Source organism: Amycolatopsis sp. (assembly GCF_035546795.1).
Lineage (GTDB): Bacteria > Actinomycetota > Actinomycetes > Mycobacteriales > Pseudonocardiaceae > Amycolatopsis_E.
In genome coordinates this window covers 1-113,772 of sequence record NZ_DASZWC010000039.1, presented here as the reverse complement: position 1 = coordinate 113,772, position 113,772 = coordinate 1, and the positions used below count along the sequence as shown (strand labels likewise).

At 69.8% G+C, this 113,772-nt stretch carries 111 protein-coding genes and 1 pseudogene (1 of these 112 only partly in view); 52 read left to right on the top strand and 60 right to left on the bottom strand.

Features of this window, described 5'->3' with window-relative positions; translation table 11 throughout:
• Positions 1-284 carry the 3' portion of a nitroreductase family deazaflavin-dependent oxidoreductase gene (locus tag VHD82_RS22380; protein WP_325707141.1) on the top strand. It extends 181 nt beyond the left edge of the window, so only the last 284 of its 465 coding nucleotides appear in the window; the start codon falls outside the window, past its left edge; its stop codon occupies positions 282-284.
• A gap of 37 nt (positions 285-321) precedes the next feature.
• Here VHD82_RS22380 and VHD82_RS22375 read toward each other — a convergent pair whose 3' ends face one another.
• From VHD82_RS22375 to VHD82_RS22345, 7 genes are all read right to left on the bottom strand, one after another.
• Complete coding sequence (locus VHD82_RS22375) at positions 322-2,181, bottom strand: cytochrome c oxidase assembly protein (RefSeq protein ID WP_325707138.1); 1,860 nt, start codon at positions 2,179-2,181, stop codon at positions 322-324.
• Positions 2,182-2,191: 10 nt separating this feature from the next.
• Positions 2,192-2,785, bottom strand: coding sequence for a DUF5134 domain-containing protein (locus tag VHD82_RS22370; RefSeq protein WP_325707135.1), 594 nt, complete (start codon positions 2,783-2,785; stop codon positions 2,192-2,194).
• Entirely contained in the window at positions 2,782-4,608 is a 1,827-nt protein-coding gene (locus tag VHD82_RS22365) for a chloride channel protein (RefSeq protein ID WP_414637567.1), read from the bottom strand. Before VHD82_RS22365 ends, VHD82_RS22370 begins: the two co-directional genes overlap by 4 nt.
• 68 nt (positions 4,609-4,676) lie before the next feature.
• Complete coding sequence (locus VHD82_RS22360) at positions 4,677-5,123, bottom strand: MarR family transcriptional regulator (RefSeq protein WP_325707129.1); 447 nt, start codon at positions 5,121-5,123, stop codon at positions 4,677-4,679.
• A 241-nt stretch (positions 5,124-5,364) separates the two neighbouring features.
• A complete protein-coding gene (locus tag VHD82_RS22355; RefSeq protein WP_325707126.1) occupies positions 5,365-5,589 on the bottom strand; it encodes a hypothetical protein in 225 nt (74 codons plus the stop codon).
• 72 nt (positions 5,590-5,661) lie between these two features.
• Positions 5,662-5,865, bottom strand: a complete 204-nt coding sequence (locus VHD82_RS22350) for a hypothetical protein (protein WP_325707123.1) — start codon at positions 5,863-5,865, stop codon at positions 5,662-5,664.
• 595 nt (positions 5,866-6,460) lie between these two features.
• On the bottom strand, positions 6,461-7,174 hold the full coding sequence (locus VHD82_RS22345) for a hypothetical protein (RefSeq protein ID WP_325707120.1): 714 nt from the start codon (positions 7,172-7,174) through the stop codon (positions 6,461-6,463).
• A gap of 613 nt (positions 7,175-7,787) precedes the next feature.
• Here VHD82_RS22345 and VHD82_RS22340 point away from each other — a divergent pair.
• The 3 genes from VHD82_RS22340 to VHD82_RS22330 all read left to right on the top strand — a co-directional run bounded on the left by VHD82_RS22340 (position 7,788) and on the right by VHD82_RS22330 (position 9,920).
• Complete coding sequence (locus tag VHD82_RS22340; protein WP_325707117.1) at positions 7,788-8,054, top strand: winged helix-turn-helix domain-containing protein; 267 nt, start codon at positions 7,788-7,790, stop codon at positions 8,052-8,054.
• Positions 8,055-8,623: 569 nt separating this feature from the next.
• Positions 8,624-9,139, top strand: coding sequence for a MauE/DoxX family redox-associated membrane protein (locus VHD82_RS22335; protein ID WP_325707114.1), 516 nt, complete (start codon positions 8,624-8,626; stop codon positions 9,137-9,139).
• Positions 9,126-9,920 (top strand): DsbA family protein, encoded by a 795-nt coding sequence (locus VHD82_RS22330; protein ID WP_325707111.1) that lies wholly within the window; start codon positions 9,126-9,128, stop codon positions 9,918-9,920. Before VHD82_RS22335 ends, VHD82_RS22330 begins: the two co-directional genes overlap by 14 nt.
• Here the strand turns inward: VHD82_RS22330 and VHD82_RS22325 are convergent.
• The 3 genes from VHD82_RS22325 to VHD82_RS22315 all read right to left on the bottom strand — a co-directional run bounded on the left by VHD82_RS22325 (position 9,917) and on the right by VHD82_RS22315 (position 13,824).
• Positions 9,917-12,337, bottom strand: a complete 2,421-nt coding sequence (locus tag VHD82_RS22325) for a plasma-membrane proton-efflux P-type ATPase (protein ID WP_325707108.1) — start codon at positions 12,335-12,337, stop codon at positions 9,917-9,919. The genes VHD82_RS22330 and VHD82_RS22325 overlap by 4 nt on opposite strands.
• 12 nt (positions 12,338-12,349) lie before the next feature.
• Positions 12,350-12,787, bottom strand: coding sequence for a universal stress protein (locus tag VHD82_RS22320; RefSeq protein ID WP_325707105.1), 438 nt, complete (start codon positions 12,785-12,787; stop codon positions 12,350-12,352).
• A gap of 689 nt (positions 12,788-13,476) precedes the next feature.
• Entirely contained in the window at positions 13,477-13,824 is a 348-nt protein-coding gene (locus tag VHD82_RS22315) for a hypothetical protein (RefSeq protein ID WP_325707102.1), read from the bottom strand.
• 195 nt (positions 13,825-14,019) lie between these two features.
• On the opposite strand from VHD82_RS22315, the gene VHD82_RS22310 reads away from it, so the two are divergent.
• Entirely contained in the window at positions 14,020-16,008 is a 1,989-nt protein-coding gene (locus VHD82_RS22310) for an APC family permease (RefSeq protein WP_325707099.1), read from the top strand.
• Between the two features lie 96 nt (positions 16,009-16,104).
• Here the strand turns inward: VHD82_RS22310 and VHD82_RS22305 are convergent, their stop codons facing one another.
• Positions 16,105-16,545, bottom strand: a complete 441-nt coding sequence (locus VHD82_RS22305; protein WP_325707096.1) for a hypothetical protein — start codon at positions 16,543-16,545, stop codon at positions 16,105-16,107.
• Positions 16,546-16,904: 359 nt separating this feature from the next.
• Between VHD82_RS22305 and VHD82_RS22300 the strand changes: the two genes are divergently transcribed.
• Genes VHD82_RS22300 through VHD82_RS22290 form a run of 3 tightly spaced genes read left to right on the top strand, consistent with a single transcriptional unit; the run spans position 16,905 to position 19,935 of the window.
• Entirely contained in the window at positions 16,905-18,152 is a 1,248-nt protein-coding gene (locus VHD82_RS22300) for a cation:proton antiporter (RefSeq protein WP_325707093.1), read from the top strand.
• A 27-nt stretch (positions 18,153-18,179) separates the two neighbouring features.
• Complete coding sequence (locus VHD82_RS22295) at positions 18,180-18,626, top strand: CBS domain-containing protein (RefSeq protein WP_325707090.1); 447 nt, start codon at positions 18,180-18,182, stop codon at positions 18,624-18,626.
• Positions 18,627-18,642: 16 nt separating this feature from the next.
• Complete coding sequence (locus VHD82_RS22290; protein WP_325707087.1) at positions 18,643-19,935, top strand: ArsB/NhaD family transporter; 1,293 nt, start codon at positions 18,643-18,645, stop codon at positions 19,933-19,935.
• Positions 19,936-20,286: 351 nt separating this feature from the next.
• Here the strand turns inward: VHD82_RS22290 and VHD82_RS22285 are convergent, their stop codons facing one another.
• Positions 20,287-22,446, bottom strand: coding sequence for a RecQ family ATP-dependent DNA helicase (locus VHD82_RS22285; protein WP_325707084.1), 2,160 nt, complete (start codon positions 22,444-22,446; stop codon positions 20,287-20,289).
• A gap of 234 nt (positions 22,447-22,680) precedes the next feature.
• On the opposite strand from VHD82_RS22285, the gene VHD82_RS22280 reads away from it, so the two are divergent.
• Entirely contained in the window at positions 22,681-22,803 is a 123-nt protein-coding gene (locus VHD82_RS22280) for a hypothetical protein (protein ID WP_325707081.1), read from the top strand.
• Positions 22,804-23,022: 219 nt separating this feature from the next.
• On the opposite strand, the gene VHD82_RS22275 is transcribed toward VHD82_RS22280, so the two are convergent.
• Entirely contained in the window at positions 23,023-23,454 is a 432-nt protein-coding gene (locus VHD82_RS22275; protein WP_325707078.1) for a hypothetical protein, read from the bottom strand.
• A gap of 933 nt (positions 23,455-24,387) precedes the next feature.
• Here VHD82_RS22275 and VHD82_RS22270 point away from each other — a divergent pair.
• Together VHD82_RS22270 and VHD82_RS22265 are read left to right on the top strand one after the other, a co-directional pair.
• Positions 24,388-26,142: a helicase-related protein gene (locus VHD82_RS22270; RefSeq protein WP_325707075.1), complete on the top strand. Its 1,755-nt coding sequence runs from the start codon at positions 24,388-24,390 to the stop codon at positions 26,140-26,142.
• Positions 26,143-26,215: 73 nt separating this feature from the next.
• A complete protein-coding gene (locus VHD82_RS22265; protein WP_325707072.1) occupies positions 26,216-27,511 on the top strand; it encodes an MFS transporter in 1,296 nt (431 codons plus the stop codon).
• On the opposite strand, the gene proB is transcribed toward VHD82_RS22265, so the two are convergent.
• From proB to VHD82_RS22240, 5 genes are all read right to left on the bottom strand, one after another.
• A complete protein-coding gene (proB, locus tag VHD82_RS22260; protein ID WP_325707069.1) occupies positions 27,503-28,621 on the bottom strand; it encodes a glutamate 5-kinase in 1,119 nt (372 codons plus the stop codon). The two genes, VHD82_RS22265 and proB, sit on opposite strands and share 9 nt — an antisense overlap.
• Positions 28,618-30,078: a GTPase ObgE gene (gene obgE, locus VHD82_RS22255; protein ID WP_325707066.1), complete on the bottom strand. Its 1,461-nt coding sequence runs from the start codon at positions 30,076-30,078 to the stop codon at positions 28,618-28,620. Before obgE ends, proB begins: the two co-directional genes overlap by 4 nt.
• A 112-nt stretch (positions 30,079-30,190) precedes the next feature.
• Entirely contained in the window at positions 30,191-30,448 is a 258-nt protein-coding gene (gene rpmA, locus VHD82_RS22250; RefSeq protein ID WP_325707062.1) for a 50S ribosomal protein L27, read from the bottom strand.
• Between the two features lie 15 nt (positions 30,449-30,463).
• On the bottom strand, positions 30,464-30,778 hold the full coding sequence (gene rplU, locus VHD82_RS22245; protein WP_091512575.1) for a 50S ribosomal protein L21: 315 nt from the start codon (positions 30,776-30,778) through the stop codon (positions 30,464-30,466).
• Between the two features lie 157 nt (positions 30,779-30,935).
• Positions 30,936-34,121, bottom strand: a complete 3,186-nt coding sequence (locus VHD82_RS22240) for an Rne/Rng family ribonuclease (protein WP_325707059.1) — start codon at positions 34,119-34,121, stop codon at positions 30,936-30,938.
• 451 nt (positions 34,122-34,572) lie between these two features.
• Between VHD82_RS22240 and VHD82_RS22235 the strand changes: the two genes are divergently transcribed.
• Positions 34,573-35,556, top strand: a complete 984-nt coding sequence (locus VHD82_RS22235; protein ID WP_414637561.1) for a S8 family peptidase — start codon at positions 34,573-34,575, stop codon at positions 35,554-35,556.
• Positions 35,541-35,945, top strand: coding sequence for a S8 family serine peptidase (locus VHD82_RS36875; RefSeq protein ID WP_414637560.1), 405 nt, complete (start codon positions 35,541-35,543; stop codon positions 35,943-35,945). The genes VHD82_RS22235 and VHD82_RS36875 overlap by 16 nt, the downstream gene beginning before the upstream one ends.
• 4 nt (positions 35,946-35,949) lie before the next feature.
• Here VHD82_RS36875 and VHD82_RS22230 read toward each other — a convergent pair whose 3' ends face one another.
• From VHD82_RS22230 to ndk, 5 genes are all read right to left on the bottom strand, one after another.
• Positions 35,950-36,771 carry an ABC transporter permease gene (locus VHD82_RS22230; RefSeq protein WP_325707056.1) on the bottom strand — a complete coding sequence of 274 codons (822 nt, stop codon included), beginning with the start codon at positions 36,769-36,771 and terminating at the stop codon, positions 35,950-35,952.
• 1 nt (position 36,772) lies between these two features.
• Positions 36,773-37,573, bottom strand: coding sequence for an ABC transporter permease (locus tag VHD82_RS22225; protein WP_325707053.1), 801 nt, complete (start codon positions 37,571-37,573; stop codon positions 36,773-36,775).
• Positions 37,573-38,502, bottom strand: coding sequence for an ABC transporter ATP-binding protein (locus tag VHD82_RS22220; protein ID WP_325707050.1), 930 nt, complete (start codon positions 38,500-38,502; stop codon positions 37,573-37,575). Before VHD82_RS22220 ends, VHD82_RS22225 begins: the two co-directional genes overlap by 1 nt.
• A gap of 42 nt (positions 38,503-38,544) precedes the next feature.
• Complete coding sequence (locus VHD82_RS22215) at positions 38,545-39,303, bottom strand: IclR family transcriptional regulator (RefSeq protein WP_325707047.1); 759 nt, start codon at positions 39,301-39,303, stop codon at positions 38,545-38,547.
• Positions 39,304-39,377: 74 nt separating this feature from the next.
• Positions 39,378-39,788, bottom strand: a complete 411-nt coding sequence (gene ndk / locus VHD82_RS22210) for a nucleoside-diphosphate kinase (protein ID WP_325707044.1) — start codon at positions 39,786-39,788, stop codon at positions 39,378-39,380.
• Between the two features lie 143 nt (positions 39,789-39,931).
• On the opposite strand from ndk, the gene VHD82_RS22205 reads away from it, so the two are divergent.
• Positions 39,932-40,495 carry a dihydrofolate reductase family protein gene (locus VHD82_RS22205; RefSeq protein ID WP_325707041.1) on the top strand — a complete coding sequence of 188 codons (564 nt, stop codon included), beginning with the start codon at positions 39,932-39,934 and terminating at the stop codon, positions 40,493-40,495.
• Here the strand turns inward: VHD82_RS22205 and VHD82_RS22200 are convergent.
• Positions 40,477-40,608, bottom strand: coding sequence for a hypothetical protein (locus tag VHD82_RS22200; RefSeq protein ID WP_325707038.1), 132 nt, complete (start codon positions 40,606-40,608; stop codon positions 40,477-40,479). The two genes, VHD82_RS22205 and VHD82_RS22200, sit on opposite strands and share 19 nt — an antisense overlap.
• Positions 40,609-40,715: 107 nt before the next feature.
• Between VHD82_RS22200 and VHD82_RS22195 the strand changes: the two genes are divergently transcribed.
• Positions 40,716-41,312, top strand: coding sequence for a TetR family transcriptional regulator (locus VHD82_RS22195; protein ID WP_325707035.1), 597 nt, complete (start codon positions 40,716-40,718; stop codon positions 41,310-41,312).
• Positions 41,309-42,799 (top strand): FAD-dependent monooxygenase, encoded by a 1,491-nt coding sequence (locus VHD82_RS22190; protein ID WP_325707032.1) that lies wholly within the window; start codon positions 41,309-41,311, stop codon positions 42,797-42,799. Before VHD82_RS22195 ends, VHD82_RS22190 begins: the two co-directional genes overlap by 4 nt.
• A gap of 4 nt (positions 42,800-42,803) precedes the next feature.
• Here the strand turns inward: VHD82_RS22190 and VHD82_RS22185 are convergent, their stop codons facing one another.
• Both VHD82_RS22185 and folC read right to left on the bottom strand, forming a co-directional pair.
• The gene (locus VHD82_RS22185; protein ID WP_325707029.1) at positions 42,804-43,208 is read right to left on the bottom strand and encodes a DUF4233 domain-containing protein; all 405 of its coding nucleotides are present in this window, start codon (positions 43,206-43,208) and stop codon (positions 42,804-42,806) included.
• Complete coding sequence (gene folC / locus VHD82_RS22180; protein WP_414637559.1) at positions 43,205-44,665, bottom strand: bifunctional tetrahydrofolate synthase/dihydrofolate synthase; 1,461 nt, start codon at positions 44,663-44,665, stop codon at positions 43,205-43,207. Before folC ends, VHD82_RS22185 begins: the two co-directional genes overlap by 4 nt.
• A gap of 68 nt (positions 44,666-44,733) precedes the next feature.
• On the opposite strand from folC, the gene VHD82_RS22175 reads away from it, so the two are divergent.
• The 8 genes from VHD82_RS22175 (at position 44,734) to VHD82_RS22140 (ending at position 52,133) form a co-directional block, all read left to right on the top strand.
• Positions 44,734-45,225, top strand: a complete 492-nt coding sequence (locus VHD82_RS22175) for a class I SAM-dependent methyltransferase (protein ID WP_325707538.1) — start codon at positions 44,734-44,736, stop codon at positions 45,223-45,225.
• A 54-nt stretch (positions 45,226-45,279) separates the two neighbouring features.
• A complete protein-coding gene (locus VHD82_RS22170) occupies positions 45,280-46,149 on the top strand; it encodes an SGNH/GDSL hydrolase family protein (RefSeq protein ID WP_325707023.1) in 870 nt (289 codons plus the stop codon).
• 63 nt (positions 46,150-46,212) lie between these two features.
• Positions 46,213-46,767 carry a hypothetical protein gene (locus VHD82_RS22165; RefSeq protein ID WP_325707020.1) on the top strand — a complete coding sequence of 185 codons (555 nt, stop codon included), beginning with the start codon at positions 46,213-46,215 and terminating at the stop codon, positions 46,765-46,767.
• Positions 46,698-47,177 carry a hypothetical protein gene (locus VHD82_RS22160; RefSeq protein WP_325707017.1) on the top strand — a complete coding sequence of 160 codons (480 nt, stop codon included), beginning with the start codon at positions 46,698-46,700 and terminating at the stop codon, positions 47,175-47,177. Before VHD82_RS22165 ends, VHD82_RS22160 begins: the two co-directional genes overlap by 70 nt.
• 38 nt (positions 47,178-47,215) lie before the next feature.
• Entirely contained in the window at positions 47,216-47,677 is a 462-nt protein-coding gene (locus tag VHD82_RS22155) for a MarR family winged helix-turn-helix transcriptional regulator (protein ID WP_325707014.1), read from the top strand.
• Between the two features lie 56 nt (positions 47,678-47,733).
• Complete coding sequence (locus tag VHD82_RS22150; RefSeq protein WP_325707011.1) at positions 47,734-49,077, top strand: MFS transporter; 1,344 nt, start codon at positions 47,734-47,736, stop codon at positions 49,075-49,077.
• Between the two features lie 4 nt (positions 49,078-49,081).
• Complete coding sequence (locus VHD82_RS22145; protein ID WP_325707007.1) at positions 49,082-51,385, top strand: FdhF/YdeP family oxidoreductase; 2,304 nt, start codon at positions 49,082-49,084, stop codon at positions 51,383-51,385.
• A 73-nt stretch (positions 51,386-51,458) separates the two neighbouring features.
• Positions 51,459-52,133: an alpha/beta hydrolase gene (locus VHD82_RS22140; RefSeq protein WP_325707004.1), complete on the top strand. Its 675-nt coding sequence runs from the start codon at positions 51,459-51,461 to the stop codon at positions 52,131-52,133.
• Between the two features lie 6 nt (positions 52,134-52,139).
• On the opposite strand, the gene VHD82_RS22135 is transcribed toward VHD82_RS22140, so the two are convergent.
• The gene (locus VHD82_RS22135; RefSeq protein ID WP_325707001.1) at positions 52,140-55,748 is read right to left on the bottom strand and encodes a CHAT domain-containing tetratricopeptide repeat protein; all 3,609 of its coding nucleotides are present in this window, start codon (positions 55,746-55,748) and stop codon (positions 52,140-52,142) included.
• A gap of 95 nt (positions 55,749-55,843) precedes the next feature.
• Between VHD82_RS22135 and VHD82_RS22130 the strand changes: the two genes are divergently transcribed.
• Both VHD82_RS22130 and VHD82_RS22125 read left to right on the top strand, forming a co-directional pair.
• Entirely contained in the window at positions 55,844-56,230 is a 387-nt protein-coding gene (locus tag VHD82_RS22130; protein WP_325706999.1) for a hypothetical protein, read from the top strand.
• Entirely contained in the window at positions 56,227-57,174 is a 948-nt protein-coding gene (locus tag VHD82_RS22125; protein ID WP_325706997.1) for a hypothetical protein, read from the top strand. Before VHD82_RS22130 ends, VHD82_RS22125 begins: the two co-directional genes overlap by 4 nt.
• A gap of 12 nt (positions 57,175-57,186) precedes the next feature.
• Here VHD82_RS22125 and VHD82_RS22120 read toward each other — a convergent pair whose 3' ends face one another.
• From VHD82_RS22120 to VHD82_RS22105, 4 genes are all read right to left on the bottom strand, one after another.
• Positions 57,187-57,498, bottom strand: a complete 312-nt coding sequence (locus tag VHD82_RS22120; RefSeq protein ID WP_325706994.1) for a HigA family addiction module antitoxin — start codon at positions 57,496-57,498, stop codon at positions 57,187-57,189.
• A gap of 21 nt (positions 57,499-57,519) precedes the next feature.
• Positions 57,520-57,798 carry a type II toxin-antitoxin system RelE/ParE family toxin gene (locus tag VHD82_RS22115; RefSeq protein WP_325706991.1) on the bottom strand — a complete coding sequence of 93 codons (279 nt, stop codon included), beginning with the start codon at positions 57,796-57,798 and terminating at the stop codon, positions 57,520-57,522.
• A gap of 75 nt (positions 57,799-57,873) precedes the next feature.
• Positions 57,874-58,632 carry an SDR family oxidoreductase gene (locus tag VHD82_RS22110; RefSeq protein WP_325706988.1) on the bottom strand — a complete coding sequence of 253 codons (759 nt, stop codon included), beginning with the start codon at positions 58,630-58,632 and terminating at the stop codon, positions 57,874-57,876.
• Positions 58,629-59,048, bottom strand: a complete 420-nt coding sequence (locus VHD82_RS22105; RefSeq protein WP_325706985.1) for a VOC family protein — start codon at positions 59,046-59,048, stop codon at positions 58,629-58,631. Before VHD82_RS22105 ends, VHD82_RS22110 begins: the two co-directional genes overlap by 4 nt.
• 70 nt (positions 59,049-59,118) lie before the next feature.
• On the opposite strand from VHD82_RS22105, the gene VHD82_RS22100 reads away from it, so the two are divergent.
• Positions 59,119-59,817: a GntR family transcriptional regulator gene (locus VHD82_RS22100; protein WP_325706982.1), complete on the top strand. Its 699-nt coding sequence runs from the start codon at positions 59,119-59,121 to the stop codon at positions 59,815-59,817.
• On the opposite strand, the gene VHD82_RS22095 is transcribed toward VHD82_RS22100, so the two are convergent.
• Positions 59,751-60,176, bottom strand: a complete 426-nt coding sequence (locus VHD82_RS22095) for a MarR family transcriptional regulator (RefSeq protein ID WP_325706979.1) — start codon at positions 60,174-60,176, stop codon at positions 59,751-59,753. The two genes, VHD82_RS22100 and VHD82_RS22095, sit on opposite strands and share 67 nt — an antisense overlap.
• A 58-nt stretch (positions 60,177-60,234) precedes the next feature.
• Here VHD82_RS22095 and VHD82_RS22090 point away from each other — a divergent pair, with 58 nt between their 5' ends.
• Positions 60,235-60,957 (top strand): SDR family oxidoreductase, encoded by a 723-nt coding sequence (locus VHD82_RS22090; RefSeq protein ID WP_325706976.1) that lies wholly within the window; start codon positions 60,235-60,237, stop codon positions 60,955-60,957.
• Here VHD82_RS22090 and VHD82_RS36870 read toward each other — a convergent pair.
• Together VHD82_RS36870 and VHD82_RS22085 are read right to left on the bottom strand one after the other, a co-directional pair.
• Positions 60,954-61,043: an MFS transporter small subunit gene (locus VHD82_RS36870; RefSeq protein WP_414637566.1), complete on the bottom strand. Its 90-nt coding sequence runs from the start codon at positions 61,041-61,043 to the stop codon at positions 60,954-60,956. The genes VHD82_RS22090 and VHD82_RS36870 overlap by 4 nt on opposite strands.
• A 23-nt stretch (positions 61,044-61,066) precedes the next feature.
• Positions 61,067-62,431, bottom strand: a complete 1,365-nt coding sequence (locus VHD82_RS22085) for an L-lactate MFS transporter (RefSeq protein WP_325706973.1) — start codon at positions 62,429-62,431, stop codon at positions 61,067-61,069.
• Between the two features lie 110 nt (positions 62,432-62,541).
• On the opposite strand from VHD82_RS22085, the gene fdhD reads away from it, so the two are divergent.
• Together fdhD and VHD82_RS22075 are read left to right on the top strand one after the other, a co-directional pair.
• Complete coding sequence (gene fdhD, locus VHD82_RS22080; RefSeq protein WP_325706970.1) at positions 62,542-63,384, top strand: formate dehydrogenase accessory sulfurtransferase FdhD; 843 nt, start codon at positions 62,542-62,544, stop codon at positions 63,382-63,384.
• Positions 63,385-63,393: 9 nt separating this feature from the next.
• Positions 63,394-64,311 carry an alpha/beta hydrolase gene (locus VHD82_RS22075; RefSeq protein WP_325706968.1) on the top strand — a complete coding sequence of 306 codons (918 nt, stop codon included), beginning with the start codon at positions 63,394-63,396 and terminating at the stop codon, positions 64,309-64,311.
• A gap of 6 nt (positions 64,312-64,317) precedes the next feature.
• Here VHD82_RS22075 and VHD82_RS22070 read toward each other — a convergent pair whose 3' ends face one another.
• From VHD82_RS22070 to tig, 5 genes are all read right to left on the bottom strand, one after another.
• A complete protein-coding gene (locus tag VHD82_RS22070; RefSeq protein ID WP_325706966.1) occupies positions 64,318-64,719 on the bottom strand; it encodes a hypothetical protein in 402 nt (133 codons plus the stop codon).
• A gap of 49 nt (positions 64,720-64,768) precedes the next feature.
• Positions 64,769-66,064 carry an ATP-dependent Clp protease ATP-binding subunit ClpX gene (clpX, locus tag VHD82_RS22065; protein WP_325706963.1) on the bottom strand — a complete coding sequence of 432 codons (1,296 nt, stop codon included), beginning with the start codon at positions 66,062-66,064 and terminating at the stop codon, positions 64,769-64,771.
• A 258-nt stretch (positions 66,065-66,322) separates the two neighbouring features.
• Positions 66,323-66,949, bottom strand: coding sequence for an ATP-dependent Clp protease proteolytic subunit (locus VHD82_RS22060; protein ID WP_325706960.1), 627 nt, complete (start codon positions 66,947-66,949; stop codon positions 66,323-66,325).
• A gap of 25 nt (positions 66,950-66,974) precedes the next feature.
• The gene (locus tag VHD82_RS22055) at positions 66,975-67,589 is read right to left on the bottom strand and encodes an ATP-dependent Clp protease proteolytic subunit (protein ID WP_325706957.1); all 615 of its coding nucleotides are present in this window, start codon (positions 67,587-67,589) and stop codon (positions 66,975-66,977) included.
• Positions 67,590-67,728: 139 nt separating this feature from the next.
• Complete coding sequence (tig, locus tag VHD82_RS22050) at positions 67,729-69,132, bottom strand: trigger factor (protein ID WP_325706954.1); 1,404 nt, start codon at positions 69,130-69,132, stop codon at positions 67,729-67,731.
• Between the two features lie 200 nt (positions 69,133-69,332).
• Here tig and VHD82_RS22045 point away from each other — a divergent pair, with 200 nt between their 5' ends.
• On the top strand, positions 69,333-70,901 hold the full coding sequence (locus VHD82_RS22045) for an FAD-binding oxidoreductase (protein WP_325706951.1): 1,569 nt from the start codon (positions 69,333-69,335) through the stop codon (positions 70,899-70,901).
• On the opposite strand, the gene VHD82_RS22040 is transcribed toward VHD82_RS22045, so the two are convergent.
• Genes VHD82_RS22040 through VHD82_RS22015 form a run of 6 tightly spaced genes read right to left on the bottom strand, consistent with a single transcriptional unit; the run spans position 70,889 to position 74,649 of the window.
• Entirely contained in the window at positions 70,889-71,110 is a 222-nt protein-coding gene (locus VHD82_RS22040; protein WP_325706948.1) for a ferredoxin, read from the bottom strand. The two genes, VHD82_RS22045 and VHD82_RS22040, sit on opposite strands and share 13 nt — an antisense overlap.
• Complete coding sequence (locus tag VHD82_RS22035) at positions 71,107-72,309, bottom strand: NADH-ubiquinone oxidoreductase-F iron-sulfur binding region domain-containing protein (protein WP_325706945.1); 1,203 nt, start codon at positions 72,307-72,309, stop codon at positions 71,107-71,109. Before VHD82_RS22035 ends, VHD82_RS22040 begins: the two co-directional genes overlap by 4 nt.
• Positions 72,306-72,881, bottom strand: coding sequence for a ferric reductase-like transmembrane domain-containing protein (locus tag VHD82_RS22030; RefSeq protein WP_325706942.1), 576 nt, complete (start codon positions 72,879-72,881; stop codon positions 72,306-72,308). Before VHD82_RS22030 ends, VHD82_RS22035 begins: the two co-directional genes overlap by 4 nt.
• Positions 72,866-73,777 (bottom strand): FAD:protein FMN transferase, encoded by a 912-nt coding sequence (locus VHD82_RS22025; RefSeq protein WP_325706939.1) that lies wholly within the window; start codon positions 73,775-73,777, stop codon positions 72,866-72,868. Before VHD82_RS22025 ends, VHD82_RS22030 begins: the two co-directional genes overlap by 16 nt.
• Complete coding sequence (locus VHD82_RS22020) at positions 73,777-74,007, bottom strand: hypothetical protein (RefSeq protein WP_325706936.1); 231 nt, start codon at positions 74,005-74,007, stop codon at positions 73,777-73,779. Before VHD82_RS22020 ends, VHD82_RS22025 begins: the two co-directional genes overlap by 1 nt.
• Before the next feature lie 3 nt (positions 74,008-74,010).
• Positions 74,011-74,649 (bottom strand): hypothetical protein, encoded by a 639-nt coding sequence (locus tag VHD82_RS22015; RefSeq protein WP_325706933.1) that lies wholly within the window; start codon positions 74,647-74,649, stop codon positions 74,011-74,013.
• Positions 74,650-74,781: 132 nt separating this feature from the next.
• Between VHD82_RS22015 and VHD82_RS22010 the strand changes: the two genes are divergently transcribed.
• The 6 genes from VHD82_RS22010 to VHD82_RS21985 all read left to right on the top strand — a co-directional run bounded on the left by VHD82_RS22010 (position 74,782) and on the right by VHD82_RS21985 (position 83,502).
• Positions 74,782-76,377, top strand: coding sequence for a sensor histidine kinase (locus VHD82_RS22010; protein ID WP_325706930.1), 1,596 nt, complete (start codon positions 74,782-74,784; stop codon positions 76,375-76,377).
• Positions 76,374-78,326, top strand: coding sequence for an ArnT family glycosyltransferase (locus VHD82_RS22005; protein ID WP_325706927.1), 1,953 nt, complete (start codon positions 76,374-76,376; stop codon positions 78,324-78,326). The genes VHD82_RS22010 and VHD82_RS22005 overlap by 4 nt, the downstream gene beginning before the upstream one ends.
• A gap of 228 nt (positions 78,327-78,554) precedes the next feature.
• Entirely contained in the window at positions 78,555-79,808 is a 1,254-nt protein-coding gene (locus tag VHD82_RS22000) for a glycosyltransferase (protein ID WP_325706924.1), read from the top strand.
• Between the two features lie 19 nt (positions 79,809-79,827).
• A complete protein-coding gene (locus VHD82_RS21995; RefSeq protein WP_325706921.1) occupies positions 79,828-81,804 on the top strand; it encodes an ArnT family glycosyltransferase in 1,977 nt (658 codons plus the stop codon).
• Between the two features lie 133 nt (positions 81,805-81,937).
• A complete protein-coding gene (locus VHD82_RS21990; RefSeq protein WP_325706918.1) occupies positions 81,938-82,660 on the top strand; it encodes a serine/threonine protein phosphatase in 723 nt (240 codons plus the stop codon).
• A 101-nt stretch (positions 82,661-82,761) separates the two neighbouring features.
• Positions 82,762-83,502 carry an alpha/beta hydrolase family protein gene (locus VHD82_RS21985; RefSeq protein ID WP_325706915.1) on the top strand — a complete coding sequence of 247 codons (741 nt, stop codon included), beginning with the start codon at positions 82,762-82,764 and terminating at the stop codon, positions 83,500-83,502.
• Here the strand turns inward: VHD82_RS21985 and VHD82_RS21980 are convergent.
• From VHD82_RS21980 to VHD82_RS21965, 4 genes are all read right to left on the bottom strand, one after another.
• The gene (locus tag VHD82_RS21980) at positions 83,441-84,829 is read right to left on the bottom strand and encodes a GH1 family beta-glucosidase (protein ID WP_325706912.1); all 1,389 of its coding nucleotides are present in this window, start codon (positions 84,827-84,829) and stop codon (positions 83,441-83,443) included. The two genes, VHD82_RS21985 and VHD82_RS21980, sit on opposite strands and share 62 nt — an antisense overlap.
• A 2-nt stretch (positions 84,830-84,831) precedes the next feature.
• Positions 84,832-85,659, bottom strand: a complete 828-nt coding sequence (locus VHD82_RS21975; RefSeq protein WP_325706909.1) for a carbohydrate ABC transporter permease — start codon at positions 85,657-85,659, stop codon at positions 84,832-84,834.
• Positions 85,656-86,624 (bottom strand): sugar ABC transporter permease, encoded by a 969-nt coding sequence (locus VHD82_RS21970; protein WP_325706906.1) that lies wholly within the window; start codon positions 86,622-86,624, stop codon positions 85,656-85,658. Before VHD82_RS21970 ends, VHD82_RS21975 begins: the two co-directional genes overlap by 4 nt.
• A 67-nt stretch (positions 86,625-86,691) precedes the next feature.
• Positions 86,692-87,936, bottom strand: a complete 1,245-nt coding sequence (locus tag VHD82_RS21965; protein ID WP_414637565.1) for an ABC transporter substrate-binding protein — start codon at positions 87,934-87,936, stop codon at positions 86,692-86,694.
• Between the two features lie 145 nt (positions 87,937-88,081).
• Between VHD82_RS21965 and VHD82_RS21960 the strand changes: the two genes are divergently transcribed.
• The 3 genes from VHD82_RS21960 to VHD82_RS21950 all read left to right on the top strand — a co-directional run bounded on the left by VHD82_RS21960 (position 88,082) and on the right by VHD82_RS21950 (position 90,691).
• Positions 88,082-89,131 carry a LacI family DNA-binding transcriptional regulator gene (locus tag VHD82_RS21960; protein ID WP_325706900.1) on the top strand — a complete coding sequence of 350 codons (1,050 nt, stop codon included), beginning with the start codon at positions 88,082-88,084 and terminating at the stop codon, positions 89,129-89,131.
• 98 nt (positions 89,132-89,229) lie between these two features.
• Positions 89,230-90,408 carry an amidohydrolase family protein gene (locus tag VHD82_RS21955; RefSeq protein ID WP_325706897.1) on the top strand — a complete coding sequence of 393 codons (1,179 nt, stop codon included), beginning with the start codon at positions 89,230-89,232 and terminating at the stop codon, positions 90,406-90,408.
• Between the two features lie 40 nt (positions 90,409-90,448).
• Positions 90,449-90,691 carry a DUF2630 family protein gene (locus VHD82_RS21950; RefSeq protein WP_325706894.1) on the top strand — a complete coding sequence of 81 codons (243 nt, stop codon included), beginning with the start codon at positions 90,449-90,451 and terminating at the stop codon, positions 90,689-90,691.
• A gap of 6 nt (positions 90,692-90,697) precedes the next feature.
• On the opposite strand, the gene VHD82_RS21945 is transcribed toward VHD82_RS21950, so the two are convergent.
• Together VHD82_RS21945 and VHD82_RS21940 are read right to left on the bottom strand one after the other, a co-directional pair.
• A complete protein-coding gene (locus VHD82_RS21945; RefSeq protein ID WP_325706891.1) occupies positions 90,698-91,102 on the bottom strand; it encodes a hypothetical protein in 405 nt (134 codons plus the stop codon).
• Entirely contained in the window at positions 91,099-95,742 is a 4,644-nt protein-coding gene (locus VHD82_RS21940) for a DUF6531 domain-containing protein (protein WP_325706888.1), read from the bottom strand. The genes VHD82_RS21945 and VHD82_RS21940 overlap by 4 nt, the downstream gene beginning before the upstream one ends.
• Positions 95,743-95,873: 131 nt before the next feature.
• On the opposite strand from VHD82_RS21940, the gene VHD82_RS21935 reads away from it, so the two are divergent.
• Both VHD82_RS21935 and VHD82_RS21930 read left to right on the top strand, forming a co-directional pair.
• Positions 95,874-96,578, top strand: a complete 705-nt coding sequence (locus tag VHD82_RS21935; RefSeq protein ID WP_325706885.1) for a response regulator transcription factor — start codon at positions 95,874-95,876, stop codon at positions 96,576-96,578.
• Positions 96,575-98,062, top strand: a complete 1,488-nt coding sequence (locus tag VHD82_RS21930) for a HAMP domain-containing sensor histidine kinase (protein WP_325706882.1) — start codon at positions 96,575-96,577, stop codon at positions 98,060-98,062. Before VHD82_RS21935 ends, VHD82_RS21930 begins: the two co-directional genes overlap by 4 nt.
• Position 98,063: 1 nt before the next feature.
• Here VHD82_RS21930 and VHD82_RS21925 read toward each other — a convergent pair whose 3' ends face one another.
• Positions 98,064-98,480 carry a hypothetical protein gene (locus VHD82_RS21925; RefSeq protein ID WP_325706879.1) on the bottom strand — a complete coding sequence of 139 codons (417 nt, stop codon included), beginning with the start codon at positions 98,478-98,480 and terminating at the stop codon, positions 98,064-98,066.
• 132 nt (positions 98,481-98,612) lie between these two features.
• Here VHD82_RS21925 and VHD82_RS21920 point away from each other — a divergent pair, with 132 nt between their 5' ends.
• The 4 genes and pseudogenes from VHD82_RS21920 to VHD82_RS21905 all read left to right on the top strand — a co-directional run bounded on the left by VHD82_RS21920 (position 98,613) and on the right by VHD82_RS21905 (position 100,999).
• Positions 98,613-99,485, top strand: coding sequence for a polysaccharide deacetylase family protein (locus VHD82_RS21920; RefSeq protein ID WP_325706876.1), 873 nt, complete (start codon positions 98,613-98,615; stop codon positions 99,483-99,485).
• Positions 99,377-99,832 (top strand): annotated as a pseudogene (locus tag VHD82_RS21915) (glycosyltransferase family 2 protein); the annotation flags it as partial. The gene VHD82_RS21920 and the pseudogene VHD82_RS21915, both read left to right, overlap by 109 nt.
• A gap of 103 nt (positions 99,833-99,935) precedes the next feature.
• Positions 99,936-100,475, top strand: coding sequence for a hypothetical protein (locus tag VHD82_RS21910; RefSeq protein WP_325707561.1), 540 nt, complete (start codon positions 99,936-99,938; stop codon positions 100,473-100,475).
• Positions 100,472-100,999 carry a response regulator gene (locus tag VHD82_RS21905; RefSeq protein WP_325707536.1) on the top strand — a complete coding sequence of 176 codons (528 nt, stop codon included), beginning with the start codon at positions 100,472-100,474 and terminating at the stop codon, positions 100,997-100,999. The genes VHD82_RS21910 and VHD82_RS21905 overlap by 4 nt, the downstream gene beginning before the upstream one ends.
• Here VHD82_RS21905 and VHD82_RS21900 read toward each other — a convergent pair.
• A complete protein-coding gene (locus VHD82_RS21900) occupies positions 100,912-101,535 on the bottom strand; it encodes a histone deacetylase (RefSeq protein ID WP_325706872.1) in 624 nt (207 codons plus the stop codon). The genes VHD82_RS21905 and VHD82_RS21900 overlap by 88 nt on opposite strands.
• An 89-nt stretch (positions 101,536-101,624) precedes the next feature.
• Here VHD82_RS21900 and VHD82_RS21895 point away from each other — a divergent pair, with 89 nt between their 5' ends.
• Complete coding sequence (locus VHD82_RS21895; protein WP_325706869.1) at positions 101,625-102,506, top strand: MurR/RpiR family transcriptional regulator; 882 nt, start codon at positions 101,625-101,627, stop codon at positions 102,504-102,506.
• Here the strand turns inward: VHD82_RS21895 and VHD82_RS21890 are convergent.
• The gene (locus VHD82_RS21890; RefSeq protein WP_325706866.1) at positions 102,436-103,173 is read right to left on the bottom strand and encodes an HAD family phosphatase; all 738 of its coding nucleotides are present in this window, start codon (positions 103,171-103,173) and stop codon (positions 102,436-102,438) included. The genes VHD82_RS21895 and VHD82_RS21890 overlap by 71 nt on opposite strands.
• 93 nt (positions 103,174-103,266) lie before the next feature.
• Between VHD82_RS21890 and VHD82_RS21885 the strand changes: the two genes are divergently transcribed.
• The gene (locus VHD82_RS21885; RefSeq protein WP_325706863.1) at positions 103,267-104,106 is read left to right on the top strand and encodes a metallophosphoesterase; all 840 of its coding nucleotides are present in this window, start codon (positions 103,267-103,269) and stop codon (positions 104,104-104,106) included.
• On the opposite strand, the gene VHD82_RS21880 is transcribed toward VHD82_RS21885, so the two are convergent.
• A complete protein-coding gene (locus tag VHD82_RS21880) occupies positions 103,995-105,464 on the bottom strand; it encodes an MFS transporter (RefSeq protein ID WP_325706860.1) in 1,470 nt (489 codons plus the stop codon). The two genes, VHD82_RS21885 and VHD82_RS21880, sit on opposite strands and share 112 nt — an antisense overlap.
• A 91-nt stretch (positions 105,465-105,555) precedes the next feature.
• Between VHD82_RS21880 and VHD82_RS21875 the strand changes: the two genes are divergently transcribed.
• Positions 105,556-105,891: a metalloregulator ArsR/SmtB family transcription factor gene (locus tag VHD82_RS21875; RefSeq protein ID WP_325706857.1), complete on the top strand. Its 336-nt coding sequence runs from the start codon at positions 105,556-105,558 to the stop codon at positions 105,889-105,891.
• 289 nt (positions 105,892-106,180) lie between these two features.
• Here VHD82_RS21875 and VHD82_RS21870 read toward each other — a convergent pair whose 3' ends face one another.
• Both VHD82_RS21870 and VHD82_RS21865 read right to left on the bottom strand, forming a co-directional pair.
• Positions 106,181-107,383, bottom strand: coding sequence for a cysteine desulfurase-like protein (locus tag VHD82_RS21870; RefSeq protein WP_325706854.1), 1,203 nt, complete (start codon positions 107,381-107,383; stop codon positions 106,181-106,183).
• Positions 107,384-107,400: 17 nt separating this feature from the next.
• Positions 107,401-107,667, bottom strand: a complete 267-nt coding sequence (locus tag VHD82_RS21865) for a hypothetical protein (RefSeq protein ID WP_325706852.1) — start codon at positions 107,665-107,667, stop codon at positions 107,401-107,403.
• 126 nt (positions 107,668-107,793) lie between these two features.
• On the opposite strand from VHD82_RS21865, the gene VHD82_RS21860 reads away from it, so the two are divergent.
• The 3 genes from VHD82_RS21860 to VHD82_RS21850 all read left to right on the top strand — a co-directional run bounded on the left by VHD82_RS21860 (position 107,794) and on the right by VHD82_RS21850 (position 110,696).
• On the top strand, positions 107,794-108,003 hold the full coding sequence (locus VHD82_RS21860) for a hypothetical protein (protein ID WP_325706849.1): 210 nt from the start codon (positions 107,794-107,796) through the stop codon (positions 108,001-108,003).
• Positions 108,004-108,123: 120 nt separating this feature from the next.
• Positions 108,124-109,290: a CoA transferase gene (locus VHD82_RS21855; RefSeq protein WP_325706846.1), complete on the top strand. Its 1,167-nt coding sequence runs from the start codon at positions 108,124-108,126 to the stop codon at positions 109,288-109,290.
• Positions 109,287-110,696, top strand: coding sequence for an amidohydrolase family protein (locus tag VHD82_RS21850; RefSeq protein WP_325706843.1), 1,410 nt, complete (start codon positions 109,287-109,289; stop codon positions 110,694-110,696). The genes VHD82_RS21855 and VHD82_RS21850 overlap by 4 nt, the downstream gene beginning before the upstream one ends.
• Positions 110,697-110,705: 9 nt before the next feature.
• On the opposite strand, the gene VHD82_RS21845 is transcribed toward VHD82_RS21850, so the two are convergent.
• The 3 genes from VHD82_RS21845 to VHD82_RS21835 form a co-directional block, all read right to left on the bottom strand.
• Complete coding sequence (locus VHD82_RS21845) at positions 110,706-111,560, bottom strand: class I SAM-dependent methyltransferase (protein WP_325706840.1); 855 nt, start codon at positions 111,558-111,560, stop codon at positions 110,706-110,708.
• A gap of 87 nt (positions 111,561-111,647) precedes the next feature.
• Positions 111,648-112,814, bottom strand: a complete 1,167-nt coding sequence (locus tag VHD82_RS21840) for a fumarylacetoacetate hydrolase family protein (RefSeq protein WP_325706837.1) — start codon at positions 112,812-112,814, stop codon at positions 111,648-111,650.
• Between the two features lie 119 nt (positions 112,815-112,933).
• Positions 112,934-113,536, bottom strand: a complete 603-nt coding sequence (locus VHD82_RS21835; RefSeq protein ID WP_325706834.1) for a TetR/AcrR family transcriptional regulator — start codon at positions 113,534-113,536, stop codon at positions 112,934-112,936.
• Positions 113,537-113,772: the final 236 nt, after the last annotated feature.

The window sequence follows — 113,772 nt, the reverse complement described above, 5'->3', positions numbered from 1 at the left end:
TCGACCGGCCCGCGCTCGACGAGTATGTGATCGTGTCCGGCTTCGGCGAGGCCGCCCAGTGGTACCGCAACATCCAAGCCCACCCCGGGGTCCGGGTCTGGTGCGGTCCCCGTCGCGCGGCAGCGGCGTCGGCTACGCCCATGACCGAGGCCGACGCCGCCGCGGCACTCGACCGCTACATCCAGAGCCACCCCGGTGCCTGGAAGAACCTGCGCGCCGCCATTGAACACGCGACCGGCACCCCCGTCGACACACTGCCCATGGTCCGCATCCGCCTGGACTAGCCGATCCACCCTTCCACCTGCCTCCGGCTATGCCGGTTCAGCGCCGCACGGCGATCTCATTCAGCACCCGGACATGGGCGTCCTCGCGGGAGTCCCAGCGGGCGACCAGCGCGGCGAGCACCACCAGTAGCGCCAGCTCACCGAGGATCAGCGCCAGCAGCCCCGCCAACCGCTGGTCGGCGTGCAGGTCGGGCACCCACGGCAGCGCCAGCGCCTGGTACATCTCGGCCGAGGCGGGCCCGTTGCCGATCACGCGGTGGATGCTCATCAGCACCGCACCGAACACCACATCGGCCGGCATCGCGGCCAGCAGCAGCCCCAGCCGCACCAGGTTCGGCAGCGGCCGCGGCGCCCGGTCGGCGCCGATCAGCGGCCACAGGAACAGATACCCCACGACCAGGAACCACGCATTGATCGCCATATGCGCCCAGTGGAACCGGGCGGCCGCGTCGAACAACCCGGTCAAATACAGCGCGAACGGCGAACCGGCGAACAAGGCCAGCGTCACCACGGGATGCGTCAGCGCCCGCAGTAGGCGCGACGTACCAAGGAGTTCAGCCCAGTCCCGCGGTCCCGGCAGGCCGCCCCTGGGCGGGATCGCCGCGCGTAGCAGAGTCAGCGGCCCGCCGAGCACCATCAGCGCCGGGGCCAGCATCGACACCAGCATGTGGCTGGCGATGTGCACGCTGAACATCGCCGCCGCGTACCGGCCCACCCCCGAGGACGTTGCCACCAGTAGCACTAGGCATCCCCCAAGCCAGGCCGCAGTGCGTCCGGCAGGCCACCGCTGGCTCAGCCGCCGCAGCCGCGCGATGCCCACCAGATAGGCAGCGGCCAGCGCCACGGCGAGCGACGCGAAGAACAGGTCCGGCCGCCAGTCCAGCGCCAGCCGCGCCAGTGTGGGCGGTCCGTCGAGGTCGTAGCCGAGCAGCGTCTGTCCAGTAGTGACGGCGCGGCCCAGAAATCCCGGCAGAGGCAGATGGGTCAGGTCCACCGACAGCGCCACCACGGCCGCCAGCGACACCAGTTCCGCGCCCAACAGCCCCGGCCGTTGTGTCGCGCGACGGCGCGTCGCGAAACCAGCTCCGCCGAGCGCGGCCACGATTCCGGCCTTCGCGCTCAGCAGCAGGCCGTAGCCGCTCGACCACCCGCCGGACGGGACGAGCACGACTGCCAGCACCGCGCCGGAGGCGACCAGCACCAGCCAGCACCCCATCGCCAGCCGCTCGTAGCGGTGCCGCGCCGGCCCGTCCAGCCGCCCGCGGCGCACCACCACCAGCAGGGCGCCCAGCCACACCAGAGCCGCCGGCACGTGGATCACCAGCGCGGCCAACGTCCAGTCGTGGCCCACATCCGACGAGCCATGCCCGGTCATCAGCGGCGGCAGCACCGCCAGCACCGCCAAGCCGAACAGGACCACGATCGGCTCCCACCGCAACGCCATCCCACACCCGACCGACACCACCACCAGCGCCAGACCGGTGACCAGCCACGCCCGCGGTTCCTCCATCGCCCCCAGCAACCCACCCAAGTGACCGACGACGTCGGGCAACGGCAGCCCCGCCGTGTCCGCGGCGGTGAAAGGCACCAGCAGCAGCGAACCCGCGCACCACACGATCGCCGCGCGGGTCGCGACCCGCAGTTCCCGGTACGCCTCGGCCGACACCCCGCCCGAGTCCCGCGGCCGGGTGCAGCCCACCACAAAAGCCAGCGATCCCAGGCACACCGCGGCGGCCACGTCCACCAACAGCCGCAGGACCGGCGTGCCCATCGCCACCAGCCGACCGGGGTCGGCGTTGCCCACGGCGCGGTACGGCGAGGCCCCTGCCACGACCGCTACCACGACCACAACGGCCAGGCCCACCACGAGCACGACCGGCCGCACCACGCGTGTCACCCGGACTCCCCTACATCGCGATCAGCATGTAGGCCATACTCGCCGCCATCACTGCCAGCGTGCTCAACACGATTGGCGACGAGTGCGCGGTCAACCCGACCGCCACCGTCGCCGAACCACCCGGCTCGGTGCCTGCCGTGCCGTCGGCGGGGACCGGGCGTAGTGCTGGTACCCGGCTCCACAGCCCCAGCGCCCAGGCCACCGCCTGCCCCGCCAGGTACACCACGAACACTCCGCTTACCGTCGGCGTCCGCACCGGTAGGAGCATGTACACCATCACCACCACATCCAGCGTGGACGCCACCCACAGCGGGTTGACCACCGCCTCCCGGCGCCAATGCGCCGCCGTGGTCGCGGCGAGCGCCACCGCCACGACGACGTAGAGCGCCAGCCCCGACCGGTACAGCGCCTGATGATCCATCCGCGGCAGCAGGTACATCGCCGCCATTCCGGCCGCCATGAGCGTGTGCCCGATATGCCACCAGCGCCGCTGCCCCCGCATGGTGACCACGTGCCTCAGGTGCGCGAAGGCCACCACGACCAGCAGCACCGCCCACACCAGACGCAGCCACTCCGGCAGCAGTGGATTTCGCATCATCATCATTGGGCGGCCTCCACGGAGGACCTGCTTGCCACGGTCCGACCATCGGACACAGTGGGGTGCAGCGCGTCGAGCACACTCTGATGGGTGATCCAGCCCGCCAACTCGTGGTCAGTGGAGAGCACGGGCAGCCCGGTACCGGGAGCGTTCGTCAGTGCGGTCAACGCGTCCGCCAGGCTGGACTCGCACGTCACCAACGGCGGCAGCTCGGCCAGATCCGAAGCGTTGCGGAAACCCAGGTCTGGCTCGTCACTGGCGAGGGCTTCGGCGACCGCACGGGCGGTGACGCACCCGTGGTAGGTCCCGTCCGCCCCGACCACCGGAAGGATCCCGTGCCCGGACACCGCGAGCGCGTGCGACGCCTCAGTCAGGACGGCGCCCTCCGGCAGTGGGTCGGGCAGCGATTCCATCGCGGCGGCCACGGTCGTGCCCGCCAGGCGCCGCGACTCGGGTGAACGCTCGAGGTCCACGCCGCGACGGCGGAGCTTGAGGGTGTAGATCGTGTCACCGCGCAGCAAGGCTTTGCTGGTGAGGGTGGCGACCACGATCGCCGTGAGCATCGGCAGGATGATCGTGTACTGGCCGGTCAGCTCGAACAGGATGATCACCGCCGTGATCGGGGCACGCGCCGCGCCAGCGAAGGCCGCGCCCATGCCGATCAACCCGTACACCCCGGGCGAGGCGGTCAGGCCCGGCAGCCAGGCGTGCACGGCGATACCGAACGCGGTGCCGCCCATTGCCCCGATGAACAGCGACGGCGCGAACACCCCGCCCGAGCCGCCGATCCCGATGGTCAGGCTGGTCGCGACGATCTTGCCGATCAGCAACAGGAGCAGGAACCCGAGCACATATTTGCCTTCGACCGCGTGTTGCAGGACCGGGTAGCCCACGCCGTACATCTCCGGCAACACCAGCAGCAACCCACCCAGTAGCACGCCGCCGACAGCGGGGCGCAGCCATTCCGGGCCGTGCCAGACCCAGTCGCAGACGTCTTCGATCCAGTAGAGCACCCGCGTGAACAGCACCCCGCACCCACCGACCACCACGCCCAGCACCACGAACAGCAGATACTCCACCGGGCTGCGCAAGGTGAACGGGGGCAGATCCAGGAACGCGGTGTTCCCGAATACCGCCCGGCCGACGACGGACGCGGTGACGCTGGAGAGGACCACGGCGCCGAAAGACTCCACCGCGAAGTTGCGCAGGATCAGTTCCATCGCGAAGAACGGGCCCGCGAGCGGTGCATTGAAGGTGGCCGCGATCCCGCCCGCCGCGCCGCAGGCCACCAGCACCCGCAACCGCGACTCCGGCAGCCGGAACGCGCGCCCCAGCGTGGACCCCAGCGCCGACCCGATCTGCACGATCGGCCCCTCACGCCCGACCGAGCCGCCGGAGCCGATGCACATCGCGGACGCCACCGCTTTCACGACGGTGACCTGCGCCGGGATCCGGCCACCCCGCTCCGCGACCGCGTACATCACCTCGGGCACCCCGTGCCCGCGGGCCTCCGGTGCGAACCGGTACACCAAGGGCCCGTACACCAGGCCTGCCAGCACCGGCACGATCAGCAGGAACCACGGCCCCAGCGCTGGAAACCACGGATGCGCCTGCCCGCCCGCGGCCGAATAGTCCGCGTGCCCGGAAAACAGGTGCGTGAACGTCGTGATCAACCAGCGAAACGCCACCGCCCCCAACCCGGACCCGGCACCGATCAGCACCGCCAGCCCCGCCAAGCCCGTCGAGCTTTCCCGCAGCCACCGCCCCACCGACTGGCGAGCCGGCACCCGCACCGCGGTCGTCCCGCGTTCGTACACACCTTCAGCCACCGTCACCGTTGCAGTATGCAACACTTGTCGTGAGCATTGATAGCGGTGGGGTGGTCAGGCGACGCGCGTCACAACCAGAGCGCCTCGGCCTGCTCATGGATCGAGGGCTCGGCACCGGCCTCGGCGAACGCGGTCAGCGCCCGCACCAGCCCCTGCCGTGTGGTGACCGCCATCCGGCCCACGATGCGCGCGATCTCGGCCCGCCGCCGTTGGGTCACCTGCCGCACCACGGCCGCCCCGGTCTCGGTGAGCGACACCACCAGCTCACGGCGCGAGGCCGGGTTCGCAGCCCGGCTGACCAGCTCCGCCGCGACGAGCCGGTCCACCATGCGCGTGGCCGTCGACGGATTGACCGCGAGATACTCCGCCAGCGTCACCAGCTTCAGCGGACCACGGCCCTCCAGCACGACTAACAGGCGGAACTGGGCGATAGTGATCGACTCGTCCACCTCGGCGATCGATCGCGCCGACACGGCCACCAGCAGCCGGGACGCGGTGAGCACGGCATCTGTCACTGCGTCGACATCATCGGCAGCCGGACGCTGGGCGGACCGGCCCGTACGGCCGGGTGTGGCGGAGCTTCGGGGCGGACGGCGAGTCATACCCCGTTTTTACCTGATCCCGGCGACCTGTGCCCTCATCAAGTGTTGCTCAGGGCGACTGTGTCCGGACTGGTACTCGGGGTGCTCACCAACCCGCTGAGCCTTGACCTGACCGAACACCTAGGAGGACGCATGGCCACGAGCGGGTCGACCATCACCATGACGACAGTGAGCTGATCATCAAATCGTCGGTGACCGTGGACGACGGTGATCCGGCGGCATTCACCCTCAAGAAGTCGAGCGGAGAGATCACCATCAATGACGCGGCCACCGGCACGGCGGTCGCCGCGATCGGCAGCACATCACGGCGAACGCGGTGAAGAACGGCGCCATCACGGTGATCGACACCTGACCGGCCGCCGCCCACCACGGTAGCCACCCCGAGGCCCTCCAGCGCTCGCCGCTTCCCGGGTAGCAGCGCCGAGGGGCCTTTCTTGCATGCGGCGCCCTGTTACGTCACGTCATCCTCCAGGCCAGCCGTTCGGCGAAATTCGCGAATACGTTGCTCAAGCTCGGCCAGGCCGGGACCGTATCCGGGGTCGTAGGCAGCGCGCGCAAGCTCCTCAACGGTGCGCTCTGGGTCGAATAACTTCTGCTTGGCACGCGCGAAGTGGTACGCGGCACCCTCGATTGCTTCTTCCCTAGTTCTTTTCATCGCCAGTCCTTCCGAAGCTGGAAAACCACGGACTGTTCGGGCTCCCGCCCGGCTTCGATCGCGGCGGCGGAACGGCGCGAGGAACCCGGCGGGGCAGGGCCGGCGCGCGGGGCCAGCATCGCGGGCATCGTGCGCGGCCATTGGCGTGTGGCAGCGGCGCGCAGGCAGCCCCGCACTCAGCGAGCCCGAACACGTGCCCACTGGAAAGGCGGATTCGCGTGGCGTTGTGCGGCTGCACCTGATGGCACAGCCAGCCGGTGAACACGCCTACCCACACGATGTGGGGCCTCCCCCGGCATCCCCGATGGCACGGAGTACAGCCGCGTAGCAAACCCGCCACCCACTGAGGATGATCTGGTGGTCGTCCCAGCGATAACCAGGGATGATCCCGGGTTCCTGAAGTCCGAGCACCCCAGAAGTCAGGTCGTCGTCGTCGGGCGCCGTCTCAATCGCATGGATCACCGTGTCGCGGCATGTCAACCACCCGTCCGTCACTGCATCGATCTCTAGCAACGGGTCAGTGGGGTCGAACTCGGGCAGCGGAATCTGGCGGATCGCGGCAAGCAGAGCGTCGCGGTTTCGGTTCGCGTCAGACCTAGTCACGGTGCGGCCACCACCGGGTCAGCAGGTCGATTCCCGCGTCAACGAGGGCGGGGTTGCGCGGATCAACAATGTGCACCTCGTGCCACCGCTCGAACCCGATCTTTTCCAGCATCACGCCAGCGCGCAGGCTCTCCAGCTCCGCCAGAACCCGGTCGTCGCACTGGTAGTCGGTGGGGGCTATTCTGCAGGCCGCGAGGCGGGCAGTTGGCGCCATGACGTGGAGCGCGCTCGCCAGCAGCACCCATGCCAGGCCGTGCCGACGCCACGGTTCGGCCACCTCGACGTGGCGAAGGACCACCATCCGTGGCGGCCCGGGGGTGATGCGCTGTTCAAGTTCGTGACACAGGCGGCCGGTCGCGGGGTCGATGACGGTTTCGGCGATGAACTCCAGCGCCCATTCCCCGACGGCCACGCCGTCCAGCAGGTTGTGTTCACCGCTGAGATCAGCGACGAGGAAATGGAGGTCCGCGACGTGCCGCTCGGCGTCGCCGCATACACCGAGCTTGAAGATGTCGGCGGACACATCCCACCGCTCGGGCTGTTCGTCCTCGTCGGCGACGTGCCACCACAGGCGACGGTGCGAAACGGACAGTTCGATCGACAGTGGGTTGGCAGGCAATGTGTCCATGCGGCTCACTCCCCACTGGTCCCACAGCCAGGGCACCCCTCGCTCGGCCACCTCACGTCCATCGCGCTCGCCGTCCACGGCCTCTGAAGACCGCACTTGGTGAGAAGGCAGATGTGGGCGCCGCAGTCGATGTGGCGGACGATCCGGTGCACGACGCCGTACAAGGCCAGCTCCGAGTCGGTGTCCCACTCGGCCTGTGTCATCGTCGCTCCCGAGTCGCTCTCGGCGTGTGGGCCCCCGGGCCATCGCGGGGGAGGGCATGACCCGGGGGCTATCGTCGACGCGCCCCTACATCGCGCCGACGAGCTGTGGCAGCGCCCCCGGCGAGATGGCGGCATCTGCCGGGGGCGCCGCGGCGAGCCACCGGCACCCGGGGGTCGGTCCGGCAGCTCGGGCCGGCGGGAGGGACAGATAGCCACCGGCCAGGCTTGCAGCTGTTAGAACTCGCGGTCGCGCATGGGCTTCCTATCCTCGCTCTTCGTGGCCTTGGTCTCAATAGGCCGATCCGGATTTTTGACTTCGCCGTTCTGATAGCTGAAACTGCTTCGACTTCCGAAGCTGTTCGCGACACTCCGCTCGATAGTCGCCGGCTGCGGTGCCAGTCTCAATCGGCCGTTCGCGTGAACGTACGTGCACGTGCATGCACGAGCTTGCTCGTTGACTCCATTAGTTGATCTTCTAGCGTCGCACCGTGGTTCCCGACGCCGACCCCGATGCCCAGATCGCGCGACACGCGCCGCAAGTGGAGTCTGTGCAGCTCGCCGCGATCCTCGCGGCCCGGATCAAGCGCGGCGACTGGAAGCCCGGGTGGCCGATCACCTCCGAGGAACGGTTGGCGCAGGAGTACGGCCTGGTCCGGAACACTGTCCGTAAAGCAATCAAGCTCCTGGTCAACGAGGGCTACGTGTTCGTTGCTCCGCGGCGAGGTACGTACGTCGCCGAGCACGACGACACTTAGGGCTGCGGGAAGCCTCCAGCAGTCATCGCCGCCCGGCTCGTCCAGCCACAGCGTGTGTTGGCCGCCGGATCCGACCGTCAAGCCGAACCGGTCCCAGCCAGGTCGGGCGAGATCGACCCAGAGTTGGTAGACGTTTGATGCTGCTCCACAGCGGGGTGTCACCGGCCTCGGTCACCGTGCGGTCGGTGAGGCAGACGCATGCCCATGAGCCGTCCGGTGCTGAGAGAAGGTCGGCGCGGCCGGCTGGTAGGTGTCGGGTCTGCACACGCTGCTGGCCAACCAGCGGGCGCACCCCCGGGTCTGGAAACGCCTCGCGCCCCCGCTCGGCTTCCCCACCAACCCCGCCGATCCGCGCTGGCCCGAGATTGCCACCACCATTCGTGCGGTCGCCTTCACCCCGCCACGCCACGTCAGCCGCCTAGCCCGAGAAATTGCGCCTCGCTTTGCCCCAGGAGGACGACGAGTCATCCCCGTCTTTCCCTCCCACGGCAGCCACCTATACTCTGGGCAACTGTTGCACACTGCGGGCATGTCGCGCACGCGGATCGGCCCTCGTGACAAGGATTCTCATGTGGACCATCACGCCACTCTCGCCGGTGGCTCGCGACACCGTCGGCCTAGTCATGCGACTGGGCCTGGCCGCGGTGTGGCTGGTGTCCGGTGCGATCAAGGTGGCCGATCCCGGACAATTCTACTCCGCCGTACAGGCCTACCAGCTCTTTGGTGCCGGCACGGCCAGCGTGCTCTCGGCCGTGCTGCCCTTCCTCGAACTGGGCCTCGGTGCGCTGCTCGTGCTCGGCCTCGGCACCCGGTTGGTGGCCGCGGTGTCGGCCGTGCTGCTCCTCGCCTACATCGCCGGCGTGGCCCAGGCGTGGGCGCGTGGTTTGGCCATCGACTGCGGCTGTTTCGGTGGCGGTGGCCAGGTGACCGCCGGCCAAACCCATTACGGCAGCGAGATCCTGCGCGACCTCGGGTTCCTCATCCTGGCGGCCTGGCTGCTCGTGCGACCCAGAACGCTGCTGTCGGTAGAGGGCTGGCTCACCGGCGACCACCTCGAAAGAAAGCGGGAACATGTCGACCTCTAACGCCCAGCGCAAGCGCCGCAAGGCACAACAGGCCGTCATCTCAGCGCGCCGGGGTCGACGCAACCGCGTCTCGATGATCATCGGCGTGGTGGTGGTCGTCGTGCTGGCTGCGGCCGTGATCGGCGGCGTGCTCTACCAACAGCACCGCAAAGCCGAAGCGGCCCGGGAGGTCATCCCGGTGGCCCACGCGTCGGGAACGTATCCGACTACCGTGGACCGTGCGGGCGCGATTGTGCTGGTGGGTGACGGGTCGGCGAAGGTCACCGTCGACGCCTACGAGGACTTCCTGTGCCCGATCTGCGGCCAGTTCGAACACGCCGATTTCCCCGACCTGGAAAAACATCTCGCCGCCGGTGACGTCAAGGTCCGTTACCACCTGCTCAACCTGCTCGACGACCGCTCCAACCCACCCGGCTACTCGATGAATGCCGCGAACACCGCGCTCGCGGTCGCCACGGTCGTACCGGAGAAGTTCCTCGACTTCCACTACAGCCTCTACCAGAAGCAACCCTCCGAGAACGGCCCGGGCTGGACCCAAGACCAGCTCACCAGCCTCGCCAACCGGCTCGGTGTCAGCGGCGCCGAATTCGACAACCTGATCCAGACTAAGACCTATGGCCGGCAGATCCAGCAGAACCTTAGCGCCGCCGAAAACGACAAATCGCTGTGGCAGACCAGCCAGCAAGGCAGCGGCTTCGGCACACCCACCATCGTCGTGAACGGCAAGCGCGTCGACTGGTCACAGCCGGGTTGGCTGGACAAGGCCGTCACCGCAGGCTAGGTCCGCCGGTGCCGGGCGGGACGACGCTCGAGCCACCCGTGGGTGGCGAGCTTGACGCGGTCCTCCACCACGAACCACACAAGGGCGTAGGCCCAGATCATGCCGGCCCAGCCCCACCCGAGCGGGGTCATGAGCATCCCGTAGACAGCGATGAACGTGGCCACGAGCTGGGTGCCGACGACGGCTGCGAGCAGCAGGTGCGCGGGCCGGGGGCGGGACCAGAAGGGGCCGCGGGTGCGGGTCACGAAGATCGTGAGGTGCCCGGACACGGACAGTTTGAGGTAGATCAGGGTGCGGATGAGATCCTGATTCATGCCGAGCACCGAGTGCGCGAGGGCGAACAGCAGGAATGTTTCCGCAACCCCCATCAGGCCCAGGGCGGTGGCGACGGTGAGCACGGTGCGCATGTCCCAGGCAGCGGGGCGGTCCGAGCCGCGGACCCTGTCGTAGGCGATGGTCAGGATCGCGCCGTCGTTGAGCAGCGCCAGCAGCACGATCATGATGGCGGTGACGGGGAAAAAGTTCATCGCCACGATCGCGAGACTGATCAGCAGCAGCACCTGGATGGTTTCGGCGATCCGGTAGGTGGCGTAGCTGGTCATCCGGGCGAAGATCTCCCGCGCCTGCCTGATCGCGTGCACGATCACCGACAGCCCGGGGCTGAGCAGCACCACATCGGCGGCGGCACGGGCCGCGTCGGTCGCGCTGGCGACGGCGATACCGGCGTCGGCCTGTTTGAGCGCGGGCGCGTCGTTGACCCCGTCACCGGTCATCCCCACGATGTGGCCACGCGACTGCAACAGCCGCACCAGCCGGTACTTGTGCTCGGGGAAGACCTGCGCGAACCCGTCCGCCTCCTCCACCTGGGCAGCCAACGCCGGATCCGCCGCATCGGTGCCGAGCGCCGCGCCGTCGACGATCCGCTCGCCGAGCCCGACCTGGCGGGCGATCTCCCGGCCGATGGCGACCTGGTCACCGGTGACCATCTTGACCTCGATGCCGAGCTCGCGTGCCGCGGTGACGGTTGCGGCGGAATCGTCGCGAGGCGGGTCGGCCAGCGCGAGCAACCCGGCCAGTCGCCAGGGCCCGTCGGATTCGGCGCGGGCGACGGCGAGCGAGCGGTACCCACGGGTGGCGAACTCCTCCGCTTGGCGGTTCATCTCCGCTACGGCCGGGTCCTCACCGCAAAGTTCGGCGATGACCTGGGGCGCACCCTTGCTGACCCGCCGCCCCCGGCCGTCGGCGTCGCGGAGGGTGGCTTCGGTGCGTTTGGTCACCGGGTCGAACGGCACGAACCGGACGATCTCGACGCGCGGCACCTCCCCCGCCGCGGCCAGCACCGCCAAGTCGATCGGGTCCCGATCCTCCGCACGGGAGGCTAGCGCCGCCGTGGCGAGCAGATCACCGATCCCGACGTCCGGCACGCACCACTGGGTAGTCAGGGCAAGCGCGTTCTGGGTAAGCGTGCCGGTCTTATCCGAGCACAGCACATCGACGCCGCCCAGCTCCTCCACCGCCGGGAGATGGCTCACCACCGCCTGCCGGCGGGCGAGCTGGCGGGCCCCGACCGCCATGGTCACCGACAACACCGCCGGCAAGGCCACCGGCACCGACGCGATCGTGACCACCAACGCGAACGTCAGGGTGTCCAGCACCGGATTGCCGCGCGCCAGCGACACCACGACGGTCACGGCGACCAACGCCAGAGCCAGCACGATGAGGTAATGCCCGATCCGCAGCACCGCCCGCTGGAAATGGCTCACTGTGCCCGCGGTCTCCACCAGCGCCGCAGTGCGCCCGAAATACGACGCCGCGCCGGTCGCGTACACCAGCGCGTCGGCCTCACCGCGCACCACCACGGACCCCGAATACAGCACCTCACCGACGCGGCGAGTGACCGGCAAGGACTCCCCCGTCAGCGCGGACTGATCCACGGTGAGCGACACGTCATCGAGCAGCCGCGCGTCGGCGGGCGCCACATCGCGCAGTCGGACCCGTACCACATCGCCCGGCACCAACTCCCGCACCGCCACGCTCAACCAGCCACCATCGCGCAGCACCCGGGCGGTCGCGGCCAGCCGCTGCTTGAGCGCCGCGATCGCCCCAGCCGCCTGGTGCTCCTCGGCGAAGGCCACCACACCGTTCATCGCCAGCAGCACCCCGATGATCACCGCGTCGGTCCAGTGCTCGACGATCAGCGACAACACCAGCGCGACCTCGATCATCCACGGGATCGGCCCCCAGAAATACCCCAGGAACACCAGTAGCGGATGGCGGCGACGCTCGAGAACTTCATTGGGCCCGTAGCGCGCCAACCGTGCCTGCGCCTCAGCGGTGGTCAGCCCGCTTCGAGACGTGCGCAGTTCGCCCAAGGCCGTAGGCAACGGCGCCGCCGCCAGGTCCTGGGTGCTCTTCACCGCCCGTCTCCTTCAGGCTCGGCGTGGGCGAACTACCACCACGGGACACTCGGCGTGATGCACGCAGTGCTCACTGACCGAGCCCAGCAGCATCCCCACTGCCGTGCCATGCCCCCGGCTGCCGACCACCAGCAGATCGGCATCGCGGCTTGCCTCGACCAATACCGTGCCGGCATGGCCCCGCGCCACCCGCGACGTCATGGCCACCGAGTGGCCGCCCTCCGCAACCTCGCCGAGCGCCGTGTCCACGGTCTTGCGCGCCTCCGCAGCCCAGTCGACATCGTCATAGGACGGTGCATAGCCAAAGGTCGCCGGTATCTCCCATGCCGTCACGGCAAGCACTTCGGCTCCCGTCGCACGGGCCTGGCGCACCGCCCACCGCAGCGCGTCGATACTTCCCGGTGACCCGTCCACACCCACGACGATCACCTCGGGCGATTTCCGGACCACTGGCCAACCTCCTCACTCACGGCAGCACTCCGACCCTCGATGACGCACCCACTCGCCAGCAAGGGACGTAGGGCCCCAACCCCGATGGCCGTTGTGCCCTCGGACCCACGTGGCCCACCCGCGCCACCGCGCATGAGACCGGCCATCACGACAGTCGTCCAAGTAGTTGATCCTCCACTGTGGACACTGGGAGATCGCGCCATTAGTTGTTCGCCGAACCGCGATTCCGATGACGAATCGAGAACACCGTCAGGTCGGCGAACAGCCTGCGCCGCAACGCTCGAGCGATCAGAGCGTCGGCGCGAGCTCGCTCAGCCGGTCCGGGCCCCGGCACGAGGTTCCGCATACGGCACGCCGCGCGCAGGCTCTTGACCCCGATTGACGCCTGCGGAAAGCATCGCATAGTGCAATAATTGTCCTGGCGCAGTCGTGGAAGTTGTGATGGCAGCTCAAGACACGGTCCCGATATCGCGACGGTCCGTGGACCCGATATCTCTGGATGGGAGCCGCAACCGAGGGCCAGCTGATGCCGAGCCTGCCCAGCGAGCTGGTGTTCCTGCTCCCAGTGTGGCTGATGACCGACGGCAAGCATCGCGCCGAGCGCCACTGAAACGCGCGACGCATTCTGCGCTCATGGTCATCATCTTCGTGCCCGCCGACGCCCGCGGGGCCAGCGAAATCCCCGCGAGTCAGGCGTCGGCCTCGGGCGGGCCGTAGAGGTAGCGCTGGTAGATCGTCACCCACACGTCGAGCTCCTCGAGCTGTCGCGCTGCCTGCCGCCCGCTGTCGGTCAGCTCGAACCGTGCCGAAGCTTCCGGGCGCGCGTCCCAGGTGCCCCGTACACCGCACCGGGCGACGAGCTGATGCGCCGCCAGCACCCGCAGCGCGGCCTCAGTCGCCCGCCGTCTCGCCCGCGCCAACGCCCGTAGCTCGCTCAGCGATAGCCGCCCGATCGCCAAATATTCGATAAGGATGATCGCCAGGGGACAGGACAGGAGGTCGGCCAGGACCGGGTCGAGGTCGCCCTCGTGAAACATCAGGCTCTGGCCACCTTCGTTGTATCGAGCAGAGGGTGCGTCGGGAGTTCGTCCACAAGGTAGGTACACCCGCGCGGGGTTTCGTGGTGTTTGACACATCCCTAACGGCCTGTGCCCCCGCGGACCGCAAGTTTTTGACGGAATTTTGATGCCTCGCTCCCGGTGGTCAAGCGGAGGCTTACCTACTCTGCGGTCGTGCGATCTCCGACCTCGGTACTCAAGCGGCTGGTGCTCGGCCGCCCGTTCCGCAGCGACCAGCTGCACCAGGAGCTGCTGCCCAAGCGGCTGGCACTACCGATCTTCGCCAGCGACCCGCTTTCCTCGGTCACCTACGCCACCCAGGAGATCCTCCTGGTTCTCTCCCTGGGCGGGATCGCGCTGCTGCACCTGACACCCTGGGTCGCGCTCGCCGTGGTGGTGCTGCTGATCGTGGTGGTGCTGTCCTACCGGCAAGTGGTCCAGGCATATCCCAGCGGCGGCGGCTCCTACGAGGTCGCCTCCCACAACCTGGGGCCCACCGCCGGGCTGGTGGTCGCTGGCGCGCTCTTGGTCGATTACGTCCTGACCGTGGCGGTGTCGGTCGCGGCTGGAGTGGACAACATCATCTCCGCGGTTCCGGAGCTCAACTCCTACCGGGTACTGATCAACATCGTGTGCATCGCGCTCCTAACCGCCATGAACCTGCGCGGAGTACGCGAGTCCGGCCGCGCCTTCGCGGTCCCCACTTACGCATTCGTGGCCGGCGTACTGATCATGGTCGCGGTCGGGCTGATCCAGGCCGTACTCGGGCACGCCCCGGTGGCCGAAAGCGCACATTACGACATCCACGCCGAACAGGTCGGACTGTCCAGTCTGGCGCTGCTGTTCCTGTTGCTGCGGGCCTTTTCCTCGGGCTGCACGGCGTTGACTGGGGCGGAGGCGATCTCCAACGGGGTGCCCGCGTTCCGCAAGCCAAAGGGTCGCAACGCCGCGCGCACGATGAGCGCAATGGGCATCCTGTCGATCATCATGTTCAGCGGCATCACCGTGCTGGCCCTGGTCTCCCAGGTCAAGATCGCGGAGAACACCTGCGACCTCGTCGGTTTCGCCGGCAACTGCGAAACCGACGCGCAGCGTACGGTCATCGCGCAGATCGCCGCCGCCGTGTTCGGCGGCGACCACAGTGTCGGCTTCTACTACCTGCAGGCCACCGCCGCGCTGATCCTGATCCTGGCGGCGAATACCGCGTTCAACGGGTTCCCGCTGCTCGGCTCGATCCTCGCCCAACACCGGTACCTGCCCCGGCAATTGCACACCCGCGGCGACCGCCTCACCTTCTCCAACGGCATCATCCTGCTCGCCCTCGTCGCCGCCCTGCTGATCTACGTGTTCGCAGGCTCCACCACGAAGCTGATCCAGCTCTACATCATCGGCGTATTCACCTCCTTCACCCTCTGCCAGGCCGGCATGGTCCGGCACTGGAACCGCGAACTCCAAACGGCCACCACCTCGGCCGAGCGGCGACGCATCCACCGCGGTCGTGTCATAAACGGGTTCGGTGCCTGCTTCACCGGGGTCGTCCTGGTGGTCGTGCTGATCACCAAGTTCGGCCACGGCGCCTACCTCGTGGTGATCGCGATCCCGGTGTTGTTCGGGATCATGGTCGCTATCCGTCGCCACTACCAGCGCGTCCGCGAGGAACTTACCCCGGACGAGGCCAGCGCATTGCTACCCAGCCGGGTCCACGCGGTCGTGTTGATTTCCACCCTGCACAAGCCCACTCAGCGCGCAATGTCCTTCGCCAAAGCCGCTCGGCCGGACACGCTGACCGCGATCACCATCAACGTGGATGACGCCGAGACCCGCGAACTGCAGCGGCAGTGGGAAAAGTACGGCATCAAGGCGCCGTTGAAGGTGCTCGAATCCCCGTACCGCGAGATCACCCGCCCGGTCCTGAACTACGTCAAGAACTTGCGCCGCGACAGCCCCCGTGACGTGGTCTGCGTCTACATCCCCGAGTACGTCGTCGGGCACTGGTGGGAAAACCTCCTGCACAACCAGAGCGCATTGCGGTTGAAGGGCCGACTGCTGTTCGAACCCGGCGTTATGGTTACCAGCGTCCCCTGGCAGCTGCGTTCCAGCGACCGTCGCGACCTTGAGCGCGCCGACCGCGTTCCCGGCGACGTGCGCCGCGGCATCCCCTAACGGTTGTCCACAGTGGACCCTTGACCCACTGGTGGCGAGGCCGGTGATGCGGCGCCAGTGATCAGCTCTCAGGGTGGCCCAGGCCGAGGGCCGTGTTCATAGTGCGGGTCTGTGCGAAGTGGAGGGCTTCGAGGTCGTCGGCGTGCCGGTGCGGAGGTCGACGAGTTCGGTCACGCGGGGATCCAGCTGCGGCACCGAGGACGCCGCGCTCAGCGCGGTGCGGACGGTCGCGGATGCGGTGGCGAGAGCGGCGTGATGGGCGCCCAGGCGGGCAGCGGAGATGGCCTGCGACCCGGCGGGGGTCGCGTGGTCGCGCCGTGCGATGACGGTGGGGAGGACCGTCGGGACCCGCAGGGGTCCGCTGATACAGCGTCTCGACCTCGTCCCACCGTTGTGCCGGGGAGGACCGGTCGCGCGGGCGGTCGCCGCGCACACCGCCAGTGTCACCTGGAAGACCAGGTCGGCCAGCACGGCGATGCCCTGGAGCCGGCCGGTGTCGGCCGGCTCGCTGATCAACGTCGGATCCAGTTCGAACACCTCGAGCGCCCGCCGGCAGGCGCACGCCAGCCCGGAGAGGATCTCCCGGGCCCGGGCCTGTCCGGGATTGTCTCCGCACTAGCGGTCGAGCTGGCTTTCGCAGCCTGCGGCCGCGCCGACAAGCTGTTGCCGGGCATGCTCGGCCGCTGTCGGGATGCTCGTCACCGCCCCAGTGTCGCAAACACAGGGGTCATGCGCGGCGACGCTGATCTTGTGACGCTCGCCGGCATGACGGCCTGCCGGTTTGACCTTGACACGATCTTTGCGGCATCTTTACGGGCGGCGCGCCGGGAAGTCTGGTCGGCACCCCGTCTCCGAGGTCCGGGGCCGGGTTGGGCGGCTACAGCGGGAGTGTCCTGGTGGCGTTGGTTCTCGCATTCGGCGTGGTGCTGCTGATCAGCGTGTCCCTGTCGGGGATCGCGGCCCGCACGGTGCTGTCCACGGCGTTGCTGTTCCTGCTCGCCGGCGCCTTGATCGGGCAGGGCGGGTTTGGACTGATCGCCATCCACCCCACCGATCCCCTGGTGAGCACGCTGGCGGACATCGCGCTGTTCACGGTGTTGTTCACCGACGGGCAGCGAGCGAGCCTGCCCGCGCTGCGGGAAAGTTGGCGGCTCTCGGGCCGGGCACTGGGGCTGGGCATGCCGCTGACCATGGTCGGGATCGCCCTGCCCGCGCATTTCCTCACGGGCTTGGACTGGCCCACGGCCCTCCTGCTGGGCGCCATTCTCTCGCCGACCGATCCGGTGTTCGCCTCGGCAATCGTCGGGCGCGCCGACGTGCCGCTGCGGCTGCGGCGGCTGCTCAATCTCGAGTCCGGGCTCAACGACGGGCTGGCGCTGCCGTTCGTGCTGATCTTCCTGGCCACCGCAGCGCACGAGCAGTCACATCTGGGCACCGTGGCGATCGAACTGGTCGCGGGCCTCGTGCTGGGGATCGTGATCCCGGCCCTGGTGGCGCTCGCGTGGCGGACACGGCTGCTCACCGCGGAGCCTCGGTTACAGGCGCTGGGGCCGGTGGCGATCGCGGTGCTGCTGTACGCGACCTGTCACCTGACCGATGCCAACCCGTACCTGGCCGCGTTCGCGGCCGGGGCGACACTGGCGACGCTGGACCGGGTCGCGGCCGAGCATTTCGAACCCTTCGGCGACCTGGTCTCGGAGATCACCAAATTCGCCGCGCTGCTGGTGTTCGGGGCGCTGATCACCCCCGAACGCCTGTCGCACCTGACCCTCGGGGGCTGGGCACTGGCCGTGGTCGTGATCGTGCTGGTGCGCCCGGCGGCGATGTTGCTGTCGCTGCTGGGTACGCCGCTGTCGAGGCGTGAGCAGACCACCGCGGCGTGGTTCGGGCCGAAGGGCTTCGCCTCGGTGGTGTACGGGCTGCTGGCGCTGCAGTCCGGCATCGCCGACGCCGAGACCGTGTTCGACCTGGTCGCCGTGACGATCGCGCTGTCGATCGTGCTGCATTCCTCCACCGACGTACCTGTCGCCCGTGCCCTGCGGGTCGAACCACACGACAACCTGCCGACCGGCACACCCGACCAGGACAACGCGGTCGTGCCCCCTCAAGAACACGACAAGAACGATCAGGGAACGGGGACATGACCGACCGATTCGCCGTAGGCTCGCGGTATGCACGCATCACAGATGGCCGAGGAATTCCCCGTGGTCACGGTGGACTCCGACGCCCTGGAGGCCGTCCAGCTGCTGGCCGACCGCCGGCTGCCTGGCATCGTGGTCACCGACGAGACGGGGTGTCCGTGCTCGATCCTGCCGGCTTCGCAGGTGGTGCGGTTCTTGGTGCCCCGCTATGTGCAGGACGACCCGTCGCTGGCCGGGGTGCTCTCGGAGTCGATGGCCGACCGGATCGCCGACAAGCTCGCGGGCAAGACCGTCAAAACCCTGCTACCCGACGACAAGACCGAGGTGCCCACGGTGCAGGCCGACGACACCATCGTCGAAGTCGCGGCGACGATGGCCAGGCTGCGCTGCCCGCTGGCCGCGGTGGTGGCCGGCCGCGACCTGGTCGGAGTGATCACCGCCTCCCGCCTGCTGGAACTGGCACTGGCCCCGCGCTGACGCCTGGGGCGGTGCGATGAGCACCGTATTCGCCATCACCGTCTTCGTACTCGCCTATCTGCTGATCGCCACCGAACGCATCCCGAAAATGGTCGCCGCGCTGGCCGGCGCCGGGCTCGTGGTCGCGTTCGGCGTGGTCGGCTCGGACGAGATCTTCTACTCCCACGACACCGGCATCGACTGGGACGTCATCTTCCTGCTGTTCGGGATGATGGTCATCGTCGGGATCCTGCGCCGCACCGGCGTGTTCGAATACACCGCCATCTGGGCCGCCAAACGCGCCAAGGGCTCCCCGCTGCGCGTGATGATCCTGCTGGTGCTGATCACCGCGGTCGCGTCGGCCTTCCTGGACAACGTCACCACCGTGCTGCTGATCGCGCCCGTCACGCTGCTGGTCTGCGACCGACTCGGGATCAGCCCGGTGCCATTCCTGATCGCCGAAGTCCTCGCCTCCAACATCGGCGGCGCCGCCACCCTGATCGGCGACCCGCCGAACATCATCATCGCCAGCCGCTCCGGGCTGACCTTCAACGACTTCATCGTGAACATGGCCCCGATCGTGGCCATCGAACTCGTGGCCTTCACCGTGATCCTGCCGTGGCTGTTCCGCGGGTCGTTCACCGCCGACCCGCAGCGGGTCGCGGACGTGATGGCCCTCAACGAGCGCGAAGCGATCCGCGACACCCGGCTGCTGATCAAGTGCGGCGTCGTCCTGGCCGCGGTGTTCGCCGGGTTCATCGGGCACTCGGTGTTCCACCTCGAACCCTCGGTGGTGGCGCTGCTCGGGGCGGGGGTGCTGGTACTGATCTCCCGGACTCGGCCGCGGGACTACCTGGCGAGCGTGGAATGGGAGACCCTGCTGTTCTTCGCCGGCCTGTTCGTCATGGTCGGCGCCCTGGTCCACACCGGGGTGATCGGCCAGCTCGCCGAACTCGCCGCGACGGCCACCGGTGGCAACGCCCTCGTCGCGGTGATGCTGATCCTCGTGGTGTCGGCGCTGCTGTCCGGCGTGATCGACAACATCCCCTACGTCGCCACCATGAGCCCGCTCGTCGCCGACCTGGTGCAGGGAATCGGCAATCCCACCCATGCCGAAGCGCTGTGGTGGTCGCTGGCCCTGGGTGCGGACTTCGGGGGCAACCTCACGGCCGTGGGAGCCAGCGCCAACGTCGTCATGCTCGGCATCGCCAAACGCGAAGGCGTCCCGATCTCGTTCTGGGAATTCACCAAGAAGGGGGCGATCGTCACCGCCCTCACCATCCTGCTCGCCGCGCCGTACCTGTGGCTGCGCTACTTCCTGCTGTCCTAGAAGGCCATGGCCGCGATACCCTCACCCCAGTCCCGAGCACACAACGAAGTGGCGCCACACCATGACACAGCTGCTGCCGACCCTCGCGCTGATCGCCGCGTTCCTGCTGATCACGCTCACACTGCGGGCAGCCCACAAGCGGCACCTGCCCCGCTGAGGCAGCGCTGCGCGATGCAGGCGCAAGCGCCGTCATCGCAGCCTTAGGGCGACATTCCACCAACTCGTGGTTGAGAACACCAAGAACCCCGTTTGGGTGACGGCCGCCGCGTTGACCAAATCCGGTGGCCACGAGGCTGGCGCCAGGTCCGCCACGGCAGAGCAACGAGTCAGTTGCACGGGGAATAGGAAAGCTCAGTTCGTCGCAGCGAGGACTAGGGGGAGCACCTGTTCGCTGCCTGCTTGGCGGAGGAGCCGAGCAGCGACGGCAAGGGTCCAGCCAGAGTCGGTGTAGTCATCCAGGAGTAGGACAGGGCCTGGAAATCGCGCCAGGGCGCCAGCCAGATCCTCAGGGACGGTGAAGGCGCCGGACAGCGCCATGAGGCGTTGGGCGGAATTGCTGCGGCGCGCCGTATGCGCACCGCTTTGGCCCGTGTAGGCCAGAGTGCCCAGGAACGGGATGCGTCCGATTCGCGCAATCCCCTGGGCGAGGGAGCCGACCAACTGGGGGTGGGTAACGGACGGCACAGCAACGACTCCCGCCGGCCGGGCAGCAGCGTCCGGGGCGTTCGAAGCCCAGCCGCCCGGAGTGCGCGCCCAGTCGGCGACGACCGCCACCGCAGCCCGCAGGACAGCCTCGGGAACCGGCCCGTCAGGTGCGTTCTCGGCCACCAGCGGGCGCAGCCGGTTGCCCCAGCCGATGTCCGAGAGCCGCCCCAGGGCACGCCCGGTGGAAGCCTGTTCCTTGGCCGATATACGCCCCTTGAGGTCGATGCCCAATGCAGGCATGCCTGTCGGCCACATCCGGCGCGGCTCAACCTCCACCCCCGGGCGGTCCAGCTCCTGCACCGCGTCTAACAGTATCTCCGCTGAAACAGCTGAATCGACCCACGTGCCCACGCAGTTGTCGCAACGCCCGCACAGGGCCGCGCCCTCGTCGTCCAGCTGCCGGCGCAGGAAATCCATCCGGCACTCGGCCGTGCGCACATAATCGCGCATGGCCTGTTGCTCGGCCGCCCGCTGCCGGGCGACCCAGGCGTACCGCTCGGAGTCGTAGACCCACTGCTCGCCGGTGGAGATCCACCCGCCCTTCACCCGCTTGACCGCGCCGTCGACATCCAGCACTTTCAGCATCGTCTCCAGTCGACTCCGCCGAAGATCCACCAGCGCCTCCAGGGCCGGCACGGACAGCGGCCGTCCCGCACTGGCGAGGGCCGAAAGGGTCTGGCGAACCTGCGCCTCGGATGGGAAGGCGCTATCGGCAAAGTAGCGCCAGATCGCCTCGTCCTCCTTGCCTGGCAGCAGCAGCACATCGGCGTGCGCCACGTCGCGCCCGGCCCGCCCCACCTGCTGGTAGTAGGCGATTGGCGAGGACGGCGCACCGAGATGGACCACGAAACCCAAGTCCGGCTTGTCGAAACCCATACCCAGCGCCGAAGTCGCGACCAGCGCCTTGACCCGGTTCGCCAGCAGGTCAGCCTCAGCCTGCAGCCGGTCGGCGTTCTCAGTGCGCCCCGTATAGGAGGCCACCCGGAAGCCGCGCTGCCGCAGAAAGAAGGCAGCCTCCTCGGCTGCGGCCACCGTCAGCGTGTAGATGATCCCGGAGCCCGTCAACTCGTCCAGATGCTCTGCTAGCCACGCAAGACGGTGCGCGGCATCCGGTAGCCGTACCACCCCCAGTCGCAGGCTTTCCCTCTCCAGCGGGCCGCGCAGCACCAGGGCCTCGCCAACGCCGGTACCCAACTGCTCAGCCACATCCGCAGTGACCCGCGCATTGGCGGTCGCCGTGGTGGCCAGCACCGGCACACTGGGGGCAAGCTCAGCGAGCATCGCCCGCAACCGACGGTAGTCGGGCCGGAAGTCGTGGCCCCAGTCGGAGATGCAGTGCGCCTCATCCACCACCAGCAGACCGGTCGTGGCCGCGAGCTTGGGCAACACCTGCTCGCGAAAATCCACAGAATTAAGGCGTTCCGGACTTACCAGGAGAACGTCGGTCTCACCGCGCTCAACCTCCTCGTAGATGGTGTCCCATTCCTCTGGGTTGGCCGAGTTGATGGTGCGCGCCCGGATACCGGCCCGCGCCGCAGACTCGACCTGGTTGCGCATCAGCGCCAGCAGCGGCGAGACGATCACCGTCGGACCGGAGCCGCGCCGACGCAGCAGAGCGGTGGCAACGAAGTACACCGCCGACTTGCCCCAGCCAGTGCGCTGCACCACCAGGGCGCGCCGACGCTCCTCGACCAGTGCCGCCACCGCCTGCCACTGATCCTCCCGTAATCGCGCCGAACCCCCTGCGTCACCGACAAGCTCAGCAAGGACGGCATCGGCTTCAGCACGGAGCTCCAGATCGCCCATGCCCCCATACAACCCGATCGCAACAACGGACTGCCAGGTAACCCAGTGCGACAAGGCTTACACGAACGGTCTACCTGCCACGCACCGACCCAGGATGCCCAGGGCCGAGCACTCGGGCCACCACCACCCCCGATCGGCACGTTTTCGCAGTTCAGGACTCCAACTCCACTGGGAATTTGAATGTCCCCTCAGCTCTGTAGCCCGACGGCCTGCTGTTGGTGGTCTGGCGTCTGTGTGTCCGCCGGTGTCGCCACCACCCCCGGCGGGGAGCCGGACGTCCACGCCGATCTGCAGCTCGACGTGGTCGGCGGCCAGCTCCGTGGACCGAGCGACAGTGATCCCGCCGCCGAGCGATAATGGGGGATTACCACCGAGATCCCGCAACACGCCACCTCTTCACGCCTTGCCCGCCAAATCCGTGATTTCCCCGCGCGCACGCGTGTGAGACGCCTCGCCGAGCTTGTGCCGGGCGCTTATCCTGGGGTGGTACGTGAGCCGCGAGTGTAGGTACTCCTTCACCACGCCGCGCTGGCCCACCACGGCGATCCGGTCCCGGCTGCCGCCGCCCTCAGCCTTTCACTGCTTCGGTTGGCCGCCCAGGACGCCGATGTACCATCGGTTCGGCCGGGGATTCCGGTCGAATACCTTGAACGAATACGTCGTATAGCACCAGACAGCGAGAATCTGGCCAGGTCCCAGCGTGATGTCCTTCCAGAACGAGACTTCCTTCCCCGCATCGCTCACCACAAACGTGAGCCGGTGGACACCGGGCGGGAGGTCGGTCCATATGACAGCACGGTTGTCCACGCTCCCTGCATACAATTCGCGCGCGCCTTCGCGAACGTACACGAATCGCAAATACCGGTAACCGGAACGGTTACTTGACGGAATCACGGAGTAGGCAAGCAACCCCGTTCTGCCCTCACGCCGCACCCTCTTCAGCTTCATGCGTGCCCGCCAGACCAACTGGCGCTCAATCAGCGGGCGCTCTTCATTGGTGTCTGGCATCTCACCTGCTCCCTCAACGCACTGCCACTCATGACCCCAGTCGATTCCGGTCGCCCGCAGCCGACATATTACAGCCACCTGCGATGGAATAGCCTAGTGAGGCGATATTCTGCAGCCACGCGCCGACGTTCAGACCCCTCGATGCCTGCCGGTAGGCCCACCGGCCTACCGCAGAGCCCGCACCTTCGGACAACTTCGATAGAGCCTTTGCGCCTGCTGCGAATCCGTAACCAGCTACTCCGGCGCCGATACGTGCCACGCTCACGGCACAGCCCGCCACGCCGCCCGTTTGGCAAGTGTATCTCGCGTCGGCTATTGACAGGGCTGTATCCGCATAAAACAGCCCGTTTCCAATTGCGCTCGCGGTTGTCGTGACCACTGCGCCGATGGCCGTATCAGCCAACAGGGTGCCGCCGACGAATTAACCGACGACTGGGATTGCCAGCGATGCCACACCCAGTCCGATTTCGAATGCGGTTCGATGGTCCCAGACGAAGTGGGCAGCCGAACACGCCCAGCTCGCCCACGACCAGCACATGCCGCTCGGATCCGTAAGGTCGAGAGGATTTCCCTGAACGTAGGGACTGTTGGATCTTCGGTGGTGCGCCGCTCGTGGCAACCCTTCAACGTCTGGCAATGCCAATAGCGAGGTTCACTGAACCGACCCAGTAAAGGCCAGAAGAGAGCAAAGCCGTGCACGCCTCCGGAGCGGAGCCTCTCGCCGCGATCGACCTCTTCGTAGATGGTGTCCCATTCCTCGGGGTTGGCCGAGTTGATCGTGCGCGCCCGGATCCCGGCCCGTGCCGCAGACTCGACCTAATTGCGCATCGGCGCCAGCAGCCGCGAGACGATCACTATCGGACCGGAGCCGCCACAACCACTCCCATCGGCACGTTTTCGCAGTTCAGGACCCCAACTCCACTGGGAATTTAAATGTCCCCTCAGCTCTGTAGCCCGGAACGGCTCAACAACCCCGAATTCCGGGACACGGTGCTGCCGAAGCTGACCGCAGGCGCGGGCCTGCTGGTGGTGGACGAGGCGCACTGCATCTCCGACTGGGGACACGATTTCCGGCCGGACTACCGGCGGTTGCGCACATTGCTGGCCGGATTGCCGGAAGGGGTTCCGGTGCTCGCCACCACGGCCACCGCGAACGACAGGGTGGTCACCGACGTCGCCGAGCAGCTGGGCGTGGGCGACGGCGGGGAAACACTGGTGCTGCGCGGCACTTTGGACCGGGAGAGCCTGCACCTGTCGGTGACCGAACTGCCGAGCCCGGAGGCACGGATCGCGTGGCTGGCCGAGCAGCTCGCCGAGCTGCCGGGGTCAGGGATCATCTACACGCTCACCGTCGCCGCGGCGCACGACATCGCCGGGCTGTTGCGCGAACACGGCTATCCGGTGGCCGCGTACACGGGCAAGACCGATCCCGCCGAACGCGCCGCGGCGGAGGACGACCTGCTGGCGAACCGGGTCAAGGCGCTGGTCGCCACATCGGCGCTGGGCATGGGGTTCGACAAGCCGGACCTGGGTTTCGTGGTGCACCTCGGCGCCCCGTCTTCGCCGATCGCGTACTACCAGCAGGTGGGCCGCGCCGGGCGCGGGGTCCGGCATGCCGAGGTGATCCTGTTGCCCGGCAAGGAAGATCGAGAGATCTGGAACTACTTCAGTTCGCTGGCCTTCCCGGACGAGCGGCGGGTGAGCCAGGCGCTGGACGCTCTCGCGCGAGCCGATCGTCCACTTTCGACAGCCGCGCTGGAACCGTTGGTGGAGCTGTCCCGGTCGCGCCTGGAGATGGTGCTCAAGGTGCTCGATGTCGACGGCGCCGTGCGGCGGGTCAAAGGCGGCTGGGAGTCCACTGGCCAGGAATGGCGCTACGACGCGGAAAGGTACGAGCGGGTGGGCCAGGCACGCGCGGCGGAGCAGCGCGCGATGCTCGACTACCAGCAGACGCCCGGCTGCCGGATGGAGTTCCTGCGGCGCCAGCTGGACGACCCGTACGCGGAGCCGTGCGGCCGTTGCGACAACTGCACCGGGCAGCGCCGCACAACGGAGATCGCGGCAAGCGTGGTCGAGGCGACAGGCCAACGGCTGCAGCGGCCGGGGGTCGAAATCGCGGCGCGGCGTCAGTGGCCGAGCGGGCTGGGCACGCTGGACGTGCCCTTGTCGGGCCGGATCCCGAAGGACGAGCAGGCGGGTTCCGGTCGTGCGCTGGGCAGGCTCACCGATGTCGGCTGGGGTAACAGGCTCCGCGAGCTCGTCGGCAGCAACGCCAAAGACGCCGAGGTGCCGGCCTCGGTGTTCCAGGCCTGCGTCGCGGTGCTGGCGGCATGGGAATGGAAGCAACGTCCGGTCGCCGTCGTCGCGCTGCCGTCCGGTACCCGGCCGAGGCTGACGGCCAGTCTCGCGGAAGGGCTGGCAGAGGTGGGGCGGCTGCGCTTCCTGGGCACGCTGGAGGCGCACGGTGAGCCGCCGCGCCGGGCCAACAGCGCGCTCCGGGTCGCGGATCTGTTGCCACGGCTGGCTTTACCACCCGGCCTGAAGCAGGAACTGTCCGGTGTGGACGGTCCGGTGCTGCTCGTGGACGACGTGGTGGACACCGGCTGGACGATGACGATGGCCACCCGGTTGCTGCGCCGGGCCGGCGCCGGGGAGGTGCTGCCCTTCGCCTTGGCAAGTACCGCCTGATTCGCCGGAGACCTTCCGAAACGCCTTGTTGTGTGGCAATCTCCCACCAACCGGCAGTGGCGTGGAGGTCCCCATGACCGAGTCGAAAGCAGTGACGGGTTCGGCGGTCCGGCATCGGCTGCCGGTCCGGAAACTGTTCGCCGCGAGCGTGGGCAATGCGCTGGAATGGTTCGACTGGACCATCTACGCCACGTTCAGCATCTACTTCGCGACGGCCTTCTTCCCTTCGGGCAACGAGACACTGGCGCAGATCAACACCTTCGCCACCTATGCGCTGGCGTTCTTCTTCCGTCCGCTGGGCGGGGTGCTACTGGGCAGATTCGCCGACGTGCGGGGCCGCAAGCCGGCGATGATCCTGACCATCAGCCTGATGGCCGGGGGTTCGGTGGTGATCGGCATCCTGCCGACGTACCACATGGTCGGCTGGCTGGCGCCGGTACTACTGGTGCTGGCGCGGATCGCCCAGGGCCTGTCACTGGGCGGCGAGGTGTCCAACGCCTCGGCCTACCTCGGGGAGATAGCGCCGCCCGCGTGGCGGGGCCGGTACTCGTCGTTCTTCTACATCTCGACGGGTTCGGCCGTGTTGATCGCCTCGGTACTGGGCTTCGTCCTGGCGCGCACGATGGACAAGGCGGAATTGAACTCCTACGGCTGGCGGATCCCGTTCCTGCTGGGCGGGGTGCTCGGCGCGATCGGGCTGTGGCTGCGGCGCAGCCTGTCCGAGACGGAACTGTTCGAACAGAGCAAGACGACGGCGCAACGGGTGCGCAGGCCGCTGCTGGCCACCCTGCGGAACCACCCGAAGGCGGTCGGGCAGCTCGTGGGCATCACCATGCTGTCCACGCTCTGCTACTACACGTTCTTCAGCGCGCTCACGCCGTTCGCGGTGAAGACACGGCACGCGGGCGACGTGGACGTGTTCCTCGCGCTGTCGATCGGCACCGCGCTGTTCGTCGTGCTGCAGTACCCCTACGGGATGCTGTCGGACCGGTTCGGGCGGAAACCGCAGCTGCTCGTGTGGTCCGGGGCGATGGCGATCCTGATCGTGCCACTGTCCACTTTGGTCCGTCCGGGGCTCGGTGGGCTGGTCGTGGTGTTCTGCGTCGGGCTGGGCCTCTACGCGGCCCTGTCCTCGCTGGCACCGGCGATCATGAGCGAGCTGTTCCCCACGACGTTGCGGGGGCTGGGCATCGGCGCCTGGTACAACCTGACCGTGGCCGTGTTCGGCGGCACCGCGCCGCTGCTGATCAGCGCGCTGGCCGCGGCGGACGCCTCTATCGCGTTCTTCTGGTACGTGGCCGGGGCGGCGGCGATCGCGTTCGTGGTGATCCTGACCCTGCCCGAAACCAAGGGCAGCGAACTAAGGTGACGTGCGGCGGAACGGGACGAGGTCGTCGGCGTGCACGACCTCGCGCCGTTGCTCGGGCGGCAGCTCGTGGCTGGAGCGGCCGATCAGATCGGGCAGCTCCCCCGCGTCGAAGGCCACCACGCCGCGGGCGACCACACGCTGTGCGGTGTCGACGAGTTCGACCACGTCACCGGCCTGGAAATCGCCGTCCACGCCGGTGATCCCGGCGGCGAGCAGGGAACGTCGCCGCCGCACCACGGCGGCGACGGCCCCGTCGTCAAGCTGCAGCCGGCCGGTGGGGCCGGCCGCATAGCCCAGCCAGAACCGGCGGGCGGAAAGCCTGCTGTCCGCGGCGACGAACGCCGTCCCGACCTCGGCTGTGGTCAGCGCGCGATCCGCCTGGTCCGCGGCGGCCAGCAGCACGGGGATCCCGGCCGCGGCGGCGGTGCGCGCGGCGGCCAGCTTGGACACCATGCCACCGGTGCCGAGCCCGGAGCTGGACATGCCGACCGCGATGCCGTGCACGTCGGAATCCCCGGCGACTTCGGTGATCTTGCGGGTGGCGCCGTCGCGGGGGTCCCCGTCGTACAGACCGTCCACATCGGACAGCAGGACGAGCGCGTCGGCGCCGATCAAATGCGCCACCAATGCGGCCAGCCGGTCGTTGTCGCCGAAGCGGATTTCCTCGGTGGCCACCGTGTCGTTCTCGTTCACCACCGGCACCGCGCCCAGCGCCAGCAGTCGCGAGAGCGTGCGCTGCGCGTTGCGATAGTGCGAGCGGCGGACCACGTCGTCAGAGGTCAGCAGCACCTGCCCGACCGTGAGCGAGAACCGGCCGAAGGACTCCGCGTACGCGTGGGCGAGAGCCAACTGCCCGACGCTGGCAGCGGCCTGCTGGGTGGCCAGATCGCGGGGCCGCTTCTTCAGCGACAGCGGAGCGAGCCCGGAACCGATCGCGCCCGAGGACACCAGCACCAGCTGGCTGCCCCGCGCTATCCGGCCCGCGACCGCGTCCACGAGCACGTTGAGCCTGTCGACATCCAGGCCCGCGCCCGCCGTGGTGAGCGCGGACGAACCGACCTTGACGACGATACGTTCAGCCGCGGCGACGGCTTTCCGGGTGCCGCTCACGCCTCGTCGTCCTCGTCGTCCTCCACCTCGTCGGGGACGCCTTCCCGGCGGATACGGCGGGCTTCCTTGCGCTCGGCGGCGCTGATCCGGCTGTGGTCCTCCAGCCGCACGTCCGTGCCACGGCCGGACAGGTGCTGCACGACGCCCGGCGTGGACGGTTGCCAGTCGAACGTGACGCCGCCGATGGTGACCGGACAGCCCGGCTTCGCACCCTGGCGAGCGAGTTGTTCTTCCACCCCAAGGCGGTTGAGGCGATCGCCGAGGTAGCCCACGGCCTCGTCGTTGGCGAAGTTCGTCTGCCGGATCCACCGCTCGGGGCGCACACCGCGCACCACGAAACCGCCCGGCTCCTCCGGGTCCGGCTCCACCGTGAACCCGGCGTCGTCCACCGCCACGGGCCGCAGCACGATGCGTTCCGCCTCGGGGGCAGGTTGCTCGGCGCGGTGCTTCTCGACGATGGCGCCGAGCGCGAAAGTCAGCTCCCGCAAGCCTTTCCGGCTCGCGGTGGACACCTCGAACACCGGCAGCCCGCGTGCCTCCAGCTCGGGCTTGACCATCTCGGCCAGCTCCGCGGCGTCCGGCACGTCGATCTTGTTCAGCACCACGACCCGGGGCCGGTCGCCCAGCTCGCCGCCGAGCGCCGGGGTGTAGCGGGCCAGTTCCGACTCCAGCGCGTCCATATCGGACAGTGGGTCGCGGCCAGGGTCGTACGTGGCGCAGTCGACGACGTGCACCAGCACGGCGCACCGCTCGATGTGGCGCAGGAAATCGAGGCCGAGGCCCTTGCCCTCGCTGGCACCCGGGATCAGCCCCGGCACGTCGGCCATCGTGAACACGGTGTCCCCCGCCGTGACCACGCCGAGGTTGGGCACCAGCGTGGTGAACGGGTAATCGGCGATCTTCGGCTTCGCCGCGGACAGCACCGAGATCAGCGAGGATTTGCCCGCCGACGGGAACCCCACCAGACCGACATCGGCGACCGACCGAAGCTCCAGCACCAGGGAGCGGGCCTCGCCCGGCTCACCCAGCAACGCGAACCCCGGCGCCTTGCGGGCGCGCGACGCGAGCGCCGCGTTGCCGAGACCACCACGGCCGCCTTGCGCCGCGACGAACTCGGTGCCCGGGCCCGTCAGGTCGGCCAGCACCTCACCGTCCTCGGTGAGCACGACGGTGCCCGCCGGAACCTTCAGCTCCAGCGTCTCCCCCGCCGCACCGGCGCGGTGGCTGCCCTGGCCCTGCTTTCCACTGCCCGCGCTGGCGTGCGGACGGAAGTGGAAGTCGAGCAGGGTGTGCACGTTCGGGTCCACGACCAACAGGACATCGCCACCGTGCCCGCCGTTGCCGCCGTCGGGGCCGCCGAGCGGCTTGAACTTCTCGCGATGCACGGAGGCACAACCGTTCCCGCCGTCGCCGGCGGCCACCTGGATCACCGCGCGGTCAACGAACCGGGACGCCATGTCTTGCCTTTCACTGGTACTGGAAAACCTGCTTCGAACACAAACGAGGGACGGACCCAGATATGTTCCGGGCCCGCCCCTCGTGGGAGAAGCTCTACGTCTGGACCGGGCCTCAGGCCTCGGACGGGACGATGTTGACCGTCTTGCGGCCGCGCTTCGCGCCGAACTCGACCGCGCCGGCGGAGAGGGCGAACAGCGTGTCATCCCCGCCACGGCCGACGTTCACGCCGGGGTGGAACTTGGTGCCCCGCTGCCGGACGATGATCTCGCCCGCCTTCACGACCTGGCCGCCGAACCGCTTGACGCCGAGGTACTGGGCGTTGGAGTCACGACCGTTGCGGGAGCTGGAAGCACCCTTCTTGTGTGCCATGCCTGCTCAGCTCCTTTACTTGCTGATTCCGGTGACCTCGACACGGGTCAGCTTCTGCCGGTGACCCTGCCGCTTGTGGTAGCCGGTCTTGTTCTTGAACTTGTGGATCCGGATCTTCGGACCCTTGGTCTGCTCGACGACCTTGCCGGTGACCGAGACCTTCGCCAACGCGTCGGCGTCCGTGGTGACCTCGCCGCCGTCGACATACAACACGGCGGGGAAGGTGTGCTCGGTGCCCGGCTCGCCCTCGAGCTTTTCGACCTCGACGACGTCGCCGACGGCCACCTTGTACTGCTTGCCGCCGGTCTTGACGATCGCGTACGCCGACACGGAAGTCTCCTGCATTACTCGACAATGGGTGAGGGCTTGCGACACGGCCCGCGCGAGGCGGCCCGGTAATCGCGCCATAGCCCGCTCAGTGGCGGGCCGTCATACAGGTTACGTGCCACCCCGGCCGCCGGCCGCACCGGGGTGGCGTAACCGGAGATCAGCTCTGGTCGGAGGCGTGCACCGGCGGGCCCGCGGGGCGCGAGGCCGCGCGGCGCGGGCGCCTGCGTGCCGAGCGCACGGCCGGGGCCGGAACTTCGACCTCGGGTTCGTCCGCCGCCGCCTTGGCCTGCTCAGGCGCCTTGGCAGGCTCGTCAGCACGCACGGCCTCAGGCGCTCCGGCAGGTGCTGCCTCCGGGGCAGTGGCGGGCTCCTCGACACGGGCGGCCTCAGGCGCCTTGGCAGGCTCGTCAGCACGCACGGCCTCAGGCGCTCCGGCAGGTGCTGCCTCAGGCGCCTTGGCGGGCTCCTCGGCACGGGCGGGCTCGGGGGCCGCGGGCGGCTCTCCAGCACGCACGCCCTCAGGCGCTCCGGCAGGTGCTGCCTCAGGCGCCTTGGCGGGCTCCTCGGCACGGGCGGGCTCGGGGGCCGTGGGCGGCTCCTCGACAGGCGCGGGCTTGGGTGCCGCGGCCGGCCGGGTGGCCCGCCTCGGCACCCGTCCGGTGACGGTGGCCCGGGCCTTCGGCTGCGCTTCGGCGGCCTCGGTCTTGGCCGGCTCAGCCACCGGCGCCTCGGACTTCGCGGGCTCGGCGGCCGGCGCCTCCGATTCCCCGGCTGCCGTCGGGGGCTCCGGCGTGTGGCCGTTCAGCGAGGCGGCGCCGGCCTGCTCGCCGTCCTCCTCCGGGCCCCTTTCGCCGTCCTCGGGCTTGCGCTTGGCCGCGTTCGCCATCGCTTGCACGGCCGTGACGACCGACTCGCGCTGCTCCGGGGTCGGGGCGTCGGAGCGCTGCTCCTGCTGCGGCTCCTCGGCCTTGCCACGGTTGCGCGAGCGACGGGAGCCGGCCGCCGGACCGTGCTGATGCCCGCCGTTGGGCGCGCCACCACCATTGCCGCCGTTGGCGCGCTGCGGCTCGGTGGAAACGATCACACCGCGGCCCTTGCAGTGCTCACAGGGGGTGGAGAACGCCTCGAGCAGCCCGGTGCCGACCTTCTTGCGGGTCATCTGGACCAGGCCCAGCGACGTCACTTCGGCGACCTGGTGCCGGGTGCGGTCCCGCCCGAGGCATTCGGTGAGCCGGCGCAGTACCAGTTCGCGGTTGGACTCCAGCACCATGTCGATGAAGTCGATCACGATGATGCCGCCGATGTCGCGCAGCCGGAGCTGGCGGACGATCTCCTCGGCGGATTCGAGGTTGTTGCGGGTGACCGTCTCTTCGAGGTTGCCGCCGGAACCGGTGAACTTGCCGGTGTTGACGTCGATCACCGTCATCGCCTCGGTGCGGTCGATGACCAGGTAACCGCCCGAGGGCAGCCACACCTTGCGGTCCAGCGCCTTGGTGATCTGCTCGTCGATCCGGTAGTCGGCGAACACGTCGCCGTTGCCGACGTAGCGCTTGAGCCTGTCCGCCAGATCCGGCGCGACGTGCCCGACGTAGGCGTTGATCGTGTCCCACGCCACGGAGCCCTGGACCTCCAGCTTGGCGAAGTCCTCGGTGAACAGGTCGCGGACGACCTTGACCAGCAGGTCGGGCTCTTCATAGAGCATGGTCGGCGCGGAGGACTTCTTGCCCTTGCCCGAGGCCGAGTCCGCCTTCTCCTTGATGACCTCCCACTGGGCCTTCAGGCGGCGGACGTCCCGCTCCAGCTCCTCCTCGCTGATGCCCTCCGAGGCGGTACGGATGATCACGCCCGCGTCCTCGGGGACGATCCGCTTGAGGATGTCCTTGAGCCTGCGGCGCTCGTTCTCCGGGAGCTTCCGGGAGATGCCGGTGGCACCGCCGGCGGGCACGTACACCAGGAAGCGGCCCGGCAGCGAGATCTGGGTGGTCAGCCGGGCACCCTTGTGCCCGACCGGGTCCTTGGTGACCTGCACCAGCACGTTGTCACCGGTGGAGAGCGCCTGCTCGATCTTGCGGGACTTGCCCTCCAGGCCGGCGGCGTCCCAGTCGACCTCACCGGCGTAGAGCACGGCGTTGCGCCCGCGGCCGATGTCGACGAACGCGGCTTCCATCGACGGCAGCACGTTCTGCACGCGGCCCAGGTAGACGTTGCCGACGATCGAGCCGCTGCCCGAGGACGTCACGAAGTGCTCGACCAGCACCCCGTCCTCCAGCACGCCGATCTGGGTGTTGTCGCCGCGCTCGGCGACGACCATCGTGCGCTCGACGGACTCGCGGCGGGCCAGGAACTCGGACTCGGACAGGATCGGCGCGCGGCGGCGGCCCGCCTCGCGGCCGTCCCGGCGGCGCTGCCGCTTGGCCTCCAGCCGGGTGGAGCCGCGCACGCTGCGCACTCCGTCACCCTTGACCGTGGTGCCCTTGTCCTTGTCTTTTTCCTTGTCCTGCTCGGCCTTGGCCTCGCGGACGTGCACGACCGTGTTCGGCGGGTCGTCGGTGGAGGACTCGCCGGACTCGTCGTCGGCGCTCTTGCGGCGGCGGCGACGCCGGCGGCGACGGCTCGAGCTGTCCGAGTCGTCGTTGTCCTCGTTGTCGTCCCGCTCGGGGTCCGACTCGGGCTTGGCCTCATCCTCGGCCTTGCCGTCCTCGGCCTGGTCCTGCTCGTTCGACTCGTTCTCGGCCGAGTCCTCGCCACCCTTGCCGCGGCCGCGGCCGCGGCGCCCGCGACGACGGCGACGGCGGCCGGCGGCCTCGTCACTGTCGTCGGAGTCCTTGTCGGCGGCGTCGGCCTGCTCGGCAGGCTCTTCCTCGACGGCAGCGGGCTTCGGCTTCGACCTGGGCTCCGGCCGCTCCGCCGCGGACGGCTCGGGCGGCAGGAACACCGGCGACGGGGCGGCGAACACCGGCACGTGCGCCATCGGGCGGCCGGGTTCCGGCTGCGGTTCGGGCTCGGGCTCGGCGGCGGCCGCCGGCTCCGGTGCCTGCTCCGGGGTGGCCGGAGCGGCGGGGACAGCCGCTTCCGGCGCCGCGACGGCGCTCTCGGTCTCTTCGGCCGGCCCGGCGAGGGCCTCGGCCACCTTGACGGCAACCTCGCGCGGCACGCTGGACTGCGCGCTGCGGGCTGTCTCGCCCAGTTCGGTCAGCTTCGCCAGTACGTCCCGGCTGTTGGAGCCGAGCAGCTTCGCCAGTGCGTGCACACGCACCCTGGCGGGCAGTTCACCCAACGGGCCTGCCGCGGGTGTGGCGGTGCTCCCGCCGGTGTTCTCGGCGGGTGTTTCCGCGTTCGACATATGTCTCCTCCGCCCCCGGGCGCGTCTGCCAGCCATCGGCTGGAAGGACGCGGCCGCGCAGGGGCCCCTTCCTGTCCTGTTCCGCCGGGGTGGTCACCGCCGACGGGAATCCTGTGCCTCTCTCGCCCGGAAGGCGCCGGCTTCCCGGCACCCGCCGAAGGCAGGTCAACTCGATCACGTGCCGGCCGGGCCGACGGCTTCCCACTCCGCCTCCCACGGCGTCGAGCCGCCCGTGCCGGGCGGCGACGACCTGGGGCTCTTCCAGCATGTCACCGGACCACCGGAGCCGGATCGCACGCGGCTCTCGCGGGCATCCCGGCTCGGCGGCCACCCCGAGTATCCCACACGGCACCACGACGCCGCGTCCTCTCCGGCTTCACGGGCGCGTTCGGCCTCCGGCCGGGCGAACAACGGACGTTCCGGTTGTCCGCTCCCGCGCAGGTGGCCTACGGTGCCGCTCGTACTGCCGATCCCGGTGGAGGTCCACGTGTCCGCGTGCGGACGGTCCCTGCTGGTGGCGGCCTGCGCCGCGCTGGCCGCTTCCGTTCCGGTGCCCGCCTTCGCGGCCGGCGAGACTGCACGACGAACGGGCCTGCTCAGCGGGTACCTGCTCGTCTTCTCACAGGATACCGCCGCGGAGGAGGCGAACCGGCAGGTCGAGGGCACCTGCGGGGAAACCTCGGTGTTCCATCCGCGGATCGCGGTCGGGGTGGCCACCTCGGCGGATCCGGAGTTCGCGGACCGGTTCGGCGAGGACAGGTTCAGCTCGCGGACCGGGCAGCGCGCGGCGCGGGCCAGACTGGCGGCCACCGATCCCGGAGACATCGCCCACGCCGACCGCACGGACGAGCAGTGGGACCTGCCCGCGATCGGCGCACCGGGCGAAGGCAGCCCGGACGTCGTGGCCGGGGTGCTCGACTCGGGTATCCAGGCGGATCATCCCGAACTCGCGCACGCGATCGACCGGGAGGACTCCGCGGGGCGCCTGACCGGCGTGCCGGATCAGGACGAAAGCGCGTGGCTGGCGACGACCTCGGCTCATGGCACGCACGTCGCGGGCATCATCGCCGCCGCGGACGACGGGCGCGGGACCACCGGGGTCGTGCCCGGGACGCGGGTGGCGTCGGTGAAAGTGATCGACGACAGCGGCTACACCACGCCGGAAGCGACGGTGTGCGGACTGATGTGGGCGGCCCGGCGGCACATGACCGTGACCAACAGCAGTTTCGTCGTGGACCCGTGGGGGCTGGCGTGCTCCGGCGGCCCGGGCTACGGCGTGGTCCGCGAAGCGCTCGCGCGGGCGGTGCAGTACTCGACCGAAGCGGGCACGCTCGATGTCGCGGCGGCGTCGAACCAGTCGGCCCGCCTGACCCCGTCACCGCGCGCGGGCGATCCGGATGCGAAGCGCTGCCGGCCGGATTGCGTGACGTCGTAGCCGTTTCCGCCATCGGGCGGGACGGAGTCAAAGCGGGATACAGCTCTTACGGGCTCGGCGTGGTGGATCTGGCGGCACCCGGCGGCGCCACGGGCGACTGCATGCTTTCGACTGTGCCGGACGGGTACGCGCGGATGTGCGGCACGTCGATGGCCGCCCCGCACGTGGCGGGGGTGGCGGCGGCCGTAGCGGCCGAGCATCCCGGGCCCGGCCCTTCCGGGCTGCGCGCGGCGTTGGACGAAGGCGCGCGGCCGGTGCCCTGCCCGAGCGACGACGACCTCACCGCCCACGGGCAGCAGGACGGGTTCTGCGCGGGATACACCGGCTACAACGGGTTTTACGGGCACGGCGTAGTGGACCTGCCCGGCGCGCTGGCCGCCGCCGGCTGAACCATCACCGCAGGAGCAGGTGGGTCAGGCGGCGGGCGGCGGCCCAGACGCCGACCACGGCGAGGGCGAGCAGGTACGCGAGATGGCCGAGCATACCGGGATGCAGGGCGCCCGTCGCGAGCTCGCGCATCAGCTGAACACCGTGGTACAGCGGGAAACACTCGACGACGACCTGCAGCGGCGGCGGGTAGACACTCAACGGGTAGAAGGTCGTGGAGAACAGGAACATCGGCATCACGGCGAGCTGGATGTAGTCGAACTGCGACGGGGAGCGCAGGAACGTCGCGCAGGCCATCCCGATCGCCGCGAAGGCGAACGCCACCAGCACCGCCACCGGCACCAGCAGCACCGCCCACCAGGACGTGACCAGCCCCATCGCGAGCATCACGCCGAAGAACGCGACCCCGTAGATCCCGCCGCGCAGCACTGCCCACGAGATCTCGCCGATGGCGATGTCCAGCGGGCCGATCGGGGTGGCCAGCATCGCGTCGTACGTCTTGGCGTAGCGGAACTTGAAGAACACGTTGAAGGTGGAGTCGAAGACCGCGCCGTTCATCGCCGAGGACGCCAGCAGCGCGGGCGCGACGAACGCGACGTAGCTCATCGGCCGCCCGTCCGGCCCGGCAACCTCGCTGACCAGCTTCCCGAAGCCGATCTGGAAGGCCACCAGATAGAACAGCGGCTCGAAGACGCCGGACACGAACACCAGCCACATCCGCGAGTACGCGAGCGCCGAACGTTCGATGAGCTTGCTCGCGCGCCCGGCGTACAACCCGGGCGGCAGGATCCGCAGCAGCAGTCCCCGCCGCTGCTCGATCGTCGTCATCTCAGACCACCAGCCGTCGGTAGAAGTACCGGCGCGCCAGCACGACCCCCAGCGCCAGCAACGCGGCCAGGAACGCGAAGTGACCGAGCATCGCCCACGGCCCGACCCCGCCGAGGGTGACCCCGCGGGCCAGCTGGTTTCCGTGCCACAGCGGGGAAATCCAGGCCAGCCAGCGCAGCGCCAGCGGGATCTGCGCGATCGGGAAGAACGTGCCGGCGAACAACGTCATCGGCATCACCACGAACCGGAACAGGGCGTTGAACCGGAAACCCTCGTCGAAGGTCGTCGCCGCGAAGGCCGTGACCGGTGCGGCGCAAGCGATCCCGGTGAAGACGCCGACCAGCACGACCAGGATCGCCCCGGCGTTGAGCCAGGCCCCGAACGCGAGCGCGATCAGCGCGTACACGGTGCCGGCCAGCAGCAAGCGCAGCCCGACCCACAGCAGGTGCCCGCCCAGCAGCTGGCCGGCGCTGACCGGCGTGGCGGTGACCGCGAGATAATCCTTCTGCCACTTGAACCCGGACAGCACCGGGTACGTCGACTCCCCCACCGCGGTCTGCAGCGCCGCCGAGACCAGCAAGGCGGGCGCGATGTACTCCAGGTACGACAGCCCGCCGGTGGCGGGCCCGGCCGGCACCTGCGAACCGAACCCGAGGCCCATCGCGACCAGGAACAGCAGCGGCTGCAGCCCGGAGGAATAGAGGTTGGACTTCCAGTACCGGCGGTACCAGGCCCAGCTCCCCTCGACACGCAGCCACGCCGCGCGCCAGGAACCGACCACCCGCCCCGTGGAAACGACCATCAGTCCACCAACGTCCGGCCGGTCAGGCGCAGGAAGACGTCCTCCAGGCTGCTGCGGCGCACCAGGCTCGACACCGGCCGGATCCCGCGCGCGTGCACCTGTTCCAGCGCCGCCTCCCCCGCCTCGGTGTAGAGCAGGATGCGGTCCGGCAGCACCTCCGCCCGGTCGGCAAGCTCCGCCAGTCCGGCGGCCGGAACCTGTTGTCCCACCGGGAAACGCAGCTCCAGCACCTCGCGCGTGGAGTAGCGGGCGATCAGCTGCGCCGGGGAGCCTTCGGCGACGATCCGGCCGTTGTCCATCACCACCAGCCTGTCGCAGAGCTGCTCTGCCTCATCCATGTAATGAGTGGTGACGATGAGCGTGACGCCCTGGGCCTTCAGCCGGAACAGCCTGTCCCACAACAGATGCCGCGCCTGCGGATCCAGCCCCGTCGTCGGCTCGTCGAGCAGCAGCAGCTCGGGCTCGTTGACCAGGGAGCGCGCGATGGTGAGCCGGCGCTTCATGCCGCCGGACAGCGGCTCGACCTCCGCCTCGGCCCGGTCGGAGAGTTGCGCGAACTCCAGCAGCTCCACGGCCTTGCGCTTGACCTCCGCCCGCGACAGCCCGAAATACCGGCCGTAGACCTGCAGGTTCTGCCGGACTGTCAGCTCGTTGTCGAGATTGTCCTGCTGTGGCACGACACCGAGCCGCGCGCGGATCCGCGGGCCCTGCGTGGCCGGATCCATGCCGAGCACCCTCAGCTCACCATCGGTTCGCGGCGAGACGCAGGCGATCATGCGCATGGTGGAGGATTTCCCGGCGCCGTTGGGCCCGAGGAAACCGAAGGCCTCACCCCGGCGGACCTCGACATCGATCCCCCGGACGGCCTCGAACTCGCCGAAACGCTTCGTGAGCGCCTTGGCCTGTACCAATGTCGGTTCGTCGTCCACGCTGTGCACATTAGGGCGGGGCACCGACAGTTTTCGACCGGTTTACCGGCTACCGGCCAGTTCCCGGGAGACCGCGAAGGCCGCGGTGCGCACCGCGGGAGCGAGCCTGTCCAGATCCAGTCGCTCGGCGCTGCCGGTGATCGAGATGGCGGCCAGCAGCCGTCGATGCGAGTCGTAGACCGGAGCGGCGACGGCGGCTACGCCGACTTCGGACTCCTCGCGGTTCACGCCGTAACCCCGCTCCTGCGCGCGATCGAGCTCTCGGCGCAGCAGCCCGGGCGCGACGATCGTGCGCGCGGTCTTGCGGGCGAGCCCGGCGGCGGCGATGCGGTGGAAATAGGCGAGCGGGCCGAGCGCGAGGAAGATCTTGCCGGTGGCCGTGCAGTGCACCGGCATCCGGGAACCGACCCTGGACAGGATAGGGGTCGAGCGATGCCCGGTGACCTTTTCCAGGAACAGCGTGTGCTCGCCGTCCGGCACGGCCAGGTGGATGTTCTCGTGCGTCGACTCGTAGAGGTCCTGCAGATAGGGCAGGGCGGCTTCACGCAGGTCCCGCCGCCGCGGTACTCGTTGGCCCAGCTCGAAAAGCTTGAGGCCCAGCCGGTACGACTGCCCCGCTCGTTCCAGCCCGCCCCAGCGGACCAGCTCCCCGACCAGCCGGTGCGCGGTCGCCTTCGGCAACCCCGTGCGGTCGGCCAGTTCCGCGAGGGTGAGCTCGGTATCGGCGGTCTGAAAAGCGTCCAGCAACAGGAACCCACGAGCCAGCACGGATTTGGGCAAATCGCCGACGGTGGCGGTCATGGGGTGATGGTGGACCGTGCCGGTCCGGGACGCAACGCTTGTGATCGATCCGCGTCCCGGACCGGCCGTTCAGTTCACAGGTCCGGGAACCACAGCTTCAGCTCGCGCTCGGCGGACTCCGGCGAATCCGAGCCGTGCACCAGGTTGAACTGGGTCTCCAGCGCGAAATCGCCGCGCAGGGTGCCCGGGGTGGCCTTCTCCACCGGGTCGGTTCCGCCGGCCAGCTGGCGGAACGCCGCGATCGCGCGGGGGCCCTCCACCGCGATGGCCACGACCTTGCCGGAGGTGATGAACTCCAGCAGATCGCCGAAGAACGGCTTCTCCTTGTGCTCGGCGTAGTGCTCCTCGGCGACCGAACGCGCCACGGTCCGCAGCTCCACCGCGACCAGTTTCAGGCCCTTGCGCTCGATCCGGGAAATGACCTCGCCGACGAGACCGCGCTCCACGCCATCGGGCTTGACCAGGACGAGCGTGCGTTCACTCACGACTTTGTTACTCCTTGATTAATGCCGGCTATTGAGCGCAGCCTAACGGCCGGGGTGCCCTCACCCCGGTCCGGTCCGGCGAACAGTGAGTGCGCTGCCATTTCGTGCAACGATGAGCCGGATCCAGCACTGAGGGGGCCTTGATGCGCAGCGTGACCTACTCGATGACCGTGTCGCTGGACGGCTACGTCGTCGGGCCGGACGGTTCCTTCGACTGGACGCCACCCGACGAGGAGGTCTTCGGCCTCGCCACCGACGAGGTCCGCGGCCTCGGCGTCCACTTGCTCGGACGACGGCTTTACGAGGCCATGCTCTATTGGGAGACCACCGACCAGAATCCGTCGCTCGACTACTCGACGCGCGAATTCGCCGCGACTTGGCGGGCGCTCCCGAAGGTCGTGTTTTCCACAACCTTGTCAGCAGTGCGGGGAAACGCGCGCCTGGCTTCCGGTGGTCTGGCGGCGGAGATCGAGCGCTGGCAGGCCGAACCGGGTGACGGCGACATCGCCATCGGCGGTGCGACTCTCGCCGCCGAAGCAGCCGAATTGGGACTGATCGACGAGTACCGCGCCAGGGTCTGCCCGGTACTGGTCGGGGGTGGGCGTCCCTTCTTTTCCCGCCACGAGCGCCGGGTGAACCTCGAACTCGTCGAGTCCCGCACCTTGCGTTCGAAAGTGGTCTACCTCCGCTACCGCGTGGCCCGCTGAGCCGTGACCCGCTGCAGGCCTTCGTTGGTGCGCAAGCCATAGCCGAAGACGCGGTCGATGCAGATGTGCCCGCCGAGGGCGAATACGGCCTTGTGGTCATCCTCCAAGAGCACCCGATTGTTTTCGAGAGCGCCGCTCTCTGTTGGGCCACTCCGCACCCAGTGATTTGCCTATCACGAAAATTTGCGTGCCGCGCAAGTTTGGCGCTAACGTCGAAGACATGGGGTTGCGGGAGCGAAAGAAGCAGGAAACGCGTCAGGCGCTCAGTGACGCGGCGCTGCACCTGGCCGTCGAGCGCGGACTGGAGCATGTCCGGGTCGAGGACATCGCGGCGGCAGCCAACGTATCCCCGCGCACGTTCAACAACTACTTCCCCAGCAAGCAGGCCGCGATCGTGTGGCGGGCGGTCCAGCGCACCACGGGCGTCGCCGAGCATCTCCGCGCCCGGCCGGCCGACGAACCGTTGTGGGACGCGGTCACGAAGGCCGCGCTCACGCCGTACGCGAACGCCGGGACGCCCGGGGAGCCGTGGCTTGCCGGGGTCCGGATGATGCTGGGAAACCCAGCCCTGCAAGCGGAATTCCTGCTCAGCTCCCGGACGGCACAGGACGAGCTGGCCAAGGCCGTCGCCGACCGGCTCGGCACCGATCCCGCACAGGACCTGCGGCCGCGGCTGGTCTCGGGCGCGATCCAGCTCGCCGTCCAGGTGGCCGGCGAGCAGTGGCTGCGCGCCGATCCGCCGGTGCCGCTGGAAACCCTGCTCCGCCAAGCACTTTCCCGGATCCACCTCGAACTCGACGAAAAGAGACCGTCATGACCGAAGACGTCGTCATCGCGGGCGCCGGCCCGAACGGGCTGTTCCTGGCCTGCGAGCTGCGCCGCGCCGGGGTGAAAACCGTTGTGCTGGAACGGCTCGAAGAGCCGGCCACCGTGCCGAAGGCCAACGGGCTCGTCGGCCGCGTGGTGCAGATGCTGGACTACCGCGGGCTGTACGAACGGATCTCGGGCGGCGCGAGGCCCACCCCGGCGCCCGGTTACCAGTTCGCCGGCTTCCCGCTGGAACTGCGGTCGCTGGGCGAGCATCCGCTGTATGTGCTGCCGATCCCGCAACGCACGCTGGAAGCGCGGCTGACGGAGATCGCGCTCGAACTGGGTGCGGAAATCCGGCGTGGGCACGAGGTGCTCTCGTTCGTCCAGGACGAGGAAAAGGTCACGCTGGAGACCAACCACGGCACGCTGGAGACGCGCTACCTCGTGGGCGCGGACGGCGGGCACAGCACCGTCCGGAAACTGGCGGGCATCGACTTCCCCGGCACCAGTGACGACAGGTTCACGTCACTGAGCGGGCGCGTGGTGGTGGACCCCGCCGTGTTCACCGCGGCCGGGGAAATCGATACCCCGGACGGCCCGGTACGGCGCCTTCAATGGCACCGCTCGCCGCGCGGCGCGTTCGCCTTGGGCCAGTTCACGCCAGGGCCCGCCACAGTCAGCGTGCTCGAATGGAACCGGCCGCCGGTGGCCGAGGACGTTCCCGTGACGCTGGAAGAACTCCGCGCGGCGGCGGAACGGGTGCTGGGCCGGGAACTGCCGATCACCCGGCCCGAGCGGGACGACCCGCTCGCCTGGCGGCGGCGCACGGGTAGCAACGCGCGCCAGGCCGATCGTTACCGCGAAGGCCGGGTGCTGCTGGTCGGCGACGCGGCGCACGTCCATCCCGCGGTCGGCGGGCCGGGCCTGAACCTGGGTCTGCAGGACGCGCTCAACCTCGGCTGGAAGCTCGCCGCCGAGGTGCAGGGCCGGGCCCCGGCGGGGCTGCTCGACACCTACGAGAGCGAGCGGCTTCCCTTGGGGCGCAGGGTGTTGCTGCAGACCCAGGCGCAGATGACGCTGCTCTCCCCCGGTGCGGACGTCGGTGCGGTGCGGGAACTGTTCGGCGAGTTACTGGACGAAGGCGTCGTCCGGCGGCGGATCGCCGAACTGCTCGCGGGCGCCGACGTGCACTACGAGCTGAACGCGCCCGCGCATCCCTTGCTGGGCAACTGGATGCCCGATCTCCCGCTGCGCGCCGACGGGGTGAGCAGGGTGGCCGAACTGATGCGCTCCGGGCGTGCGGTGCTGCTCGACTTCACCGGCGAACTCCGCGGCTTCGAGCACGGGCGCGTGACCTACGTGCGGGCCGAAACCGTTGAGCCACCGGCGAATGCCGTGCTGATCCGGCCCGACGGGTTCGTCGCGTGGGCCGGTGGCGCGGGGCTCGGCGAGGCGCTGGGGCAGTGGTTCGGCGCCGCCGCGTTGCCGGTCTGACGGTTTACTCCGCGGGCTGCTGCTGGCTGGGTAGTGTGCCCGCGGCCATCCGGCGGGCGACGTCTCGACGCAGCCACAATGCCCACAGCCAGAAAGCCAGGAACAGCAACCCGATCACGCCGATGGCCGTGACCGACAGGAAGAAGAACGCGACCAGGACCACCTGCAGTGCGAGGATCACCGGCACCGCCCACGGCCGGCGCACGAACCCGCAGAGCAGCACGCACAGCACGGCCACCGCGACCACGGTCCAGCCCTTGCCGGTGCCGACCCCGCCGCCGAGCCGGGCGATCACCGGGACCGCGAGGCCGACGGTGATCGCCTCCATGATCAGGGCGCCGGACATCACCCCGCGGAATCCCTTCATCGGGTCCTTCGCGGGCGGCCGGACGGTCTTCTCCTCGGTCATGCGGGCTCCTTCCCGAACAGGGTGCGCGCTTCACCCGCCGTGACCACCGAGCCCGTCACCAGCACACCGCCGCCTGCCAAGGGTTCTTCCGGGTCTTCGCTCTCCTCGACCAGCGCCACCGCTGTCTCCACCGCGGCGTCCAGGCTCGGCTCGGCGACCACCCTGTCCTCGCCGAACACCGAGATGGCCAGGTCGTTCAACTCGTCCAGCGGCATCGCGCGCGGGGAGCTGTTGCGCGTCACGACCAGATCGGACACCACCGGCTCGAGCGCTTCGAGGATGCCGCGCGCGTCCTTGTCCGCCATCACCCCGACCACCGCCGCCAGGCGCCGGAAGGCGAACTCCTCGGCGATCGTGGCCGCCAGCGCCCGCGCGCCATGCGGGTTGTGCGCCGAGTCGAGCAGCACGGCCGGGGCCGCGCGCACGCGCTCCAGCCGTCCCGGGTTCTCGACCTCGGCGAACGCCTCGCGCACCGCGTCGATCACCAGCTGCCTGTCCTTGCCCGCACCGAAGAACGCCTCGACCGACGCGAGCGCCAGCGCGGCGTTGTTGGCCTGGTGCAAGCCGTGCAGCGGCAGGAAGATCTCCTCGTACACACCGCCGAGGCCCTGCAGTTTCAGCAGCTGCCCGCCGACGGCGATTTCCCTTTGCAGCACACCGAATTCACTGCCCGCGCGGGCGACGGTGGCGTCCACCTCGATCGCGCGCGCCAGCAGCACCTTCTGCACCTCGGGCTCCTGCTCGGACAGCACCGCGACACTGCCGGGCTTGATGATCCCGGCCTTCTCCCCCGCGATTCCGGTGATGTCGCTGCCGAGGTACTCGACGTGGTCGATGCCGATCGGGGTGATGGTGGCGACCTGGCCGTCGGCCACGTTCGTCGCGTCCCAGGTGCCGCCGAGGCCGACCTCGACCACCGCGGCCTCCACCGGCGCGTCCGCGAAGGCCGCGAAGGCCATCCCGGTGAGCACCTCGAACTTGCTCATCGGCGGGCCGCCCGCGCCGTCGACCATCCGCACATACGGCTCGATGTCGCGGTAGATCTCGACGTAACGCGACGCCGGGATGGGCATGCCGTCGAGCGCGATGCGCTCGGTGACCAGCTGCAGATGCGGGCTGGTGTAACGGCCGACGCGCAACCCCATCCTGGTCAGCAGCGCGTCGATCATGCGGGCCGTCGAGCCCTTGCCGTTGGTGCCGGCCACGTGCAGCACCGGATACGTCTTCTGCGGGTCGCCGAGCACCGTGACCAGCGCCTTGATCCGGTCGAGGGAGGGCTCGATCTTGGTTTCCGGCCAACGCTGGTTCAGCTCGGCCTCGACCCGCAGCAGCTCCTGGCGCGCCTGGCGCTCGATCGCCGCGACGTCAACGGTCTCGGTTTCCTCGGGCTCGTCAGGCAGAGGTCCGGCCACGAAGTTGTCGCCGCTGGACAGCTCGGCTGGATAGTCCTCTTCCACGGTTGTCAAGTCTACGTTCGCGGTTTCGGGCATCTTGGTCCCATGCCCTTTAACCACAATCACCACTACTGGACGTCGGCTGCGGGACAGGGCTTTTCGCGCGCAGGCTGGCGGCGGCCGGGCTGACCGTCACCGGGATCGACGCGAACCGCGAGGTCGTCGAGGTGGCCCGTGCGCTCGGTCCGGAGCAGTACCGGCACGAGGACATCACGGCGGCGGACCTGGGCGAGGCCCGCTTCGACTTCATCTCCTGCCCCGCCTCGCTGCACCATGTGCCGTTCGGCACGGTCTCGAAGCTCCGGCGGGCACTCGCGCCGGGCGGGGTCCTGGCTGTGCTCGGGCCGGCCAAGCCGTGCGCGTCACAGGAGTTCGCCAAATGGATCGGGGCGATTCCGCCGAACCTCGGCGCGCGGCCGGCCTGGCCACCGGCGAGCGGCTCAACGGCGGAGCAGACGTCCTGCCACGACCGCCGGTGCGCCGCGCGAATCGGCGGCGCTGCTGCCGGGCGGACCGTGCGGCCGCTCGTGTTCTGGCGGTATCTGCTCGTCTACCGCGGGTGAGTTCCACCCGATCGGGCGGCGACCGGCGGGGTATCACCGGTCTAGGAAAGAAACATGCGCGCACGCTGGAGCATCACCGTCGCTGTTCTCGCTGTCCTCACCATGCTGGCCTCGGCGTTCTCCGCCGATGCGGCCACTCCGCACTACTCCCGCTACGTCGCGCTCGGCGATTCCTACACCGCCGGGCCGCTGATCCCCCTGCAACGGCTTGATCCACTCGGCTGCTTCCGCTCGACGGCCAACTACCCCGCGCAGCTGGCACTCCGGCTGCTCACCCCCTCCTACACCGACGTGAGCTGCAGCGGCGCCGACACCGGCGACATGACGGCGACGCAAACCGTCACGCTGGGCTCGAACCCGCCACAGCTGAACGCGCTGCACGCCGACACCGATCTGGTGACGATCGGCATCGGGGGCAACGACGGAGCCGTGTTCGGCACCATCGTGGGCACCTGTCCCGGCCTGCGGGCCTCCGACCCGGCAGGCAACCCGTGCCAGCGGCATTTCACGGTCGACGGGGTGGACACGATCAAGGCCGAGATCACCCAGACCCAGGCCAACATCACCGCAGTGCTCGCCCAGATCCACGCCCGCGCACCGCGGGCGAAGGTGCTCGCGATCGGCTACCCGCGCATCGCGCCGCCCACGGGGACCTGCCCGGCCGTGCTGCCCTTCGCCGACGGTGACTACGCCTGGCTGAACAGCGTCGAGGAGGCGCTGAACACGGCGATCGCCAAGGCCGCGGCCGCCGACGGGGCAACGTCCTATGTGGACACGTTCACCCCGTCGCTCGGGCACGACGCCTGCGCCGGGCCGGCCGCGTGGATCAACGGTCAGAGCATCCAGCCGACAGCCGCGCCGTACCACCCGAACCTGCGGGGCATGACGGGGCTGGCGCGGATCGCCTACGCCGCTTTGAGTTGAACGCGGCCAGGTGCCCGGTGTGGGGAGTTTGTAACGAACAGCCTGGACTGTCGATCCATTCGCGTGACCGATGAGCTTCCCGAACCCCACCCCGAGCTGCGCGACCCCGACTGGCAGCGGCACGCCGAAAAAGAAGCGTGGGTGGACTACCGGCGCGACAGACGCCGGGCCAGACGCGCCAGACGCCTGACGATCGCCGCCGCGGTGCTCGTCGTCCTCGTCGGCGGTGGCTACGCCCTGGTGGAATGGGGCAAGACCACCGCCGACCACTACGACGGCGCCAGCACGGGCGCTGCCGCCGTCACCACGACCACGCCGACCGATCTCCCGGATTTCGGCCGCGTGGACCTGAGCAGGCCGTTCGACAACACCCCGGCGCAGAACTGGGCCGAGGGCATCGCCGGGCTCAGCACCCCGGCGCCGGCGAAGACTGGCGCGTTCTCCGCGCAGCAGGTCTCCTCCGCGATCGACAGCGTCAAGCAGCTGATCACGCTCGGGTTCCTCGATCGCGACACGCTCGAGACCACACCGACAAGTACCTCGCCCTGTTGCCGAAAGACCTGCGCGATCAGCTCGCGCCGGACCTCCGGCACCCCGACAGCGCGGCGCCCTACCTGACGACGATCGCCGATGGCTACCACCTGCTGCCGGTGTCGCCCCGGCTCAAAGGTTTCCTCACGATGCGGCCCGGTGAGACCGGCGAGCTCGTCCTGCATGTGAGCTTCGTCGTCGCCTACGCCTTCGATCCCGGGTCCGAGCCGGTCACCGGACCGTCGGAGATCGAGCCTTTCCTGCGCACGGAAGGGGATTTCGTCCTCCGCACCACCGCGGCGTTCACGAAAGCGAGCGCCGGGATGTGGCCGCAGGGGCTGGACGAATCCACCTGTCCGGTGGGCTGCGCGGACGCCGTGCGGGGCTACGTCTCCCCCGGGTTCACCGACCGCCAGTTCGACGGACCGTCGTATTCCGTCGAGCCGGGTGATTTCGATCCCGGCAAGCCGATGCCCGCCCAGGACGGCTGTCACTGAGATTGCCCAGGCCGGACTTCACAGTTTAGACTGTGTATATGGCTCGCGTATCGCAGGAAACCGCCCGGCTCGCCGGCGGGCTGCGCGGAGTGGTCGGGCAGCTGTCCCGGCGCCTGCGGCAGGTGGACAACGCCGAGGTGCTCACCCCGACGCAGTCCGCCGTGCTCGGCAGGCTGCACCGGGACGGCCCGGCGACCCAGACACAACTGGCGGCCGCCGAGCACGTCCGGCAGCAGTCGATGGCCGCCACCCTCGGCGTGCTCGACGAGCTGGGCTACCTCGAGCGCACTCGTGACCCCGACGACGGACGGCGCGTGGTGGTGGTGCTGTCCGACCTCGGCTCGAAGACCGTGCGCGGGGTGCACCGGCACCGCGAGGAGTGGCTGGCCGACGGGCTCGCCGGGCTCACCCCGGCGGAGCGGGCGACGCTGGCCCAGGCCATACCGCTGTTGCAGCGGCTCGCGGAGCACGAAGCCCGCGACAACACGAAGGAGCGCTGAGTACCACGTCGCAGCAGACCGCGACCCGAGTCCCCGTCCGATTCACGCCCCGCCTGGTGATCCCACTGGTCGCCGGCGCGGTGCTCAATCCGATCAACTCGACACTGATCGCGGTCGCGCTGGTGCCCATCGGGCACGCCTTCGGTGCCGGCGCGGAGCAGACGGCCTGGCTGATCACGTCCCTGTACCTGGCCACCGCGGTCGGGCAGCCGGTCGTCGGCCTCTTCGTCGACCGGTTCGGCGCCCGCCGGGTGCTGCTGGCCGGCGCGGTGCTCGTGATGATCGCGGGCATCGGCGGGATGCTGTCGTTCTCCCTCGACTGGCTCATCGGCGTCCGCGTCCTCCTCGGATTCGGTACCTGCGCGGGCTTTCCGGCCGCCATGGCGGTGTTGCGCAAACGCGCGGACGCCGCCGGGCAGGGCGTGCCGAGCCGGGTGCTGTCGGTGCTCGCGATGTCCTCGCAGACGATCATGGTGATCGGCCCGACCCTCGGCGGCGCGCTGATCGCGATCTTCGGCTGGCAGGCGATCTTCGCGGTGAACATCCCGCTCGCGGGCGCTTCCCTGCTGCTGGCCCTGTTGTGGGTGCCGAAGGACGATCCGGCGACGCTGACCAAGGCGCGGATCGACGTGCCGGGGATCCTACTGTTCGCCGCGACCCTGCTGACCGTGCTGCTGTTCCTGATGGCACCGGCGCTCGGCGACCTGTATCTGCTCGGTGTGGCCGTGGTGCTGGCCGTCGTCTTCACCGCCACCGAACTGCGCACCCGTAAACCGTTCATCGACCTGAAAATGCTCGGCGGCAACCGTCCGCTGCTACGCACGTACCTGCGCCAGGCGCTGGCGCTGCTCATCGTCTACTCGATCATGTTCGGCTACGTGCAATGGCTGGAAACCGCGCGCGGGATGAGCGAGTCCGGCGCGGGCGCGCTGCTGCTGCCGATGTCGGCGGTGGCCGTGCTGGCCGCGGCCTTCGGCGGGAAGCCCAGCGGCATCCGGGTCCGGCTGATCGTCAACTCGCTGGCGCTGCTGGCGGGTTCGCTGCTGCTGCTGGTCGTCGGTAACGGCACGTGGTTCGTGGCGCTCGTCGGCGTGGCCGCGGTGTTCGGCGTCGGCCAGGGGCTGACCAGTGTGACCAATCAGACTGCGCTCTACAGTCAGGCCCCCGCCGACCAGATGGGCACCGCGTCGGGGCTGTTCCGCACCGCGCAGTACCTGGGCGCGATCGGCGCATCCACCTTGATAGCACTGTGTTTCGGGAACCAGGCCACCTCGGCGGGCCTGCACCACCTGGCGTGGGCGCTGGCCGCGGTCGGCGTGCTGCTGCTGGCGGTGACGGTATTCGACAAGGGACTGCGCAAACCCCGGGTTGGAATCTCGGCGGCCGAAGACGCAGGATGACGGGGTGACCCGCAACGCACCCATCGAAGACATCGACGAGGGCTCCCTCGACGTCCACCAGCCGAAGAGCTGGGCCGCCGGGGTGCCCGGTGTGGCCGTTTCGCTGCTGCGCAGCGTCGAGCAGATGGGCACCGGCCGCACGGTGCGCACCCTGCGCCTGCTCAACCAGCGCGAAGGCTTCGACTGCCCCGGCTGCGCCTGGCCCGAGCCACAAGCGGCCGACGGTGAGCATCGCAAGCTCGCGGAGTTCTGCGAAAACGGCGCGAAGGCGGTGGCCGAGGAGGCCACGAAACGCCGTGTCACGCCCGAATTCTTCGCCGCGCACCCGGTTTCGGAGCTGGCGGGCAAGACCGACTACTGGCTGGGCCAGCAGGGCAGGCTCACGCATCCGATGGTGCTGCGCGACGGCGGCACGCACTACGAGCCCATCTCGTGGGAGGGCGCGTTCGGCCTGGTCGCGGAGAACCTCAAGGCGCTGGCGAGCCCGGACGAGGCGATCTTCTACACCTCCGGCCGCACCAGCAACGAGGCCGCGTTCCTCTACCAGCTGCTGGTGCGATCGTTCGGCACCAACAACCTGCCGGACTGCAGCAACATGTGCCACGAGTCCTCCGGCGCGGCGCTGACCGAGTCGACCGGCATCGGCAAGGGTTCGGTGAGCCTGGCCGACGTGCACAACGCCGACCTGATCGTGGTGGTCGGGCAGAACCCGGGCACCAACCACCCCCGGATGCTCTCCGCGCTGGAGGAGGCCAAGGGGCACGGCGCGCGGATCGTCGCGGTCAACCCGTTGCCCGAGGCCGGGCTGATGCGCTTCAAGAACCCGCAGAGCCCGCGCGGTGTGGTCGGCAAGGGCACCCCGCTCGCGGACGAGTTCGCGCAGATCCGGCTCGGCGGGGACCTGGCACTGTTCCAGGCGATCGGGCATCTCCTGCTGTCCTGGGAGGACGCCGCGCCCGGCACGGTGCTCGACCACGAGTTCATCGCGTCGGCCACGCACGGTTTCGAGGACTACGCCAAGCAGCTGCGTGAGCTCGACTGGACCGGGATCGACCGCGCCACCGGGCTTTCCCGCGACCAGATCGTCCGGATAGCGCGGATGATCGCGGACTCCGAGCGCACCGTGTACTGCTGGGCGATGGGCGTGACCCAGCACCGGCACGCGGTCGCCACCATCCAGGAGATCGCGAACCTGGCGCTGGCGCGCGGCATGATCGGCAAACCGGGCGCGGGGCTGTGCCCGGTGCGCGGCCATTCCAACGTGCAGGGCGACCGCACGATGGGCGTCTGGGAGAAGATGCCCGAACCGTTCATGGCCGCGCTGGAGCAGGAATTCGGCATCCCGGTGCCACGCAAGCACGGCTTCGACACGGTCGACGCGATCCGCGCGATGCGGGACGGGCGCGGCAAGGTGTTCTTCGGCATGGGCGGCAACTTCGCCGCGGCGACACCGGATTCGGAGCTGACCGAGCGGGCGCTGCGGTCGTGCGAACTGACCGTGCACGTGTCCACGAAACTCAACCGATCCCATGCGGTGCACGGGAAAACCGCGCTGATCCTGCCCACACTCGGCCGCACGGAACGGGATGTGCAGGCCGACGGCCCGCAGTTCGTGACGGTGGAGGACTCGATGTCCTCGGTGCACCCGTCCCGCGGGCGGCTGGAGCCGGCGAGCACACACCTGATTTCGGAGGTCGCGATCGTCTGCCGGCTCGCCCGCGCGGTGCTCGGCGAGGAGCACGCCGTGCCGTGGCGGGAGTTCGAAGGCAACTACGACCTGATCCGGGACCGCATCGCCCGCGTCGTGCCCGGCTGCGCCGACTACAACGCCAAGGTGCGGCAGCCCGACGGGTTCGTGCTGCCCCACCCGCCGCGCGATTCCCGCGAATTCCGTACCGGCACGGGGAAGGCGAACTTCACCGCGAGCGAGCTGGAGTTCCCGCAGGTGCCCGAGGGCCGCCTGCTGCTGCAGACCCTGCGCAGCCACGACCAGTACAACACCACGATCTACGGGCTTTCCGACCGCTACCGCGGTATCGAGGACGCCCGCCGCGTGGTGCTGGTGCACGCCGACGACCTGGCCGGGCTCGGCTTCGCCGACGGGGAGATCGTGGACCTCGTGTCGGAATGGGCGGACACCGAACGCCGCGCCGAGCGGTTCCGGATCGTGGCCTACCCGACCGCACGGGGCTGCGCCGCGGCGTACTTCCCCGAGGCGAATTCCTTGGTGCCGCTGGATTCCGTGGCGAAGAAGTCGAACACCCCGGTGTCGAAGGCGATCGTCATCCGGCTGGAGCATCGCTCCTGAACCCTGCGCTCGCACCGGGGTGGAACTCGCCGAAACGCCTGCGCTCGCCGGACGAACCGGGCACACTGCGATGATGCCGGACAACGATCGCATGCTCCTGCTCGGTTTCCACCCCGAAGACCTGCGCGTGATCCTCGCGCGCAACAACCCGGACGACGCGCGCCACGTCGTGGTCATCATCCCCGGTATCGGCCGGTCCCTGGACGAACACACCGGGCAGGCCGAAGACCTGTACCGCAAGGTCGCCGCGGGCCCGGACGACGACTCGGTCTCGGTCATCACCTGGGCCGACTACGTGGCACCCGAATCGGCGCGGGAGGCGAGGGACCCGGCATTCGCCGTCCCGGCGGCGCCGCGGCTCGCCAGTTTCCTCGCCGGCCTGCGCGTGACGGCGAAACAGTTCGGGCGCCACAAGAAGGCCGCCCGGATCGTGGTGGTCGCCCGTGGGTACGGCGGTCTCGTCGCGGGCCTCACCGGGCGGGACCACGGGCTCGACGCCGACGCGCTGGTCTTCCTCGGCTGCGCGGCCGCCGGGGTCGAGACGGCGAGCGAGCTACGGATCGGCGGCCCGGTCTACGCGACGCCCTCCGACGCCGGCGACGGCACTCCCCTGGGCATCCACGGGCCCCGGCCGGACAGCCCGGCGTTCGGCGCGCAGCCGTTGCGGCCCGGCCCGTTGTCGTTCCGCAGCGATCCGTTCGTCCGGTACCTGCCGTCGCTGCGCCGGATCATCCTCGACAAGGCCTGACGGCCGTCACGCGCCGAAGTGCAGATGCGAGGCCCACAACGACGGCGTGCCCGGATAACAGTCCCGCTGGGCACGGACGGCGCGATGCAGCGAATGCGCCGCCCGGCCGGGGTCGAGCGCGCCGTCGCCGGCAAGGCCGCGGTAGAAGTCCTCGGTGATCTCGACCGCGACCTCGTCGTCCAGCTCCCACAAAGTGCCGACAACCTGGGGAAATCCGGCCGCCTGCAGCGCGCCCGCCAGGTGCATCGCCTCGTCGAGCAGCCGCTCGCTGGGGTTCACCGCCGTGTGGCACGCCGACAGGTAGGCCAGCTGCGCACCGTCGAGGTTGACGGCCGTCAGGTCGCCGACGGTCAGCGGGTTCCGTTCGTGGTCACGCAACAGCAACCGGCTGCCCGCCGGGTTTTCCGCGTCGTAGCTGCCATGACACGCGAAATGCGCGAGCTGATGGCGCGGCAGCTCCGCCAGCACGCGATCCCGCTCCGGTTCGGTCAACGCGAGCGGACCGGGCAGGATTCCGCTCAGCAGCTCGGTTTCGGTCTGCACGTTGCGCAGCTCCGGCAGCCCTGGCGTGGCAGGCATGGCGACGATGAGCGAGCGGTCCGGGCGGACGCCTGCCGCCCGCCGTTGACGCGCGTGCCGGAGCGTACGGATCGTCGGGGTGTAGGAGGACACCACCCGATCCAGGACGGTCCGGCCGCTCGCCGGGTCGTCGTGATGGCCCGCGGCGTGCAGCGGCAGCAGGCTCAGGTACCCGCCGGGCGCCCACCAGCACCGGGGCCACGGCTCGCTGCCGACGGGCGTCCCGTGGTAGCCCAGCGCGTCGAGCACCGGGCCGGTGATGTTGTCCCACAACCATTTCAGGACGTCGGACAGCACGGCTTGCGCCGCGGCCCGGTCCGCCGCCGGGTCGTACGCTTCGCGCAACGCCACGTGGAAGGCGTTGACCTGATCGACCACCTCGGACGCGGTCACGCCCGGCAGGGGTAACGCGGCGATCCCGTCCGCCGTCAGCAGAAGTGCGCTGCCGCCGTAGGCCACGTTGAGCGTGACGATCGGGCCTTCACTCGCCGCGGCGCGTAGTTCGTCCGCGCTCGGGGGAAGAGCGAAGGAGGCGAAACCGTCCTGCTCCCGGATCTCGCGAAGCGCCTCCGCCAACTCCCCCGCCGCACCGATGCGATCGTCGTGGGTTTCGTCGTCAGCGTCCAGCAGGTCGCGCAGCGCGGTGAAGCGCGCCGCGAGGTCCGGATGCGCCTGCCGGAGGTCGGTCAGGTCGCCGCGGGTGTCGAGAAGTTGGCTCAACAGCACCGCGCGTCCGGCTTCGAGCAACGAAAGCGCGCGCTGGGCCCGCGCCGCGGGCGGGCGATCCGTTGCGAGCAAAGCCATTGCGGCGGCATCGTCGGTGAACCCCGCGGCAGGCAGGGCGTCCCGCTGCTCCCAGTGACGCATCCGGCGTGGCGCGACTTCCGGGATCAGGTGCACCGCGGTCTCCAGCAAGGCGGCGGCGAGCACCGGATCTTCGGTACCGGGCACGCGTTCTTCGACAGCCAGCCAGGCGCCGATCCGCGCGCCCCGGATGCGCAGGCTCGGCGACGCCGTGGCGCAGTTCGCGAGTTCCATCGCGGTTCGGAGTGCTTCGGCCCGGTCGGCCTCCACATCCGCATCGCGAAGGCGGTGGATCCGGAATCGCAGCGCTTCGGCAAGGGCCAGCAGCCATTTCGGCCGGGAGAAGTCATCGTCCTCAGCCGCCGCGAGGGCCTGACGCGCCGCCTCCACCGCCTCGGTGACGTCGGCCGGGTCCCGATGCAGCTCGAAACGGGTGCGCAGCAAGCCGGAAAGGTTCGCCCACGCCTGCACCCGCTCGCCCTGCTCCCGCGAGAGCCGGGTCGCGCGACGGCCCATCTCGACGGCATCGTCGAGTTCCGCCCCGGACCCGTCGCGCTCGAACCGGAGCTTGCGGGTGTCGCTGACCGACGCCAGGTACAGCGCGTTGCCAGGGTCGAGCGCGAGGGCGCGCTGGCCGGTTTCGAGCGCTTCGTCGAGGTCCGAAGCCTTACCTGCCACGACAAATCTCACCTTGAGCGCGTAGCTGAGCGACGCGAGGCCCGGCGCGTCGCCGGCCAGCTGCCGCCGCACCCGGATCGCCTCGTCCACATCGGCCACCACGGTGGTCCATTCGAACCGCCGCAACAGATACGCGGACAGCAGGCGCAGCACCTCCGCTCGGCCCGGCTCGTCCTGAGCCGTCCGGTCGTTCCAGATTCCCGTTGCCCGCAAGCGGATGTACGGACGTTCGCGGCCCGGCGGCGGCGCCGCGGCCGCTTGGCGGACGAGCTTGATCGCCGTGTCGAGGTCATCGAGGTCGCCGACGACCCGCGCCCGCTGGTCGAGCACGTGCGCGAAGTTGAGCAGCACACCCGGCGGGAACTCCGGCTCCGCCCCGCGTGCGATGCTTGCGGCCTCGTCCAGGTCGCCTCGCGTGCCGCTGCGCGAGAAGCGGTTGAACAACACCGCGCAAAGGTCCGAAAGGCAGTAGACGCGGTCGGCGCCGCTCGCCGCGGCCTCCCGCGCCAGCTCCACCGCTTCGTCGAGATCTCGCGGGTTCTTGGTGCGGCCGAAGCGATCCAGCAACGCGAAGACGAGCCCGGACAGGTCCTCGCCGCGCTCGGGTCCATCGGCCAGATCCGCTGCCGCGGCCTGCCGGTTCACCGAGATCAGCTCGTCGAGGTCCGAAGCCGGGCCGCCGTGCTCGAAGCTCTCCTGCAACGCCTTCGCGAGGTTGATCAGCACGGCCGGTTGATGAGGGTCGTTCGCGGCTGCCCGCCGGGCGGTCTCCGTTCCCTCCGCCAGATCTCGCGGCTCACTCGTCGCGTCGAACCGCGTCAGCAATGAGCCACTCAGGTTCGTCAGCGCGGCTGTCAGCCTGGCTTGATCCACCGCGGCCGCAACAGCACGGCGCCCGGCGGCGACGGCCTCGTCCAGATCCGCCGAGTCGTGGGTTTGCTCGTAGCGGAGCTTGAGCGCCGCGCACAGATTCAACAGATACGTGTCGAGCCCGCGATCCTCGGAGCCGAGCCGGACAGCCTGGCGAAGGACGCTCAGCGCGACTTCGAGATCCTGCTGAGCACCGGCCTGCTGGAACCGCGTCAGCAGCGCGGCGCCGAAAACGGACAGCCGCTGGGGCAGATCCGGGTGCCCTTCCGGGGTCGCGGCCAGCGCGTGATCGAGACTCGCGAGCGCCCGCGCGAACAGCTCGGTGTCGCCGCTCAGCCTCGCCTGCTGGAGCGCGGCGGCCAGCTCGGGCACGGCCCGGTCCGCGAGCGCGGGCAGCAGTGGCGCGGGAAACTCCAGGTGGCCGATCAGGGCCGCGGCCACGGTGAACAGACCCAGGGCTTCTTCGGCCGCGGTTTGCCGTTCCGCTCCGGACAACGCCTCGGCCTGGTGCCACCGCAACCAGCCCAGCAGATACCAGGCTTCGGCGTCCGGCGGGTTCTCGCTCGCCAGATCCGCGGCCACCGCCAGCACGCTGGGCGCAAACGCTTGCGACGGATCAGCCGAATCCCGGATGCGCCGGAGGAACTCGCCGAGCAGCTCGATCAGGTCCTCGCGGCGCCCCATCCCGTTCCTTTCTTGTGGCGATCATGTTTCAGCGTACGATTACCGCGTCTCACGGCGCTGGGGATCGTGGGAATCACCAGTTCCGGGGGAGGCCAGTGGGACGCGCGAACAGGTCCAGGGAACAGATCGCGGACGCCGTCGCCTATGTCTGCGAAAACGCCGGCCCGCTGCGCGCCTCGCTGGCCGGCTCCACCGCCGAGCAGCATTTGGACGAACTGCTGGCCGCGCTGCGCGACGGCACGGACCCGGCCGAACTGCTCGAATCCGTGCATCGCGGGCTGCGCCAAGCAGGTGATGCCCTCGGGGTTTTCGGCCGCAACCGGGACGCGACGACGCTCGCGGGCCTCGAGCGAAACCGCTTTCACGAGCCGGTGCTGTTGTGCCCCCGGGCCGCGCACGCGTGTACCCGCTTCGCCTGGCCGGACCACAGCGCGGTTTGCGCCGTGACCGGTTCGCCACTCCGACGCGCGACGCTGCCATGACCGGGATTCTGGGCGGTTTCGGCGGTCAGCTCGGCAAAAGCCTCGCCGACAAGTGGCTGGGTCTGCTGGCCTTGCCCGGGGCGTTGTTCCTCGCGGTCGTGGCGGCTGCTTACGCGCTCGGGCAGTCCCATGCGCTGGATGTTCCCCGGCTGGTCCGTCAGGTCACCGGCTGGGCGCACGCGCCGGTGGTCGGCACCGTGGGCGGCCAGGTCGTGCTGCTGCTCGCGGCGCTCGCGATGTCAGTGGTGGTCGGGCTCGTGGCGCGCGTTCTCGGGTCCGCGATCGAGCGGGTGGTGCTCGCGGCAGGCTGGCATTCCTGGCCACGCTTGGCGCGCGCGTTCGCCAGGCGCGGCACAGAGGCCCGGCGCAAGCGGTGGGACGAGGCACACCGGGACTACAGCGCTCGCTGGGCCGAAGCGGCACAAGCGATGGCGCTGGACCGCGAACTCGACCCCGAAGCCCGGCACGCCGCGCTCCGCGCCAGGACGTCGATAGCAGTGGAACGCCCGGATCGCCCGACGTGGAGCGGTGACCGGATCAACGGCGTCGCGGTGCGGCTCGAGCGGGACCACAGCCTCGACCTGGCGCTCGTGTGGCCGTACCTGTGGCTGCTGCTTCCGGAGCAGGAACGCACCGAGATCACCGCCGCACGCACCGGCATGACGCGCGCTGCCGAACTCGGCGCGTGGGCGGTGTTGTTCGCGCCGGTGATCTACTTGTGGTGGCCCGCGGCGATCGTCGTTGTGGTGCTCGGAATCGTCGCGCGCGGACGCACCCGCACCGCGACGGACACCTATGCGCGGCTGGTCGAGGCCGCGGTCCGGCTGTATGCCCGGGATCTGGCGCAGCGCCTGGGAATCGAGTGCGACGGCGCCCTGCCCGCCGATGCCGGGAACCGCTTCGACGAACTGCTCAACTCCGCGCCCCCGCCCGAGATTTCGTAGCCGACGCGGCGGTCAGGCGGTAAGGAGTTTGCCCTCGTCCAGCGGGTGGATGTCGGCCAGTTCCCCGCCGATCTTGTCCCGTTCCCGTTCCAGGTCGTAGCGGGCCTGCAGCGAAACCCAGAACTGGGCGGTCGTCCCGAAGAACCGGGCCAGGCGCAACGCGGTGTCGGCCGTGATGCCGCGCTTGCCGTGCACGATCTCGTTGATCCTGCGCGGCGGCACGTGGATTCGCGTGGCCAGCCGGTGCTGGGTGATCCCCGACGGCTCCAGGAATTCTTCGGCCAGGATCTCGCCGGGGTGGATCGGTGGCAGCTTCTCGCTCATGGTGGTGTCCTCCGGTGCGGATTAGTGATAGTCGCAGATCTCCACGTCCTCCGGGCCCGCCTCGGTCCAGCGGGAGCAGATCCGGTATTGATCGTTGATACGGATACTGTGTTGTCCGACCCGATCACCGTGGAGCGGTTCCAGCCGGTTGCCGGGAGGCGCGGTGAGGTCGGTCAGGATCGCGGCCGCGTTGACCATCTCCAGTTTACGGCGCGCCACGCGTTCAAAGGCTTCGAAGCGCTTGACGCGGCTCCGATCCCAGAGCTTGCGGGTGTCCTTGTCCGCGAACGACCTGATCACACCCGCAGAGTGAACGACTCGCGTTAATAACGTCAAGCGTTATACCGTCTGCCCGGCCAACGCGCGACACACCAGTCAGGTCCGCAGATGCGACGCCCCGTTGAGATCCAGCACAGCGCCGGAAGCCCACGTCGACCCCGGCTCGGCGAGGAACACGATCGCGTCCGCGATCTCCCGTGGCTCCGCGACCCGCCCGAACGGGCTCTGGGCCCGCAACTCCACGCCACTCTCGCCCGCCAGCTTGTGCCCGACGCGATCGGTGGCGATGAACCCGGGCGCCACCGACGCGACCGAAATCCCGTGCGGCGCAAGGGAAACGGCCAATGACTGGCCGAACGCGTGCAGCGCGGCCTTCGTCGCCCCGTACGCGGGATAATCCGGCTCGCCCCGGAAAGCGCCCCGGGAACCGACGTGCACGATGCGCCCCGCGACACCGCGCGCGATCATGTGCCGGGCCACCCGGTAGGTGAGATCCGCGGTGCCGAGCAGGTTCACCTCGACCATCTGCCGCCAGACCTGTTGCCACTGCTCGAAACCCGTGCCGGAGACCGGGTGCGCGTTGTCCGGGCCCGGGGCGACGGCCGCGTTGTTCACGAGCACGTCCACACCGCCGAGCGACTCTTCGGCCGAGTCCGCGATCTCGGTCGCCGCTGTGGCCAGATCGCCTTGCGCGAGCGCATGTCCGTCGCCCGGCAGCACGGCCAGCGTGGCCTCCGCCGCGGCACGGTCGGAGTGATAGTGCACCGCCACCCTGTCCCCACGCTCGGCGAACGCCAGCGCGACGGCCCGGCCCAGCCCGGCCGCCGCGCCGGTGACGAGTACCCCGCGGCTCATTTGGCGAACAACTGCGACTCATCCCGGAAAGCCTTGAACTCCAAGGCATTCCCGGCCGGATCGTGCAGGAACATGGTCCACTGCTCCCCCGGCTCACCGGCGAAGCGCTGGTACGGCTCGATCACGAACTCGGTGCCCGCCGCGCGCAGCTTCCCGGCCAGCTCCTGGAAGTCCGCCACCGACAGGATCAGCCCGAAGTGCGGCACCGGCACGTCGTGCCCGTCGACCGGATTGCGCCCGGATTCGTTGCGGGCGCCCGGAACCACGTGCGTGACCACCTGGTGCCCGTGGAAGTTCCAGTCCACCCAGGCCGTGTCCGAGCGCCCCTCGGGCAGCCCGAGTACCCCGCCGTAGAACTCGCGGGCGCGGGCCAGATCGTCGACCGGGATGGCCAGGTGGAAACCGGGGCGGGTCATCAGGCGGCTCCTCTGCGATTCGGATAACCCCAGCTTGACCTGGGCACACCGCTAATGTCAACATTCGGACATGGTGCGACCGGCGCAGCGTCGCGGGCTTGCGGAAGAAGCGGCGGACCGCGTCCGCGAGGAGATCTTCAGCGGCCGGATCCCGCCCGGCAGCGCGCTGCGCGAGGTGGAACTGGCGGCGTCGCTGGAGGTCAGCCGCGGTTCGGTGCGGGAAGGGCTGGCGCTGTTGCAGCGCGAGGGCCTCGTGCGTTCGGTGTGGCACAAGGGAACCCGGGTCATCGAGCTGACCGAGGCCGACGTCGAGGAGGTCTACGCGGTGCGCGCCGCACTGGACAGGCTGGCCGCGACCACCGCCGCCGGGCACGCCGCCGACGAAGACCTCGACAAGCTGGACAGGCTGGTGGGCGCCATGACGGCCGAGGACGACGGCCCGCGGCTACTCGCGCTCGACATCGACTTCCACGAGGTGGTCTACCGCGCCGCCGGCAACCGCCGATTGCTCGAAGCCTGGCATGCCGTGCGTTCGCAGGTGTATCTGTTCCAGTCACACCGCATCCGGCTCGGGCACGACCGCTATCAGGCCCGCGTGGCGCACGAACACCGCGAACTGGCCGAGCTGATCCGCGCCGGGGACACCGAGCGGCTCGCCTCCGTCGCCGAGGAGCACGTGCACTCGGCGCGGCGTGCGCTGCTTCAGGGTTTGGCGGCGCCCAGCAACCGGACCAGAAGAGCACGGTCCTCAGTGGACAGTCCCGCGTAGCGTTCCTCGACCCCGTCCGCGAACTCGGCACGGATCCGCCGGCGCAGCGCCTCCCCTTCGCCGGTCAGCACGATGCGGCTGACCCGCCGGTCCTGGGGATCCGTTTCCCTGGCCAGGTAGCCGCGCCGGACCAGCCGGTCCACGATGCCGGTCACGTTCGTCTTGTCGCAGCCGAGCATCGTAGCCAGCTCGCCGAACGAGGGCTGCTCCCTGGACAGCACGCAGAACAGCTGGGTCTGCTGACTGGTCAGCCCCAACCGCCGCGCGATCTCGCTGTAGAGCGCACTCGACTCGCGATGCACGAGCGCCATCGCGCCGGCCAGGTCCCGATCCGCCATGCCCTCCAGCTTAGTTGACATCCTCGACCAATTTAGTCCATGATCTCAACTATCGACGATCTCGACAAAAGGGGCCGACATGACCGTCGCACTCGTCACCGGCAGTTCCCGGGGTATCGGCCGCGCCATCGCGCAGCGACTCGCCGCCGACGGCGCCGACCTGGTGGTGAACTACCGCACCGACCGCGCCGCGGCCGACGAGGTGGTCGCCGGGATCGAAGCCAAGGGTGGCAAGGCGATCGCCGTGCAGGCGGACGTCGCCGACCCGGGTCAGCTGCGCGGGCTCTTCGACGCCGCCGAACGGTTCGGACCGCTCGACGTCCTGGTCAGCAACGTCGGGGTCGCGAGGTTCGCGCCGATCGCCGAGGCCTCCGACGAGGACTTCGACCTGGTCTTCGCGACCAACACCCGCGCCACGCTCGGCGTGCTGCGCGAAGGCGCGAAGCGGGTGCGCGACGGTGGCCGGATCATCTCGATCTCCAGCGGCGCTGCCGTCACGCTCCGGGTCGGCGGCGGGGTGTACGGCGCCAGCAAGGCCGCCTCCGACGTACTGGTCCAGACCGCGGCGAAGGAACTGGGCCCGCGCGGCATCACCGTCAACAGCGTGCGCCCCGGCTCCACCCGCACCGACGGGCTCGAATCCGTGATGAGCGCCGAACGCCTGCGGCAAAGCGCCGAGGCCACGCCGCTGGGCCGGATCGGCGAACCCGGGGACATCGCGGACGTCGTCGCCTTCCTCGCCTCCGACGACGCCCGCTGGATCACCGGCCAGATCCTGCACGCGGGCGGCGGCCTTTTCTAGCCCCCGAAGAGCTGGACCACTTTGAGGATCAACTCGTACAACCCCCAGGCGAAGGGGACCCCGACCCAGAGCCACGCCAGGGTCATCAGCCAGGGACGCCGGCCCTCGTTCATTCCGCCTCCTCGGCCGCGGCGACGTCTTGCCGCGGCACCGGCTCGTGGTAGCGCTCCTTGACCGGCCGAACCAGCTCGTTGGCGATGAACCCGGCCACCAAGAGCCCGATCATGATGTAGAACGACGTCGTGTACAGGTCCGGCCCCTGCTTGCCCGCCCGCTTCTGGCTGTCCGCGATCGCGTTCACGATCAGCGGCCCGAGCACCCCGGCCACCGACCACGCGGTGAGCAGCCTGCCGTGGATGGCACCGACCTGGAAGCTGCCGAACAGATCCTTCAGATACGCCGGAATAGTGGCGAAACCCGCGCCGTAGAAGGAAAGGATCACCATCGCGCACAGGATGAAGACCACTTTGGACGAGTTGCCGGTGAGCGCGATGACCAGGTACAGCACCGCACCGATGCCCAGGTAGCACCGGTAGATGTTCTTGCGCCCGATGACGTCCGAAGTGGAAGACCAGACGAACCGGCCGAGCATGTTCGTCAGCGAGAGCAGCGCGACGAACCCGGCGGCGGCCGCGGCGCCCACCGGGACCGGGGTCTGCTTGAAGAAGTCGGTGATCATCGGCGAGGCCTTCTCCAGGATGCCGATGCCCGCCGTCACGTTGAAGCACAGCACCACCCACAGGCACCAGAACTGCGGCGTCTTGAGCGCGTTGGCCGCCGAGACGCTCGCGGTCGTGATGAGCATGTTGCCGTTCGCGGCCGGCGGCTCCCAGCCCCGCGGTTTCCAGTCCGCGGCCGGCACCCGGATCAGGAACACACCCAGCGACATGAACACCGCGTACACCACGCCGTGGATCAGGAACGCGGTGGCGATCCCACCGGTGCCGGTGCCGAAGGTCGCCAGCAGCTGGCTCGACCACGGGGACGCGATCAGCGCGCCACCGCCGAAGCCCATGATCGCGATCCCGGTGGCCATCCCCGGCCGGTCCGGGAACCACTTGATCAGCGTGGACACCGGCGAGATGTAGCCGATGCCCAGCCCGACCCCGCCGATCACCCCGTAGCCGAGCACGACCAGCCAGTACCGCGAGGTGGCCGCGCCCAGCGCGGAAACCAGGAACCCGCTGGAAAAGCACGTCATCGACACGAACATCGCCCACCGCGGGCCCTTGCGCTCGACGAGTGTGCCGCCGAACGCCGCGGACAGGCCCAGCATCACGATGGCGAGCTGGAACGGGAGCGCCGACAGCGTGCCGGTGAGCCCCAGGGACTTCTCCAGTGGCGGCTTGAACACGCTCCACGCGTATGCCTGGCCGATCGCGAGGTGCACCGACAGGGCGGCGGGCGGGATGAGCCAGCGACTCCAGTTCGCGGGCGCGACGGTGTGCGCACGGTCCAGGAAGGTGACGGCCACGGTGACGCTCCCCTAGGCTGGTGATTGAGAGTGCAATCTAGTACCGAAAGCCTGTCGGCGCACCAGTCATTTGTGGAACTTTCGGACAGCATTTTCGGGAGGGAACGGACATGGGCCGCGTTACCGTGCGACGACCGGTGAGGATGCTTTCGGCGAACGGGCAGCGCCGCCGGCCGGACTCCCTCGCGGCCGAGGAGCCGCTGGAGATCCGCGTCGGCGGGAAGGCGCTGGCGGTGACGATGCGCACCCCCGGGCACGACGTCGAGCTGGCGCACGGCTTCCTGTTGTCGGAGGGCGTGCTCGGGTCACCGGAGGACGTGTTCGCGGCGCGCTACTGCGACGGCGTGGACGACCAGGGCCGCAACACCTACAACGTCCTGGACCTCACGCTCGCCGAAGGCGTCGCCCCGCCCGAGACAGGCGTGGAGCGCAACTTCTACACGACCTCGTCCTGCGGGGTCTGCGGCAAGGCGGCCCTGGACGCGGTGAAGCTCAAAACCCGTTTCCCCCCAGGCGATTCCCCGTTCTCGGTGACCCCGGAGGTCCTGGCCGGCCTGCCGGACAAGCTGCGCGCGAAGCAGCGGGTGTTCGCCAGCACCGGTGGCCTGCACGCCGCCGGTCTGTTCACCGAGAGCGGTGAACTTCTCGCGGTGCGTGAGGACGTCGGCAGGCACAACGCGGTGGACAAGGTGCTCGGCTGGGCGTTGCTGGAGCACAAGGTGCCGCTGGGCCAGGTCGGGCTGCTGGTGTCCGGCCGCGCGTCGTTCGAGCTGGTGCAGAAGGCCGCGATGGCGGGGATTCCTTTGCTGGCAGCGGTTTCCGCGCCGTCCTCGCTGGCGGCGGAGCTGGCCGAGGAGAACGGGATGACCCTCGTCGGGTTCCTGCGCGGGGCGAGCATGAACCTCTACACCGGAGAGCATCGGGTGCTGGAGGCGGCCACCGCCTTGTCCTGAGCTGGTTCAATGAACGCTGTGGATCAGGAGGGGACGCGGCCGCGACGCTTCAGCCGGCGGTCGCTGCTGATCGCGGGGGCTTCCGGGCTGGGCATAGCCGGGATCACGGCGGGCACCGCGACGGGTGCGCTGCCGTTCAGCGAGGCCGTGCAGCGCGCGCTCGGCGTCACGTCGACCACGCCGGTGAGCCAGCTCGGGGTGGCGAAGGTCGAGCGGGTGTTCTCGCAGGCGCGCAACCGCGAGGTCGATCTCGTCACGCTGCTGCCGAGCAAGAACCCGCCGAAGAACCTGCCGATGTCGCTGCTGCTGCACGGGCTGCACGGACGCGCCCGCACCGCCGCGCCCACCGGCACGCTGGCCGAGCTGAGCAGCCAGGTGGCGCGGCACGCGTCGCCCTCGTACGGGTTCGTCGCGGTCGACGGCGGCGACAACTACTGGCATCAGGCCCACCCCGGTGACGATCCGATGGCCATGCTGCTGGAAGAGGTCCCGCAGTGGCTCAAGCGGCGCGGCCTCGGCGGGACGGACGGGCTGCCGTTCGCGTGCACCGGGATGTCGATGGGCGGGTTCGGCGGGCTGCTCTACGCGCGCCGCCGGGCCGAACGCCGCCAGCCGGTCGGCGCGCTGGCGCTGCTGGCGCCGGCGCTCATCCTGTCCTGGACGGAAATGGCCAAGCGCGGCATCTTCCGCGACGAGGCCGAATGGGCGTCGATGGATCCGCTCAAGCACCTCGACGCCACCGCCGGTGTCCCGATGGCGGTGTACTGCGGCACCGAGGACTCGTTCATCGACGGCGTGCGGCAGTTCATGGCCGCCACCCACCCCGCCGTGGCGTACACCGCACGCGGCAAGCACGGCGATTCGTTCAACCGGACCGTGGTGCCCAGCGTGGTGAGCTTCGTCGGCAAGCACGTGCCGCAGGCCTGAGGCGGCTCAGCCGACCCACGTGCCGACGACCGACAGGAACCAGAACCCGACCACGACCGCGGCCAGCAGCGTGGACGACCAGATCACCAGCAGCCTGTCCGACGAAGCCACCCGCACCCGGCGCAACGCGTAGTACGCGACGGCGAACAGCGGGATCGGCAACAACGGCAACGCGGAAAGCCGCACGCCGGTGGCGACGACACAGACAGCGGTGAGCACGATCAGGACCACCTGGACACACCGGTGCACGAGCGGATCGCTCAGGAACGGGGTGATGATCCGGTAGGTCAGATCGCTGATCCCGCGCACGTCACCCCGGCCTTCCGGGACGACCTTGTCCTCGCCACCGGCCTCGGCCGTGGTGCCGTTCTCGGCATCCTGGCGGGGACCAGCCCCCTCAACGCTCATCCGGCTAGCTTATCGAGCCCGGCTCCAGCCCGTCCGGGCTACCGGCCCATTACGCGGACTTCTCGCCACGCTCCGTGCTGCGCCGCCGCGAGGGCTGACGGGACACGATCGTCGGGTTCACGTTCTCCCGCACCGTCTGCTCGGTGATGACCACCTTGGCGACGTCGTTGCGGCTCGGGATGTCGTACATCACGGGCTGCAGGACCTCTTCCATGATGGCGCGCAGACCGCGGGCACCCGTGCCGCGCAGCACCGCCTGGTCGGCGATCGCCTCCAGCGCGGTCTTGGTGAACTCCAGCTCGACGCTGTCCATCTCGAACAGCTTCTTGTACTGCTTGATCAGTGCGTTGCGCGGCTCGGTGAGGATCCGCACCAGCGACTCCTTGTCGAGGTGGGTCACGTTCGCCACGATCGGCAGCCTGCCGATGAACTCCGGGATCAGCCCGAACTTGATCAGGTCCTCGGGCATGGTGTCGGAGAAGACGTCGCTCTCCTCGATCTCGGTGCGGGTGCGGATGTCCGCCCCGAACCCGAGCCCCCGCTTGCCGACCCGCTCGTTGATGATCTTCTCCAGCCCGGCGAACGCGCCGGCCACGATGAACAGCACGTTCGTCGTGTCGATCTGGATGAACTCCTGATGCGGGTGCTTGCGCCCGCCCTGGGGCGGCACGCTCGCGGTGGTGCCCTCGAGGATCTTCAGCAGCGCCTGCTGCACGCCCTCGCCGGACACGTCGCGGGTGATCGACGGGTTCTCCGACTTGCGGGCGATCTTGTCGACCTCGTCGATGTAGATGATGCCGGTCTCGGCGCGCTTCACGTCGTAGTCGGCGGCCTGGATCAGCTTGAGCAGGATGTTCTCGACATCCTCGCCGACATAGCCCGCCTCGGTGAGCGCGGTGGCGTCGGCGATCGCGAAGGGCACGTTCAGCATCTTCGCGAGCGTCTGCGCCAGATAGGTCTTGCCGCAGCCGGTGGGGCCCAGCAGCAGGATGTTGGACTTGGCGAGCTCGACCGGCTCGTCCTTGGAGTCCTTCGGCCCGGACTTGTCGTCGGACTGGATGCGCTTGTAGTGGTTGTACACCGCCACGGCGAGCGTGCGCTTGGCGTCGCTCTGGCCGATGATGTACTGGTCGAGGAACTCGTGGATGTCGAAGGGTTTCGGCAGCTCGTCGAGCTTCACGTCACCGGCTTCGGCCAGTTCCTCTTCGATGATCTCGTTGCACAGGTCGATGCACTCATCGCAGATGTAGACGCCGGGGCCGGCGATGAGCTTCTTCACCTGTTTCTGGCTCTTCCCGCAGAAAGAACACTTCAGCAGGTCTCCGCCGTCGCCGATCCGTGCCATGACCGTTGACCTGTCCCCTCCGGAGCGCCGGATCGCGCACCTGTCCGTGTACCTGCCCTCGCCGCCCAGAGACAGCGGAACTTTCCGCACCGCCTCTGACGGTACCCGCCCGACGCGCCTGACGGGAGGACCATCGGTCCTCCGACGCGTGGCCGACGGACCCTAGCCCCGCCCCGGGGCCGATGCCGCGCGGGCCAGCCTAGGTCCCGGAGCCGGTGCGTGCCTTCAGCGACACGCACCGGCTCCGGCCGTGGATCATCAGCCGTCGGACGCCTTGCGGTAGGGCAGCACCTCGTCGATGATCCCGTACTCCTTGGCCTGCTCGGCCGTGAGGATCTTGTCGCGCTCGATGTCCGCGCGGACCTCGTCGGGCGTCTTGTTGGTGTGCTTGGCCAGCGTGGTCTCCATCAGGCGGCGGACCCGCTGGATCTCGTTGGCCTGGATCTCCAGGTCCGACACCTGGCCGTAGGTGCCCTCGGTGGCGGGCTGGTGGATCAGCACGCGGGCATTGGGCAGCGCGAGCCGCTTGCCCTTGGTGCCCGCCGCCAGCAGCACGGCCGCGGCCGAGGCGGCCTGGCCGAGCGCCACGGTCTGGATGTCGGGACGCACGAACTGCATCGTGTCGTAGATCGCCATCAGCGAGGTGAACGAGCCACCAGGGGAGTTGATGTAGATCGTGATGTCACGGTCGGGGTCCTCGTGCTCCAGGTGCAGCAGCTGGGCCATCACGTCGTTGGCCGACGCGTCGTCCACCTGGACACCCAGGAAGATGACCCGCTCCTCGTAGAGCTTGTTGTACGGGTTGGATTCCTTGATCCCGTAGCTCGTGCGCTCGACGTACGAGGGCAGGATGTACCGGGACTGCGGAAGCTGAAATTCGCTCATTGCCTTCTCCTACTTGCGCGCCCGGTCAGCGGCCGCCGTTGGCGGACGGAAGCTGGTTCTCCCTGGTCAGCACCTGATCCACGAAGCCGTACTCGCGAGCCTCCTCGGCGGTGAACCAGCGGTCGCGGTCCCCGTCCCGGATGATCTGCTCGACCGACTGCCCCGTCTGGTCGGCGGTGATGCGGGCCAGCTCCTGCTTCCACTTGCCGAACACCTCGGCCTGGATGGCGATGTCGGAGGCCGTGCCGCCGACGCCGGCGGAGGGCTGGTGCATCAGGATCCGGGCGTGCGGGAGCGAGTAACGCTTGCCCGGGGTGCCGGAGGAGAGCAGGAACTGCCCCATCGAGGCGGCGAGGCCCATCGCGTAGGTCGCCACGTCCGGCTCGATGAGCTGCATGGTGTCGTAGATGGCGAACCCCGCGGTGACCGAGCCACCGGGAGAGTTGATGTAGAACCTGATGTCGGACTCGGAGTCCTCCGCGGCCAGCAGCAACAGCTGGGCGGTGATCCGGTTCGCGACCTCGTCGTTGACCTCGGAACCGAGCACCACGATGCGTTCCTGGAGCAGCCGCTCGGACACCGAGTCGGTCAGGTTGAGCCCCGCGGTGCTGGTCCGCGCCTCGGGCTTGTGCTGCGTCACGTCTGCCTGCCTTTTCGCCGCCGTGGATCCCCGCGAGAAGATCCACTGTGGACTTTCGTACTCAATGAGATCTTGCAATCGACCCTAACGAACTCGGGCGGCGCAGAATGCCTGACACCGCCCAAGTTCGCTGAGAGCTTTACCTTTCCGCGCCGGACTCCGCAGCCTCGGTGACCTCGGTCTCAGTGGCCTCGCCCGCGTCGGCGGCCGGGGCCTCCTCCTCGGCGGAGCCGAAGAGCTCATCGAGGTCGACCTCGGCGCCGGACGCGTCGGTGACCTTCGCCTTCCGCACCACGGAGGCCAGGGCCTTGCCGCGCCGGACGTCCGCGTAGATGGCCGACAGCTGGCCGGACTGCTGGGCCCGCTGCACGTACTCGTCGGGGCTGACCCCGAAGCGCTGCGCCTGGTAGAGGATGCGCTCGGTCAGCTCGGCGTCGTTGACGCTGGTCTCCTCGGCGTCGGCGATGGTGTCCAGCAGCAGCTGGGTGCGCACCGCCTTCTCCGCGTCGGCCTGCAGCTCGGCGTTGAACTCGTCCAGGGTCTTGCCCTCGGACTCCAGCACCTTCGCCAGCGCCTCTTCGCTGTGGTCGAGGTCGTGCACCGCGTCGTGCTTGCGGCTTTCCACCTCGGCCTCGACGACCTTCTCCGGCAGCGGGATCTCGACCTCTTCGAGCAGCTGCTCGAGGATCTTGTCCCTGGCCTGGACGCCCTGCTGGACCTTCTTCATCCGGGCCAGCCGCTCGTGCAGGTCGGCCTTGAGCTCGTCGATCGTGTCGAACTCGCTGGCCAGCTGGGCGAACTCGTCGTCGGCCTCGGGCAGCTCACGCTGCTTGATGCTCTGCACCGTCACCGACACCTCGGCGTCACGGCCCGCGTACTGGCCGGCGACCAGCTGGGTGGTGAAGGTCTTGGTCTCGCCCTCGTTCGCCCCGATGATCGCCTCGTCGATGCCGTCGACGAGCTGGCCGGAGCCGATCTCGTAGGACAGCCCGGTGGTCGAGGCCTCTTCGACCTCTTCGCCGTCGACCGTGGCCGACAGGTCGATCGAGACGAAGTCGCCGTTCTCCGCGGGGCGCTCGACGCCGGTCAGCGTGCCGAAGCGGGCGCGGAGCTGGTCCAGCTCGGCGTCCGCCTCCTCGTCGGTGACCTCGACGTCGTCCACGCTCACGGTGAGCCCGTCGAACTCGGGCAGGCTGATCTCGGGCCGGATGTCGACCTCGGCGGTGAACTCCAGGACGTCGCGGTCCTCGAGCTTGGTCACCTCGAAGTCGGGCTGGCCGAGGGTGCGCACCTCACCGGCGCGCACCGCCTCCATGTACTTGGCCGGGATGACCTCGTTGACGACCTCATCGAGCACCGGCGCGCGGCCGATCCGGCTTTCCAGGACGCGAGCGGGCGCCTTGCCGGGCCGGAAGCCCGGGATGCGAACCTGCTGGGCGATCTTGCGGTAGGCGCGGTCGAAGTTCGGTTTGAGTTCGTCGAACGGCACCTCGACATTGATCTTGACTCGCGTCGGGCTGAGCTGCTCGACGGTGCTCTTCAACGTGTTCTCCTCGAGCCATACAGGGATAGTGGTCATGCTGATCGCACGGGCACGCTAGTGCCCGAAGTCCGAGTCTAGGCCAGGCACTTGACAGCCCCGGCCTTGGCCTGCTGGCCGCGCTGTGACGTGGCCGAAGTTTACATTTCAACTCGTTTTGTCTACCTTCTTCGCAGCAGGTCCCCCGTGCGGAGGAGCCGGACGTGACAACCGTTGAGGCACAGGCACTTCCCCGGTTTCGGGTGACGGTTCCGGAGGTGGTGACGCCCACCCTGCTGCTCTTCGGCGGCTCGCTCGGCCTCGGCGCGTCCGCGGTCTGGCTGGCGCTCGGTGAGCACTTCCCGGCGTGGGTCACCGTCCCGATGCACGTGGTCGCGATGTTCGGGCTGTTCGTCGTCGTGCACGAGTCCTCGCATCACGCGGCGGGCAGGCTCACCTGGATCAACGACGTGCTCGGCCGGGTGGCGATCCTGTTCACCTCGGCGTTCGTGTCCTTCCCCGCGGCCCGTTTCCTGCATCTGGAGCAGCACCGGGCCGGCGGGCAGGCGCATCTGACCCCGTGGAACCTGCGGGGCCCGCGCTGGCAGCTGCCGCTGCGCTGGATGGCGACCGATCTGTGGCACGCCTTCGCCTACTTCCAGCGCACCGCGAACCGGCCGCAGGCCGAGGTGGCGGAGTCGCTGGCGATGCTGGTGCTGCTGCCCGGCACGCTCGCCGCGGTGACCGGCACCGGGCACGGCCTGGAACTGCTGATCGTCTACCTGCTGCCGCAGCGGCTGACCATGTTGCTGGGCGGGTGGTGGTTCGACTGGTTCCCGCGCCACCACTCCCCGGACGCGCGCAGTTATCGCAGCGTGCACAGCCGGTATCCGTCCTTGCCGTTCTACCGGTACCTCCAGGGATGGCGCGCCGACCGGGAACCGTGGTGCGCTCCCCCGCCGGCGCCGGCCCGAAGGGGCGAATTCCACCGGCTCACCGTCACGAGCGTGCGGCGGCCGCTCGACCGGGTCGCGCTCGTCGGCTTCACGGTGCCGCCGGAGCTGCGGAACGAGTTCCGGTTCACCCCCGGTCAGCACGTGACGCTGCGCGCCGTCGTGGACGGAGAAGTGCTGCGGCGGAAGTACGCCGTCCTCGCGCGGCCGGGCGAGGACGAGCTGCACGTCGCGATCAAACAGCTGCCCGGCGGGCGGTTCTCCGGCTACGCGACCTCGGCGCTCGCGCCCGGCGACGAGCTGGACGTGCTGCCGCCCGAAGGCGAGTTCACGCTCTGCCCCGAGAGCCGCGACACGAAGCACTTCGTGGCGATCGCGGCGGGGATCGGGATCGCACCGGTGCTGCCGGTACTCGGGCACGCGCTGGCCACGGCGACGCGCTGCCGCGCCACGCTCCTCTACGTCAACCGCAGCGGAGCGGACACGCTTTTCGCGGAAGAGCTGAGCAAGCTGACCCGCCGGTTCGAGGGGCGGCTGCGGGTGGTGCATTTCCGCACCGACGAACGTGACCCGGAACTACGGCCCGCACGCACGGCCAAACCGTTCGACAGCATCGGCTCGGCGCTCGCCATTTCCGACGAGCGTTACCAGCCCGGCGCGTTCGACGGCGCGCGGCTGCGCGCGCTGCTGGCCGCGCGGCTGCATCCGGCGAAGGTGGACGAGTGGCTGCTGTGCGTGCCGCCCGCGCTCGCGGACTCGGTGCGGGCCGTGCTCGCCGAACACCACGTGCCACCGGACGCGATCCACGGTGAAACGTTCCACGTCGTTCAGCCTGCCTGATTTTCCCTCAACCGCAGGGCAAGCGTCGGGCACAGGCGGACGGCGCGCTTCGCGTGTTCGCTCAGCTCCGGCCGGACGACGGTCTCCCGCGCGCCGTCACGCGGCACCGGGAATCCCCACGGGTCACGGGAAAGGGTCTCCGGCAACAGCTCCGTGCACAGCCCGCGGCCGTCGCAGGCGGTCCAGTCGATGTGCAGCCGTACAGTCATTTCTTCCTCCTCGCCGCGCATTCGCCGCGCAGGTGCCAGGCGACTTCGTCGCCGAAGACGGCGAGCGTGCTGCGGACGAACCGCGCCGCGCCGTCGGGGTGATGACAGGCGCCGCGCCCGTCGACCAGATCCGCGAGCCAGCCCACCCGGCCCGGCACGTCGGGCGTGCTCTCACCGGCCGCGAGCGTGCGCAACGCCCGCGCCATCGCGGGCAGTCCATTCAGGCAGGGGCCGCACTGCCGGGCACTCTGGCCGGCAAGGTAGCCGACCACGTCCGCGGCGGCCGACAGTCCACAATGGTCGGTGTCGAGCGCGACCGCGACGCCCGCCCCGGGCGAACCGCCGATCGCGCCGAGTTCGTTGCGGGACAAGCTGATTCCGACGTTCGCCGCCGGCACCCACGTGCCGTGGTAACCGCCGACGAGCACCGCGCGCAGATCGGCCGACGGCCCACCTGCCAGCGCCAGCACCGCGTCGAGCGGGGTGCCGATCGCGACTTCGTGCACTCCCGGCGTCCGCACCGCACCGCTGACCGTGACCAGGAACGTGCCCGGTTCGGCGGCCGTGCCCCTGCGGCGGAACCATCCGGCGCCGTACCGCGCGATCTGTGCGATATGCGCGAGCGTTTCCACGTTCTGCACGAGCGTCGGGCGCCCGCGGACGCCGGAGCGGACGGTGAGTTCGAGCCGGTCGGCCGGCACCGCGGGCCTGCCCTCGATCGCCGCGACCACAGCGGATTCCTGCCCGCTGAGGAATCCCTCCGGCGAGTGCACGACGGCCACCGGGATGGCGTCCCAGTTCCGCGCCACGCGTTCGGCGAGCGCGGCCCGCACCGACTCCGACACCGGACCCGCCGGCACGTACAGATAGGCCCCGGCCGCACGCACGGCTTCCGCCGCCAGCTGCAGCCCGTCCAGCACGAGATGCGGGGCGCGGAGCAGGAGCGTTTCGTCCTTGCTGCTGGCCGGTTCGCCTTCCGCGCCGTTGCCGATCACGACCGCGGACCTGCCCTGCGCGACCACGGAAAGCTTGCGCCACACGGGAAATCCCGCTCCCCCACGCCCGGTCAGCCCGGCCTCCCGGAGTTCCGGGACGAGCTGCCGCCGCCACGGGACCGGGCCGCTGAGCCGCTGGTGCGTGTCGAGATCGGGGGCTGCCGCGTCGAGCAGGCCCTGCACCTCGGTGAGACTGATCGTCATACCCGGGCCTCCATTCTGGGTACGGCACGGCGTTCGGTGAACCGTGCCGAGAGCCGCCAGCCGAGCGAACCGAGCACCGCGGCCACGCAGATCACCGCGAGCACGAGGAACCAGGCGCTGAACGCGTCGGTGCCGGTGCCCAGCGCGTGGATCAGCGCGATGGGCCACAGACCGTAGGCGGCCCAATGGATTCCGCGCCAGGTGCGGTGCCCGATGCGGTGGCGCAGCAGGCTCGTGACAACCAGCGCCACGATGAGATCCAGCGCCACCGTGCCCAGTCCCTGCCAGAACGGCCGGTAGTCGCCGGCGAACGGGAAGATCACGTCGAAGATCCGCAGCTGCGCATACGGGTCGAACAGCAGCAGACCCACGTGCAGGACAAGGAAAACCGTGGCCAGCAGGCTGGTGTTGCGGTGCGTCTCGGCCACCGCGAACCGGGGCAGCCACGGCGCGGGACGCCCCGAGCGGGTGGCGATGCCGAGCACCATCGTCAGCGTCAGCAGCACCAGCGCCACCACGCCGGAACCACGCCCGAAGTCCCATAATGCCTGGCTGGTCATGGCTCCGGCCAACCGCCGAGAGTGAGCACCCGGCCATCCCGGTGCACGAGCCGGGCGGGCACGCCGAGGCCGGAGAGCCAGCCGGGCGCGTCCTCGCCACGGACGAGCGCCGCCGTGGTCCAGGTGTTCGCGTCCACGCAACGATCCGCGACCACCGAGACGCTCCGCCACGTGCGCGGCGCGGGCTGGCAGGTGCGCGGGTCCAGCACATGGTGCAGCAGCCTCTCCCCGCGACGCCAGGTGCGGGAGTTGGTGCTGGAGGTGGCCATCGCGGCGCCGGAGGGCACCGAGACCGTGCACGCGGGATCTTCGATCCGGTCGCGCACCAGGATCTTCCAGCCGCCGGCCGGCGCGGCGCCCGCCGTGGCGAGGTCTCCGCCCAGCTCCACCAGCACGCCGGTGCCCAGGGCCCCGGCCACGAGGCGCGCGCAGTGGTCCGCCGTCCAGGCCTTCGCCGTGGCTCCGAGATCCATGTGCACACCCTCCGGCACGGTCAACCTGGTGCCGTCCAGGCGAATCCGCCGCCAGCCCGGCGCGGGCCGCAGCTGGATCGGCAGCGCCGGCCCGTCCGCGGGCACCAGCGGCAGATCCCGGTCGTACCCGAGCTGAGCGAGCGCGTCACCCAATGTCGGATCGACGTCCCCGCCGGTCCGGCGTGCGGCCTCGAGCGCGGCGGCCACGAGTTCCGCCAGCAGATCGCCGATCTCGACCTCCTCACCGGCGCGCTCGGCGAGCGCGAGTTCGGAGTTCGGACGGAATCGGCTGCACGCTCGTTCCACCTCGGTGAGTTCCGTCTCCACCAAGGCTTTCGCCTCGGCGAGCGCGGCGGGGTCGGTGACGACGACGCGGGCGGTCGTGCTCCACACCGGCCAGCGCGCCGTGGTGGCGCCGGTGAGCAGGGCGGTCATCACGATCCTCCCGACTGCGCGTGCGCGGAACCGTCGCTCGACGACATCCCGCTCGTGCCCGAGTACGACTGAGTGTCCGAAGTGGACGATTGAGTGGTCGAGGTCTGGGTCGAGGAGCTGTCGTCGCCGGAAACCCCGCAGGCGACAAGCGTCGCACCGGCGGCACCGGCGACGGCCAGCCCGGTGGTCACCAGCGCCACGCGGCGCAACCCGGTCTCACGCGTGCCCATGGCTCAGCCCTGGCCTGTCGTCTGGCCGCTGCCGCTCTGGCCGGAATTCTGCCGCGGCAAGGTCCCTTGCTGCTGGCCACCGGCCTGACCGCCGGTGCCGCCACTCGCCTGGCCGGTGCCCTCGGTGAGGGTGTCGGCCGTCGCGGTGTCGCCCGAAACGGAGGCGACCACGGTGACCGTGTCGCCGGTGGCGATGCTGCTGATGTCGGCGTTGTTGCCGACCGCTGTCCCGCTGTCGATGGTGTAGGTCTTCGTGTACCCGTCGGTGCTCTTGGCGGTCAGCGACGTCGAGTCGACCGCGGTGACAGTGCCGGTCTGCACGAGTTCGGTGGTGTAACCGCCGTTGCCATCGGAGACCACGTACTCACCGTGCAACGCGCTGCTCAGCGTGGCCAGTCCGCCGGTGCCGCCGGACATCTGCCCGCCGCCCGGCCCGCCCTGCATACCACCCTGCGCGCTGGTGGAGTCGGTGGAGCTGCCTGCGACGTAGATGGCCGCGCCGCCGGCACCGACAACGGCGACGGCGACCGCCACGGCGGCCAGTGTCTTGCGGCCGGACCAGCGCTGCGGCGGGCGGCCCTGCGGCGCGCCCCAGTTCTGGTCGGGAGTGCTCTGCTGCGGGGGCAACTGTTCGGTAGTCATGGACCCGAGTCTTCGAGCACGCTCTGTGTGAAGCCTGTGGGAGTTATGTCGGGACCCTGTGTCCCGCAATCACACAGCGGTTACACAGGAAGCACACAAGGACCCCACACGAAACCGGCCCATCGTCGAGTCATGAACGTGCGGAAGTCTGCCCACCGGGCGGAACCGCGGCGGCGGGTGCGGCCGCTGCGGACGAAGCTGATCGGGGCTCTGCTCGCGCTGCTCACCGTTGTCTGCCTGGTGATCGGCGTGATCAGCGAGTTCGCGCTCGGCGCGTTCCTCACCCAGCAGGTGGACAAACAACTGCACGACACCGTCAACCGCTCGCAGAGCTTCAACGGCGGGCCCGGCCGCGACCACGGTGACGCGCTCAACGCACTGGGCACCGCGACCGGGACCGTGCACGCGCTGTTCTCCCCCGGTCAGACCCAGGCCGAAATCCTGGACACGCAACAGGGTTCGCCGGTGCCGAACCCGCAGCCGATGGGGCTCGCCGACCAGGAGGTGCTGCGCGGGGTCGCCGCCGACGGCAAGACGCACACGGTTTCCCTGTCCGAGGGCAGCTACCGGGTGATCGCGGTGAACACGGACAACGGCGTCGAGGTGTTCGGCCTGCCGATGGACCAGGCGGACGCGACCATGCTGACGGTCGGGCTGATCCTCGGCGGCGTCGCGCTCACGGCCGTGATCGGCGCGGGTGTGGTCGGCGCGTATGTGGTGCGCCGGACGTTGCGCCCGCTGGACCGCGTCGCGGCGGCTGCCGCGAAGGTGACCGAAATTCCGCTCGACCGCGGGGAAGTCGGCCTGTCCGTACGGGTTCCGGTGACCGACACCGACCCGGCCACCGAGGTCGGGCAGGTCGGTTACGCGTTGAACCGGATGCTCGGCCACATCGACAACGCGCTCGACGCGCGGCAGGCCAGCGAGACCCGGGTGCGCCAGTTCGTCGCCGACGCGAGCCACGAACTGCGCACGCCGCTGGCCGCGATCCGCGGTTACGCGGAGCTGACCCGGCGCGCCAACGGCCGCGTGCCCGCCGACATCGCGCACGCCATGTACCGGGTGGAATCCGAGGCCTCCCGGATGACCACGCTCGTCGACGACCTGTTGTTGCTGGCCAGGCTTGACGCCGGCCGCCCGCTGGAGGAGTCCGAGGTGGACCTGACCCGCCTGGTCGCGGACGCGGTCGGCGACGCGCATATCGCCGGGCCAGAGCACCGGTGGCGGCTGGAACTTCCGGAAGCCCCGGTCACCGTCAGCGGCGACGCGCAGCGGCTGCACCAGGTGCTGTCGAACCTGCTGGCCAACGGCCGCAACCACACTCCACCCGGTACCACGGTGACCACGCGGCTGGCGGTGTCGGCAGACGGGAGCGCCGTGCTGACCGTGACCGACAACGGGCCCGGCATCCCGCCCGACCTGCTCCCGAACGTGTTCGAGCGGTTCGCGCGGGGTGATTCGTCCCGTTCGCGGGCCGCGGGCAGCACCGGGCTCGGGATGGCGATCGCCGCCGCCGTCGTATCCGCGCACCACGGCACGGTGGAGGTGCACAGCAGGCCGGGCCGCACGGAGTTCGAGGTCCGCCTGCCGCGCGCGGTGCTGACGATCGACGCCGCCGTGACCGAGGAGCTGCCCCGGGTACCCGGACAGGTGATCCGGACGTCCACAGGGTTCTCACAGGAACGGCACAACCTCGGCCAAGGTGTGGCCGGGACCCTGGACCCATGACCGTGCTAGCCGAACGCTCCGCTCCGGAAAGTCCGCCCAACTCGAGCCGAAGGAGCCGTCTGCTGCACGGGAGACCCGGCGACCCACGCTGGGTGCGCCCCACGCTGCTGGGCCTGCTCGTGGTCACCGCCGTGCTCTACCTGTGGGATCTCTCGGCTTCCGGCTGGGCCAACGCGTTCTACTCCGCGGCCGCGCAGGCCGGCGGGGAGAGCTGGAAGGCGTGGTTCTTCGGCTCCAGCGACCCGGCGAACGCGATCACCGTCGACAAGACGCCCGCCGCGCTGTGGGTGATGGGCCTGTTCGTGCGGGTGTTCGGGCTCAGCTCGTGGAGCGTGCTCGTCCCGCAGGCGCTCATGGGTATCGGCTCCGTATACGTGTTGTATGCAACCGTGCGGCGCGTCTCCGGCCCCGGCGCCGGCCTGCTGGCGGGCCTGGTGCTCGCGGCGACGCCCGTCGCGGCGCTGATGTTCCGGTTCAACAACCCGGACTCGCTTTTGGTACTGCTGCTGGTGATCGCGGCGTACTGCACGGTGCGGGCGATCGAGAAGGCCGGCCCGAAATGGCTGGTGTTCGCCGGGGTCGCGGTCGGTTTCGGCTTCCTGGCGAAGATGCTGCAGGCTTTCCTCGTGCTGCCGGCATTCGCGCTGGCCTACCTGATCGCCGCGCCGACCGGGCTCGGAAAGCGCTTGCTGCACCTGCTCGGCGCGCTGGTGGCGGTGATCGTTTCGGCGGGCTGGTACATCCTGGTGGTGCAGCTGTGGCCCGCCGCCGGCCGTCCGTACATCGGTGGCTCGCAGACCAACAGCATCTGGGAGCTCGCCTTCGGCTACAACGGGTTCGGCCGGATCACCGGTGACGAAGTCGGCAGCCTCGGCGGCGCGCAGAGCAGCGGCAGCTGGGCGCGGTTGTTCAGCAGCGAGATGGCGGGCGGGATCGCGTGGCTACTGCCCGCGGCGGTGCTCGCGCTGGCGGCGCTGATCTGGTTGAGCTGGCAGGCTCCGCGCACGGACGCGATCCGCGCTTCGGCGGTGGTCTGGGGCGGTTGGCTGCTGATCACCGGTGGGGTGTTCAGCTTCATGAGCGGGATCATCCACCCGTACTACACGGTCGCACTCGCGCCGGCCGTCGCCGCGCTGGTCGGCATGGGCGCGGCGCGGCTGTGGCGGCTGCGCGCGCATCCGGTGGCCGCGGGGCTGCTCTCCAGCGGGGTCGCGCTCACCGGGCTGACCGCGTTCATGTTGCTGGACAAGGAAACCGACTTCGTGCCGTGGCTGAAGTACCTGGCGCTGGTGCTCGCGTTGTTCGCGGCGGTGGGGATCCTGGTGGCCGACCGGCTGCCCCGCCCGGCCGCCCGCGGGATCGCGGTCATCGCGCTGGTGGCGTCGCTGGCCGGGAGCGGGGCTTACACCATCGCGACAGCTGCGACTCCGCACAGTGGCGCGATTCCCGCTGCGGGGCCCAGCGGCAGCAGCTTCGGTGGCGGTGGTCGCGCGTTCGGTGGCGGCCAGGGCGGGATGCCCGGGGGTGGTCAAGGCGGCCAGACCAGTCGGCAGGGTGGCGGTCCTGGTGGCGGTATGGGCGGGGGCATCGGCAGCCTGCTCACCACGAGCACGCCGAGCCAGGAGCTGGTCCAGCTGTTGCAGAAGGACAGTGCCGGTTACACCTGGGCCGCGGCCACGGTCGGTTCGAACCCGGCGGCCAGCTACCAGCTCGCGGCGGATGTGCCGGTGATGGCCGTGGGCGGGTTCAACGGTACCGACCCATCGCCGACGCTCGCGCAGTTCCAGGAAATGGTGCAGAACAAGGAGATCCACTACTTCGTCGGCACCGGTTCGTCGATGGGCGGCTCCTCCGGCAGCGACGACGCGGAGCAGATCGCGCAGTGGGTCGCGGCCACCTTCACGGCGACTACCGTTGGCGGGACGACGGTTTATGATCTGAGTTCTTGAGCTTCGGTCCCCCGGGCCCCTCTCCGCACAGGCGGGGAGGGGCCCTTTTTCGCACTGCGCGCGGGGCGCGCTAAGGCACCCCCGCCCCGATCCGTGGCGGGTGCGGGTGGCCTGGGTTTCGTTGCCGGGCGGCGGTTCCGTTGGTGGCCGGCCGGTGGTCCCTTTCTTCACAGAACGCCCACAGCGCAGGCACAACGACACCCCAGTACCGAGACGGATCGTAGAAGCATGACAGCCACGATGTACACCGAAACCGGTCCACGGCCCGGGACCGCACCGGTCGACACCCGGACCGTCACGCCGGTGCTCGACGTCGTCATTCCCGTCTACAACGAGGAAACCGACCTGGAGCCGTGCATCCGCCGGCTGCACGGGCACATGTCGGCCACCCTGCCCTACACCTTCCGCATCACCGTCGCCGACAATGCCAGTACCGACACGACGTTGCACGTCGCCGAGCGGCTGGCGCGGGAGTTCGACGAGGTCGAGGTCCGGCACCTGGCGCAGAAAGGCCGTGGCCGCGCGCTGAACGCGGTGTGGTCCACTTCGGACGCGCCCGTCCTCGCCTACATGGATGTCGACCTGTCGACCGATCTCACCGCGCTCGGGCCACTCGTCGCGCCGCTGATCTCCGGGCATTCCGATCTCGCGATCGGCTCGCGGCTGGCGAAGGGGGCCCGGGTGGTGCGCGGGCCGAAGCGCGAGTTCATTTCCCGTTGCTACAACCTGATTCTCCGTGGTGCGCTGGCCGCCAGGTTCTCCGACGCGCAGTGCGGGTTCAAGGCGATCCGCGCCGACGTGGCCCGGCAATTATTGCCACTCGTCGAGGATACGGGCTGGTTCTTCGACACCGAACTGCTCGTGCTCGCCCAGCGCGCGGGGCTGCGGACACACGAAATCCCGGTGGACTGGGTCGACGACCCGGACTCCTCGGTGAACATCGTCGCCACCGCCACCGCCGACCTCAAGGGCGTGGCGAGGATGATCCGCGGCTTCGCGACCGGAACTCTGCCCGTCAGCGAACTCCGGGCACAGCTGGGCCGCCAACCGATCGGCGTGTCCACCCCGGGCGTGCCCCCGAAACTGGCCACCCAGCTGGTGCGGTTCGCGGTGGTCGGGATCGGCAGCACGCTCGCCTACCTGCTGCTGTTCCTGTTGCTGCGCACGGGAATGGGCGCGCAGGTGGCGAACTTCCTCGCGCTCGGGGTCACCGCGATCGCGAACACCGCGGTCAACCGCCGGGTCACCTTCGGCATCCGCGGACCGGCACGCGCCGCGCGGCACCAGTTCGAGGGGCTGGTCGTGTTCGGCCTCGGGCTGGTGCTCACCAGTGGCTCGCTCGCCCTGCTGAACGCACTCGCCGCGCCAGGCGTCGCGCTCGAACTCACCGTGCTCGTGCCGGCCAGCCTGGCCGCCACGATCCTCCGTTTCGTTCTGCTGCGGGGCTGGGTCTTCCATCCGCGGCGTCAGTCGGACCACTGAAACCCCTTGGGAGAGAACAATGACCAGCGTTCTGACGGGCCCGCCCCGCACGGAACCGCGGCACCGGGCACCCGATGGAGCCCCGCCGCACGGACACGGCAGGACGCGCCGCCTGCTCCTCGGCAACGGTGATCAGCCGTCCTGGGTGCGCCCGGCCGTGCTGCTCCTGCTCGCCGGCACGGCGATGCTGTACTTCTGGGACCTGACCGCTTCCGGCTACGGCAACAGTTTCTACGCCGCCGCCGTCCAGGCGGGCACCGAAAACTGGAAGGCGTGGCTGTTCGGCTCGCTCGACTCCGGCAACTCGATCACTGTCGACAAGCCGCCCGCGGCTCTGTGGGTGGCGGTCGCCTTCGCCCGGGTCTTCGGCTTCTCCAGCTTCACCGTCCTGGCGCCACAGGCGTTCATGGGCATCGCCTCCGTCGGCCTGCTCTACGCGACGGTGAAACGCACTTCCGGCCCGGTCACCGGGCTGTTCGCCGGGGCCGCCCTGGCGCTGACTCCGGTGGCGGCACTGATGTTCCGCTTCAACAACCCGGACGCGCTGCTCGTCCTGCTGCTCGTCGCGGGCGCCTACTGCACAGTGCGCGCCATCGAAAAGGCCAGTCCGCAGTGGCTGGCGCTGGCCGGGGTCGCGGTCGGTTTCGGCTTCCTGACCAAGATGATGCAGGCGTTCCTGGTGCTGCCCGCCTTCGGGCTGGCCTACCTGCTCGCGGCGAAGACCTCGCTCGGGAAACGCCTCCTGCATCTGCTCGGCGCCGTGGTCGCGGTGATCGTTTCGGCGGGCTGGTTCGTGGCGCTGGTGGAAATCTGGCCGGCCGCGAGCCGCCCGTACATCGGCGGGTCGACGAACAACTCCCTGCTGGAACTCGCGCTGGGCTACAACGGTCTCGGCCGGATCTTCGGCGGTGACGGCAACGCCGGGGGTGGTGGCGGCGGTGGCAACGCCGGCTTCGGCGGCAGCGCGGGGATCACCCGGATGTTCAACTCGGCCTTCGGCGGCGAGATCTCCTGGCTCCTGCCCGCCGCGCTGATCGGATTGGTGGCCGGGCTGTGGTTCACCCGCCGGGCACCGCGCACCGACAAGACCCGGATGGCCCTGGTGCTGTGGGGCGGCTGGCTGCTGGTGACCGGGGTGGTGTTCAGCTACATGAGCGGCACCGTGCACCCGTACTACTCGGTGCAGCTGGCGCCCGCGATCGCCGCGCTGGTGGCGATGTCGGTGCGGGCGCTGTGGCAGGGCAGGCACAACGTGCCGGCGCGCGCGGTGCTGGCGGGGATGATCGCGGTGACGGCGGTCTGGGACTACATCCTGCTGGACCGCAGCTCCGACTACCTGCCTTGGCTCAAGTTCGTGATCGCCGCGCTGGGTGTGCTCGGCGCCACGGCGATCGCCGTCGGGGTGCACGAATTCCGGCGGATGGCGACCGTGTTGATCACCGCGGCGGTACTGGTGTTCGGCCTTGGCACCACGGCATACGCGGTGACCACCGCGGGCCAGGCGCACACCGGTTCGATCCCGACCTCGGGGCCGACCACGAGCGCGATCGGCGGCGGCATGGGAGGCGGCTCGATGGGCGGCCAGACAGGTGGAACGCCTCCGGGGCAGTCGGCCGCTTCGTCCACTTCGGACACCGCGGCCGCACGCAGTGGTGGCGTGTCGTCCAGCAGCACCGCGCTGAGCACCCTGTTGTCGCAGACGACCACGAAGTGGGCCGCGGCGGCCGGCAGCTCACAGACCGCGGCGGAGCTGGAGCTCTCCAGCGGCAAGGCGGTAATCGCGATCGGCGGCTGGAGCGGCACCGACGACTCCCCGACGCTGGCCCAGTTCCAGTCCTACGTGGCTTCCGGGCAGGTCACGTACTACATCGCCGGTGGCCAGGGCGGCGGGATGAGCGGCGGCACGGACTCGTCGTCGAGCCAGATCCAGTCGTGGGTGGAGGCGAACTACAGCTCCATCACCGTCGGCGGCACGACGGTGTACGTGCTGAGCTGAGTCCCGGGCGAAGGGGGGCCGGGTGCCACCCGGCCCCGCTTCGCTGCGCAATCACAGGTTCACTTCACATCCGGCACAGCACGGCCACAGCGGAGCGGACGAAACTCGAAGACACAGGCCGAAGGAGGGCATCATGATCCACCCCCTCACCCACATCCCCACCTGGCACACCGCGAGCGCGCAGGGCCCGCGCTCCGTCAACGCGGACGCGGTCGGCGCCTACGGCGATCCCGGGCAAACAGTCTTCGCGCTGGCCGACGGGGTCGGCGACGACCACACGGCCGCGCGGGCAGCGCGCATCGCCTGCGCCGCAGCGGTGCGGACGCCGCCAGGCGAAGGCCCGATCGCCGCGCTGCTCGCGGCACAGCGCGCTGTCCGCGCGGACCCAGCGGCAGGCGACTGCGTGCTCGTGGTCGCGTTGCCCTTCGCCGGGGGCTACCGGATCGGCTGGGTCGGAGACGTGCGCGCCTACGCCTGGACCCGTTCGACGTTGCGGCCCCTGACGAAGGACCACACGCTGGCGGAGTACTTCCGAGACCGCGGCGAGGAGGTGGTACCGCGGATGGAACACATCGTGACCACCAGCGTGCGCACCGCCGAAGCGACGGCCTTCGGGCGCGCCGAGGTGCGCGGCCTCGCTGGGCTGCTGCTCACCAGCGACGGCGTGCACAAGAACCTTTCGCTCGCGGCGATGGCGGAACTGGTGCGCCGGGCCGGGAATTCCGCTCAGTCCCTTGTGGACTCCGCGCTGGCCGTCGGCGGCACCGACAACGCGACCGCGCTGCTCGCCGAACTGCCGCCGTCCCCAGGGCCCGAGCCGGCAACCGAGGCGTTCACCTCGCCGGTCGCCGCCTGAGTTTGGCGGCGAACAGGTATCAGTTGGCATCCAACCGGTAGCAAGCCACGCCCCGCACTGGCGACACTTGTCTCGATGGCATACGAGACAAGGAGAAACGCATGACGACGTTCGTCCTCGTGCCAGGCGGCTGGAAGGGCTCCTGGGCCTACGAGGCGGTGGTTCCGCTGCTGGAGCGTGCCGGTCACACCGTGCACGCCCTGACCCTGACCGGTCTGCGGCCGGGCGACGACCCCGCGACGGTCGCGGCCGCCAACCTCGACACGCACGCCGACGACGTGCTGCGGCACCTCGATCGCCACCACATCACCGACGCGACGCTGGTCGGCCACAGCTACGCCGGGATGGTGATCGCCGCCGCCGCGGACCGCGCGGACGGCCGGATCTCGCGCCTGGTGCATCTCGACGCCTACGTGCCGCGCGAGGGCGAGTCGTGCTGGTCGGCGACGAACGACTATTTCCGGGGCGTGTTCGCGACCGGCGCCGCCGGCAGCGGCTATGCCGTGCGGCCGCCGGGCAACGGCGACCCCCGCCGCCGTCCGCACCCCCTCGCCTCGTTCCTGCAGACGATCCGGCTCACCGGCACGCCCATCCCCCATCGCGAGTTCGTCTACTGCTCGGGCTGGGAGCACCAAACGCCGTTCGCCCCGCTGCGCGCCCGGCTCGAAGCCGATCCCGGGTGGCGTGTCCACGTCCTCCCGACCGGCCACAACGCCATGAAGGAGGCCCCCGACGCGGTAGCCGCGATACTGCTCGGCGACCGGGGCCGAACCGCCGCGTTCACAGTCCGGGCAATGCGTTCGCCGCGATCACTTTCGCGTAGAAATCCGCCGATTGTTTGAGTGTGCGGCGCTGTGTTTCGTAATCGACGTGCACGAGGCCGAACCTCTTGGCATACCCCTCGGCCCATTCGAAATTGTCCAGCAGGGACCAGTAGAAGTACCCGCGCAGGTCCACTCCCCTTGCCAGCGCGGCATGTGCGGCTCGAAGGTGCGCGTCCAGGAAAGCTATCCGGTCTTTGTCGGCGATCTGGCCGTCGGCATCGGTGACATCGGGATACGCCGCACCGTTTTCCGTCACATAAAGCGGAATATGCGGGTAATCCCGGTGCACGGACACCAGTGTGTCGGTCAGTTTGCCCGGCTCGACCTGCCAGCCGGAATCGGTGCGTGGCGCGTCCGGGTCGGGAATGAACCGGACCTCGCCCGCACCTATCCATTCCGGGCCCGCCGGCTCCGAGCCCGGCACCGGCTCGCGCGTGACCTCGTAGCCCCGGTAGTAGTTGACACCCAGCATGTCGATCGGGGTCGAGATCAGGCCGAGATCCCCGTCCCGCACGAGTTCGCCGAACCCGAACGGCGCCAGGTCGGCGAGCACGTCCTCGGGGTACCGGCCGAGCAGCACCGGGTCCATGAACAGCCGGTTCATCAGCCCGTCGATCTTGCGCACCGCCTCCGGGTCCGGGCCCTGGACCGGGTACAGGTTCAGCGTGATGCCGGACTCCGCCGCCGGCGCGTGCCGCCGCAGTTCCGCCATGCCCAGACCGTGCGCCAGCAACAGGTGATGGGCCGCCGCGACGGCCGCCTCCGGGTCCTGACGGCCGGGCGCGTGCACCCCCGACCCGTAGCCGAGGAACGCCGAGCACCACGGCTCGTTCAGCGTGGACCACAACGGGATCCGGTCGCCGAGCCGTTCGGCCGCGGCTTCCGCGAAGCCGGCGAAGTGGTAGGCCGTGTCGCGATTCGCCCAGCCGCCATCGGCTTCCAGCGCCTGTGGCAGGTCGAAGTGGTACAGCGTGGCCCACGGCCGGATCCCGTTGGCCAGCAGCTCGTCCACCAGCCGGTCGTAGAAGTCCAGCCCTGGCGGGTTCACCTTGCCGCCGTCCGGCCGGACCCGCGACCAGGCCAGGGAAAACCGGTATGTGCCGAGCCCGAGCTCGCGCATCAGCGCGACGTCCTCGCGGTAGCGGCGGTAGTGATCCGCCGCCGGGTCGCCGGTGTCCCCGCCGGCGATCGCCCCCGGGCGGCGGCAGAAGGCATCCCAGCTGGAGTCGGTGCGACCGTCCACTGTGGTCGAACCTTCGATCTGGAAGGCGGCGGTGCTGGCACCCCACACGAAGCCCGTGGGAAACTTCAGCCCCGCCGCGACTCGTTCACCGAGAACGGACATGCCTAACCTTTCACAGCGCCCTGCATGATCCCGGCCACGATCTGGCGGCCGAGCAGCAGGAAGACGATGAGGATCGGGATGGTGGCCAGCGTTGTTCCCGCCAGCACCAGTGAATAGTCGACGTAGTAACCGCTCTGCAGCCGCTCCAGCGCGAGCTGCACGGTCGGGTTCTCCGCGTTGAGCACGATCAGCGGCCAGAGGAAATCGTTCCAGGACATCATGAACGTGAACATCGCGAGCACCGCGGCGGCGGGCCGGATGGCGGGCACGCAGACGTTCCAGAAGGTGCGGAACACGCTGCAGCCGTCCACCCGCGCCGCCTCGATCAGCTCGTAGGGCACGGCGTCCACAATGTACTGACGCATCCAGAACACACCGAACGCGGTGACCAGGTTCGGCACGATCACCGCCTGCAGGTGCCCGGCCCAGCCGAACTGCGACATCGCGATGAACAGCGGGATGATGCCCAGCTGGGTGGGCACCGCGAGGGTCACCACGATGAACACGAACAACGGGTTGCTGCCACGGAAGCGCAGTTTGGCGAAGGCGAACCCGGCCAGCGACGAGAACAGCACCGTGGTCAGGGTGACGGTGCCGGAGACGATCACGCTGTTGCCCAGCGCCTTCCAGAACGCGACCACGTCGAACACCCTGGCCGCGTTGGCGAAGAAGTTCCCGCCCGGCACCAGCGACGGGAGACCCTCGCCCAGCATCCCGCTGTCGCGGCTGGCCACCAGGAACGACCAGTAGAACGGGAAGAACGACACCAGCACGAACACGACCAGCGCCGCGTAGACGAAGAAGTTCGGCTTGCCGAGGCGGGAGTTCACCGCAGCCTCCCCATTCTCCTGGTGATCAGGAAGTTGACCACCGCGATCGCGATGATCAGCAGGAACAGCACCCAGGCGATCGCCGACGCGTAACCGAGGTCGAAGTTCTCGAAGCCGGATTGGTACATGTAAAGGGTCACGGTCTGGAACTGGTGGGAGGAGCCGCCGTTGTTCGAACCCGGCATCGCGTCGAACAGCTTCGGCTCGGTGAAGATCTGCAGCCCGCCGATGGTCGAGGTGATCACCACGAAGATCAGCGTCGGGCGCAGCATCGGCAGCGTCACGTGCAGGAACCGGCGGATCGCCCCGGCGCCGTCCACGACCGCCGCCTCCATCACGTCCTTCGGCAGCGCCTGCATGGCCGCCAGCACGATCAGCGCGTTGTAGCCGGTCCAGCGCCAGTTCACCATCGTGGCGATCGCGACGTGGCTGGCGAACCTGTTGGCCTGCCATTCGATCCGGTCCAGGCCGAGCCCTTCGAAGATCACGTTGACCAGGCCGTACCGGGGGCCGAAGAGGTTGCTGAAGATGATGCCGAGCGCGACGAGGCTCGCCGCGTAGGGCAGCAGGATGCCGACGCGCCAGGTGGTCGGGCCGCGCAGCCGCATGTTGAGCAGCGCCGCGAGCAGCACGGCGACGATCACCTGCGGGATACTGGAAAGCAGGAAGATCGACACCGTGTTCACCACCGCGTTCCAGAACTGCCCGTCGCCGAAGAGATCGACGTAGTTCCGGAAGCCGAGGAACTTCGGGTGGTCGTCGCCGATCTCCCAGTCGAACATCGACACATACGCCGTGTAGAGCAGCGGGAACAGGCCCGCGACACCGAACACGACGAAGAACGGCGCGATGTAGAGGTAGGGCGAGGCTTTGACGTCCCAGCGGGACAGCCGGTAGCGCCACTTCTTCCGGGGAGGGTCCCCGCGCGGCACCTGCTGCCGGGGTTCGAGCACGGTGCTCGTCATCCGGGCCTTCCTTTCCATGCCAGGCCTCACCGGTGTGCCCGCGCGGGCGGGCACACCGGTGACAGGGTCACTTGACGATGCGTTTCGCGCCGTCGACGACCTGGTTCCAGGCCTGGTCCGCCGCGGTGCCCTGTTCGACGGCCTGCAGGGCCGGGGTGGTGACGTTCTCCTGGATCTGGCCGTCACCGGGGCCCTTGTACTGCGCCTTGGTCACCTTCTGCGCCTGGGTGGCGTAGAGCTGGCCCACCTTCGCGCCGCCGAAGTACGCGTCGGTCTGGTTCAGCAGTTCCGGCGAGGACAGGTCCTGCACCTGACTGGGGAAGTTTCCCTTGGCCTGGAAGGCTTTCAGCTGCTGCTCGGGCGCGGTCAGCCAGGCCGCGAACTCCGCGGCCTCCTTCGGGTGCTTGCTCTGCTTGGGCACGGTCAGGTACGAACCGCCCCAGTTGCCGCCGCCGTTGGGGAACGCGTCGGTGACCGCCCATTTGCCCGCGTTGTCCGGGCCGGCGTCCTCCTTGACCACGCCGAGCATCCACGACGGGCAGACGGTGGTCGCGAACGCGCCTTGCGCGAAGCCGGTCTTCCACTCGTTGCCGAACGCCGTGAGCTTGGCCGACTGGCCCTGGCCGATCGCGGTGGTGATCCGGTTCCAGGCCGCCTTGATGCCCGGGTTCGACTCGATCGTCAGCTGGTCGTTGCGGTCGAGATAGCCGACGTCGAGCTGGTTGACCATCGAGTTGTACAGCTGTGAGGACGCGTCGAACCACGCCTTGCCGCCGGTCTTCCGCACGTACTGCTGCCCGGCCGCGAAGTAGCTGTCCCAGGAGGAGAACAGGCTCTTCACGCCTTCGGGGTCGGACGGCAGCCCGGCCGCGGCCAGCAGATCCTTGCGGTAGCACAGCGCGAGCGGGCCGATGTCCGTGCCGTAGCCGATCAGCCTGCCGTCCTTGTCCTTGCCTGCCTCGTACTTCCACGGCAGCCACCGGTCCGCGGTGACGTCCTTGGGGCCGATTTCGTTGAGGTCGTTGAACTTGCCGGACTTGTCGATGATGTCGGAGAAGTGGCCCTCCTCCACCGCGGCGACGTCCTCCAGCCCGGAGCCCGCGGCCAGTTTGGTGATCAGGTTCTGGTGGTACGGGCCGCCTTCGCCGGTCTTGTGGTGGGTGATCTTGATGTTGGGGTGCAGCTGTTCGTACTCCGTGATCAGGTTCTCGTAGCCGAACTCGGTGAACGTGCCGATGGTCAGCTCGATCTGCCCGGAGTCCCCGGACGAGGACCCGCCGCCACCGCAGGCGGCCAGGCTCGCGCCCAGCATCGCCAGTCCGATCGCGAGGCTCACACCCTTGTGAAGATGTCGCACGTCTCTTCCCTTGCTAGTGGGGTTCGCGAGGAGAGAACTGGGAGCGCTCCCAGAACGAGACCGAGTGTGTCGCCGACCACGACGGGTGTCAAGTTGCGATATGGTTGAGAGCGCTCCCAGCAGGAAGGGAAAGTACGTGGATGATCGGCCGACTTTGGAGGACGTCGCGGCCTTTGCCGGGGTGTCCCGCTCCACGGCTTCGCGCGCACTGAACGGCGACGCAAACGTCAGCTCCCGTGCCAAGGATGCCGTACTGGCCGCGGCGCGGGATCTCGGCTACTCGCCGAACCAGGCCGCCCGCTCGCTGGTCACCCGGCGCACCGGCGCGGTCGCGGTCGTACTGTCCGAGCCGGAGGACGTTCTGCTCGGCGACCCGTACCGCAACGCGGTGATGCGCGCCGGCTACCGGGCGCTGGCGGATTCGGGCAGCCAGATGGTGTTGCTGTTCAACGACGGGCCGGACGACCACGCCCGCACCATCCGCTTCCTCGAAGGCGGCCACGTGGACGGCGCGCTGGTCTTCGCCCCGCACCGGGCCGACCCGCTCCCCCGTGCGCTACGGCTGTTGCGGCTGCCGATCGTATTCGGCGGCCAGGCCGGCGACCTCACCCGCGGGGTGCACGTGGTCGACTTCGACAACCAGGACGGCGCACGCCTTGCGGTGCAACACCTTCTGGACCGCGGGCGCAGGCGGATCGCGACCGTCGCGGGGCCGCAGGACCAGACGGCGGCGGTGCACCGGCTCTGGGGCTGGCAGCGGACACTCATCGACGCGGGCCTCGATCCCGCCGGGCTTTCCGAGGAGGGAGACTTCACTTTGGACGGTGGCCGCAGGGCGATGGAACGGTTGCTGGCAAGGGAACCCGAAGTGGATGGCGTGTTCGTGGCGAGCGACCTGATGGCCGCGGGCGCGTTGCGGGCGCTGGGCGCGGCGGGCAGGCGGGTCCCGGCGGACATCTCGGTGATCGGCTTCGACGACCATCCGATGCTGGCGCCGACGATGGAGCCGCCACTGACCACCGTGCACCAGAGCCCGGCCGATCAGGTCGGCGAAATGGTGCGTCAGCTCAACGCGCTGCTCGCCGGGGAGGCGCTGCCCCCGCGGCGGACCGTGCTGCCGGTTTCGGTGAAGGTACGGGAATCCGCGTAACAACGGCATTCTGTTGGCCAATCCCCAACGATTTTGTGGAATGCCAACACAATCGTAGGCTGGGAGCATCCGCGCCGGAACGGTCGGAGGGGACGACCATGCGCATCGCGATCAGGGCCGAAAGACTCTTCGACGGCACCAGAATGCTCGCCGATCCGACGCTGCTCATCGACGGCAGCCGGATCGTCGGCGTGGACTACGACTTCCCGCCCCCGCCCGACGCCCTGCTCGTCGACCTGCCCGGCACCACCCTGCTGCCCGGCCTGATCGACACGCATGTCCACCTGGCCTTCGACGCGAGCACCGATCCGGTGGGCGCGCTCGCCGCCCGGGACGACGCGGCGGCGTTGCGTGCCATGGGAGACGCGGCCCGCACGGCGCTGCGAGCCGGGATCACGACGGTGCGGGATCTGGGTGACCGCGGGTATCTCGCCCTGCGGCTCCGGGGAACCGCGGGCACGCTGCCCACGATCCTGGCGTCCGGCCCGCCGATCACGGTGCCCGGCGGCCATTGTCATTTCCTCGGCGGCGAAATCGGGCCGGGCGGGATTCGAGCGGCCGTGCGGGAGCACGCCGAGCACGGGGTGGACATCATCAAGATCATGGCCAGCGGCGGCACGCTCACCCCGGGCACCCGCCAGGAAACCGCGCAGTTCGACCGCGCCGAGCTGGCCGGCGCGGTCGACGAGGCGCACCGGCACGGCCTGCCGGTCACGGTGCACGCGCACGCCACACAGTCCATTGTGGACGCTGTCGCGGCCGGGGCGGACGGGCTGGAGCACGTGTCGTTCTGGACCGCCGACGGGGTCGACGTGCCCTCATCCGAGCTGGTGCGCCGCATCGCGCACCGGCAGATCGCGGTCGGCGCGACCCTGGCGATCGCCCCGGTTCCCGGCGCGAACCCGCCGCCCCAGGTGCGGCGGCGGATGGCGCTGATCATCGCGAACCACCATCGGCTGGTGAAGGCGGGGGCCCGCGTGGCCGCCGGGACCGACGCGGGCATCGGCCCGCCCAAACCGCACGACGTGCTGACCTACGCGCCGCTGCGGCTGGCCCAGCTCGGCTTGCGGCCCGCGCAGGCGTTGCGGGCGATGACCGAGGTGGCCGCCGACGTGTGCGGGCTGGGCAGCCGGAAGGGCCGGCTCGCGCCCGGGTTCGACGCGGATCTGCTCGCCGTGGACGGGGACCCCCTGGAAGACCCCGCCGCACTGCGCCGCGTTCGGGCCGTCTTCACCGAGGGCGTCCAGGTGGCGGTGAACGTGACCCCACCGGGTTGACCCCGCACGAACAGCGGTGATCGAGGGTACGGTGACTTCCGTGAGCGACAAGGACATCATCGGCAACATCGACGAGCTCATCGCCGAGGAGCACGAGCTGCGGCAAAAGGCCGTCGGCGGCGGGCTCGACGACGCGGGCCAGGCCCGGATCAAGCAGGTGGAGCAGCAGCTCGACCAGTGCTGGGACCTGCTGCGCCAGCGGCGCGCCCGGCGCGAGTTCGGCGAGAGCGAGTCCGGCGCCCAGGTGCGCCCGGCGCGCGAGGTGGAGAACTACCGCCAGTAGCGGAGCTCAGCCGTAGACGGTGACGAGGCCCTGCCCACTCCGGGCCGCGGAGCGCAGGGCGTCCACGATCGTCCCGACCGCCTTGGCGTCTTCGGCGGCGGTGCCTTCCGGCAGCGAACCGGCGTCGTTGAGCGCGGCCGCGACCTCGTCCGCCGAAAGCCAGCCCACGCTCGGATAACTCTCCTCGGCGGCCCCACCGCGGTTCAGCAGGTGCTCCACGGTTTCCCCGCCGAGCACCGCGGCCGCGAGGCGGCCGAGCAGTTCGTGGCGGAACCATTCGCCGCCCGAGGAACTGTGGTCGATCGAAGCGGCGAATTCCCCGCGCTCCCGCACGGCCTCGGGCGTGGGCGCTTCGCGCACCGCGGCCACGTCGTCCGGCCGCGCCCGCCGGAATTCCAGGATGTAGCTCATAGCGCCGCCTTCCCCGCGAGCACGTCCACGCTGAAGGTGCCGTCCCCGTTGTCGAACGCCTGGGTGCGCACCGGGGTGTAGGTGAGCGTCCCGTTCGCCTGGTGCTGCAGGACCTGCCGGCCCAGCAGGTTACGGCCGTCCTGCAGGTCCGATTTGCTCATCGTGTGCCCGATATCGGTCAGGTAGCCCTGGGAACCCTGCTGCAGCACCGGCGAGGCACCGGTGTTGTTGTGGTTGAAAACCTGCGGGATCGGGTCACCGGCCTTGAAGTTCTGGTTCTTCAGATCGTCGATGGCGGACGTGCTGGTCATCCGCTGCCACGGCTGCTTCTGGTTCTGCACGGTGGTCACGTGGTCGTACGCCTGCTGCCCGGTCACGTCCTGGTGGAAGTACGCCTGCTCCCGTTCCCCGAGCTTCGAGCCGCCGCCCTTGGCCTCGACCACGTTCAGGGTCTTGCCGTCCCAGTGCGCCACGTCCGTGACGCCGGAACTGCTGAACTTCACCGCATGCGACCAGGGCTGCCCCGGGTTGGTGGGCAGGTTGTGCGGTGCGGCGTCGGTGGCGGTGTGCAGGCCGCCGGGGATCTGCTGCCCGCTGCCGGCCCGCAGGTACTCGAGCGCACCATGCTCGCCCATCGCCTCGGAATCGGTTTTCTTCTTGCCGTCGTTGAGATACTTGTTCGCGGCCGCGTCGAGATCGGGGTTGTCGATCACGTGGTCCTTGTTGAACTTGCTGTCCGACATCCCCTTGGACCCGCTGCTGTTGACCAGGTGCGGGTTGGTGTTCGCCCCCGGGTTCGCGGGCGCGGACGCGGAGCCGGTGCTGTTCGAACAGGTCAGGCCGAGCGGGTCGGCCGCCGCGAGCGGATTCGGCACGTACGCGACCGGGTTCGGCGCCGGGGCAAGGCCGAGCGGATCCGGGCTGACGTACCGGGCCGTCGCTGGGTCGTAGTAACGGAAAACGTTGTAATGCAGGCCCGTTTCCGCGTCGTGGTACTGGCCGGGGAACCGTAGCGGCGTGTCCGCGGGGAACTCCGGAGCGCCGGTGCGGGGCGCGCCCCACAGCGTGCTGTGCGAGCGCCAGGCGACCGAGCCGCCGGTGTCACGCAACTCGACCGGGGTGCCGGCCTGGTCGGTGTGTATCGTGAAGAACCGCTGGATTCCTTGCTGCGCGGCGGTTTCCGCCTGCGCGAGCGGCCGGTTGCTTCCGTCGTACACCCAGGTGGTGGCCGGCCCGCCGGTACGGATCTCCTCGATGAGCACCGGGCCGTCCCAGACGAACTCGACGTGTTCGGTCACCGCGCCCGCCGCGTCCAGCCGCTGCTTCGCGATCCGGCGGCCGAGCGGGTCGTAGCGGTACCGCCAGCGGGCGCCGTCGGGCGTGGTCACGCCGAGCAGCCTGTCCTGCGGGCCCCAGACGTAGTGCCACTCCCGCGGGCCGTCCGGGGTGAGACGGGCGCTGTGCACCAGCCGGCCCAGCGCGTCGTAACGGTAGCTGGTGGCTCCGGCCTGCACCAGCGAAGTGCCGGCGTAACGGTGCAGCCCCGCCAGCGGCGAGGTGGTGAGGTTGCCCAGCGCGTCGTACCGGTAGCGCTCCACGTCGGTGGGCCGGGTGACCTCGCTGATCCGGCCGTTGGCGTCGAGCTGGTAGCGCTCGGTCCTGCGGCCCGCGTCCAGCGCGCGGGGATCGACCACGTGCTCGCCGACTTCCAGCGAAACCAAGGCACCGTCCGCGGCATACCGGGTCCGGCTGTCCACTCCGGACGGTGTGCGGCGGCGCACGGTGCGGGTCGCCTCGTCGTACTCGAAGGTGACCGTGCGGCCGTTGACCGTCTGCGAAGTGACGCGGCCGGCGCCGTCGCGGGTCAGGGTCAGTTCGGCGTCCGGGCTCGTCGCGGACACCAGCTGCCCCACCGGGTCGTAGGCGTACGTGGTGACCCCGGCCGCGGTGCGCTGCTCGACCACGTTGCCCACCACGTCATAGCCGTACTCGACGATGTCGCCGGCCGCGTCGACGGTACGGACGAGCCGGCCCGCCGGGTCGTAGGCGAACCGCGTGCGGCGGCCGTCGAGGTCGGTCGATTCGACGAGCCTGCCCACCGGGTCGTAGCGGTAGCGCCACGTCTGCCCGAGCGCGTTGGTGACGCCGATCAGCCGGGATTCGGTGTCATAGGCGTACTCCGTGCGCGCGCCCGCCGGATCGGTCTCGGCGACGAGCAGGCCGAAGCGGCCGTATTGCTTGCGCCGCGTGTTGCCCGCCGCGTCGCGGTGCTCGATCTCGTTGCCCTCCGGGTCGTATCGCCACTGCTCCCTGGCATCCGCGGCGGCGCGCCAGGCGAGCTTGCCCTCGATGGTCCAGCCCACCTCGGCCGCGCCGGGCATGGCCGTCGGCCTGCCGAACATGTCCCGCGGCACCTCTCCGGCGCGGCCCTCGGACGCGGGAACCGTTGTGGTGACAGGCAAATCTTCGGTGACCGACACGCCGATCGGCTCCTGGAACGGGTCCGGCCGCTTGTCGTAGCTGCGCCGCCAGACCCTGTCCTCGCCGGTGACCTCGATGTCCAGACCACCGGCGTCCACCGCCACCCGGCTGCCGTCCGGCCGGACCACGACCGCGAGCGCGCCGTCGGCACCGTACTCGAAGCGCGTGGTGCGGCCCAGCGGATCCGTGCGGGCCAGCAACCGGTGCCGCGCGTCCCAGTCGAAAGCCGTGGTGTGGCCCAGCGCGTCGGTCTGCCGGACTGTCTGGTGGCGCTCGTTGAGCTCGTATTCGGTGACGTGGCCGAGCGAGTCGGTGAACCGGGTGGCGCGACGCGCGGAGTCGTAGGAGAACGTGCTGCTCAGCCTGCCGTCCGCGCCGATGGTGCGCACGCAACGGCCTTCGGCGTCGTACTCGTAGCGGTACCAGGTGCCGGTGCGGTCCTGCCAGCCGGTCAGCCTGCCCGCGTCGTCGTAGTCGAAGCGGGTGGCCAGGCCCGAGGAGTTGACCAGCTCGGCCAGCCTGCCGCGATCGTCGTAGCCGTAACGCACCACGAGCACGTCGGCCGGCTCGGTGCTGTGCACGGGGTTCAGCACGTGCAGTTCGTTCACCCGGCCCCGCGCGGTGCGCAACTCGACGCGGTATCCGGCGGAATGGCGCAACAGCAAGGCTTCCGCGTGCCGCTCGACGTCGATCCGGGCACCGTCGCCGTCGATGATCGCGTCCAGCTCGAAGGCCGCACCGGAGCGGGTGCCGAACGACAGCGTGCGCCCTTCGGCCGCCACCGCGTAGGTGCCGTCCGGCCGCTGCGAAAGCGGCCAGGCCGGCCCGACCACGGGCTCCACCGCTACCCCGGGCCGGGGGTGCGGGTACACGAGGATCGCGCCGTCCGCGGTCAGGAAGCAGACGCCCTCGGCGTCGACCTCCAGCCGCTGGTCGACGGTGGCGGCCCAGCCCGGCCCGAACCAGCGCCCCGCCCGGTACCCGGAGATGTGCGTGCGCTCCAGTACGAGCGGGAACGGGTCCGGCAGCTCCAGGTCGACCTCGGTGAGCACGACCTCCCCGGTGCCCACGTCGATCGGGTCGGTGACGCAGTCGCGGTTCGGGGTGGTGGTGCCGGTGTCGTTGGGGTCCTTGGGCCGGTGGTCGCCCGAGGGCGTGGTGGTGTCGCCGAGGCCGCGCGTGCCGTCGCCGGACGGTCCGCTGTCGCCGGTGGTGTCGAACTTGTCACCGCCGCCGCTCTTGCCCGAGCCGGAAGGCGTGGTGTCGCCCGCGCCCGAAGGCGTGGTGTTCCCGTCGGTCTTGCCCGTGTTCCCCGCGCCCGACGGCGTTGTCTTGTCCCCCACCGGGTCCAGGTTCTTCGCGCCTGAAGGCAGCGTGTCCACCTTCGTCGTGGTGGCGTTCTTGCCCGGCTTGAGCCCCTTCAGGCTCTTCGACGCGCCCTTGAACAGGTCACCGGCCTTGCCGAGCAGCTTGCCCAGCTCCCCCAGCGCCTTGGTCAGGTTCTTCAGCAGGCTCGCGATGTCCTTGGCCGTCTTCGCGACCAGGTTCACCACCTGCGGCACCACCCAGGTCAGCCCGATGCCGAGGGTGAACAGCACCTGCAGCGCCCAGGACACCAGGTGCCCCACCACTTGCGCGATGGTGTCCCGCACCAGCATCCGCACGGCCGCCACGACCTCGCCCGCGGTCTTCACCCCGCTGGCCGCGCCTTCGCACGCCTCGCCCGCGCCCTGCAGCACCTTGGCGACCTCGGCCGCCTGCTGCCGGTAGGCGTCCGCGCCGGGGCCGGTCCAGCTCTGGATGTCGGCGTTGACCTGGTTCGCCAGCTCCGTGCTGACGCTGCCCAGCTCCCCCGCGATGTTCTTCCAGGTCTCCGAATGCGCGGTGATCTGGTCCGGGTCACCCGCGAGCTTGTCGAGCATCTCCTTCAACGGCCCGACGTGCTCCATCAGCCAGCCGACCCCGGCGGCGAGGATCGAGCCGAACGGGTCCGTGACGAACGCCAGCGCGTCCATCGCCGTGCCGGCCACGCCCATGACCGTCGAGGCCCAGTCGCCGCTCTCGATGCCCTGCTTGAGGCTCTGCGCATCCTCCAAAAAGGACACCCCGGAGACCGCGGTGGTCGAATCCTGCTGCTGGGCCACCAGCGGGTTGGACATCCGGCAAACTCCCCATGTCGAGCACGTGTCGTTCAGTTCTACCACTTCACAGCCCGCGCTCAGGCTCTTCCCAACTCCCTGCCAACTTCGACGGCGAGGGTGGCGGTGAGCTGGGAAGGGAGTCCGGGCAGGTGCGAGCGGAACGACAGGCGCGGCTGCTGGTCGTGGACGACGAACCGAACATGGTGGAACTGCTCGCGGCGAGCCTGCGGTTCGCCGGATTCGAGGTGACCACCGCACCCGACGGGACTGCCGCGATCGCCGAAGCCCGCCGCCACCGCCCGGACCTGCTGGTGCTCGACGTGATGATGCCCGGGCTCGACGGGTTCGACGTGGTGCGCCGGCTGCGCTCGGAAGGTATGCGGGCGCCGGTGTTGTTCCTCTCGGCACGGGACTCGCCCGAGGACAAGGTGACCGGTCTGACTCTGGGCGGGGACGACTACGTCACCAAACCGTTCAGCCTGGACGAGCTGATCGCCCGGATCGGCGCCGTGCTGCGCCGCAGCGACGGGCCGGGCGCGGTGCCGGCGTCCGGGCGGCTGGTCTTCGCCGACATCGAACTGGACGAGGGCACGCACGAGGTGTTCAAGGCCGGCAGGCAGATCGAGCTGTCCCCCACGGAATTCCGGCTGCTGCGGTACCTCCTGCTCAACGTCGGCCGGGTGCTGTCCAAGGAGCAGATCCTCGCGGGGGTGTGGCATTTCGACTACAACGGCAACAACGGGGTCGTCGAGTCCTACGTTTCCTATCTGCGGCGCAAGATCGACACCACCGAGCCGCGGCTGCTGCGCACCGTGCGGGGGGTCGGTTACCAGCTGCGCGCGCCCCGGCGATGACCGCCGTCCGCGTCTGGCTGCGGACTTCGCTGGCGCGGGTCCCGCTGCGGACCATGCTGATCGTGCTGCTGCTCACGCTGATCGTGGCGGCGCTGCTGGCGGTCGCGTTCGCCTCCACCGCGGCGCTGCATTCGTACCTGCTCGACGGCATCGACGAGCGGCTGCACCAGCTCGGCCAGACGGCGAGCGAACTGAGCGGGATCCAGCAGAACTCCGCGCCACGGCTGCCCAGTGATTTCGTGGTCGTGGTGATGGACTCCTCCGGGCACGTGGTCAAGACCATCGCTTCCCCGCTGCAGGAGCAGTCCGCGACCCCGGCGATCCCGGCGATGACCCCGGACCAGGTCCGCGCGCTCGGCGACGGGCTGCTCACCGTGGATTCGGCCAACGGCGCCGACGGCAGCTGGCGGGTGCTCGCGACGGTCGCCTCGGATGGCTCGTCCACGGTCTTCGTCGCGACGAGCCTGTCCGCGGTCGACGCCACCGTGAGCCGGCTTTCGCTGCTGGACCTGCTGATCGGCGGGATCGTGCTGCTGGTGTTCACAGTGCTGGCCCGCTGGCTGGTGCGCCGCAGCCTGCGGCCGCTCACCGAGGTGGAGCGCACCGCCGAGGCGATCATGGCCGGGGATCTGGCGTACCGGGTGCCCGTCCGCGACACCCGCACCGAGGTCGGCAAGCTGAGCCTGGCGTTCAACAGCATGCTGAACCGGATCGAGACCTCCTTCCACGCGCAACGGATCTCCGAGTCGAATGCGCGGCAGTCCGAGGAACGGATGCGCCGGTTCGTCGCCGACGCCGGCCACGAACTGCGCACCCCGCTCGCGTCCATCCGAGGGTTCGCCGAGCTGTACCGGCACGGCGCGGGCAGCGAGAGCCTGGACGTGCCCCGGATCATGAGCCGGATCGAGTCCGAGTCGATCCGGATGGGCAGGCTGGTGCAGGACCTGTTGCTGCTGGCGCGGCTGGACGAAGAGCGGGAGCTGCAGTTCGGCCCGGTGGATCTGGTGGAACTGGCGGTGGACGCGGTGCACGACGCCCGCGCGCTGGCGCCGGAACGCAGTGTCTCGCTCGACGTGGACTGCGCGGGCGGGCCGGCCGTGGTGCGCGGCGACGACCACCGGATCCGCCAGATCCTGACGAACCTGGTCGCCAACGCGGTCAACCACACCGAGGCGTCGATCACCGTGCGGGTGCGCACCGGCGGCGACGAGTTCGCCTCGCTCGAGGTCGCCGACGACGGGCCCGGACTGTCCGAAGAGCACGCTTCGCGGCTGTTCGAACGCTTCTACCGCGCGGACGTTTCCCGCGCCCGCTCCAGCGGCGGATCCGGGCTCGGGCTGGCCATCGTCGCCGCGCTCGCCGCCGCGCACGGCGGAAAGGCCGAAGTGGACACTGCGCCCGGCGAAGGCGCGACCTTCCGGATTCTCCTTCCCCTGCAAGCGAAATCACCGGGCTTCACCGGGATGCTGCCGACCGCTGGGTGATTCACCGGCTCGATACAGCCGGTTCCCAGGATCCGCCGCCCATCGCCTTGAGCGCGGTGACCTCCCGCAGGATCGTGCTGTCCGCAAGGGATTTGGTGGCGCCCCACGTCGGCGTACAACCGGACTCACCCGCCAGTACGAAGGCGAGCACGAAATCCCGCTGTCCGGTCGTGCCGGCTAACTGGTCCAGCGCCGGATGCGCGCCCGTCACCTCCACATACGGTGCGAAATCGGTGCCCTGCCGGGAAGTTCCCGTGCTCGAACAGGCGGCGACCGCCGGGATCGTCACGGTGCTGCTGGCCTGTCTGCTCGCCGTTTCGGGCATCGCGCACTCCACCATCGGCAACGACGCGGACGCCGATCCCAGCGGCAGTGCCACCTCCGTACCGTCCTCGATCCTCAGCGGCGGCGCGATCATCGACGCCACCGGCGATTCGGTGGTCTCCTACGCCGTCCCGGACAAGACCATCGTGCTCACCTTCGACGACGACCCACCGAACAGATACTCGCCGTACTGGCCGCCAACGACGTGCCCGGCACGTTCTTCGAGGTGGGCACGAACATCGCCAAGCACCCCGGCGTCGTGCGGGACGTCGTGGACAGCGGTTCGGAGATCGGCCTGCACACCTTCACCCACCCCGACCTGACGAAGGTTTCGGACTCGCGGATGGAGCTGGAGCTGTCGGAGACCCAGCCGGCGCCGGCGGGCGCGGCGGACATCACCTCGAACCTCGTGCGCCCGCCGTACTCGGCCACGCCGAAGGCGCTGGACAACAACGACTACACCGAGGTGCGGAAGCTCGGCGACCTCGGCTACCTCACCGTACTGACCGATTTGGACAGTCAGGACTGGCAGACCGACCTGAGCGTGGCCCAGACGGTGGCCAACGCGACCCCGGAAGACGGGGCGGGCGGCGTCATCCTGATGCACGACGCGGACGGCGACCGGAGCAAGACCGTCGAACTGCTGGAGCAGCTGATCCCGAAGCTCAAGGCCGAGGGCTACACGTTCACCAACGTCACGGGCGCGCTGAACATGGCCAAGGCCAACGGCACCGCGAGTACCGCGGACCAGGTGCGCGGCACGGTGCTGGTCACCGCTGTCGACCTGTCGACCGGCTTCCTCACCACGCTCACCTGGTCGCTGGTCGGCGTCGGCGGGCTCACCGTGGCGCGGCTGCTGCTGATGGTGGTCTTCGCCAGGCGGCACAAGAAGAAGCGGCGCGACCCGGACTTCGCGTGGGGGCCACCGGTGCGGGCACCGGTCTCGGTCGTCGTGCCCGCCTACAACGAAAGGAATGCGTCGAAAACACGATCAGATCCCTGCTCGCGAGCGATCATCCGATCGAGATCATCGTGGTGGACGACGGTTCCACCGACAACACCGCCGAACTCGCGCGCGGCCGCCCGGCGGTGCGCGTGATCCGGCAGGAGAACGCGGGCAAGGCCGCGGCGCTCAACACCGGGATCGCCGCCGCCCGGCACGGGCTGATCGTGATGATGGACGGCGACACGGTGTTCGAGCCGACCACCGTCGGCAGGCTGGTGCAGCCGTTCGCCGATCCCGCGATCGGCGCGGTGGCGGGCAACGCGAAGATCGCCAACCGGTGCGGGCTGCTCGCGAAATGGCAGCACATCGAGTACGTGGTGGGCTTCAACATCGACCGTCCCGTCTACGACCAGCTGCATTGCATGCTGACCGTGCCGGGCGCGGTGGGCGCGTTCCGGCGCCGGGGGCTGACCGAGGTCCGCGGGGTCAGCGACGACACGCTGGCCGAGGACACCGATCTCACGATTGCGTTGTCCCGCAAGGGATGGCGCGTGGTGTACGAGGAACTGGACGGAGGCGCCCTCGAAGCTGCGGCAGTTGTGGATGCAGCGTTACCGGTGGTGCTACGGGACGATCCAGTCGATGTGGAAGCACCGGCGCGCCGTGCTCGAGCGCGGCCCGTCGGGCCGGATCGGCCGGTGGGGCCTGCTGCACCTGGCGCTGTTCCAGGTCGTGCTGCCCACGGTGGCGCCGCTGGTCGACGTGCTCGCGGTGTACGGGATGTTCTTCCTGAACCCGGCGCTGACCGCCGGGGCCTGGCTGGGCATGCTGCTGGTCCAGTTCCTCGGCGCGGTGTACGCCTTCCGGCTGGACGGAGAGAAGCTGCGGCCGCTGCGGCCGCTTCCGTTGCAGCAGATCGTCTACCGGCAGCTGATGTACGGCGTGCTCCTCCAGTCGGTGCTGACCGCGCTGGCCGGCACCCGGTTGCGCTGGCAGAAGCTGCGCCGGTCCGGCGGACTGGGCTCGGCGCTGCCCGCGCCGGGTTCGGGGCCGGGAACCATCAGCGATCTCCCAGCGGTTTCTGGGCCCCCGCCCAGGTCCGGAGCGCACCCTGGGAAGTACCAGGACAGGAGGAAATCATGACAATGGCAACACCGGCGCCCCGAGTGTCCGAAAAGGACACTCCGGCGCGAAGGCGAGGAGTACTCGTCGTGGACGACAACGCGACCCTGCGCGAGCTGCTCGTGCGCGGCCTGCGTTGGGAAGGGTTCGAGGCCTGCGGCGCGGAGGACGCGCTGCACGCGATCGTCCTGCTGGACGGGTTCCGGCCGGATCTGATCGTGACCGACGTGCAGATGCCAGGGATGAGCGGGCTCGAGTTCGCCGGCATCGTGCGTGAGCGGGACACCGCCACGCCGGTGCTGGTGATCAGCGGGCGGGATGCGGAGTCCGACAAGGCCGCCGCGTTCGCCGCGGGTGCCGACGCGTACCTGGTGAAACCCTTCGGCTGGGCCGAACTGCTGCACCGGGTACAAACGCTGCTCGGGCCGGCCGCGTCTGCGGAAATGTCCCCTCGCGGTCAAGAACGCCGTTCGCCGTTCATGACCAGCCCGGCGATCGCCTCCGCCGACCAGACGCCCGCCGCCCCGGGCAGCGCCGCCAGGTAGGCGCCGATCCGCTCCGGCGTCCAGCCGTGGCCCTCCGCGAGCCCGCTCGCCAGCATCCGCAGGTAGGCCGGGGCGGGCGGGTTCTTCACCACGTCGGCGGCCGACCACGGAGCCGTGAACGTCAGCACCGGGAAACCGTCGCGCTCCCCCACGTACAGAAGGGTTTCGTAGCGACCGGGGCCGAGTTCCTGGCGGCCGTGGGCGAGCACCTCGGTCAGGTCCAGGTCCTCACCCGGCTCGCGGTACATCTCCTGCGCCGCGATGTCGGAGAACTGGCCGGGCGTGACCAGATACGCCCGGGCGGCGGCGGCGCCGGGCAGCGCCGGGTCGTAGAACGCGCGCCCGCCGGTCCACGTCTCCGACTCGGTGGCGAAGTAGACCCCGCCGGGCAGGCAATGCGGCAGGACCCGCCGCGGCGGCGACGCGTCCCGGCAACCGGGGCAGGTGCGCAGGGCGCCCGGCGGGGCCCCGCCGTCGAGGTAGTACCGCAGGCGGCCGGCGTGCATGTTCGAGCCGTAGCTGACGTACCAGAGCACGCCCCCGATCATGACCCGTGGCGCGGGGCCGTGTCATTCCCCCTCCCCCCGGGTAGGCTCGTGCGCCGGCTTGACGAGGGGAAACGAGGGTGACCACCGAGACACCAGCCGAGGAACAGCGAGTGCCGGGCGCCGTCGCGGAGCGGGCGCGGGCGGCGCTCGGGTCGCTGCCGCGTAGCGAGGCGCGGGTGGTGCAGGCGCTGCTCGCGCACGGCTCGGACGTGATCCGGATGTCGGTCAGCGAGATCGCCGCCGCGGCGGGCACCGGGGTGGGCACCGTCGTGCGGGCCTGCCAGAGCCTCGGGTTCAAGGGCTTCCAGGACGCGAAGATAGCGCTGACGCAGGATCTCGCACCGCTGGTCGGCGAACGCTCGCCAGAGCACATCGACCTCGGCGACCGGCCGGATCAAGTGCTCGCGAAGCTGGCCGCCAGCAGCGGGGAAGCGCTTTCCCGCGCCCCGGTCAGCGTCGACCCGAAGGCGCTCGGGCAGGCTGTCGAACTGCTCCGGGCCGCACCGCGCGTGCTGCTGCTCGGCGTCGGGACGAGTTCGCCGCTCACCCAGGACATGGCCTACCGGCTGCTGACCATCGGCGTCTCCGCCGAAGCGCCCGCCGACGTGCACGTCCAGCACGTGCGCGCGAGGCTGCTGCGGCCGGGCGACGTCGCGATCGCCGTCAGTCACACCGGCGCGACGCGCGAAACGGTGGACGCGGCGCGCGGCGCGAAGGAGGCCGGCGCCGGCATCATCGCCGTGACCAGCTACAGCACCACCCCGCTCACCGAGGTCGCGAACGTGGCGCTGGTGGCGGGCGGGCTGGAAACCCGTTATCGCGTCGAGGCGATGGCCAGCAGGCTGGCGCATCTGCTGGTGCTGGACGCGCTGTTGATCAGCCTCGTGCTCACCGACCCCGGCCGTTCGGAGGCGGCGCAGGCACTGGCCGCGAACGTGCTGGCGGAACATCGCTTCTGACGAACTGCCCGACAGCGGGGTCGCCCATCGCCGTCACGTACAGCACCGGCCGGTTCCGCGCCGGCCACGGCAGTGGCGCGAGCGCGGGCCAGCCGCTCGCGGTGACCACGACGACGGCCAGCCCGGCGGCCTGCGCGGCGAGCGCGCCGGCGGCCGAATCCTCAAGGGCCACAACGTTTTCCGGCCGTGCGTCCAGCTCCCGGCAGGCGGCGAGGTAAACGTCCGGCGCCGGTTTCGGCCTGACGACCCGATCCGCGCTGACCACGGTCTCGAAGTTCTCCAGCAGGCCCGAACCGGCCAGCATGACCGCGAGCACGTCCGCGGGCGCGTTCGACGCCACCCCCATCGGCAGCGCGCCACGCAACCGGCGCAGCAGCGCCGGAACGCCGGGCAACACCGGCGGCGGGCAGGCACGGATCGCGGCCGACAGCTCCTCGCGCACCGCGTCCGCAAGCTCCTCGCGTCGCTCCGGCGCGCCCGCCCAGCCCGCGATCAGGCCCGCCCCGGACGCGACGGAACTGCCCACGAGTTCCGCCTGTTCCCGCACGCCCAGCCGGAGACCGGCCCGCGCCGCGGCCGCGTCGAACCCCCGCGCCCAGGCACGGGCGGTGTCCAGCAGCAGCCCGTCGCAGTCGAAAACCGCTGCCTCGTATGCCAGTTCGGTCAAGACCCGACCCCTTCGTCGCCTGCGCGGACCATGACGAAGGATATTCCATAGACTGTCATCGACGGAATAACTTTCCACCCGGAGGGGCCCGAGATGGACGGAAGAGTGCGGCTGGGCGTGGTGACCGACAGCCACGTGTCGGAGCCGGGCGTCGCCGACACGTACTTCAACAACCGGGTCCACCTTGGCCACTCGCGCACCTTGCTGACCGACGCGCTCAGCTGGCTGACCCCGCGCGCGGACGCGTTGGTGTTGCTGGGCGATCTCACCCAGTCGGCGAGGCCGGAGGAGTTCCGGTTCCTGCTCGACGAGCTGACCGCGACCGGGCTGCCCTGCTACGTCGTGCCCGGCAACCACGACTGCCCCACTCCGGCCGACGACGAGCTTCTGGCCGGTCACCTCAAGAGTGCCGAGCGCGTCCGCGTGCCGGCGCACGAGCCGCTGGGCCCGGCGCTGCTCACCGCGGGCCACCTCACCAGGTCAGCCGACGGTGGTTACCACAACCGGCTGGAATCCCCCGCACCCGCGCGCCTTCCGGTGGTGCTGACGCATTTCCCCGTGCTGAGCCTGCGCCCGGCGATCGAGGAGCGGCGCTGGCAGTACGCGGGCGACCTGGTGAACCGGGTGGGGCTGGAGCGAACGCTGGGTTCGCTGCCGGAGCCGGTGCTGGTGCTGCACGGGCACCTGCACACCAGGGCCGAGACCGTCGCGGGCAACATCCTGCAGCTGAGCATGGGCGCGCTCGCCGAGGCCCCACACGATGCCGCGCTCGTGACGATCGAGGCGGACGCGCGCGGCCTGCGGGTCACGCGGGAATGCCATCAGGTGTTCCGGCCCGCACCGGGTGTCCGGCCCGCCGTGCTCGCCCCGGAACGGTCCGCGTTCACCTTCTCCGGCAAGGAATGGCGCCCGGAGCTGGAATCCGGCGGCTGAGCGACAGCCGCGAGCACTTGGACCAGTACGGTCATCGCCACCACGATGCCCAGTGCGATCCACATCGTCAGCTGCGCGGCAGCGGCATAGCCCGCCCGGCCGGGGTTCGGCCCGAGCGCGGTGAAGAACAGCGCGCCGAGCACGGCGACACCGGTCACGCTCGCGAACTGCTGGGTGGTGGACAACAGCCCGGACGCGGCGCCCGCCCGCGCCGGCGCCACACCGGCCATCGGCGCGCCGATCAGCGACGGCAGGATCAGCCCGTTGCCGAGTCCCATCAAGGCGATCGCGAACACCAGCCACGGGACCGTGCCGCCGCCACCCAGCCCGATCGCGATGAGCAGCAGGCTCGAAGCCGTCAGCAGGCAGCCGAGAATCAGCACCCGCATGCCGAACCTGCCCACCAGCTTTCGCCCACCGAGCGACGCGCCCATCGCCAGCACCGCCATCGGCGCGAAGCACAGGCCGGCGTGCAGCGAGGTGAGACCAAGACCGTTCTGCAGCACCAAACTCAGCACGAAAACCGTGCTGGCGAAGAACAACATGAACGCGGCGTTGACAGCGAGCCCGACGTTGAACACCGGGCTGCGGAACAACGTGAGGTCCAGCAGCGGCTGGCCACCACCGGCGGTCAGCCTGCGTTCCCACCACACGGCCACCGTCATCGCCGGCACCGACGCGGCCAGCAGCACCCAGGCCCACACCGGCCAGCCGAGATCCCGGCCGAGCACCAAGGGCACCAGCGCGAACGCGAACGAACCGGAAATCGCCAGCACACCGGCAAGATCCAGGCTCGGCCGGCGTCCGGTGAAGGTACGCGGCAGCATGCGCAGCGCGCCCGCGAACACGATCAGCCCGACCGGCACGTTGACCAGGAAGATGATCCGCCAGCCGAGGCCGAACACATCGGCCACCAGCAGCAGGCCGCCCAGCACCTGACCGCAGATCCCGGACAGGCCGCCGATCACGCCGTACCAGGACAGCGCCCGCGGCCGGCCGGCGGCCGGGACGGCCGAGGTGATCAGCGCGAGGCCCTGCGGGACCATGGCGGCCGCGGTGAAACCCTGCACCAGGCGGGCACCGACCAGCTCGCCCGGGTTCTGCGCCAGTGAGCACAGCGCGGAGGCGAGCGTGAAACCGGCGACGCCGATCAGGAAGATCCGCCGGTAACCGAAAAGGTCGCCGAGGCGCCCGCCGGTGACCAGCCCGGCGGCGAAGCTGAACACATACCCGCCGACGACCAGTTCGAGCGCCGCCGGTCCGGCCTGCAACTCGTGCTGCAGCGAGGGAATCGCGACGTTGACCACGTTGCCGTCGAAGCCGTACAGGAAGTAGGCGGCGAGGATCACGGGCAGCATCAGCACGCTCCTGATGTTCGATGATTGTCGATCACGTCGAAAGTCATCGAACACTATCACGCTCATCGAACAACAGGGTATAGTCGGGAGCATGAGCGTTGCCGTTGTGGAACAGGCCCATCCGGCGGTCGGCGAGCTGCGGCTGTCGAAGGTGCTCGCCGCCCTGGCCGACCCGGGCCGGCTGGCCACCGTGCGCGCGCTGGCCCAGCAGGGCGAGTCGGCATGCACCCGGCTACAGGAAGAGGCGGGGCTGGAAATCAGCCGGTCCACGTTCTCGCACCACCAGAAGGTGCTGCGGGAGGCCGGCATCCTGCAGGCCAGGGTGCAGGGCGCGGAGCGCATCCTGTCGTTGCGCCGCGAAGACCTCAACGGCCGCTTCCCCGGCCTGCTCGACGCCGTACTGGACGCCGCGGACGAGCACCTCTAAGTGATCAGTTCAGCATGAGTTTGCGGAGGCAGATGATCGAGCGAGCCAGGCGAAGGTGCCTTCGACCGGCCAGCGGACGGCGCCCAGGCCGAGGCTGGCGGTTACGGGGATGATGCCGTGGTGGCGGACGAGGTGCCGCTCTTTGTTGTGGTCGTAGCCGCGATCAGCGTGGAATCAGCGCCTCAGGCCGGGCCCACAGCTGATCGGGCATGGTTTCCGCACGCACCCGATGATCTTGGACCACCCACCTGCACGCCGTCAGGCTGACAGCCGCCTCATCCTGAACTGATCACCAAGCCAGCTCCGCCACCGCGTCCAGCAACCGCTGCACGTCGTTTTCGTTGGTATAAGGCGCGATTCCCGCCCGGACCGCGCCCGCGTCGCCGAGCCCGAGGTGCCGGGTGCATTCCACGGCGTAGAAGCTCCCCGCGGGCGCGTTCACCCCGCGCGCGCCGAGCGCCCGGTAGACATCGGCGGAGTCGTGCTCTGCCAAGGAGAACAGTACGGTCGGCGCGCGATGGCGGTCCGGCGCGCCGTAGCGGATGACGCCGGGGATCGCGCTGAGGCCGTCGTCGAGCGAGCGCAGCAATCCTTCCTCGTACCGTTCCAGCTCCGCCATCGAACGAACCAGCCGTTCCCGCCGGGATCCGTTGCCCGGCATCAGATCGGCGAGGAAATCGATGGCGGCCGTGGTGCCCGCCAGCAGCTCGTAGGGCAGGGTGCCGAGTTCGAAGCGTTCGGGCACCGCGTCGGTGGACGGCAGCAGCTTGTCCGGGCGCAACGTCTCCAGCAGAGCGGGGCGGGCCGACACGAAACCCAGGTGCGGGCCCAGGAACTTGTACGGCGAACAGGCGTAGAAGTCGGCCCCGATCGCCGTGACGTCCACCGGTGCGTGCGGGGTCAGGTGCACACCATCCACATAGGACAGTGCACCCGCCGCACGGGCTTTCGCCGTGATGGCCGCCAGATCGGGCCTCGTACCCAGCAGGTTCGACGCCGCCGTGACGGCCACGAGCCGCGTCCGCTCCGACAGCAGGCCCGTGACGGCTTCGACCGGCAGCTCACCGGTCGCCGGGTCGAACCCGGCCCACCGCACCGCACAGCCGCGGGCCTCCGCCGCCTGCACCCAGGGCCGGATGTTCGCGTCGTGGTCCAGCCTGGTGACCACGATCTCGTCCCCCGGCCGCCAGTTCTTCGCCAGTGCGCGGGAAAAATCATAGGTCAGCTGGGTCATGCTGCGGCCGAACACGATGCCCGGCGGCACCCCGCCGACCAGGTCCGCGGCCGCGCCACGAGCCGCGGTGACGATCTCCTCGGCCCGCCGTTCGGCCGCGGTGACACTCCCCCGGTTCGCGACCGCGGAAACCAGCGTGGCGGCGACCGCTTCGCCCACCACGCCCGGGACCTGCGAGCCGCCCGGTCCGTCGAAATGCGCCGCGCCGTCGGCGAGCGCGGGGAACTGCTTGCGTACGGAGTCCACGTCGTAGGCCACGACTCCAGGATGCCTGATCAGCCGGACGCGAACCGCCCTTGCCACGTCGCGGCTGTCGCGCAAGCTTCGGCTTCGGTGCCACGCGCATGCTCGACGACCGCACCGTCGCGCCAGAGCATGACCGCGGCGACCCCGGGAGCGACCGGGGTCAGCCCGATCTGCCAGTGGTGCCCGCCGTGCCGGAACTCCCGCTCGGCGAGCACCCAGCGGCCGTCGGTGGTGGTACTGACCTGCCAGGCCGGATCGCGGCCCAGGTCGGCAACGGATTGCGGATGACCGTCCACGGCATCCACTGTGACACAGCCGCCGGCCCCGGAGCGGACGGCACGCTGCTCGGTGTTCGCCCAACGCACGCGACGCGGCGGCGAGGAGCTCCGCCCGGCGGGCGGACCGATCGTTAAGGGGATGGCATGACCGAAGCGCGCGATCTCGCCTACCGGATGTACGAAGCCTTCAACGGCAACAACTTCGACGCGGCGGGCGAGATCTTCGCAGTGTTCTCCGCCGAGGAGTTCACCTTCATGGAGATCTTCCGGGTCGCAGACGGCCGGATCGCCGAGCGCCGGGGCGTGACCCCGCAGAGCGCCGCCGACGCCGTGCGCGCGGCCGCGGGCTCCTGATCGGCCGACCTCCGGCGACTCCTCGATTCGTCCACAATGGACTGCGTGCGCCAGGCCACCCGGCCGGGTCGAGGGACTGACGGGTGGGCGGCGGCACCGGGGACGGCATATCATCGCGCGGTGGACGAAACCGCGGCCCGGGACTGGGCGGAGAGCGGCGCCGCGTGGCTGACCGGCCATCCGGACGGCCCACCCTTACTGCCGCCCGGCAACGCGGCGACCTGGGCCAGGCGGATGACCGACCACATCGAGGCCGCCAGCGGCGTCGACCTCGACGGCGCCACCCTGCTCAGCGAGCGCGCGGCGTTCACCGGCGCGCGGCGGCACGGCGCCTGTTCGGCAGGCGGCGCGTGCCGGCTGCTGCCCACCCTGGACGGCTGGGCGGCGGTGTCCAACGCCCGCCCCGATGACCCGATGCTGCTCAGCGCCCTGATCAGCGGTGCGCCCGACGAAAATCTGGACAATGCCCTCGCGGACTGGGTGCGTGCCCATCCCGGCGCGGAGCTGGACGAGCGCGCGGGTCTGTTGTCGGTGGCGGCGTCCTCGTGCATGCCGCGCGCTTTCACCGTGCCCGAGCCGGGACAGCCGCGGCCGGTCGAGGATTTGCTGGTGGTGGATTTCAGTGCGCTGTGGGCGGGCCCGCTGTGCGGGCACCTGCTGGCGCTGGCCGGCGCACGGGTGGTGAAAGTCGAGACGCCACAACGGCCGGACGGGGCGCGTTACGGCAACAAGGATTTCTACGACCTTCTCCACGGCGGCACCCGTTCGGTCGTGCTGGACCCGCGAGAACCGGCACAGCGGCGGGCGCTGCAGGCGTTGGTGGCGAAGGCGGACATCGTGATCGAGGCGTCGCGCCCACGGGCGCTGGCCGGATTCGGGCTGGACGCCGCGGAGTTCGTCGCGAACGGTGGCACCTGGGTGTCGATCACCGCCTGGGGCCGGGACAGCGACCGGGTGGGCTTCGGCGACGATGTCGCGGCGGCGTCGGGTCTCATCGCGCGGGACGGCTCCGGGCTGCCGGTGTTCTGCGGCGACGCGATCGCCGATCCGTTGACCGGATTGACAGCGGCGGCGCTGGCGATGAGTGACCCGGGGCGGGGCGTGTTGTGGGAGGTCCCGATGGCGGGGGTCGTGAGCGCCACGGTCCCCGAGCCCTGGCCGGTGGCGCCGTCGGAAACGGCGTGGGACGCGGTGCCGCCGGTCGCCAGGAAGCCGCTCTCGGCAGCGCCCGCGCCAGGCGCCGACACCGCGGAAGTGTTGTCTTCGTTGAGGATTCCGGTGCCATGAGCTCCGGCTATCTGCTGCGCGACGTCGAGGTGGACGGCGCCACCGTCGACGTCCGGATCGTGGACAGGCTGATCACGGCGATCGGTCCTGGGCTGGACAGCGACGGCGCGGTGGTCGTCGAAGGACGGGGCCGCGCGCTGGTGCCCGGGCTCGTCGACCCCCACATCCACCTGCTGGCGCTGGCAGCCGAGCTGCGTTCGGTGCGCTGCGGCCCGCCTCAGGTGCGTGATGCCGACGGCCTGCGGGCGGCCCTCGCCGGGGCGGAACCGGACCGGCACGGCTGGATTCGCGGCACCGGTTACATCGAACGCGTCGCCGGTCCGCTGAACCGGTGGAAACTGGACGAATTGTATGCGACCGGACCGCTGCGGATCCAGCACCGCAGCGGCGCGATGTGGATGCTCAACTCCGCGGCCGCGCTCGCCGTGGGCCTGGAGAACGCCGACCTGCCAGGCGTGGAGCGCGATGGCGACGGCCGGGCCACCGGTCGCGTGTGGCGCGGGGACAGCTGGCTGCGCGAACAGCTCCCGCCCACCGATCCCCCGGCGCTCGACGTCGTGGGCCGCACGCTGACCAGGTACGGGATCACCGCGGTGGCCGACGCGACCCCGGACCTCGACGCCGGCGCCGTCTCGATCATCACCGCCGCACGGCGGGACGGCAGCCTGCCGCAGGAGGTGCTGCTGCTCGGGGCGCCCATCGAAGAAGCAGGGCACCCCGGGCCGTACAAGATCGTCATCGCGGACTCGTCGCTGCCCGGGATCGACGAACTCGTGACGCGCATCCAGGCAGCGCACGCCGCGGGCAGACCCGTTGCGGTGCATTGTGTTTCCCGGGAGGCGTTGTTCCTGCTCACCGCCGCGCTCGACGAGGCGGGAACCCTTGCCGGGGACCGGATCGAGCACGCCTCCGTGGTGCCGGAGGAGGCGATTCCGTTGCTGCGCGAGCTCGGCGTGCGGGTGGTGACGCAGCCGGGCTTCCTCGCCGACCGGGGCGACGACTACCTGCGTGAAGTCGAGCCGGAGGATCAGCCCGGGTTGTACCGGGTGGCTTCGCTTGTAGCGGCCGGAGTTCCGGTGGCGTTGTCGAGCGACGCGCCCTACGGGCCGCTGAATCCCTGGGAAGTCATCGCCGCCGCGGCGAACCGGCGCACGGCGTCCGGGCAGCGCATCGGCGCCGCGGAGGCGATCGAGCCCCTTGCGGCACTTGAGCGGTACCTGTGTCCGCTGGACGATCCCGGTGGGCCGCCCCGGCGGGTTGCCGTCGGGGCGGTCGCAGATCTGGCGTTGCTGGCCGCGCCGCTGGCCGAAGTGCTCGGTGCGGATGTGGACCCGGTCCGGGCGGTTTTCGTTGCCGGGCGGCGCCTGCCGACATGCACCTCCGAGGGAATGCCTGTCACCGGCTGACGCCGGCGCTCACCCGGCCACCAAGAACGCCGACGTGGAAACCACACCGCGCAAGGAAAACCGCGTCTCCCCGGCCAGGTGCGCGTCGAGCGCCTGCTGCACCCCGGGCCACCCGGGATCGCCATAGTCATCCATCACGACCACCGCGCCAGGCGCGGCGATCCGCTCGGCCCACGCCAGATCCGCGGCCACTCCCGCCAGGGAATGATCGCCGTCGATGATCACGAGATCGAAGAAATCACCGACCGCGGACCGCACCGACGGATCGCTCGACAACCCGCGCTCCACCCGGACCCGGTCGAGATCCACGCCCCCGAACCGCAGGTTCACCAGCAGCGTGCCGAGCGTGACCGGGGTGCCGGACGGGTCCGTCGCACGCTCCCGCTCCGGCTGCAGCTGCACCGTCTCCAGCGGGTCGACGATCACCAGGTCGTGCGCGTGCCCGTAGCGCAGCAACTGCTGGTGGAACCCGGCCGCGAACACCCCGAACAGGGTCCCGATCTCCAGCACCCTCACCGGCCTGGAACGCGCCGGGAGCAACAGCGGCGCCGCGACCAGCTTGCCGAGGATGTTGCTGGTGGTGCCCGCGATCCGGCCGACACACCGGCCCTCCAGCCCGACGAGCATGCGGTAGGCCTGCGCGACATGCGGCACGGCATCCGCGACCCCCGTGGTGTCCCGCACCTGCGCTGCCAGCAGATCAAGCTGCGCCCGGGTCAGCGTCCGGTCGTTGAGCCGTCCGGCCGGCCCATACAGCAACTCGGAGCCGACGTCATCGATGTGGTTGCGCACGGCCACCCGCGCCGCGACGGCGGTGACCACCTTTTCCGCGGCAGGGCGGAGCGCGGACCTCAGCAAGCCCATAACGCGCAGGGTATGCGCCCCTGGCGGAGATCGCAGAAGGAGCACACCCGGGTAGGATCATCCACTTCGGACTGTCGGCGGCAGGGGTCAGAGCGCGCCCCGCCCGGCCAGGTTGCGCATCAGTTCCCCGATGCCGAACGACCAGTCCGGCGCCTTTTCCGCGGTCGTCACCACGTTCACCAGCGAACCGAGCGCGGGCGAGGAGATGCGCACGACGTCCCCGAGCTTGTGCGTGAAGCCCTGGCCGGGCTCGTCCCGGTCCTCCGTCGGCGCGAACATGGTGCCGGTGAACAACACGAACCCGTCCGGATAACGGTGGTGCGGCCCGAAAGCGTGCGAGATCAGCTCGGTGACGTCCCGGCTGATCTCGCTCACCGGATTGACCCCGTGCAGCACGAACCCGTCACTGCCGGTGATGTCGAGCGACACCTCGGTGCGGCGTGCATCGTCGAGGGTGTAGTGCTCGTCGAACAGCCGCAGGAACGGACCGATCGCGCAGGAGGAGTTGTTGTCCTTGGCCTCGGTGAGCAAGAGCGCGCTCCGGCCCTCGAAATCCCGGAGGTTCACGTCGTTGCCGAGGGTGGCGGCGACGGGCGCGCCTGCCGACGTCACCGCCAGCACCAGCTCGGGCTCCGGGTTGTTCCAGCTCGACCGGGCGAGCACGCCGATCTCGGCGCCGGTGCCGACGGCCGAAAGCACGGGCGCCTTGGTGAAGATCTCCGGATCCGGCCCGATGCCGACCTCCAGGTACTGCGACCAAAGCCCTTCCGCGACAAGGACTTCCTTCACCCGGGCCGCCTCGTCCGAGCCCGGCCGCAGCTGCGCGATCCGGCCCCGCACGGCGGCACCGACGCGGGCGCGGATCTCCCCGGCCCGCGCCGGATCCCCCGCCGCGCGTTCCTCGATCACCCGCTCCAGCATACTGCGCACGAACGTGACCCCGGCCGCCTTGACCACCTGAAGATCCACCGGGGCAAGGAAACGCGCGGTTTCCGCGCCGGACAGGGTCGCCTCCAGCAGCTCGCCGAGCGGCCATGAGCGACCGCCCTCGGCGGAACGCGCGACCGCCACGGCATCCGCGCGTTCCAGCAGCGCGGCGACAGTCGGGGCCACGGCCGTCAGGTCGACGACGCGCTCGCCGCGGACGGCGGCAACGCAAGGACCGCCGACCTCGGGGTCGAAAACGCGCGCGAGCAGCGTGGCGCGGTCGGCGTCATCGGGCAGGCTCCGGCCGGCGTGCGTTCTGAGGTCCACGAACTCAACCTGCCATCGTCATACACACCCGGTCAATGCTCCGAGGAGATCGTCGGCAGGGCGTCCGGCGCGCAGCTCCCGACGGAGGCGACAGACTGTCCACTTAGGTCGCCTGAGCCTCACCCGTGGTTGGCGAGGAAGTCGTCGACCAGCCGGGCGCAGTACCGCTTGTCGTTGGGGCGCCTGGTGATCAGTGCGTTGAACAGCAGCGGCCCGACCAGTTGCGCGGCCGCTTCGTCGATGTCGCGTTCGGACGGTGCGCCGCCGGCGGCCAGGCATTCGGCGAGCACAGTGTGGAACGGGCCGCGATAGTTCTCGATGATGTGCTCGCGCAGCGCGCCGAGCCTGCTGCGCTCGTCGTTGTCCGCCGGTGTGTCCGCCGAGAGGCCGGTCGTCGCCATCCAGACCACCGCCGCCATCGTCGGCGCGCTCTCGATCTGCCCGGCCTGCGCCACCACCAGCCGCAGCAGACGCTGTCGCACCGGGCCGCCGCCCGCCGGCAATCCCAACGGGGGCAACAGTTCCTGGAACGCGGCGGCCAGCAGCTCGGTGTTGTTCCGGAAATGCCGGTACAGCGTGGAGCGGGCCACCCCGCTGCGCGCGGTGACCGCCTCGATGGTGACCTGCTTGAACCCGCCCTCGGACAGCAACGCTACCGCGGCGGACAGGATCGCCGAGCGCGAACGGTCCAGCCGCGGGTCCTGGCTGCGCTGCGTGGTCACCACCGGATTCTGCCTCACCCGCCGTCGAAGACAAGATTCAGGACTATCGGTACTGCTACGATACCGGTGGTTTCGTTTCCCGTCGGAACGAGGTGGCATGACACCCCTTGTGTCAACCTCTAGATCAGAATCAGGCCGCGACCTGCTGATCGATGAGGTGTTGAGCGCCGCCGTGCAGAGCGTGGTTGTAGGGGGTTGCGTTTTGCCAGCAGCGCCAGATCACCCGCACCCAGGCC

Bases quoted from the DNA above. Each gene is read 5' to 3' on its own strand.
- VHD82_RS22155 (WP_325707014.1), top strand. From the start codon at position 47,216: ATGGCTCGCGTATCGCAGGAAACCGCCCGGCTCGCCGGCGGGCTGCGC.
- VHD82_RS21885 (WP_325706863.1), top strand. From the start codon at position 103,267: ATGGACGGAAGAGTGCGGCTGGGCGTGGTGACCGACAGCCACGTGTCG.
- VHD82_RS21970 (WP_325706906.1), bottom strand. From the start codon at position 86,624: ATGACGAGCACCGTGCTCGAACCCCGGCAGCAGGTGCCGCGCGGGGAC.
- VHD82_RS22105 (WP_325706985.1), bottom strand. From the start codon at position 59,048: ATGACCCGCCCCGGTTTCCACCTGGCCATCCCGGTCGACGATCTGGCC.
- VHD82_RS21910 (WP_325707561.1), top strand. From the start codon at position 99,936: ATGCAGCGTTACCGGTGGTGCTACGGGACGATCCAGTCGATGTGGAAG.
- VHD82_RS22270 (WP_325707075.1), top strand. From the start codon at position 24,388: ATGTCCCCTCAGCTCTGTAGCCCGGAACGGCTCAACAACCCCGAATTC.
- clpX (WP_325706963.1), bottom strand. From the start codon at position 66,064: ATGGCACGGATCGGCGACGGCGGAGACCTGCTGAAGTGTTCTTTCTGC.
- VHD82_RS21905 (WP_325707536.1), top strand. From the start codon at position 100,472: ATGACAATGGCAACACCGGCGCCCCGAGTGTCCGAAAAGGACACTCCG.
- VHD82_RS21850 (WP_325706843.1), top strand. From the start codon at position 109,287: ATGAGCTCCGGCTATCTGCTGCGCGACGTCGAGGTGGACGGCGCCACC.
- VHD82_RS21930 (WP_325706882.1), top strand. From the start codon at position 96,575: ATGACCGCCGTCCGCGTCTGGCTGCGGACTTCGCTGGCGCGGGTCCCG.
- VHD82_RS21925 (WP_325706879.1), bottom strand. From the start codon at position 98,480: ATGATCGCGCCGCCGCTGAGGATCGAGGACGGTACGGAGGTGGCACTG.
- VHD82_RS21940 (WP_325706888.1), bottom strand. From the start codon at position 95,742: ATGTCCAACCCGCTGGTGGCCCAGCAGCAGGATTCGACCACCGCGGTC.
- obgE (WP_325707066.1), bottom strand. From the start codon at position 30,078: ATGGCGTCCCGGTTCGTTGACCGCGCGGTGATCCAGGTGGCCGCCGGC.
- VHD82_RS22000 (WP_325706924.1), top strand. From the start codon at position 78,555: ATGACAGCCACGATGTACACCGAAACCGGTCCACGGCCCGGGACCGCA.
- VHD82_RS22215 (WP_325707047.1), bottom strand. From the start codon at position 39,303: ATGACCGCCACCGTCGGCGATTTGCCCAAATCCGTGCTGGCTCGTGGG.
- VHD82_RS21990 (WP_325706918.1), top strand. From the start codon at position 81,938: ATGATCCACCCCCTCACCCACATCCCCACCTGGCACACCGCGAGCGCG.
- VHD82_RS22135 (WP_325707001.1), bottom strand. From the start codon at position 55,748: ATGGGGCGCCGCGAGGACCTGATCGAGCTGCTCGGCGAGTTCCTCCGG.
- VHD82_RS22010 (WP_325706930.1), top strand. From the start codon at position 74,782: ATGAACGTGCGGAAGTCTGCCCACCGGGCGGAACCGCGGCGGCGGGTG.
- VHD82_RS22185 (WP_325707029.1), bottom strand. From the start codon at position 43,208: ATGACCGAGGAGAAGACCGTCCGGCCGCCCGCGAAGGACCCGATGAAG.
- VHD82_RS22090 (WP_325706976.1), top strand. From the start codon at position 60,235: ATGACCGTCGCACTCGTCACCGGCAGTTCCCGGGGTATCGGCCGCGCC.
- VHD82_RS22120 (WP_325706994.1), bottom strand. From the start codon at position 57,498: ATGAGCGAGAAGCTGCCACCGATCCACCCCGGCGAGATCCTGGCCGAA.
- VHD82_RS22070 (WP_325706966.1), bottom strand. From the start codon at position 64,719: ATGAGCGTTGAGGGGGCTGGTCCCCGCCAGGATGCCGAGAACGGCACC.
- VHD82_RS22140 (WP_325707004.1), top strand. From the start codon at position 51,459: ATGCCGGACAACGATCGCATGCTCCTGCTCGGTTTCCACCCCGAAGAC.
- VHD82_RS22190 (WP_325707032.1), top strand. From the start codon at position 41,309: ATGACCGAAGACGTCGTCATCGCGGGCGCCGGCCCGAACGGGCTGTTC.
- VHD82_RS21965 (WP_414637565.1), bottom strand. From the start codon at position 87,936: ATGCTGGGCGCGAGCCTGGCCGCCTGCGGTGGCGGCGGGTCCTCGTCC.
- VHD82_RS22035 (WP_325706945.1), bottom strand. From the start codon at position 72,309: ATGACGATCAGTCTCACCGAGGTGCAGGGCCTGCTCGACGCGGCAGCC.
- VHD82_RS22285 (WP_325707084.1), bottom strand. From the start codon at position 22,446: ATGGGCGATCTGGAGCTCCGTGCTGAAGCCGATGCCGTCCTTGCTGAG.
- VHD82_RS22315 (WP_325707102.1), bottom strand. From the start codon at position 13,824: ATGTTTCACGAGGGCGACCTCGACCCGGTCCTGGCCGACCTCCTGTCC.
- VHD82_RS22110 (WP_325706988.1), bottom strand. From the start codon at position 58,632: ATGAGCCGCGGGGTACTCGTCACCGGCGCGGCGGCCGGGCTGGGCCGG.
- fdhD (WP_325706970.1), top strand. From the start codon at position 62,542: ATGGGCCGCGTTACCGTGCGACGACCGGTGAGGATGCTTTCGGCGAAC.
- VHD82_RS22290 (WP_325707087.1), top strand. From the start codon at position 18,643: ATGAGCACCGTATTCGCCATCACCGTCTTCGTACTCGCCTATCTGCTG.
- VHD82_RS22225 (WP_325707053.1), bottom strand. From the start codon at position 37,573: ATGGTCGTTTCCACGGGGCGGGTGGTCGGTTCCTGGCGCGCGGCGTGG.
- VHD82_RS22330 (WP_325707111.1), top strand. From the start codon at position 9,126: ATGTCGACCTCTAACGCCCAGCGCAAGCGCCGCAAGGCACAACAGGCC.
- VHD82_RS36870 (WP_414637566.1), bottom strand. From the start codon at position 61,043: ATGACCCTGGCGTGGCTCTGGGTCGGGGTCCCCTTCGCCTGGGGGTTG.
- VHD82_RS21875 (WP_325706857.1), top strand. From the start codon at position 105,556: ATGAGCGTTGCCGTTGTGGAACAGGCCCATCCGGCGGTCGGCGAGCTG.
- VHD82_RS22265 (WP_325707072.1), top strand. From the start codon at position 26,216: ATGACCGAGTCGAAAGCAGTGACGGGTTCGGCGGTCCGGCATCGGCTG.
- VHD82_RS21995 (WP_325706921.1), top strand. From the start codon at position 79,828: ATGACCAGCGTTCTGACGGGCCCGCCCCGCACGGAACCGCGGCACCGG.
- VHD82_RS21980 (WP_325706912.1), bottom strand. From the start codon at position 84,829: ATGTCCGTTCTCGGTGAACGAGTCGCGGCGGGGCTGAAGTTTCCCACG.
- VHD82_RS22005 (WP_325706927.1), top strand. From the start codon at position 76,374: ATGACCGTGCTAGCCGAACGCTCCGCTCCGGAAAGTCCGCCCAACTCG.
- VHD82_RS21955 (WP_325706897.1), top strand. From the start codon at position 89,230: ATGCGCATCGCGATCAGGGCCGAAAGACTCTTCGACGGCACCAGAATG.
- VHD82_RS22240 (WP_325707059.1), bottom strand. From the start codon at position 34,121: ATGTCGAACGCGGAAACACCCGCCGAGAACACCGGCGGGAGCACCGCC.
- VHD82_RS22125 (WP_325706997.1), top strand. From the start codon at position 56,227: ATGACCGGGATTCTGGGCGGTTTCGGCGGTCAGCTCGGCAAAAGCCTC.
- VHD82_RS22040 (WP_325706948.1), bottom strand. From the start codon at position 71,110: ATGACTGTACGGCTGCACATCGACTGGACCGCCTGCGACGGCCGCGGG.
- rpmA (WP_325707062.1), bottom strand. From the start codon at position 30,448: ATGGCACACAAGAAGGGTGCTTCCAGCTCCCGCAACGGTCGTGACTCC.
- VHD82_RS22230 (WP_325707056.1), bottom strand. From the start codon at position 36,771: ATGACGACGATCGAGCAGCGGCGGGGACTGCTGCTGCGGATCCTGCCG.
- VHD82_RS21945 (WP_325706891.1), bottom strand. From the start codon at position 91,102: ATGAGCTACATCCTGGAATTCCGGCGGGCGCGGCCGGACGACGTGGCC.
- VHD82_RS22060 (WP_325706960.1), bottom strand. From the start codon at position 66,949: ATGAGCGAATTTCAGCTTCCGCAGTCCCGGTACATCCTGCCCTCGTAC.
- VHD82_RS22275 (WP_325707078.1), bottom strand. From the start codon at position 23,454: ATGCCAGACACCAATGAAGAGCGCCCGCTGATTGAGCGCCAGTTGGTC.
- VHD82_RS22100 (WP_325706982.1), top strand. From the start codon at position 59,119: ATGGTGCGACCGGCGCAGCGTCGCGGGCTTGCGGAAGAAGCGGCGGAC.
- VHD82_RS21960 (WP_325706900.1), top strand. From the start codon at position 88,082: ATGGTTGAGAGCGCTCCCAGCAGGAAGGGAAAGTACGTGGATGATCGG.
- VHD82_RS21860 (WP_325706849.1), top strand. From the start codon at position 107,794: ATGACCGAAGCGCGCGATCTCGCCTACCGGATGTACGAAGCCTTCAAC.
- VHD82_RS22075 (WP_325706968.1), top strand. From the start codon at position 63,394: ATGAACGCTGTGGATCAGGAGGGGACGCGGCCGCGACGCTTCAGCCGG.
- VHD82_RS22195 (WP_325707035.1), top strand. From the start codon at position 40,716: ATGGGGTTGCGGGAGCGAAAGAAGCAGGAAACGCGTCAGGCGCTCAGT.
- VHD82_RS22020 (WP_325706936.1), bottom strand. From the start codon at position 74,007: ATGGGCACGCGTGAGACCGGGTTGCGCCGCGTGGCGCTGGTGACCACC.
- VHD82_RS22370 (WP_325707135.1), bottom strand. From the start codon at position 2,785: ATGATGATGATGCGAAATCCACTGCTGCCGGAGTGGCTGCGTCTGGTG.
- VHD82_RS21845 (WP_325706840.1), bottom strand. From the start codon at position 111,560: ATGGGCTTGCTGAGGTCCGCGCTCCGCCCTGCCGCGGAAAAGGTGGTC.
- VHD82_RS21985 (WP_325706915.1), top strand. From the start codon at position 82,762: ATGACGACGTTCGTCCTCGTGCCAGGCGGCTGGAAGGGCTCCTGGGCC.
- VHD82_RS22205 (WP_325707041.1), top strand. From the start codon at position 39,932: ATGCGCAGCGTGACCTACTCGATGACCGTGTCGCTGGACGGCTACGTC.
- VHD82_RS22295 (WP_325707090.1), top strand. From the start codon at position 18,180: ATGCACGCATCACAGATGGCCGAGGAATTCCCCGTGGTCACGGTGGAC.
- VHD82_RS22025 (WP_325706939.1), bottom strand. From the start codon at position 73,777: ATGACCGCCCTGCTCACCGGCGCCACCACGGCGCGCTGGCCGGTGTGG.
- VHD82_RS21880 (WP_325706860.1), bottom strand. From the start codon at position 105,464: ATGCTGCCCGTGATCCTCGCCGCCTACTTCCTGTACGGCTTCGACGGC.
- VHD82_RS22350 (WP_325707123.1), bottom strand. From the start codon at position 5,865: ATGAAAAGAACTAGGGAAGAAGCAATCGAGGGTGCCGCGTACCACTTC.
- VHD82_RS22095 (WP_325706979.1), bottom strand. From the start codon at position 60,176: ATGTCAACTAAGCTGGAGGGCATGGCGGATCGGGACCTGGCCGGCGCG.
- VHD82_RS22015 (WP_325706933.1), bottom strand. From the start codon at position 74,649: ATGACTACCGAACAGTTGCCCCCGCAGCAGAGCACTCCCGACCAGAAC.
- VHD82_RS22170 (WP_325707023.1), top strand. From the start codon at position 45,280: ATGCGCGCACGCTGGAGCATCACCGTCGCTGTTCTCGCTGTCCTCACC.
- VHD82_RS22335 (WP_325707114.1), top strand. From the start codon at position 8,624: ATGTGGACCATCACGCCACTCTCGCCGGTGGCTCGCGACACCGTCGGC.